Origin of the sequence: Helicobacter sp. (genome assembly GCF_017502485.1) — a bacterium.
In the GTDB taxonomy this organism is placed as follows: Bacteria; Campylobacterota; Campylobacteria; order Campylobacterales; family Helicobacteraceae; genus Helicobacter_B.
On sequence record NZ_JAFVUX010000043.1, the window covers coordinates 1 to 114,630 of the forward strand.

The window sequence follows — 114,630 nt, forward strand, 5'->3', positions numbered from 1 at the left end:
CAATCCTTTGACTTCTTTCATACTTATTTGCGCCAATGCACCCTTTATTATCCTAGCGACATTCTTTTATGCCAATACCTTTGCCCTTATGTTTACTTGTGTAGTGTTTATTATCGCCTATACTCTCTCCTACCGCCTGCTGATTCGGTAATTTGACTAGGGTGATGGTAGGGGTGCAATTTAGGAACTTTTTTTGCTTTAATCTTTGGTGTTTAAATTTCGCGCCCAAAGGATTGAAGATGATGCGCTCACTCTATACCGCTACCACAGGAATGCTAGGACAGCAGCTACAAATTGACACCACTTCAAATAATATCGCTAATGTCAATACTACCGGCTACAAAAAGCAAAGGGCTGAGTTTAATGATCTCTTTTATCAAACCCTGCAATACGCTGGCACAGCCACAAGCGAGACAACACTCTCCCCTACAGGCATAGAAGTGGGGCTAGGCGTGCGCCCAGGTGCTGTGCAAAAGATGTTTTCTCAAGGCAGTCCCAAAGAGACAGAAAATAACCTTGATGTAGCCATTGAAGGTAAGGGCTTTTTCCAAATTCAGCTTCCAGATGGCACAATCGCCTACACAAGAGATGGGGGCTTCAAACTTGATGATAATGGTAATATTGTAACAGCACAAGGCTATTTGCTCCAGCCTCAAATCACCATCCCTCAAGATGCTACGCAAATCAATATTGGTACAGATGGCACAGTAAGCGTCGTGCAGGCAAACAACGGCGTGAGTAATGTGATAGGGCAAATTGAAGTGGCAAATTTCATAAACCCAGCAGGGCTACACTCTTTGGGGGATAATTTGTTTTTAAACACTAATGCTTCAGGTGATGCGATTGTAGGGGTCGCTAGCACAGAAGGCTTTGGTGCACTTAGACAGGGATTTTTAGAGCTAAGTAATGTCAAGCTTGTAGAGGAGATGACAGATCTAATCACTGGGCAAAGAGCCTATGAAGCAAACTCTAAGACAATCCAAACTGCTGATGCAATGCTACAAACGGTTAATTCCCTTAAACGCTAGAATCTACTAAGATCTCCTAGCATACAGGCTTTGTGCAAGCTCTTTGCTGATGTAGTGTATAATGCGCAAATTTTACAAGCTCTAAGGTGGTGTATGCGGTTTTTTGTATTGTTGCGGTTATGTGTGGTTATCGCTGGTGCTTTGCTCTTTAGTGCGTGCGATAAGAAAGATAAAAATGAGTTCAATAAGCCTGCTATGTATTGGTATCAAAATATCGTTAAAGAAATCAAATTTGGCAATTTAGAGGGTGCGGATAATTTTTATGCATCACTACAAAGTGAACATATCAATTCTCCCTTGTTACCAGATGCAATGCTTATCCTAGGGCAAGCTCACGCAAGAAAAGAGGAGTATCTGCTCGCAGAATTTTACTTTGATGAGTATTTGAAACGCTTTGGCACTGCGCAAAATGCTGATTTTATCACTTACCTAAAGCTTCAAAGCCGATATTATGGGATTAAGAACTCAAGCAAAGATCAGGAGTTTTTCTCCGACACTCTCTCTGCCTTTGATAATTTTTTAGATAAATATCCTACAAGTCGATATGTGCCTTTTGTGCAGACAATGCAAGTACGCTTTGTGTTAGGGCAAAATGAGCTAAATAAAGGCATTGTCAATGTTTATAAAAAACAAAACAAGCCAGAAGCCACGCAAAAATATCTTGATAGAATCGATGATGATTTAGAATCTAGCACACAGCCAAAAGCATCACATATCCCTTGGTATGTGCGGATGTTTAATTGGTAATTATCCATATTTAAGGAGTAAGTATGCAAAACTCACAACAATTCCCAGCTACCCTACCTGTAATCATAGAAGAAGACTTTACCTACCCTTTTGCGATCGCGCCTATTTTCACCCAAGGGCAGAAGAATATCGCAGCAGCAAATGCCGCCCTAGAGCGTAATGACCTTGTGCTTGTGTGTTGTGAGAAAGCTCCAGAATTTAGCAGTGATGAAAAGATAGATTCTAGTGAGCCGTCATTTTATGATGTGGGTGTGGTATGCAAGATTTTGCGCAAGGTGTCTTTGCCTGATGGGCGCGTGAAGATTCTAGTGCAAGGAATGGCTACGGCTAGAGTCATTGCGCTAGATACACAAGTGGATGAGATGGAATCTAGTGACTTAATCCAAGCTGTGGTTGATATTATCGAGTATCAAGACTACAACCAAGCGCGTGTGGAAGCGATGATGAAGTTTCTGCTAGAAAATGTCCAAAACTACGCCAATATCAGCCACTTCCCCCCAGAAATGCTAAAAACACTTGAAGAGACAAATGACCCAAATCGCATCATTGATCTTGTTGCTTCTACGCTGCGTTTGAAGCCAGAAGAAACTTACAAGCTTTTTGCAAGCAACAATATTGAAGAGCGAATGATGATGCTTATTGATTTTGTAACGCAAGAAATCCAAGCCCAAAAGTTGCAAAAAGAAATCAAATCACGCGTGCATGATAAGCTTGAGCAAACAAATCGAGAGTATTTTCTCAAAGAGCAAATGCGCCAGATCCAAAAGGAGTTAGGGATTGACAAGCAGCGCGATGAAGAACTTGATGAGTTTGCCAAAAAGCTAGAATCTATCAAGCAATTTCTCAACGAAGATGCCCACAAGGAGATCCAAAAGCAAATCAACCGCCTATCCAAGATGCACCAAGATAGTGCCGATGCAAATTTATTGCACAACTATGTTGAGTGGGTTTTAGAAATCCCTTTTGGCAAATACGCTAAAGGCGAACTCTCTATCAAAAATGTCGCCAAGCAGCTGGACTTAGACCACTATTCTTTAACCAAGCCAAAAGAGCGTATTATCGAGTATTTTGCTGTGCGCGAGCTACTTGCTAAAAATGCCAAAGCCCTAGCAAAATCTAAGGATTCTAACTCTAAATCAAAAAAAATCAAAGAAGAGAGCCAAAAATCAAAAGGTACTATTTTATGCTTTTATGGACCACCGGGCGTGGGGAAAACAAGCCTTGCAAATTCCATTGCCAAAGCAATTTCGCGCCCGCTTGTGCGCATAGCTTTAGGTGGGCTAGAAGATGTCAATGAGCTACGCGGACATAGGCGCACTTACATTGGTGCTATGCCCGGGCGCATTGTGCAAGGACTCATTGAAGCAAAAGAGATGAACCCAGTGGTCGTGCTTGATGAGATCGATAAAATTGCGCGTGGCGTCAGAGGCGATCCTACAAGTGTGCTCCTAGAGATTTTAGATCCAGAGCAAAATGTAGAATTCCGTGATTATTACACAAATTTCAGCATTGACTTATCGCAAGTGATTTTTATAGCCACTGCAAATGACATTGCGCAAATCCCAGCACCATTGCGTGATCGTATGGAGTTTATCCCCATCTCTAGCTACACTCCGCAGGAAAAAGAGCAAATCGCGAATAAATACCTAATCCCTCAAGAGCTTACAAAGCATGGGCTTAGTGAGAAGCAAATCCAATTTACTAAAGAAGGCGTGCGCGTGCTAATAGAGCGATACACACGCGAAGCAGGCGTGCGATCGCTACGACGGCAAATTTCTACAATTTTGCGAAAAGTCGCTACGAAAGTGCTACAAGATGGCGATGAATTTAAGCCCATCAAGCTTACGCCAAAGCAGATTCCAAACTTCCTAGACAAAGTGGTCTTTGAGATTGAGCAATCAAGTAAGAGAGCGCGCGTGGGCATTATTAATGGACTTGCTTGGACAAGTGTAGGTGGTGATGTGCTAAAAATTGAAGCCATAAAACTTAGAGGTAAAGGCGAGCTAAAGCTTACAGGAAGCTTGGGTGATGTGATGAAAGAGTCCGCGCAAATCGCACATTCTGTGGTAAAGGTGTTGCTTGATAATGGCAAGCTAGATTTTAGCTCACTAGCAAAGTCTAAGTCCAAAGAGCCTATTTATAATCAATACAACATCCATCTCCACCTCCCAGAGGGAGCTACGCCAAAAGATGGTCCAAGTGCGGGGATTGCTATGGCTTGTGTGATTGCATCAATCCTTTGTGAAAAGCCAATAAGTGGCGAAATCGCTATGACAGGCGAGCTAACGCTAGCAGGCGATGTCTTGCAAATTGGCGGATTGAAAGAAAAGCTCATCGCCGCGCACAAAGCTGGGATCAAGCGCGCTCTAATCCCAGCTAAAAACTATGAACGAGATCTAAAAGAAATCCCACAAGAAGTGCTAGAGAGTATGAAGGTTGTCCCTGTGCAGACGATAAAAGATGTGTTTGTTGAAGTATTTGGGCGTAGCTAGCTGACATAGCCGTTTATATAAATATTATATAATTCCAACACATTTCATCAATTAAGGAGATAAAATGGGACTTTATGATAGAAATTATACAAATGATACAAGCAGTATCGATGCTACTACTGAATATGCAGCAGCACAGGATAGCGCGCTTGTGAAATTTGTCAAATTGACTTATATTTTCTTTGGAGCAAGTTTATTTTTTGCCTTCGTTGGGGCGGTGATTGGCTTTTACAATCTTCAACTTGTCTATGAAAATCGTATGATTCTCTTTGTAGCTGAGATTGCAGCACTCTTTGGGCTTATGTTTTCTCGCTCAAAGCCCGGACTTAATATCGCAATGCTCTTTATCTTTACCACACTTACAGGTTTGGTGGCTACTCCGCTTGTAGCAATGGTAGCAGCAAAGGCAGGAGCCGGAGCTGTGGTAATGGCATTTGCAATGACGACAATAATCTTTGGTGTGATGAGCATTTTTGGTATTAGAACACGCAAAGACTTGGCAAGTATGGGCAAAATGCTTTTTATTGCTTTGATTGTTGTGATCGCTTGCTCGGTTATCAATCTTTTTTTCCTTGAAAGCTCTATGTTTCAAGTGCTGATTTCAAGTGCGACAGCTATTCTTTTTAGTATATATGTTGCTTATGATACGCAAAACATTATCCGCGGGCTTTATACAAGTCCAGTAGATGCGGCTATTAGCCTATATCTTGACTTCTATAATATCTTTATGAGTCTTCTATCTCTTATTGGTCTTTCTAGCAAAGACTAGTAAGAATATGGAGGGGCTATTATTTAGAATCCATTTTGCTTGTCGTTACGAGATTTTGCTTAGATTCTACTAGCTTTTGCTCTGCGTGTTTTTATATGCTGTTATTGCGCCATGCTGTAGCAAATTCTTCGGCTATGCGTGCGTTTCTTCCACCTATTTTGGTAGCGAAGTTTAGCGCGCTTTGTCGCGATGTGCTAGACTCTTCTAAAAAGCTTTTATCATCTAAGATGTGCGCGATATGCTCTAAGTATTCTTGCATACCAATATCATAGAATCCAATTTGTAATCCAAATCGCTCGCTTAATGCCAGCTCTTCTTGAATTATTTCATTGCTTGGGGTGAGATTCCCAGCGTGTAAAGAGCTAGATTCTAGTAGTCTGCGGAGATTAGAAGTAGCATAGAGCAGGATATTGCTAGCACTTGCTTCAAGTGAGCCTTGCAGAGTGCTCTTTAGGCTTTTGTAGGTTGGGTCTTCTTGGGAGAATGATAGATCATCGCAGAAAATGATAAAACGATAAGGCAGGTCGCGCAAGCTATCAAACACTAGAGGTAATAGGCAAATATCCTTACTATCAAGCTCAAGTACGCGCAAAGGTGAGTTAGAATCTAGTAGATGAGGGAGCAAGGTAGCCTTGATCAGTGAGCTTTTCCCACAGCCTCTAGCACCAAATAACAGTGCGTGTAATGCCTGCTTTCCAGCCAAAAATGCATTTGTGTTTTCTTGTAGTACTCTAGCTTGGCTCTCAATGCCAAAAAGCCTAGGCATCTCTCCAAAATCCGTAATTGTTCGGAGGCAAAACTCTCCTGCAAAGACTCGGATTATGTAGGCTCTATGTGCGTGCCACTCTGTGTTTCCCAGTAGCTTAAAGGGTGAGTTTGTGAGAGATGTTAGACTCATTGCCCACTCTTATCGACAAACTCAAGCAATATCATACCGCCGAAGTATTCTTTATAGCCTTGAGTTTTGAGTTTTTGTGCGCTTGGGCGTGGCTGCTTGGTACTAGTGCTTGGCGCACTAGAATCTAGCGGTGCAAGCAAGCTTGCAAGGATATAGCCATTAACATCGCGTTTCGTGCTATTGGCACCATAGACATAGTGAATTTGCGCCCATTGATTGTGCGCAGAATCTAGCCCTGCCTTAGTGGTACGCACCTCCATTATCCGCCCACGCGGGGCTTTTGCTACGATTGTAGCACTAGTGCTTGGCTCAGCGCGGATATGGGCTAGATTGACTCTTACTTGAGCAAGTTTGGAGCTATCGTTTGGCTTGGTAAGGCTTGCAAGGATATAGCCTACAATCTCGCGCTCCTGTGTGCCATTTGTATAAATGTAGCGCACCTTAAGCCATTTCCCATGTGGAGATTCTATGTTTTCTAGGACTTCTAGTTCTTTCCCCCAGCGCACCATACCAGCGATACTAGAATCTACCCCTGCGCCTGTGCGGATATTGGCTAGACTTACGCTCACACGCACACTTGAAGAAGCCAAGTCCCCAGCACTTGTGGAGCTAGAATCTACCTTTGGCGTGTTGCTAGATTCTAGTGTATTGGGGCTCTCTTCTGTGCCTAACTTCTCTTGGATATAGACTTCTGTGCGATAGAGCTTACCGGCTACATCAAGGCTTGCGCTTGGGTTTAGTGAAGCTTTTGTAATATGGCTAGAATCCCCCCCCCCTATAAGCCCAACGACCTGCAAGCGTGCTTGGCGGTTGTCATCAAGCACTATGGTGTTAGGCAGACTTATCTCGCGCGCTATTTGCACACGCTCTCCTAGCGCGATCTTGCGCGTTTGCTTATCAATCGTGGCTTCTAGTGGGGCAAGTGATCCTTGGTAGAAGTCAATGCGCTTTGGGAGAATCTTTGTCATCACATTGTTACCGTATTTTAGGGTTAGAGAGCCATCTCTTGGTAGAAGCCCTAGAATCTTGTTGCTTGAAGTGATGGTGATTTCACTAGCTCTTTTGCCTTTGGGGATAGGGAAGTTTGCAAGTGGGGTGCGCAAGCCAAAGAGTGGCATTTCAGGGAGATTCTCAAGCCTAAAGGTTTGGGAGTGATCCTTGATGGCTTTTTGCACATTTTGTGGTGAAAGTGTGAAATCTCGCTCAAACTCTATACCCATTTGTGTGAGAAGCGCATCGATGGCGAGTAGGTGGTAATACACGCGCTGGGCGACATTAAGCTCCTTGCTTGCTTCATTGGCATAGCCGGGCTTGCCCTGATTGATCGCATAAAATGTCAGGGCTTTTTGCATTTCTTTGTCTTTTTCAGCAGTTTGGGTATTGTGCAAATGATAGCGATGGATTGGGGCTAAGAGATGGGCATTGATATGTGCGATCATCGCGTTTGCGATAGATTCTAGTGCGCCATATTTCGCGCCTTCTAGTGTAGCTTGATCAATGACCGTGCAGTTCCCCCAGCGATTTGGATTAGCAAGCACACTTTCAAAGTTTGGGCGATAGTATCCACTCCCATCGTGTAAATGCAGTACCGCTTCTACTTGATTTTCTTTAATGACACTTTTGATATGCTCTATAAGCGGTTTTTCTGGGTCATTTGGGTCAATGGTTGCAAATTTGCGATTCATATCATCATAGATTCCACGATGGTTAAGTAGCATAGAGTGTGGGTTTAGCACAGGGACTATCCAAACACTACCGTTTTTAATTGTGTAGTGATTGAGAAAAATATTTGTTGCGTTAAATCCACCGGGCTCATCACCTTGTATCCCACCGATGATAAGTAGTGTAGGGGACTTTGAGACTTCTTTTTTGATCACTTCAAAGTCAATAGGGTGCAGTGACACTGCACCAAGCAAACCTGCCAAGCAAGCCCATAGCCAAATAAATCGCATCATTGTCCTTATGAAAAAATAGCCCTAATTATAACAAAATCTTACAAAGGTAGCCCCAGACAGCTACAACACTTTAGGGAACAAAAAGTGCTTAAGACTATCTAAACTACTTAGGAGTTACCAAATGCAGCAAAAGGACATATTAGAGACATTTAAGAAGTATGTAGGGGAGTTTGGACTAGCACAGAAAATGCAAATCCCACTATGCAAAACCCAGAGAATCCAAAATTTTGGCGAGAATATAAAGAGTGCCAATGAGCTAACAGGCGCACTACAAGTGCTTAAAAGTACCTACAAAAAAATCCTAGATTCTGCTAATGGGCTGGGCAATGATGAGGTGCAAGACCACTTAGTCATCTATCAAATCCAAGAGCAAATTGCCAAATGCAAGTTTATGGGTAATGAGCTGTTTGACTCTGTGCTTAGTGCTAAAGTTGGCGCACAGAGTGTTGAGTTTGAAAACCCATCACCTATGCCCTTGCTAGATCGCGGGGATTTTGGCGGGTTTATAGGCTATATCCAAGATAAATCTAGCGAGATTACACAAACATTAAGCACATTGTCGCAGGCGATTTGTGATGAAAGCTTGTTTGGAGAGAGAGTAAGCCACATAGATACAGGCGTGGATTTTGAGCGGTTTGACCCATCGATGTTTTTGCGCAAGAGCTAGAATCTAGCTCTTTGGTATTTGTAACTCTTCTAGGGTGTCGCGTAGGACTTGGCTATGAGATTCTAGGGTGCTTAGATATGGTGCAGTAAGCTTTGCAGTATGCTTAAAGCACTCCATATAGGCTTGACTTAAGTTCCATAGAGTCTTTTTGTATAAGGCATTGTGCAAAGAGAGCTTGTCTTGGAATGTGAGAAAATGCAAGGCATTATTTAGGCTATCGCGGATATTTTCTAGCGTGGGGGTAAAGAGCGCGAAGTCTTTGGGAGATTGCTTGTGCTTGTGCAGGGCATAGTTGATCTTACTATCAAGCTCGGTGAGTGCTAGAGATATGGCGTTTGGATAGTTTAGAGTAATGAGTGTTTTTAGCGAGTCAAGCTCACCTTGCAGGGCGCATAGAGTGGCTGTGTTTTGGGCTTGGATACGCGTTAGGGTGCTATGTTGCAACATTTGTAGGGTATGTTGTAGCGCAGGGGTAGAATCTACCCAAAGCTCGCAGCTAGTTTGCCTAAGTGCTTCTAACTCACTATCAAGGAAGTTACCAAGCTCTTTGCCAAATGCACCTATTTGCAAGCCTAGTGTGCGAAACTCTGGCAAGAAGCGGTTTTCTTGGCTATGTAGCTTGCTTATAAGCGTGTCTTTTGGGATTATGGTGGCTTGGTAGGTTTGCATTTGCTGAGTACGCATACCTAGGAGATTTTTGCTTGCGATAGGTAAGCTAAATTCGCTAGATTCTAGCTGGGAGAAGATATGTTGCGCGAGATTTTCTAGGGCATTATCGTAGCGCGTGAAAAATGTGTTAAATTGCTTTTCTAGCCCACTTTTTAGGGCGTTAAATCGCAGGGTGCTATCAAAGCACTCAATGGCTTGCAAATAGGCTTTGATGGTGCTTTGCATCTGCTCTATCTCCACCATGCTAAGAGCTAGAATCTCCCTTAAAATGCGTAGAATCTTGCTAGATTTTAGTTCTTTGGCATTGTTAGCAAGCTGTGTCGTGATAAATTCTAGCACTGCTTGGAAGTTTGAGTGCGTATAGAGCTGGCTAGATTCTAGCGGAGTTGTGGGCTGCTCTTGGTGGGCTTGGATCGCTTTTAGTGCTTGCTTAGCAGAGATGGCAATCACTTTGCTAAAGCTACCACTAAAGGCGGATCTAGCGTAATTTAGACTTGTTTGTACTTCTTTTTCATCTTGTAGGCGATCTTTTTGATTAAGTACGCATAGAGATTTGGAGACATACTGCTTAATGTGGGCATCTATAATGTCCTTTTCACTTTGCTTGCCGACATTGTCGATTAAAGAGAGCCAAATAATCCCATCTACACGCGATAAAATAGCGTTTGTCGTCTCTGTATCAATGGCATTTTGCGAGTTGAAGCCGGGGGTATCAAGCAAGCTGATAGAGCGTAGCAGTGTCACAGGCGAGCGTAGGATAAATTCACGGATTTGGAGATTTTCTAGCTCATCTAATGTATGGAAAAATTCTAGTGGCTTTGGCGTGCTTGTGCCATCGTTGTAGATAACCTCTAGGCTGTAAGTATCTCCATAGCAGATAGTGCAAACTTTTGAAGTGATTGGTGTAATGCCACTAGGCAGGATAGTGCGCCCCATTATAGCATTGAGAAAAGTGCTCTTACCGCTAGAGAATTGCCCCACAATCGCTATGGTAATGGGCTTATCGAGATCTCTTGCAAGAGTATCTAGTGTGCTAGCGCGTTGCTTGGTAAGTGAGTCTGTGCGACTTAGTGCATAGCGAGTGAGTTGGATTGCTTGATGTAGGGGATTGGTGCTGGTAATGAGTAGGCACTCGTGGATAAAGGATTCTAGTAGGGCGGGAGAATCTATGCTTAGAGTATTTGTAGAATCTATGGGCGTGGAATCTAGCGTGGTTACTTTCATCTTATAATGCCTTAAGGATCATTTGCACTTCATTGTGTAATGATTGGATAGTTTTTTGTGTGTTGTGGAGTGCTTCTATGTCGTCTTTGGTGGCTGTTTTTGTCAGAGCAGATTCTAGGGCTCGGGCGTTTTTGGTGATTTTATCCTGCAAGGCGTCTTTTTGTGCTTGTGCGTAGTCGGTAAAGCTTTGGTGTAAAAGAGCCTGCACACGCGTATTTTCTCGCGTAAGTAGGCTGATAAAATCCCCCATTTTCGCGCGCAAAAGCTCTTGCAAAGCAGCACTAAGTTTTTCTTGCGTGTTTTTGGTGTGTGCGGCGTTTAGCTCTAGCACGGCTTTTGCTAGTTGCTTGGCTAGGGCGCTAATGCTATTAGTGTGGCTTGGATAGGTGATTGGCGGGATGTCTAGGGATACATCTAAGGCTAGTGTACTACTGCTTTTTGCAAGTTCATCCAGTGTGCGTAGCTTCTTTGCTACTTTGTATTTGTATTCACGCATAAGATCGTGGTAGCTATCTTGCAAGCTTTGGGTGATGATGGATTCTACACGCTCTGCGTTTGGCTTAGAGTTTTTGGCGTATTCATAGATTGCATCATCATAAAGCTGGGTGAAAAGCCTTTGTGTGTGGGAATTTAAATGGGCGTTGATTAGTGCGATGAGCTCACTTAGATAGTGCATAAACTCCTGCTCTCTTGCTGCTAGTTGCTTGTTTAAAGTCTCCATAGAGTCTATAAGTGCTTGATTGCTCGCTTGCAAGTCGCTAGCTATGGCTTGCTTGTCGTGGTTATTTGCTTGCAAGATGCGTTGCTCTATGTGTAAATGTTCCTTTGCAGATTCTAGCTCTAGGAGCAAGACTCTATACGCGCTATATAGCAAGTCTCTTTGTTTAGGCGAGTCATCGCCAAGGAGCATAGATTCTAGGTAAGCTTGCACTTTAGGGAGTCCTGTTTGCTCTAGTGTAAAGTTTTGCGCTTGAGCTTTTATGATGATGTCTTTATCATTTGTCTTATACCCTAGTGCAAAAAGTGAAGCTACAGGGATAAAGTCAATGCTATCAAGCAGGGCTTGTATATCGCCATCATAATGCGCCTTTTGTAACTCCTTTTGCAGGCTTTGGCGGGTATAGGCTAGGCTAGATTCTAGCTCTTTGCTATTCAGTAAATCTGCGCGCGTTAGCACCACAAGCAATCTAGCCAAATGTCTGCTAATGAGCGACTCTAAGATAAAATCCATATCTTTTTGCGTAGCAGCGCAGCTTGCATTCATCACATAAATAAGCATATCGCAATGGTGCATATAGGATTTAGTTAGCTCCTCGCGGATTATGATTGGATCATCAAGCCCGGGTGTATCGACAATCTCGACATTATTTTGCAAAAATGCTAGCGGGAGATGGAGCTCTACTTTCTTTACTAGCGCACTAAATCCGTTTTTATAATTGGCTGAAGTGTAGCGCGCTAGCTCATCTATAGCAATGACTTTTTGCCCCATATGTAGCAATTCTCTTTGCTCATCTGTAAGCGTGCTAGAGTGCGCATCTTGCGCGCTTGCACTCTCCCACTCGCTTTGTGTGAAAAAATGCACCAAAGCAGATTCTACATCGCCATAGCGCAAGATAGAGAGATTAGCAGTCTCTGGGATTGTGGAAGTGCCTAGCACATCCTTACCCAAAAGCGCGTTTAAAAAGCTACTTTTCCCCGCACTTAGAACACCAGCCACACCGATAGAAAAACGATTTTCTTGTAAGCGCGCTATGGTTTTTTCAAGTGTGGGCTTGGTATGAGGGAGTGCTTGGGCAAGTGTGTTAGCAATATTGATAAGCTCATCTTCTAGAGCTTGCTTGGCTATAGTGGGCTTCTTAGCTGGTGCGCTTTCTTTTGCAAGCTTTGTGTGTGTGGTAAAAAATTTTTCTAATATGCTAAAAAGCCCCCTTGCGCGCTCCACATCACATAACCCCGCAGCAATAATATGTCCCATTAGGGCTTTGCTCTCTTGTAGTTTTTCTATGCTTGTGTATGCCAAAATAGCGCACTGCAAAGAGAGAATAGCTAAGGGATTGAGGCTAGAATCTAGAGATGCGGGATCTAACTGATTTTGCATCTCTATTGCGCGCAGAATCAGCTGGAAAGATTGTGTTTGCTCATAGCGTGCAAGGTTTATAGAATCTGCTGAGAGCACAATGGCTAGGGCTTGTGGGGGGATCTGCTCTAATGCTTGGCTAAAGTCGCAAGCGTTGGTAAAAAGCGCGCCAAGCTCGGTAGCGCGTAAGCTGCTTGGTACTAGTGTCTGCCAAAATGCCTGCAAAAGCTCGATGCGTGCGCTGGGCAGGTCATCATAACGCAGGGCTGGCTTGGGCTGTAGCGCAGGGCTATCGGCAATGGAGTGTGTAGCAGTGTGCATAGGCTGACTTTTTGGGAAATTTTGGTGGGATTTTACCAAAAAAAGATCTAGAAAATATTGCTATAATATCAGCCCTATTTTATCTAAAGGGCATTTATGCGATCAGTAGGGCAGAATCTAGAGAAGCTAGGATTGCGAGATGTGTTTCTCAACTTCTTAAAAAGTGAGGCATTTGGGGGGGTATTTTTGTTTTTCGCAGCAGTGCTTGCGATGATTATAGCCAACTCTTCACTTAGCGAGATGTATTTTAACTTTTGGCATATGGAGCTTGGGGTAGAAGTGCAAGGACTTGCACACGCTTTTCCATTCCTAGCACACCTTGGTGCACAAGGTGAAAATGGCAGTATATTTATAGGCTTTAGTATGCACCATTGGATTAGTGATGTGCTTATGGCGTTGTTTTTCCTAATGGTTGGGCTAGAAATTAAGCGTGAAGTGCTTTTTGGTGAGCTAGCAAGTGTGAAAAAGGCGATATTCCCAGCTCTTGCGGCAGTTGGCGGTATGCTTGTGCCCGGGCTCATTTACTTTGGGTTAAATGCTGGCACGCCTTCAGTGCGTGGTTTTGGTATCCCTATGGCAACAGATATAGCCTTTGCCCTTGGAGTGATAATGCTGCTTAAATCGCGCGTACCTATGGCATTGAAGGTATTTTTAGTAACGCTTGCGGTGGTTGATGATTTGGGGGCGATTGTGGTCATCGCACTTTTTTATACAAGCACTTTGCATTATGCGTATTTGGGCTTGGCTGGGGTACTTATCTGCGCGCTTATCATTCTTAACAAGCTTGGCATTAAGTCATTAAGTCCATATTTGTGCGTGGGGGTGGTGCTGTGGTTTGCTGTGCATAATAGTGGGATCCATGCGACTATTTCTGCTGTTGTTTTGGCGTTTTGTATTCCTGTGCGCCCAAAATTTGACTTACAAGATTTCAATCCGCATGTAACTGCGATGGTTGATAGATTTGTTCGTAGCAAGAGCGATGATCAAGTGTTTTTAAATGAATCGCAAGTGAAAAATCTTCGCAATATGAGCGAAACTATCACGATGGTGCAAAGCCCACTAGGACGGCTTGAGCGTGCTTTACACCCTTGGAGTGCGTATTGCATTATGCCATTGTTTGGTTTTGCTAATGCGGGTGTGCGCTTAGATAACGGGGTAGATTTTAGCACGCTTTTAGGCTTTGATCATATATTTTTAGGAGTGGTGTTGGGACTGCTGATTGGCAAGCCTGTGGGGATTTTTCTCATCACATTTTTATGCGAGAAGTTTGGGATCGCGGCGCGTCCGAGCGGGATTACTTGGGGTGAGATTCTAGGAGCTGGTATGCTAGCAGGTATTGGCTTTACGATGTCGATTTTTGTCTCTGATTTAGCTTTTAAGGGCGCAGAGCACGCTGAGCAAGCAGCAGAGATTTCCAAGATAGCCATCCTTAGTGGCTCACTTATCTCTGGGATTATTGGGGCTTTATTTTTGCTTGTAGTCGCAAAAATAAAGGATAAAGTAAATAAATAGTCGCTACAATGCCAGCTCTAATTTTATGTGCAAGGATTATAAATGGGTAATGATGCAAACAACCTTTTTGTCTCGCTTTTGCCACTTATTGTGCTTTTTGCGGTGTTTTACTTTTTTCTCATTCGTCCCCAGCGTGTGCAAGCAAAGCGACATAGAGAAATGCTAGAAGGATTGAAAAAGGGCGATAAGGTCGTAAGCTCTGGAGGGCTTATTTGTGAGATTATCAAGGTGGAGGAGCAGTTTTTTAGCGTGCGTTTGAGTGATGAGAGCACAGCTAGGCTTTCTAGGGATTTTATTGCCTATAAGGTCAATGATACACAGCCCACACAATCATAAATTTTAGATGAAAATTTTTCAACCAAAATTCCTTGTCTTTCTTGTTGCCTTATGCTTTGGCTTGGTGTGTAGCGTACCAATCTTCTTTGATACCAAAGGACCAAAGATCACATTAGGGCTTGATCTGCAAGGGGGCTTGCAGCTTCTGCTTGGTGTAGATACAGATGCAGCCACTGCTGCGCGCTATTCTTCTATTGCTTCTACTATAGAATATGAAGCAGCAAAGAGGCAGATTCTGCTCTCTCCTGTGCAAGCACAAGAGAGTAATGTGCAGTTTGACCTGATCGATTCTGCTGAAGTGAGCGAGCTAGAAATCTTGCTAAAATCTGTGCGTGGGATTGCTTATGAAGCTCAAGAATACCACTATACCATTCTTCTAACCCAGCAAGAACAAGAAGAAGTGCGCAAGCAAGCTATTCTTCAAGCAATTACCACCATACGCAATCGCTTAAATGAGTTTGGGCTAGCCGAGCCTAGCGTAACCCAGCAAGGGCGAGAGCAGATTCTAGTCGAACTCCCCGGAATCCAAAACACTAAGCAAGAGCAACGAGTGCGTGATCTTATCTCTAAAGCGGCATTTTTGCAGATGATGGCAGTCGATGAAGAGCGTGTAAGCCGTGTATATAGTATGAGTGATTTTGAAGCGCAAGGGTTTAATGATGTGATTTTGCCCTTTGCAGAATCTACTAAAGAAGCTCAAAGTGCTATTGCTAGAGGCGAGCCTGCGCCAAAACTTTTGTTAAAGGCGACTTCTATCCTAGATGGAAGTATGGTAAGCAATGCGCGCGTGGCGTATGATGAGAACCATCGCCCCGTGGTGGCATTTGAGTTGAATGCGCAAGGAGCAAAGCGGTTCGCTGATTTTTCAAGTGCTAGCATAGGTAAGCGTATGGCAATCGTACTAGATAGTAAAATTTACTCCGCTCCTGTCATTCGCGCTAGGATTGCTTCAAGTGGGCAAATTAGTGGAGATTTCACAGAAGAAGAAGCCACAGACTTAGCTATTACTCTGCGAAGTGGGGCACTGCCTGTCCCACTCTCTGTGCTAGAGAAGCGTAGTGTGGGACCTAGTCTTGGATCTGATAGCATCCGCGCTTCAATGCTTGCTCTTATTGGTGGTTTTGTGCTGGTGGTTGGTTTTATGATTATCTATTATGCGGTAGCGGGTGTTATAGCTTCTTGCGCGCTAGTGGTAAATCTTTTGCTTATTATTGCGGTTATGGCGATATTTGGCGCGACATTGACTTTGCCGGGTATGGCTGGTATTGTGCTAACTGTTGGTGTGGCAGTTGATGCAAACATTATCATAAATGAGCGCATTCGTGAAGCCCTTCGTGCTGGAGAGCCGATCACAAGGGCGATTCAAGTAGGCTATATTAATGCTTCGCGCGCGATTTTTGACTCAAATATCACTTCGCTTATTGCTTCATTTTTGCTCTATGCTTATGGCACAGGCGCGATCAAAGGCTTTGCCCTTACCACAGGGATAGGGATTCTGGCTTCTATCATCACAGCAATTATTGGTACACACGGAATCTATGAAGTCCTGCTCTCTAGACTTAGCAAGGCAAGATCGATGAAGTTGTGGTTTGGCGTCTCCTATCAACACACCCAAGTCAATGCCAAAGTAGCTAGACCTGCCATTAAAGGAGCAAAATAGTGGAAATATTCAAGCGAGTGCGGGTTTTTGACTTTGTTAAATACTCTAATTATGGACTTTGGATTAGCTTTGCCTTGCTAGCTGGGGCGGTGTTTTTGTTTATAAAGCCCGGTTTCACTCTGGGTATTGACTTTGCTGGGGGGAATAGCGCGCAGCTACGCTATGAGAGTAAAGCCCCTATTGAGCAAGTGCGCACACTGCTAGAAGCAGAGCCTGCGTTTAAGGGTGTGCAAGTGAGCGAGTTTGACTCAGCAGAAGAGCTGCTTGTCAAGATCCCTAACAGTGCCGAGCTTGAAGGGCGCAATCTTGCCCCTATGCTAGAATCTATCCTAGCATCTAGTGGAGAATTTGAGATACGCAAGATGGACTCTGTGGGGGCAAAGGTTGGTGAGGAGCTTAAAGAAAAGGGTATTGTTTCGCTGTTGCTTGCATTTATAGCGATGATGGTGTATGTGAGCTTCCGCTATGAGTGGCGGTTTGCCTTAGCTGGAATCTTGGCATTGATGCACGATGTGATTATCACTGCTGCTAGCATTGTGGTCTTTGCCATTGATTTAAATCTAGAAGTCATAGCGGCTCTGCTTACTTTGATAGGGTATTCAATCAATGACACGATCATCATCTTTGATAGAATTCGTGAAAAAATGCTAAATGATAAGACAAATGACATCGCCTTTGTTATCAATGAAGCAATCTCGCATACACTCTCTCGCACCTTGCTTACTTCGCTCACAGTGTTTTTTGTCGTGCTGACTTTATATGTATTTGGTGGCTCAATTATTGTCGGCTTTTCTCTTCCTATGCTTGTGGGTGTGATTGTAGGGACTTATAGCTCAATGTTTCTTGCCCCTAAGCTTGCAATATTGCTAGGCTTCAACATAGAGAAATACCACGCAAAAGAGCTAGAAAAGCAGCGCCGAGCGCAAGAGCGTGCGAAAATCCGCCAACAGTATGAAGGTGGCAGGATATAGATCCAAAGTAGATTTTAGAAAAGGAGTAGGGTATGGATTGGGGTAAGGTTATTTTCATTTTTTTTACACTAAGTAGTGCGACTTCCACGGCAGGGTTTTTGTATGCACCAGATATTACGATTTTGTTTATGGCTATTGCGCTTAATCTCATCGCTACAACTTTAAAAATCGGCGTGCGCAAAAGGCTTTCATCGGAGTTGTTTGCTAGTTCAATCGTCGCAGATTTACACTTGCTGCCAGCCTTTGGCGTGCTACAAGTCTTCCATAATGAAAAGCTAGCCTATGTATTTGTGCTTGGTGCACTTATGGCAAATGTTTTCTCGCTTATTTTGATTCTCATCGAGAGTGCGCAAAAGCAGGATGCAGATTTCTAGGATAGTGTATGCGTAGTTATAACCCAAGGATAATAGAGAAAAAATGGCAAGAGCATTGGGAGCAAGTGGGAGTATTTGAGCCAGAGTGGGACTCTACAAAACCTAAAAAATATATCCTAAGTATGTTTCCCTATCCAAGTGGGGCGATCCATATGGGGCATGTGCGTAACTATTGTATAGGCGACGCGCTAGCAAGGTACTATCGCAATCGTGGCTTTAATGTTCTGCACCCAATAGGTTTTGATGCTTTTGGTATGCCAGCAGAAAATGCTGCCATCAAGCACAAACTCCACCCAAAGTCTTGGACTTATGACAATATGGATGCTATGCGCAAGGAGTTTCGCACTCTTGGACTCTCATTTTCAGCGCAACAGGATTTAGCCACTTGCGATCCTATTTATACAAAGTGGGAGCAAGAGTTCTTTATCCAAATGTGGGATAGAGGTCTAATCTACCGCAAAAAATCCCTGCTAAATTGGTGTCCTAAGGATTTAACCGTGCTTGCAAATGAGCAAGTCATTGATGGCAAATGCTGGCGATGCGATACGCAAGTTGTGCAAAAAGAAATGGAGCAATACTACATTAAAATCACCGATTATGCAGAGGAGCTACTTGAAGACTTGCAGACCTTGGAGGGGAAATGGTCGCCACAAGTACTACTTATGCAGAAAAATTGGATTGGCAAATCCTATGGCTTGCAGTGTAGATTTTCCCTAGAATCTAGCGCCAAGGAGCATAGTGGGATAGAAAGCTTAGAGATATTTACCACACGCCCAGATACGATATTTGGTGTTACTTATTGTGCCATTGCTCCAGAACATCCTTTAGCAAAGGCGATGTTTGATTATTTAAGTGTGCAGCAGCAAGAGCATATTGTTGCTATGCGAAATACAAGCGCGCGAGATCGCGCAAGTGCGCAAAAGCAAGGTGTGGATTTAGGGATTAAAGCTATCCACCCTATCACAGGAGATTTGCTACCTATATGGGTGGCAAATTTTGTGCTTATGGATTATGGTTCTGGGGCGGTGATGGGTGTGCCAGCACACGATGAAAGGGATTTCGCCTTTGCTACGGCGTATGACTTGCCTATTAAGCAAGCGTTACAGACACAAAATCCATTGCCTTGTAGTGATGATGGAGCGATGCTAGATTCTGGTGCGTTTAAGGGGCTTATTGGTGATGAAGCTAGGCAGGCTGTAATTAAGTATTTTGAGAGAAATGGTCTTGGCTCTGGTGTGGTAAATTATCGCTTACGCGATTGGGGAGTGTCTAGGCAGCGGTATTGGGGTGCGCCTATCCCTATTGTGCATTGTGAGAGCTGTGGGGCAGTGCCAGAAAAGAGAGAGAATCTCCCTATAACTCTCCCAGATAATGTAGTAATCACCGGAGAGGGAAATCCACTTGCTAGCCACGCTGACTTTATGCAAGCCATCTGCCCTAAATGTGGCAAGCAAGCTAGGCGAGAGAGTGACACAATGGATACTTTTATAGAATCTAGCTGGTATTTCTTGCGCTATGCTACACAGCGCAGTAAGTGGGAGCATTGTGCGATTGATAAAGCTAGTGTATCGTATTGGTTACAAGTTGATGAATACATCGGTGGGATTGAGCACGCGATCTTACATTTACTTTATGCGCGATTTTTTACCAAAGTTTTGCGGGATTTGGGCTACTGTTGCTTCAATGAGCCTTTTGCACATTTGCTTACACAAGGAATGGTGCTAAAAGATGGCGCGAAAATGGCAAAATCTAAAGGCAATGTTGTTAATCCTAAAGATATTTTGCACGCGTATGGGGCAGATACTGCGCGTTTGTTTATCTTGTTTGCTGCTCCGCCTATCAAGGAGCTTGAGTGGAATGATAATGGTGTGGAGGGGGCAAACCGCTTTATCCGTCGCTTGTATGAACGCGCGCAAAAAGCTTATTCCACAAAATCACTTCCGCACATTGATGGAAGTGGGCTAGATTCTGCACAAAAAATAGCGCGCAAGAAAGTCTATGAAGCCTTGCGAAAGAGTCAAGAGGTCTTCACCAAAAGGCAGAATAACTACAACTTCAATACGCTCATTGCCGCTTGTATGGAAGCATTTAATGCATTAAATGCGCAAGAAAATCCAGACATTTGGACAGAGGGGTATTTCATCTTGCTCTCTATCTTAGAGCCTATTATCCCCCATATTTGCTGGGAGCTTAGTGAAGAGCTTTTTGGGCTAGCGAATTTTGGTGAGATAGAAGTGGATTCTAGTGTGTTTGCTAGCGATGAGTGTGTTTATGCTGTTACGATTAATGGCAAAAAGCGGGCAGAAATTAGTGTGCAAGCAAGCCAAGATAAGCAACAAGTCATTAACCAAGCAAAAAAATCCATAGAAAAATGGTTGCTTGATGCAAGAATTACTAAAGAAGTCTTTGTACCAAATAAGCTTGTAAATTTTGTGGTGGTGTGAGTGGGCAGACTTATCGCTCTAGTAGTTACAATGCTTGCTTTTGCAGGCTGTGGCTATGTTCCATCAGCTACTTTTGCGCAAAAAGCTTTAGGGGAGCGTTTCTATGTGGAGCTAAAGGTCAATCTCCCCAACCCAGAAAACTCTGTCGAGCTTAAAGATCTTATGAACAAAATCATTATCGCACGCTTTCAAACGCGTGTTTCTAGTAAGGAAGATGCTGATAGTATTATCATTGTTGAGATTGATAAAATTGCAGATACGACATTCGCTCTTAGCAGTAGTGCATTTACGACTTATTATCGTGTAAGTGCGTATGTAACCTACACCTACGATAATAAAAAAGGCACAAGAAGGATGTTCAATAGCAGTGGATACTACGACTACAATGTCTCGCTAGACAATCCACTTACCACTTACAACAACCGCTACTACGCAATCAATCAGGCTTTCACACAAACAGTAGATCAGTTTGTTGCTCAAATTTCCTTTGAGGGGCAAAAGTGAGAGAGAGTGGTAGTAGTGTAGATTCTAGGCTGGGATTTAGCACTTCCTTGCGTGCTTGCCTAGAATCTAAAGGTGCGGAGTATGCGGAGTTTGATAAAGAGCGCATGCCTAGAATCTTTGCTACCTTGCGCGCTAGTTTTAAGTTTTCTTCTCATATTATCCATATTCTAGGAACAAATGGTAAGGGTAGCACAGGGCGATTTATTGCGTTAGGGCTTTTGGGGCAAGGACATAGCGTGTTGCATTTCAGCTCTCCGCATTTGCACTGCTTTAATGAGCGGTTTTATAAAAATGGGCGCATAGTGAGCGATACAGAGCTAGAAGCGGCACACCAGATTCTACAAGGCTATACTTGCACAAAGCAGGCGAGCTATTTTGAGTATGCCACCTTGCTTGCTTTGGTGCTAGCACAAGAGTGTGAGTATTTTGTGTGTGAGGCTGGGCTTGGGGGGGAGTTTGACTCCACAAGTGTGCTAAGAGAGCTTGTGGAGCTAAGTGTTTTTACGCCCATTTCTTATGACCATATGGAACTGCTAGGAGAGAGTATAGAATCTATTGCTACGACAAAGCTAAAGGCTATGAGCAAGCACGCGATTTTAGCTCCACAAGCTTATAAAGAAGTAGAACCTATCGCTAAAGCTATCGCTAAAAAGCTAGATTCTACACTTATAACAATCACTAAGGGCGAGATAGAATCTAGCCTAAAATTCCCAGATATAGCTACTTATGTGCGAGATTTCGCGCTATTTTTACAGGAGAATTTTGTTGTGGCACTGCATGTGCTTAGGGCTTTGGGTATCGATGATGTAGCAAATATGCCTAGATTTGACTTGCCAGCTAGAGCGCAAAAAATCGCTCCAAATATTATGGTTGATGTGGGGCACAACGCCGAGTGCGCGCGCGCAATGGTGCAAATTCTTGGCAATAAACGCGTAAATCTTGTGTATAATACATTCTGTCAAAAGGATGTATGTGAGATATTGACTATTTTAAAACCCAATATTGATCAGTTGTTAATTTGTCCTATCATACATAGTAGGGCTATGCCTAGAGATGAATTAGTGGCTATTTGCACCGGGCTTGGGATTGGCTATAAAGAGTTTGTGCTTAGTCGCTCTTCAGTCAGGGATGATAAAGAATATGTAGTGTTTGGGTCATTTAGTGTAGTAGAAGCTTTTTTGGAGATGTGGAATGCAAGAAGATAGACTAGTTGTCTCAATTGTCGATGAGAAGGGATCTAGGCAGTTTTCTCTCCCTAGGAATGTTACCAAGCTTGCTATAATCGGTGTGTTTGTGGTGGCTGGGCTATTTTCACTAAGCTTTGTTGCGATGTATTTCCTTATGCATCAAGTCAATGATATTGCTAAGCAAAAGAGCAATGCTATCGCGCAATACCACTCTATCTATCAAAAAAACGCCCTACTTAGAAGTGCCATTAGAGAGCGCACAGATGAGCTAGAAGTGGTAAATTCTAAAATCGATAAGTTAGAAGATATTGTAAGTATTAAGCGTAATATTACACAGCAACCCCAAATCACAAAGGTCGATTTGCAAAGCATTAGCAATACACATAAGTTGTTATTGTTAAGTCTTATTCCCAATGGTGATCCGTTGAAGAACTTCACAAGCAAGCATCTTACTGCAGAGCGTTTGCACCCGTTGCGCAATGTGAACGGAGTTGATGGAGCTATGGACTACATCGTGCCAAAGAGTACACCTGTGTATGCCACTGCTGATGGTGTGGTTGTGCTTGTGCAAAATAATGGCAAAACAGGGCTTGGCAATGTGATTAAGCTTACGCATTCCTTTGGATTCTCATCAGTCTATGCTCACCTTGATACGCTGACGATTAATAAGGGCGATTTTGTGCAAAAGGGGCAGATTATAGGGTATAGCGGCGATAGTGGTCGCTCTAATGGAGAGAGGTTGTATTATGAAGTGGGCTTCTTGGGTAATTCGCTTAATCCTGCCACCTATGCCAGCTGGAATTTTGACAATTTTGATGCGATTTTTCAAAAAGAAGATGGCATTGATTGGAAGAATCTTGTATGGGCGATTGAAGACATTGCCAAGCTTCAAACATTACGCGTAAGCTCTAGCAAGAAACTAAAAAAAGAGTCTTTATGATATTTGACCAACGCCTTGTGTTGATGATCACCCATAAAAATGGAAGTAAGTTTGTCAATGTGAGTATGATTTTTCGTCAAATTACCTTATATATGCTACTCTTTTTCCTTAGTGTGGTGTTTTTTATCGCGGTGGCTATTGGGGTGTTTCGATCAGAAATCGCAGATATCAATGCAAAGACCTCCCTTATTGAAGAGCGGAATGAAACAATGTTACTTGGCAATGCGATTTTAAATGATGAGATCAATCAACGCCTGCAAGAAATCTCCATAGCAAGCGATAAGATTGATAACCTTGAAAATGTCATTGGTGTCAATAATATGCCCAATGAAAATTTAGTTGATCGCGTGGATATAGCAAGTATTACAGGTGTGCAAAAAGCGTTTTTTATGAAGTTTATCCCTAATGGTTATCCTTTAGAGTATTTTACAAGTATGACTGATCCTTATGGTACGAGATTTCATCCTGTGTTACGTGTTGTGCGCCAGCATACAGGTACAGATTTTGGAGCTAAAATTGGTACGCCCGTGTATGCCACTGCTGATGGTGTGGTGGATTGGGCGGATTCTGGCTGGAATGGTGGATATGGAAAATTGGTGAAAATTACCCATTCGTTTGGCTTTAAGACTTATTATGCTCACCTTAACGAAGTATTGGTCAAAGTGGGCTCGTTTGTGAAAAAGGGGCAGCTCATAGCAAGGACTGGGAACTCTGGCGTTAGCACAGGTCCGCACTTGCACTATGAGGTACGCTTTTTAGAAAAGCCTATTGATCCTATGAACTTTGCTAGGTGGGATATGAAAAACTTTGATTCAATTTTTACAAAAGAAAGGAGTATCGCATGGCAATCTTTACTAGCGACGATAAACAACCTAATGGATTAGGGCAGAAGTCCGGAGCTGCAACCATTATCGCACAAGGTACAAAGATTAAAGGTGAGATTGACACTGACTGCCACCTACATATTGATGGTGAGCTTGAGGGAAGTATCCGCTCAAAAAGCACGGTGATGATTGGCAAAAGTGGCTTTGTCAATGGTGAAGTATATGCAAATAAGCTTATTATAAGCGGTAAGCTTCAAGGCTCCACTGAGAGTGATAGTGTGGAGATTGCTTCGCTCGGAAGATTTGAGGGAGTGATTACTTCCACAGAGCTTGTGATTGAGAAAAAAGGTGTATTTATAGGGGAAAGCAAAATTAAAGGGCAAGCTCCACTAGCGTCAAAGAATGCTTCAGGCAAATCTCTATAGAGCCTTTTTAGAAGGACTATCTGCACGGATTATTGTATGCAGAGATTATGAAGAGGCGCTAAAAGCCTATCAAGTCGCGCTCTATGCTTATAGTGTGCAGGTTTCCTTAAAAAAACCACTTTTATGTAAAGAAACACGCCTGCACGCAGGCGATGATGTGCGTAGCTTTTTTGTCGAGCTTGTGGAGAATCTAGCCCAGATTCGCACTTTTTACACTGATGAAAACACCATTTTAATAGCACCACTTTGCTCGCTTCTCTATCCACTACCATCACATAAATACTGCCAGAGTCTTAGACTTGAAGTGGGGAAAGATTATCAACTTCAAATACTTAAAGACACATTGATACGCTATGGGTATGAGAGCGTGGAGATGATAGAAATGGAAGGTGAAGTAAGCTTCCGTGGTGATATTGTTGATATTTACCCACCTCTTGACAAGCCTTATCGCATTAGCTTTTTTGGCGATGAGTGCGAGGGGATTAGTATTTTTAGCATAGAGACACAGCTTAAAGAGTCGACAAGTCAAAGTGTGCTTGATATAGCACCAGCACTCTTTAGCCTAGAGCAAGATGAGTATGAGAGCTTGTGCGAAGCTGTGGAGATGAGTGATTGTGATGTAATGAGCAAGGATATGCTCTCTATCGGGATATGGTACTTACCACATAGATGGCTACTCCCAGCGCACTATCCAACAATGCTTACTAAAACCGCAGTGCTAGAGCTTGGTGAGATTGGCTCACTAGGCATTAGCGATAAATGTGATAAAAGTGATGCGGATTCTAGCGCAGTGGGGTTTTGGGCGCAAGTGCTTGTGCATATTGCAGAATCTAAGCAAAATTCACCGCAAATGCCTATGGTGCTAGAAGAGATAGAATCCTATGTGGATATAGACTTTTACTTAGATAAGCTTGATAAGTTGCTAGCTCACCACGCAGGTAAGCGCAGGACATTTGTGGTGCGCAGTAGAAGCGAGCTGGTGGCTCTAAATGCGAGTGTAGTGGATTCTAGTAGTATTGTAGAATCTAGTGCGGTTGTGCATATTAGCACACCTGATGAGTTAATCATTAGCCTAGAATCTAATATCCCTCAAGCGCAAAAGCGTCCCAAACGCCCAAAATTTGCGCTTAATGAGCTAAATATCGGCGAGTATGTCGTGCATAGTGAGTATGGCATAGGGATTTTCAAAGGTATCATGCAAAACACTATCTTGGGCGTTACGCGTGATTTTATCCATATTCAATATTTTGATGAAGATAAGCTCCTGCTCCCAGTGGAGAATCTCCATACAATTGATCGCTACATTGCAGCAAATGGCTCTATTCCCGTGATTGATCGACTTGGGAAAGGAAGCTTTGTAAGGCTTAAGCAAAAGGCTAGGGAAAAGCTCTTTGCCATAGCGGATTCTATTATCAAGCTTGCAGCTACGCGTAATCTTTTGCAAGGTGTGGTGATTGATACAAAAAGCCCAGATTTAGAAGTCTTCAAGCACACGGCAGGCTTTGCTTTAACGCCAGATCAAGCAGCTTCTATAGAATCCATTTTTAGCGATCTTGCAAGTGGACGCGTGATGGATAGGCTACTAAGTGGCGATGTAGGTTTTGGCAAGACAGAAGTGGCGATGAATGCAATCTATGCTGTGTGCAAAAGTGGTTATCAGTGCGCGCTCATCGTCCCTACAACGCTCCTTAGTGCGCAGCATTTTGCCACACTGTCTAAACGCTTTGCTCCCTTTGGCATACAGGTTGGCAAGTATGATCGTTTTAGCAGCGCTAAAGAAAAGCGCGCGACTTTAGAGTGTTTAAAAAGTGGTGCGCTTGATGTGGTGGTTGGCACACATAGTCTTTTTGGTGTGGAGTTTGCTAGGCTAGGGCTTATTGTGGTTGATGAGGAGCATAAGTTTGGCGTGAAGCAAAAGGAGAGCTTAAAGCAGCTAAGCACAAATGTCCATATCCTAAGTATGTCTGCTACGCCAATCCCACGCACCCTTAATATGGTGCTCTCACACATCAAGGGTATGAGTCGCCTAGAAACTCCACCCACTTCACGCAAAGATCCGCGCACTTTCATCAAGCATAAAAACGATGCCTTATTGCAAGAGATTATTCAGCGTGAGCTACGCCGTGGTGGGCAGGTGTTTTATCTATACAACAATATCGCTTCTATGCCTGCGATTTATGCGCATTTACACAAGCTTTTTCCCACGCTATCTATCGTTATGTTACACTCGCGTATAAGTGCTAGTGAGATTGAGCAGATTATGTATGAGTTTGCGTGTGGAAAGCACCAGATTCTACTTTGCACTGCTATTATTGAATCAGGTATCCATCTCCCCAATGCCAATACTATCATTGTTGATGGGGCGGATCGCTTTGGATTAGCGGATTTGCATCAGTTAAGAGGGCGCGTGGGGCGAGGGGATAAAGAGGGACTTTGCTACTTTTTGATTGAGTCAATGGAGAGCATCACAGAAGATGCAAGCAAAAGGTTGCTTGCGTTGGAGCGAAACTCTTACCTAGGATCAGGGGCTAGCATTGCCTACCACGATTTAGAGATTAGAGGAGGTGGGAATCTTATTGGCGAATCGCAAAGTGGGCATATTAAAAATATCGGCTTTAGCTTGTATCTTAAGCTCTTAGAAGATGCACTTGCTACTTTGAGCAATCAGCCAGTCTTGATGGAGCATAGCGTTGAATTGCGGTTAAATATTAGTGCGTATTTGAGCCCTGATTTAATCACTAGCGATTCTTTGCGCTTGGAGCTTTATCGTCGATTGTCGCTTGCTAAAGAAGTGCGAGAAGTCATTGATATAGAAGCAGAGATCCGCGATCGCTTCGGTGCGCTAGATACATTGAGTCAGGCTTTTATCCAGCTTATTATCATTAAGATTCTAGCTAACCACAAGCACATTAAATCAATCTCGCATTTTGGGCAAAATATCCAAATCACCCTAGAGTCCTTAGAGAAGCACACAATCAAAGCAACAAGTGCTGATGATGAGTGCGTGCTTGAAGCACTGCTCTCATATTTACACAGCTAACTTCACAATGGCTTTATCTCTGTAACTTATAATCGCGCAACATAGTCAAGGAGGCGAAATAGTTATGAAAAATACTACTTTTAGCAAAAAGACTTGGATGAAAGTCCATACATATTTAAGCTTGTTTTTTCTCCCACTTGCGTTGATTTATGCGATTACAGGTGTTGGGTATATCTTTGATTTGCGGCAAGATGCAGGGGCTAGGATCTTTGAGCTGCCTTTAGATTCTACTCCTGAGCAAGGCAAAGAGCAAGCAGTGCTACTTGAACTGCTAAAGACACATAATCTAAGAGTCCCACCAAATACAGAAGTGAAGTTTATCAAGGGTAATCCAAGCATTGGCAATGTTGTATATAGCGCGACAATTAGTAAAGGTAAAGATGGGAAGCCTACATTTAGGGTAGTGGAGAGAAGCTGGTATGGGGTTTTGCTACTTATGCATAAATCTAGTGGGAGTAAGTTTGAATTAGGGGGAGTCAAGCTTTCTGTTTTTGATTTTCTAGCCATAGGCTTTGGCACATCGCTTTTGCTTTTTTATCTCTCGGGTTTGATTGTTACCTCCTTTTGTAAGCGTGATAGAGCTATAAGCTTTAGTGTGCTTGGGCTAGGTGTAGTAGCGACACTTTGTGCGATCTATCTAAGCGTGTAGGCTAGAATCTACTTTTCAGGGTTAGATTCTAACTCTCGCCTGTGTAACTCCGAGATATTTAAACAGATAAATTTATAGCATAGAAATATCACAATGGGCCAAAGTAGAATCAAAAATAGCGTGTATAGCATAAAATCTCCTTAATAAGAATGCTCATCTAAATCATTTGGGCTAAACTTCTTGCTATCCATACATCGCCACACATACACGATATAGCCTAGCACAAATGGCACAAGCAAGCTCACATAGCCCATCACGCTTAGTGTATAGTAGCTTGAGCTTGCGTTAGTTATGGTAAGGGAGCTTTGCAAATCTGCGCTTGATGGGTAGAAAGCACTATCTCCAAGCCCTACATTTAGCAACACTGCCATAACAGTGCACACTGCTCCAATCCCCAAAGCAAATATGCCTTTTTTGCCAACAAGGCTAAGATAGATTCCAGCTAACACAAGTGCCACGCCTATAAGTAGCAAAACAAGCAGGTAGGGCGTTTGCAAAAATGTGGAGAGATACAAATATGCTTGCATACTTACTACACCATTCTCATCGACATAGAACCCATCTTTTACACCAATCCACATCAAGAAGCCTAAGAAAAATGGCAAAAACAGCGTGGTATTTAACAGAAGATCCTTTTTCGCCCTTTGCACAATGGCGCTAGAATCCAGCATATTGATGAAGTAGCTATCTGCTAGCATTCTGCTTAGAAATACCAGCGCAAAACCTAGAAGATAGTTAAAAGGATTTCCCAGCTGCTCTAATCCTCGTAAATTATGCTCCCAGTGCACAAACCTCATCTCATCAAGCGTGAATGCACTCCCAGCAAAAAATGTGCTAACTGCTATGCCTGTTAGAAGCACTCCTAAAAGCCCATTAATCTTCAAAAACAACTCATAAGTTTTAGCCCCTAGTAGATTCCCATCTTTTTTGCGATATTCATAGCTTACAGCTTGGATAATAAAGCAGAGTAAAATAGCTATCCATACCCAATATGCCCCACCAAAGCTTGTGCTATAAAAAAGTGGAAATGCCGCGAAGCACGCTCCGCCAAATAACACCAAGGTTGTAAATCCAAGCTCCCATTTACGCCCAAGCACATTTATGAGTAAAGACTTTTCCTCCTCCGTTTTAGCAAGCTTATCTATAAGTCCCTGCCCACCTTGCACAAAAAACATAAACACCAAAAGCCCGCCAAGCAGACTTACAACCACCCACCAATACACCTGCAATTGCGCTAAATCAAGTCCAAAAAACATCGCCTACTCCTTCTGGCTTGTTGTGTGCGTGTGGAAGCCTTTTCTAATCTGCTTTGCCATAATCCCAAGCTCCGCACATAAAAGTAGAGTGAAAAGGGTTAAGAAGATAAAGAAAGAGATTTGCACATTTGTATATGCGAGATTTGTCGCAGCAATATGCACAGGCATTAGATCTTGAATCGCCCAAGGCTGTCTCCCCACTTCTGCTACAATCCAGCCAGCTTCTGCGGCAATGTAGCCAAATGGCACAGCAATCACACATAGCCATAAAATTTTTCTAAAGTTTGTAATGTTATTTGCCATACATAAGTAGAGCACGATAATAAAAAGCAAGAAAAACAAGCTACCAAGAGCTACCATAATATGGAAGCTATAAAAGGTTATAGCCACAGGCGGTACAGCTTGTTCTTTAGATTCTAGATAGCCATAGCCAAAATTGTGCATATTCTCTTGCAAGATTTGCTGCGCACTATCCATAGCGGCATTAAAGTCGCTTAGAGCTTGCACAGCCTTTTTCCCACTTTCCATCCTAGAATCCATACTTATAACGCCTTTTTTCTCATTGCCAAAGAGCAGGTCATTGATCCCTGGGATAAAGCCCTGCTTGTCTCTCTGTCCCAGGATTGAGAGTGCGTAGGGGATAGTGAAGTCAAACAAAAATGTCGGCTCGCTATCACCAGGCTTTTTCTTTGGGTTTAAGATTCCAAATGCCACAAGTCCAGCCCTATGCTCACCATCATAAATCCCCTCCATTGCCGCAAGCTTCATAGGCTGCTTTTGTGTAACTTGATAAGCACTTTCATCACCACTAAAGAACAAAAATACCGAAGTGAGTAGCCCAAAGCTTGCCCCCACGACAAGGCTACGCTTTGCCATAATGATATGTCTGCCTTTTAGTAAATACCAAGCACTAATCCCCATCACAAAAAGCGCGGAAATCACATAGCCGCTAGCAATGGTATGTAAAAATTTTGGCACTGCCACAGGAGAGAGAGCGATTTCTAGGAAGCTTGTCATCTCATTTCTGGCAGTGGCTGGGTTAAACATCGTGCCTATTGGATACTGCATCCAGCCATTTGCCACTAGAATCCAAAACGCACTTAAGTTGCTCCCAATAGCTACAAGCCAAGTAGAGAGTAAGTGGAAGCGCGGAGAGACTTTGTCCCAGCCAAAAAACATCACCGCAAAGAATGTCGCTTCTAGGAAAAATGCCACAATGCCCTCAACTGCCAAAGGTGCGCCAAAAATATCACCAACAAACCAGCTATAATTTGCCCAATTTGTGCCAAACTCAAACTCCATAATAATGCCCGTAGCTACCCCAATGGCAAAATTTATCCCAAAAAGTGTTAGCCAAAACTTTGTGATAGTCTTCCATCGCTCATCTTTGGTTTTTAGATAAATGCTCTCCATAATCGCTACGATAAAGCTAAGTCCCAAGGTCAAAGGCACAAACAAAAAATGATAAATTGCAGTCAAACCAAACTGCGCTCTACTCCAATCAACATGCTCCACTTGTCGCTCCTTGTTACTTTAGGGTGTGAGATTCTAGCGTAGGCACTGCCTGTGTTTCTAGTGCGTTTGAATCTTTGGTAAGGTTGCCTAAGACATACTCGCTACGCTCTTTTGCTCCACCAATATCGCGGATAGAATCGCCATAGATGAAGTATTTAAGCACGATAAAAATCACCAAAAGCTTGATAAAAATAATCTTCCACAATGTCTTGCCAAGCGTCATATTTGCAAAGCCTTGCACATAAAAACGCACAATATTTTTAAGCATTGATATCCTTAGGATAAGGGGTCAGGCTTGAAACTGTGGATTGTATGGGAATGTAGCTTATGCAAAGTTGAAAATGCACCTAAAGTCTAGAATCCCCACAAAAGCACCAAAAATAAAATATCTTATGACTTTAGCACTACGATAAAGCTTGCTTAGTGATAGATTCTATTATAGTAATAGCTTGTTTTTGCGCGCTAAGGGTAAAACCTTCGCCTTGTAAGATCCCCGTATAACTTGCGGTATGGAGATCTTCAAAGCCTTGTGAAAAATCTATGTGCAAAGCAGGACGAGCACTAGGACGAGCACGCGGGTCTTCTTCTAAAATCCTTAGGGCTTGATTGTAGCTAGAGTGCGCTAGATCGTTTGCGCATATAGAGAGTAGCCACTCCACTTGCGCGTGTGCAAAGTACGCCACTCCACTTGCGCGGTTTGCTTCATAGTGAGTAAGCTCATTGCCTATAAAATCGCCAAATACAAATGCTAGCATATCAAACAAATGCACTCCGATATTGCAGATGATCCCGCCGCTTTTTTGCATATTGCCCTTCCACGATTTGTGATACCACTTCCCCCTAGCACTAATGTAGCGTAAAGTAAGCTTGTAAATATGCTTAGGATTATGTATAAGCTCATCTTCGACCTGTGCTTTTAGGGTTTGTATTTGCTGGTGCAAGCGCAATTGCAAGATCCCATAAACGCGTGGTTTGTGTAAAGAGAAGCTAGAATCCAACTTTTGCGCGCTAGATTCTAGCTTCTCTAATACACTAAGCTCTTTAGATTCTAAAACTAATGGCTTTTCGCAAATCGCACTTGCACCATTTTGTAAGGCTAGAGTGATGTGAGCGCAATGCAAAAAATTAGGCGTGCAAATACTAAGAAAGTCCAGCGGATTTGCGCGCATATACTCGACAAACTCCGCTTCATTAGTGAAAAACTCTGCATTGGGGAAGTAGCGATCAAGCACACCCACGCAGTCGTGCTTATCAAGCGCACCTACAAGCTCGCCACCATTCTCATAGATTGCGCGTAAATGCCTTGGCGCGATATAGCCACCCACGCCAATAATGCCAAAACGCTTTTTTATCGCTTGCATTAGGTTCTAGCTATCGAGCTTTTGTAAATCGCAGATGATGTGGTTGTAGGATTTGTTTTGTGTTTTGACAAACTCTTGCAAGGTTTTTAGACTTTGCTCATAGCTCCCTTTAGATTCTAGTGCGCGCAAGTCTTTATAGAGAGTTTCAAGTGTAGGTACCACAGCGAGATTTGGCGCGCGACGCACGGAGTAGTAGCCAATGATATTGCCTAGGTTATCAAATGAGGGTGTAACATTGGTAAAGACCCAATAATGCTCTTTGTGTTTGGTCAAGTTTTTTACAAATGCAAAAATCTCGCGCCCACTTTGTATATAGTCCCAAAGTAGCTTAAATACGCAAGCAGGCATATCCTTATGACGGATAATATTATGTGGCTTGCCGATAAGCTCTTCTTCACTATATCCACTATATGCTAGAAAGTCGCGATTGCAGTAGGTGATCACACCTTTTAAATCTGTTTTTGAAGTGATAAGCGTATTTGGCTCTATAATAAGACCAAAGTGCGGATCTCGTTTTAGGCTGGCGTGCTGCTTGGGCATAGCGACTCCTTACACTAGATTCTAGCTCAAGGCTTTAGGCATTTTACCTAAGATTTTTATATTAGTCGCCTTAAAAATAGCGCAATGCCTTTTTGGTAAGGTTGGATATAGGTGGAAGATTGTGGATAGGACACCACTGCATATTAGGCAAGAGTGTGGTAGGTAAGCACGCACTAGGGACTTCATATACATAGGTAGTAATGGCGTATTTGGTATAAGCGTGTGTAAAAGATCCTAGTAGGCGATGCGTGGGTAATGGACTTTGTGATTGAGTATCTTTGGCGATTATAGGGAGATTATAGAGCCCTTTATAGAGATGCTCTTGTGATTGGCATAGTGCGATAGAATCTAGATTTTTGCAAATGGCTAGGTGGAGAGTTAGGGGGAGTTTGCTAGCCTTTGACTTGGGGGGTATAGGTTTAAACGCACTGGTGCAATGGTTGGTAATAGGGCAGCTAGCGCACTTAGGAGTAGTGGTGCAAACTAGCGCGCCTAGATCAATTAGGGCTTGGTGGTAGTCAAAGACCTGATGACTTTGTGGGAGTAAAGACTTAGCTAGAGCTAGAATCCATTTTTGACTAAGAGATTTGGTGGCAACAAGTCGTTGCAAAACGCGCGTGATATTGCTATCGGCAAAGTGCGCCACTCTCCCAAAACCAAAGCACATAATCGCCCCTGCAGTATAAGCTCCAATCCCCGGCAGCGCCTGCAAAGCGCGTAGATCATCAGGTAGCTTGGCATTATGCTGTTTCACACAAATCTTAGCGCACGCGTGCAGATTCCTAGCACGCGAGTAGTACCCAAGCCCCTGCCATAAGTGTAGTACTTCTTGCTCGCTAGATTTTGCTAGGGTTGATAGGGTGGGGAAGCGTGCGAGAAATGGGAAGTAGTAGGATTCTAGCACGCGTGAGAGTTGCGTTTGCTGGAGCATTATCTCACTGATGTAAATAGGATATGCATAGCTACCATCGCGCGCGAAATTCCGCCAAGGAAGATTTTTGCGCCCATAAGAGTGATACCAGCATAGTAATGCACTATGGAAAGATTCTAGCGCGATATTGTGGCTTATTTGCATCCACAAAGCCCCTTACATCCACTACTTTCTACTCCACTATATGTGCGAATCTTCCAATATGCCATAATATAGAGCAGTGATGAAACAAATAAGGAGACAAGCATACTAAGAACTATGGTGCAATACACTAGCACAAGTGGGTTTTGCTGCAAAAAGCGCGCGCTATTTAGCATAGCAATTGGTGATTGTAGCTCGACCCCAGCTCCTATGCTAAATGCCAAAGCTAGACAAACCCCAACTAGCATAAGCATAAAAAACAGCCTAACCCTAAAGCCTAGCACAAAATATCTCACCCCCGTTTTGGCAAAGAGTTCTAAAGCTGCCCTACGCTCTATAAGTATAAATACCACGCTAAAAATCGCGCAACTAAGGCAGATAACAATTAAACCAAATATATCATCATTAAAGCTCTCCGCTAATGTCTCAAGCACAGCGATAAACACAAGTAGGAGAAAAAATCGCGCGCAATTAAGCAGGAATAGTGAAGAGCTTGTAGCCTTGGAGAATAGATAAGCCCCACTCATATAACAAAGCAACGCACATACATAGCCTGCAAGAGAGACAAATAGCAACATTTCAAAATCAGCTACTGCAATAAATGCAAGTAACACACAAATGGGCATACCAATCGCCCCCCAGCGCATTAAGATCCTTGCATTATGGAAAGTGGATTCTAGCTCCATAGTAGTCCTTAAGATCTTTAGGATAAAAGCTCCAAAAATTCTGCGCGCGTTTTAGGATCACTGCGGAAAAGCCCGCGCAAAGCACTTGTTTTGATCAGGGGGCTGGCATTGCTACTACGCATACTCATACATAAATGCTGCGCTTCACACACAACCATAACGCCCTTTGGTTCAAGGAGATAAGAGAGCTCATCAGCGATTTGGTTGGTTAGATTCTCTTGGATTTGCAATCGTCTAGCAAAGACTTCTATCAAGCGTACAATTCCACTAAGCCCCGCAAGTGTATCCTTAGGCACATAGCCGATATGAATATGTCCAAAGAATGGTAGGAGATGATGCTCACACATTGAGTAAAACACTATATCTTTGACTAACACCATTTGATCCATATTGTCATTATCAAATAGCGTGCCAAGCGCATCTTTTGGGCTTGTGGTATAGCCGCTGTATAAAGTGGATTCTAGTTCTTGTAGGCGTTTGGGGGTGTTGCGTAAGCCTGCACGCGTAGGATTTTCGCCTATGCGCGTACAAAATGCGTGAAACTCTAGCTCCACTTGAGTTAAGGATTTATCACTCATCATCGTCCCCGTAGTGATTGTATGCGGTTTTGTATGCTTGGGTGTGTGCTAAAGGCTTCGCCTATGCTAAAGATATAGGCAGCTTGGCGGGTTGGATTGGTGTCAAGCTGGGAGAAGTCGTTGCGCTTGTAGCTAGCTTCAATTTTTTGTAGTGCGCTAATGAGTGGATTTGGATTATTCATAAGATAGGCGCTGCCTGCATCTGCCATATATTCTCTACTGCGACTAAGGAACATTTGTAGCCAAAGTGTAAGAATTGGTAGGACAAATTGCAACACAAGTAAGATTGTCTTAGCTTTTTGTGCGCCTTCATTGCGATTGTTCCCTAGGAACATCCACACCGCGCTATTGCACACAAGTAGCAAGATATTGCTCAAAATTCCCACACACATAGTAAGCCGCACATCGCCGTGCCGTATATGGCTTAGCTCATGGGCTAGCACAGCTTTTAGTTCTTGATCATCTAGGCTAAGGGCTAGAGCTTTGGTAATGGCTATAAGAGAGTTTGGCTCACTCCAGCCACTAGCAAAGGCATTCATATAGGGTGCGTGGATAAGATAAAGCCTAGGGGAAATGGGGCTAGAAGATCTGCGCAGTACATCATCAAGTGCATTGCGCACACGCGCCTGCAAAGGCTCTAATGGCACTCCCTGTGAGAGCTCTTCATACTCATCACCAGAGAGCATAATAGCATCAAAGCGCGAAATGCTATACCAAATAATGACCACAGCTACAAGACTTGTGAGACAGGTAATAAGTGGGAATTCTTGCAGGCTTAGAAGCAGGTAGAATCCACGCTCAAGACTTTGGGCATTAATGCGCACAATATCGACCAAAAGCCCTATAAATAAGAAGATAGCCACATAACAAAGTAGCACAGCATAAGTCTTTAGCGAGTTTTTTTGCACAATCGCTTGAAAGTTCATCGTGTTCTCCTTAGTTGTAGGGTTGATTGGGCGGTATTGTATCGTGTTATTGGGCAGTTTATCATTTGCTTTGGGTGGGGGATTGAGATTTTAGGTGTTGCTTTAGTATCTGCTCTAAAAAGCTTGTGGCATACGCGCCACTTGGCAGGCTAAAGTGTAGTTCTGCTTGGGCTACCTGGGGCTTGTAGATATACTCCACATCACTTGCCCACACCCACGCATATCGCCTAGAGCTAGGTGCGAGAATGGGGCTTATGAAGTTTCTCTCTAGCTGTCTTGCAAGATTATGCGCATATTTTAGATTCTGCCCACTTAGCGCACCTGTGGGGGAAAAGCCTTGGTGAAAAAATCTTTCGCATTCCGCTCTTGTAGGAATATCTAGTGTAAAAAGCTTGCCGTGGGGATAGTGGCAGCATAGATCGCCATCTAGGAGCGTGAAAGCTTGAGACTGCTTGTGTAAGGATTCTAGCGCGGCTTTAGGGAGAGATTGTAAAAATCGCGCACAAAGCGTGGTAGCGCAAGCATCTTGCGCACGCTCAAGGCAAAATGAGGATTCTAGCTTGCTAGGTTTTGTGGCATAGTGGCGTGCGAATTCTTGCAGATCTTTTACGCTAGAATCCCTTACCCACGCACTTAAGCATATCCTAGCCCTAAGCCAGCCATTAAACAAAAAACTCTGGTAGCTTGAGATGAAAAACTCTCGCATTGCGCGCTTTTGCTTTGTGCTTGTGCTAGGAGAGTAGAAAAGCTCTGGGACAAGCTCTGTGAGTAGCGCAAGATAGGGAGCTTCATAGATTGTTATAGTGGATTTTGCTGAGTGTTGCATATTGAGCGCACGCCCGAGCAAATAATTGTCCCCATTTATGCCAAATCGCTGGAATCCAAAAAAATTGGGGAAGCCATTTTGAGCAATGTGTATGAAAGTAGATTCTAGCTTTTTGGCATTGGCTGGGGTAAGCTTTTTTAGTCGCATAAAAAAGCGATTCCCTTTCAAATGTCCTAGGCGAAGCTTGTTGCTATGTAGTGTGCTATCAAGTAGCTTTATATCATACTCTTTAGCTATGGAGTTAAAGCGGGCGTGGAAGTCTTGCGCATTCTTTGCTGGGATTGATAGGTATTGTGTGGTGGTGGCGTGCTTATCCTTTAAACCGGCGTAGCCTATGGATTTTGCAGGGAGGTTAAAATACTTAGCGATAATACCAATAAGCTCAAAGGTTGTTAGATTTTTTTTCCTCACCTTTAAGATTCTATGCTCGCCACTCCCGCTAAAGTCATATAGCGGGAGCTCTTGCACGACAAAGTCTCTAGCACTATGCGCGAAATAGCACTCAATAGGTGCGTGTGCATAGGCGAAATACATCACACTACCACGCGCTTTAAGGTAGGGGATAGGTGTGTTAGGATCATATAGGGAATCGCGCCAAACTCTTTAGCCCACTCACTTACATCGCTAAATACACAAATTTCTTCTTTCTCGCTTTGGCAGGAGAAACAGTCCATAGACATTACAGGTAGGATTTTTTCTCCACTTGCGCAAGTGAGATTCTGCCTAGAATCTACTCGCAACAGCCCATCACCATAGCCTACATCATAGGTGCTAAAAACTCCATTTTCTTGCACGACACTTACACCTCCATAGCCGATCTTGTCACCCTTTTTAAGATATAGGCTAGAGATTTTTTGTGCATAGAGACTTGCTACTGGAACAAGCGAGATAGGTAGAGTAAGCTCGCTTGTGTGATACCCGTACGCACCAATGCCTATGCGCACCAAATCGCCTAGATCATTGACATTGGCATTATGTAAGCATAGGCGTAGGGCACCGCTAGTGCTAAGGGAGTGGAATCTAGGTATAGGATCATTGCGCACTTCGCACCATTTGCACACCTTATCTTTAACCTCCCTAAAAGCTTGCACTGATGTAAAGAAGTTTTCATTATCATTATCTCCATAACCATTGTGTCCAAATACCCCAGCAAGCCTAATATGCTCCGCATTTTCAAGCTGTGCTAGAGCAGAATCTAGCTCATTGATAGTAATGCCATTGCGATGCATTCCAATGTCGATTTTTAGCTCAATATTGCGCGTTTGGTGAGCGTTTTTATGCTCGGTGATACAAGATTGAAGAGCTTGTAAAGAGGGGATGGATGCCCAGATATTGCTCGGTGCATTTGGCGGGATCTCACCATAGAGCGCGGTGATTATACGAAAGTGCTGGGCTATGCTTATAGCTTCTTCATAGTTTTTGACAAATACAGATTCTATGTTAGCTTCTTTGGCTAGATGAGCCATTTGTTTAAGTCCGTGTCCATAGGCATTATCTTTTAGCACTAGTGCGAGATTGGGGGTGGTGGGGTAGGTGGCTTTGGAGAGTTCATTGGTGATTGCCGTAAGATTGTGGAAAAATGCTTGAGAGTCAAGGCGGATATATGCCATATAGAGCCTTTAGGTAGAAAGTGGGGCATTATACACAAAGGTAGCTTTTATGGCTATTTGGCTTTGGGCAGGCTTGAGATATACTCTGCTAGCTCTTTTATGTCTGTATCGCTTAGATTCTGAGCTTGGATATACATAATGCTTTTAGCCCCACCATTATCGGCAAATTGCGCCCGATAGCCTTTAAGATCGGCGATGAGCTTTTGCTTGCTTAGTCCTGCTATGCTCGTGCCACCTCTTGCCCCGGGGGCGATTTTCTGCCCATCTTCGCCGTGGCAAGCGATACATTTTGTAAAGATTTTAGGCGCAGAATTTGCTAAGGCTAGGGAGCAAGCAAGTCCTAAACATACTAGGGGGTGTAGCATTGTCCATACCTAGGAGCTAGTGTTGCGATAGAGATAAATTGTCATTTCTTTACCCTCTAGGACTAGGTAGTCTCTAGATTTTTGGACTACTTTAAAGCTCCCTTCTAGTTCACGGATAAAGCGAAACTCAAAGCGCACAATCTCACTAGGTGAGCAAAGCTTGCGTGTAGAGCCACCATTTGATAGCTCGATATGCTCCTTATCGCTCCATATATAGCTTGAGAAATATGACCCGCAGCCACTTTGCCCAGAGATTCTACCTTGTGTCGTATCGAAATTAAGTGTAGCGACCTCATCAATTTGCGCAATCTCGTTTAAGCGGGATTTGTCATAGATTAAAGCCATAGCATCAAGCTGTGCTTGGGAGAGATTATTTAACGCTTCCGTGGTTTCTTTTGCTTTTAGAGCCTTTTGCGGTAAGTCATCTTGCTCTTGCTTTGCTAGATTCTGCTTGGCATTAGCCGCTAGGACTTGGGGGGCGTAGAAAGTCTCTTTGTTGTCAATCACGATTTTTTGCACATACCAATCATCGCCGTTAATGTTGCCTTGTGTGGCTTTGCGCTGGATATATTCAAACAGCGAGCAGCCACTCCCTAGCACTAGCACATTAGCTAGGATAAAAAGCGTAAAAAATACCCGAGCTACTTGTAGTATGTGAGAATCGCTTTGAAAATGTATTTTGTCCATTATGCTACCTTAGTCCTAATTTACTCTAAGAGACAAGCAAAAACTAGTCCATATTATACAAAATCTCTAAACAATGCTCCTAGATCAAGTCCGCATATTTGTGTATCTTTGCGTTTATCTAAAATCCCTCGCGCACCTTGGATTAGGTCATGGCTAGAAATGCCGTGTGCGATGGAGATTCTCGCTTCTAAAAACGCACTTAGATGATCGCAGACCTTCAAAAACTCTCCACATACAGGATTGTATTCATCGCTATTGTAGCGCGCAAAAAGCTCGTTAGAATCTTTCGTATAATGTGTGAAATCCTCGATCCTATATCGATTGGCAAATTCATTTTGTGTGAAATACACAATATCAGCACAGATAGATTCTGGGAGATGGGCTAGAATCTTTTCTTCTACTGCGCGCACTTCAATTTGCTTGATTTGCTCATCTAGCCCTGCTATGGAGGTTTTGATAGGAGAGATAATATCGCGTGTCAAAATCTCTGGCAAATCGTGGAAAAGACCACCTAGGAAGTGGTTGATACGCATTTGTTTGCAAGAGGGCATATCAAGACTTAAAAGATAGCCACAAAGTGCTACCACAAGTGTATGTCCTAGCACAGAGGTTGCTGGAACGCGTGGGGTTTGACTCCACCGCTTTTGGAATCGAAGCTGCCCAAACATTGTGATAATTTCGCTAAATTGCTTAAAAAGCACGACTTGCTTCATACCTTGCAAGTTGTAATGCTTTTCTACTTCTTTGTCAATGATGGCTTTGATATTACCTACATCAAACATTGTTGGATTGAAATGGTGGATAATATCAAACTCCCATTTTGAAGCATAGTAGTGAGCAGCTTGGAGGATTTGCTTCTCAATATTGTGGGGCGGGTGCTTGAAGTAGTGATCTAGTGATGAGAAAAACTCATACTCACAAAGATCGCCCCTAAGCTCTCTTGTAACAAAGCTCGCAAGCTCTTTTCTATGTAGCTTTTGCAACTCGTGGAAAACGGGTGGTTTAATATCTGTAAGCACCACACGCTCAAAAAAATCAAAGCAAAAATACTCTATAAGTCGCTCCCAATCAATCTCGCGCCCATCAATCTCCTCATACTTAGCGAACAAATAGGCGATGACCATTTTGTGCGCCTGCTTATCAAGCTCGACAAACTCCACTGGACAAGCTTGGTCATTCCACCTGCGGATAGAGGCGGCGACAAAGATTCTGCGCAATAGCTTGGTATTGAGGCGTGGTTTTTTGGGGAGTGCTGGTGATTGAGCAGACAAGTGGGCTTGGGGGGTGCTGGATTCTAGGGGAGAGGCTACATTAGATTCTGGTGAGAAATCTATAAGTGATTTGTCGTTTTGCAAGAAGATCCTTTCGTGCTTGGGTTGCTAGTTATACATTATTTTTTGGGTTTGTAATTTATGATATCTAGTTCCATATAGCGGATAATCTCATCTAGTGCGTAGTCAAATGCGCGTTGCAGTGCCAGAATTTGTCCATGCGTATTCCACACCAGCCCTTCATGGACAACATCACTTATGATAGTAAATGTATCGCCCTGTTGGATTTCTTGCCCAAGGAAGAATATATAATTTATAGTGACGAATGCGACTTTCTCATCTTCGATGATCCCCATATCGCGCAGACTCACACGCAAAGTCATCGGTGTAGTGGCAAGTGGGCTTAGTAGCGCGCATTTTTTCGCTGCGCGTGCTTGAAGTGCTTGGGTCATCAGCTCTGTTGGCAAGCCTAGTAGCTTTGTATCTGGTAGCGGTGTAAGTTCACTAGAAGTGGTATGTAGCAAAATCTGCTGGGTATCTATGTATGTGGGAGCTTCAATCTCTAGACGCAGTGTGGTTGTGGTGGCAGTTACACACTGGTGTTTGCGTTCTGATTTTATGCGTGATTGTATAGTCGTGCTAGATTCTAGAGTATAGTAGCGTTGCTTTGGCGTGGAGATTTTGAGATTCACACAGCCACTAAATGCGATTATAGCAGCCACACTGACACCAAGGGTTACTAGAGTCTTGACAAAAGCGAAGAGACTTTGGCGTGGATTGCGAGTAAGATCTTGAATCATTAAGCTTCTCATTTGCTGGCTCCAAAAATAGTAGAATAGGGATCGCGGTCAAATTTATTAAGCAAATTGGTAGTTTTTTGCAGGAATATATCGATATGCTGGAGAGATTTTTGTGTCTGGTAGAGTGTCGAGCTTGCCAAACTTAGCACGCTACCTTGCTCCTCACCTAGTTGTTTGTTGATTTGATGAAGCATATGGTTTAGATTTTGGCTTAGGACTGGAAGCTGAGTAGAGAATCTATCAAGGGAAGCAAGTGTGTTGCTAATATGTGCTACATTTTTCTCGCTAAGGAGTTTGTCTGCGCTATCAAGTACACCTAGTATTTCTTCTAGTGCAGAGTCTGCTTTACTGCTAAGCTTGCCTAAAAAACCTTGATCAAGTGTTAAAATCGCATCGCTATCGCTAGTAATAATCTCGCCTTTTAGATTCTGGCGCAAAGCTAGGTAGCTAAGCCCAGCTAGTCCTTGAGAGTCAATAAGTACGCTAGAGCCTTTAGCTATAGGGATTGATTTTTGGATAAGTAGGGTGATTTTGACCATACCTAGCTGGGTGGTGTCAAAGCCTATGTGTTTAATATGCCCAATGGTAATACCCTTATATTTAATGGGTGTCTTTACGGTAATGCCAGATATATCATAGCTTGTGGTGATGGTATAAGTGCGAAAGTTATCTTCGTTAAGGCCGATTCTACCAAACCACAAGATAAACGCAATAAACCCAATGAGTATGACAAAAAACATTCCTCCTATGAGCACATAATTTACATTTCTCTCCATAGCCTCTCTCCTCGTTTGCTGAAAAATAAATTACTAGAATCTAGCGTATGCGCATTTTGCGCAAGCTCGCTAAGATTGCCCAAAAATTCTATCTGCCCATCTTTTAGCATTAAAAACCTATCGGTTGTATCCTTGATAGAATCTAAATCGTGCGTGATCATTACAATTGTCATTGTAAATTCTAATCGAAGTGTGCAAATAAGCTCATCGAGTTGCTGTGCACTAGCTGGGTCAAGCCCGCTACTAGGCTCATCTAAAAATAAGATTCTAGGGTTTAGGGCTAGGGCTCGTGCCAATCCTACACGCTTCTTCATGCCACCACTTAGCTCGTGTGGATAGAGATGGTAGGCTTTGGGGCTAAGCCCCACGCGATCAAGCAGGTATTTTGCCACTTCAGTAATGCTTGATTGCGGATATGCGCTATACTCTTCAAGGAGTATACCGACATTTTCTAGCACATTTAATGAACTAAAAAGCGCGCCAAACTGAAAGAGCACGCCACAGCGCGTAAGCAGTGTGCTAGGGTCTTTAAGCTGCCAAATATCTTCATCAAAGATTAGGATTCTGCCACTTTTAGGGCGATTGAGTAAGATCATTGAGCGAAGTAGGGTGGATTTCCCGCTACCACTACCTCCTAGAATCCCAAAAATCTCACCTTCATAAATATCAAAACTAATATGATCGTGGATGAGCCTATTTTCATAAGCGGTGCAGAGATCTTGGACTTGGATAAGCGATTTCATATCCCAAGCCTTGAGGTGATGAAAGAAAACGCCGCATTAATAGCGATGATCCAAAAGAGCGCATTAACAACGCTAATAGTAGTAACGCGCCCTAGCTCTTGAGTGTTCTCCTTAATGCAAAATCCACGGAAGCACCCTACAAGCGCAATTGCCGCGCCAAAAAATGGAGCTTTGACAAGTCCGATGAAAAAGTGCGACCAACTCACACTCTCATACACGCGATCAATATAAGTCCCCATATTAATCCCTAACTGCATATACACAGCAAGCATACCGCCTAGCAGGCTAAACGCATCGGCTAAAAACACTAGAAGTGGCATAACGATAATGAGTGCAAATAGCCTCGGAATCACAAGAAATGCAATCGGGTGGAAATTCATCGTTTTCATCGCATCAATTTCATCAGTTAGGTGCATTGCTCCAATTTGTGCAGTAAAGCTTGAGGCGCTACGCCCAGCGATGACAAGTGCTAGGATAAATGGACCCATCTCACGCAAAGAAAGCTTGGCTGACATCTCAATACTCAGCATCGGCGCACCCATAAGCTCTAGCTGCACTGCTCCTTGCAGTGCTATGGCAAAGCCTACAATAAGGGCGGTAAGTAAGCTCACGGGCAGGGCTTTAAAGCCAGATTCATTGATATGATAGAGCAAGGGAGTTAAGCGGACATCGCGTCTCCATAAAGAAAGTGCTAGATAGTAAAAGCTCATTCCCACAAAGTTTAAAAAGTCTAAAAAGCTTTGATAAAAGCTATAAGCCCACTTGCCAAGCGAAGCAAGTAGTGCGCGAAACAAGTATCGCTTGGGTGCAGGAGGCATCGTACTCACTAGGCATTGATCAAGCACGACGCATATATGCTCACTTGCTTGGATTTCTAGGGATTTATGCAAATGTGTCTTTAAAAAAACCCCAAAGGCTAAGTCGATTTGCGCATCTTGTTCAAAGACAATGCGCGCTATGGAAAAATGCTTAGATTTTAGCGCGCGTCTTAGGGCAATGAGTGCATGCTTAGGGGCGCGGAAGTCCCACACTCCACCGATGATCATCGTAGCTTTGGTAGTGGTAGAATCTATGCGAAAGTATGGTGCCTGCACTTCTTGCGCGCCTTTGTATGCAATCGCCATTAGCAACTATCCCTAGTATCAGTTAGCTCAAGCAGAGCCTATGTTAGCTCCCCAAAGAGTGAGCCACCTTCATTGCGTGTGATTCTTACACGCACAAACTTCCCAAGATCTAGTGCGACATTTTCTATATGGATGAGCTTGTTGTTATCACTGCGTCCTTCGCTAAAGACTACATCTTTATTTCGTAAAGTGTTTTCTACAAGCACGACATATTCTCTACCTATTTCCGCACTAGCCTTTTGGCGCAAAATCTCTCTATGTCGTTCTTGTAGGGTACTTAAGCGCGCTTGTGCAATATCTTTGGGGATATGGTTAGACGGGTCAAGCGTGTAAGCAAGTGTGTGTGGGCGTGGCGAGTAAATAAAGCTATAAAGCGTATCAAAGCGCACTTGCTCTAGCACATCAAGTGTGTGAGTGAAGTCTTCCTCGCTCTCACCAACAAAACCTACGATAATATCTGTGCTAATTGTTACTTCCGGCACAAGTCCTTTGAGTCTTTGCACTCGGTCTAAAAACCACTCTTTGCTATACCCCCTGCGCATAGCTTTTAGAATCTTGCTTGAGCCACTTTGTAGAGGCATATGGATAGATTTGCATACTTTAGGATTACGTGCAAATTCGTGGAGAAATTCATCATCCATATGTAGCGGATGGGGGGAGGTGAAGCGGATTCTCTCTATGCCATCAATTTGCGCTAGCTCCGCTAAGAGTCCGGAGAAGTTGATTTGTTTATGCGCACTAGAGAAGCGCGCGCCATAGTTATTGACATTTTGCCCAAGCAGTAAAAGCTCTTTGATGCCATTTTGCGCAAGCTTGCGCGCTTCAGTGAGTAGCAAATCAAGGGGGATGGAGATTTCCTTGCCCCTTGTGTGGGGTACTATACAATAAGCACAGGATTTATCACAGCCTATAGAGATATTGAGCAAAGCCTTTACTCCACTAGAGCGTACCCCCTCAAAGGCATAGAGACTATCATCATAGCTAAGATCCACTTCTACCGCCTTGGGTTTGTGGATTATTTGCGTGATTTTAGAGATATTGCGCGCACCTAGGACAAAATCTACTGCCGAAGATTTGCGCAAAATCTCTGCGCCCATATGGCTTGCTGTGCAACCACATACGCCGATTTTTGCGCCTTTTTTCTTCTGCTGGGCATATTGCCCGATTTCTGAAAAAAGCCTGCGCTCGGGCTTTTCGCGCACGGAGCAAGTATTGATGAGGATAAGATCTGCTTGTGTGGCATCATCGGTGAGTGTGTAGCCCTCTTTGCGCTCTAGCTCTGCTATCATATGCTCGCTATCGCGTTCGTTCATTGCGCAGCCAAGTGTTTGGACAAAAAGCTTCATGGCAACTTATAGAATCCTAAATTCATAGATAAAGTCTTTAGCATCAAGTCCGTAGTGCACCTCGCCCATATAGACAACTTTGCCTTTAGATTCTAGCAGGGTCTTTGCTTTTTGTAAGTCTTTTTGACTATTTTGCTTATCAAGGTAGATCATTTGCAAGGGAGAAGTAGATTCTAGCAGACTTTCTACTACGATTGTTTGCGCGCTTGCTTGAGAGATGTTTGCTGTGTCCATAGGGGCAAGTTTTAGTTCCATATCTATATACTCCAAAATAAAGATTTGTGTCATTGTAGCTAGAATTGGCTTAAAAATTTGCTACAATAAAATCCACTTTCAAGACCCACTAAGATAAGACTAATCCCTAAAGACTAAATCTATCATTGAAAGAGCTTAAAGACAAAGGAGTGCTATGGAGAAGATTGTAGATATTATTGACCTTATTGCTTGTGAGAAAGGGCTAGAGCCTAAGCTTGTTGCACAAGTGGTAAAGGATACCATTATAAAGGTCGCTAAAAAGCAGTTTGGTGAAGAGCTAAACTATATCATAGAAGAAGATGAAAAGCACCGCACTTTTAGGCTTATCCACTCTGTGCTTGTATGCGCTGATGATGATGAGAGGATTAGCGCTGATCCGCATAATTTCATTGCACTCTCAAAGGCGAAAGAAGCATCAGAAGATGATGTGAGCATTAATGATGAAATTCATCACGAAATAAGCCTAGAAAATATGAGTAGAAATGCGGTTAATATGCTCTTTTCTGATTTGGAATACCACATCCAACGCACCATAGAAAATCAGCTTTTTGTAAGCTTTAAAGAAATGCTAGGCAAGCTTGTAAGCGGACAAGTCATAGCTATTGATGATCAAGAAAACACCTTTGTAGAGATCCAAGACATTCGCGCAGTTTTGCCACTGAAGAATCGCATTAAAGGTGAGAAGTTTAAGGTTAATGACACTATTAGCTGTATTGTAAAATTTGTGCGCTTTCAAAAAGATGGCTTATATGTCGAGCTATCTCGCACCACGCCTAAAATGCTTGAAGCCCTACTGGAGCAAGAAGTCCCAGAGATTAAAGATGGGGAAGTGATTGTCCAAAAGTGTGCTAGAATCCCGGGCGATCGCGCTAAAGTCGCACTTTTTTCCACAAGTCCAAGGATTGATCCCATTGGATCAAGTGTAGGGACAAAGGGCGTTAGGATCAATGCTGTAAGTCATAAGCTTAATGGCGAGAATATTGACTGTATTGAGTATTCGGAGATCCCAGAGATTTTCATCTCCAAATCCTTAGCCCCAGCACAAATCATCTCAGTAAAAATCCTAAGCAACACTGACGAGGAGAAAAAAGCTCAAGTGCATATAATGAGCGATCAAAAAAGCAAAGCGATTGGTAAAAATGGTGTCAATATCCGCCTAGCTTGTATGCTTACAGGATTTGAAATCGAGCTTATAGAAATCATCAAAGAAAAATCACAAGAAGATGTAGAATCTAATAAAGAAGAACAAAAGGTGGGGATCGATGCGCTTGAGTCGCTTTTCAAGGCGTAGCATAGAGCTTATATGCTTGCGTGATTAAGGATTTTTACAAAGTTGCATTATAATTTTTATTAATTTTCTTAAGGTTTTACGATGATAAAAACGATTTTTGGCTCTCTTTTTAGCAGTAGAAATGACAAGCTTGTTCGCTCCTATCAAAAGCGTGTAAATGCTATCAATGCCCTAGAATCTACTTTTGAAGCACTAAGTGATGCGGAGCTACAAAGGCGATTTGCGGAGCTTGGAGTACGCGTGCGTGAAAATGGGGAAAGCTTAGATTCTGTGCTTAATGAGAGCTTTGCTATTACCAGGGAAGCAAGCAAGCGTACGCTTAATATGCGACATTTTGATGTGCAGCTTATTGGTGCTATGGCTTTGCATAATGGACGGATTGCTGAGATGAAAACAGGCGAGGGAAAAACTCTTGTAGCCACACTTGCAAGCACGCTTAATGCCCTAACAGGTGAGAGCGTGCATATCGTAACGGTTAATGACTATTTAGCCAATCGTGATGCACAAGAAATGCGCCCGCTGTACGAATTTTTGGGATATAGTGTGGGGATACTGACTGCTAGTGTTACAGAAGAAGAGCGGATTGCTATGTATGCGTGCAATATTGTCTATGGCACAAATAATGAATTTGGTTTTGATTATTTGCGTGATAATATGAAATACGACCTTAATCAAAAGGTGCAACAGTCCCACGCTTACGCGATTGTAGATGAGGTAGATTCTATCTTAATTGATGAGGCGCGCACACCACTTATTATTTCTGGTCCAGTTAATCGCAAAATGGAGCATTATACTAAGGCAGATTCTGTCGCTAAACAGATGAAAGTTGAAGAAGATTTCACAATTGATGAGAAAAATCGCGTGATTCTAATCACAGAAGATGGTATCAAAAAGGCAGAAAAGCTTTTTGCCATAGAAAATCTATACAGCATAGAAAATGCCAGCTTATCACACCATTTAGATCAAGCTTTGAAAGCTAACTTTCTCTTTTTTAAAGACCAAGATTATGTGATCCAAGAAGGTGAAGTAGTGATTGTTGATGAATTTACCGGTAGACTATCTCAAGGCAGACGCTTTAGCGAAGGCTTGCATCAAGCCTTAGAGGCAAAGGAGAAAGTTGCCATTAAAGAAGAGAGTCAGACACTAGCAGATATTACTTTCCAAAATTACTTCCGTTTATATACCAAACTCTCTGGTATGACAGGCACGGCACAGACAGAAGCGAGCGAGTTTTTGCAAATCTATAATTTGGAAGTTGTCTCAATCCCCACAAATCTCCCCGTACAGCGCAAAGATCTTAATGACTTAATTTACAAAAGTGAGCGCGAGAAGTTTAATGCTGTGCTTGCCAAGATCACAGAGCTTTATGCCAAAGGGCAGCCTGTGCTTGTGGGCACAGCAAGTATTGAAAAAAGCGAGCTTTTACACAATCTCTTAAAACAAGCCAAAATCCCCCACACCGTGCTTAATGCCAAGCAGCATACAAAAGAATCTGAAATTATTAAAGATGCTGGACTTAAGGGCTCAGTTACTATTGCGACAAATATGGCAGGGCGCGGGGTAGATATTAAAATCGATGAAGAAGTGCGCGCGCTAGGGGGGCTTTATATCATCGGCACAGAGCGACACGAAAGCAGGAGGATAGATAACCAGCTACGCGGACGGTCCGGGCGACAGGGAGATCCGGGAGTGAGCCAGTTTTATCTAAGCTTAGAGGATGCGTTGCTAAGGATCTTTGGGAGCGACAAACTAAAGGGTATTATGGAGCGATTGGGACTAAAAGAGGGCGAGCATATAGAATCTGGACTTGTTACGCGATCAGTACAGAATGCGCAAAAAAAGGTTGAGAATCTACACTTTGAGTCTCGCAAGCACTTGCTCGAGTATGATGATGTAGCAAATGAGCAGCGAAAAAGTGTATATAAATTCCGCGATGAGCTTTTAGATTCTAGCTTTGATATGAGTGAGCGTGTGGAGCAAAATCGCCTAACAGCCTTGCAAGAGTGCTTCGATCAAGCTCGAAGCCATAGTCAAGGCGATATGCAAGCGCTTTTGCAAACATTGGAAAAAATCTTGCAAGAAGAGTTTGGCTACCAGAATCTAAGTAGCCATATTGCTAATATTGATGACATAGATGAGAGTGTTTTGTTTGAAGAGACAAGCAGAGTACTACAAGCAAGTTACGAGAGCAAAATGGCTGGGGTAGGAGAGAGTCGCAATGAGATTGAGCGCATTATCTATCTACAAACGCTTGATACACTTTGGCGTGAGCATCTCTACGCAATGGATACACTAAAGACAGGGATTTCTCTGCGTGGGTACAATCAAAAAGATCCACTTGTAGAGTATAAAAAGGAGAGCTATGGTCTATTTTTAGAGTTTATTGAGCAGGTGAAAACTCAGGCGATAAAAACTCTGCATATCATCCAAATCAAAGAGCCAGAATCCACCAAAGCCCAAACTCAAGAGGTATTAAGTGATTTGGCTCAAACAAGTGGTGAGCTGCGTTACAACAGCCAAGCTATTGAGCAAAATCTCACACAAGAGGACTTTGGGCAAAAAAAGATAGCGCGCAATGACCCTTGCCCCTGTGGTAGTGGGAAAAAATACAAGCTCTGCCACGGCAGAAGCGGACCAAAAAAAGGAATGCTAGCGCAATAATGAGTAAGCAAATTGCCATAAACCAACCAGCTACAAGCTCTACCAAGGGTGTACCTACGCACGCTCTTGTTAGATTTTTACACAGGAAGTTTTTGCGCTTTGATAAAAGCCAGCCATTTATTTCTATCACGGCGGTTTTGGCGTTTTTGGGCATTGGGGTTGGTGTGATGGTGCTAATTGTGGCAATGGCGATTATGAATGGTATGAGCAAGGAGTTTGAAAAGCGATTATTTGTGATGGGCTACCCGCTCACAATTATCTCACTTCAGCAAAAGGGCATTACACAAGATTTAGTTCAAGATTTGGAAGAGAATTTTCCAGCCTTAAGCTTTAGCCCCTATCTCTATATGCAAGCAGTTGCTAGAGTCAATGGTGCGATGGAAGCTGCGGTGCTCTTTGGCGTAGATCCTGACAAGGAAGCTGCGATCAACCCGGTGTTTGCTAAGGCTTTGCCACTAGAATCTAGGCAGAGTTTCATTGATGAGAAATTCTCACTTATGATTGGCAAGTCTTTAAGTGATGCGCATTTTTTAATGTATGGAGAAAAGATCGCATTGTTTTTCACGAGTCTTGAGCCAGCGGGGCTTACCCTTAGTCCAACAATGAAGCGATTTAGCGTAGCAGGCGTGTTTAGCTCTGGGATTAGCGCGTATGATTCTGCTTATATGTATGCTAATCTCTCTGCACTAGCGGCGATTAAGAAGCTTCCGCAAGGTTTATATGATGGTGTGCATATCCACTCTAAAACACCTATGCAAGATAAGCAGAATCTCCGCGAATATTTGGAGAAAAGAGGGATTTATCATATTGGTGTAGAGGGGTGGTGGGAGCGCAATAGCAATTTGTTTGCCGCAATGGATTTAGAAAAGAATGTTCTATTCATTGTGCTTATGCTTATAATTCTTATGGCAAGTTTAAATATTATTAGCTCACTTTTGATGGTAGTGATGAATAGGAGAAAAGAAATAGCCTTGCTGTTGAGTTTAGGTGCCAGTACTGCTGAGGTGCGGAAGATTTTTTTCTTGCTGGGGATAAGCATTGGACTTGGTGGGATTGTTTTTGGCGTAGTGCTAAGTGGGGTAGTGCTTTTTGTGTTAGATACTTTTCCTATTATCACGCTTCCAGCGGATGTATATGGGGTTAGCAAACTGCCTTTAGATGTAAGTGTGTTGGATTTTTGTGCGACTTTGGTGGGGGCGGTGTGTATCGTGTGTTTTTCATCGTATTACCCAGCTAAAAAAGCCGCCCAAATCAACGCTCTTAGTGTCTTGCGTAATGAATAATGCGCGTTGCTCCACATTGCTTTTACTAAACTTTAAGCACAAAAAGCATACCATATGCACACTTCTAATTTACATTTGAGTGGTTTTTGCTGGATTCTTGTTGAGAGTTTGTAAGCCATCATTGCAGTTAGAGAAACTACTTTTTGGAGATAAAATGAAAAGTATCTATGTCGGTAATCTCCCTTACTCTACGACAAATGAGCAGATGATCGAACTTTTTGGGCAATTTGGTGCTGTAAGCTCTGTGAAGCTTATCAACGACAGAGAAACCGGCAGAGCAAAGGGCTTTGGCTTTGTTGAAATGGAAGATGAAGAAGCACTCAAGGCTATTAGTGCGCTTGATAACACGGAGTTTATGGGCAGGAAGCTTCGTGTCAATGAAGCCAACCCACGCCGAGCATAGCTTAATATTTCAACTATTTCTACGAGCGGACATAGTGTGGGAGTGAGAATCTACATTATCCACGGCTTTGATTCTAGTCCAGAGAAAAACTGGTTTCAGTGGTTAGCTAGAGAGCTTAGCAAATGTGGTATTTCTACAAAGGTGCTGTGCTTACCTAATCCAAAGAGTCCAAGCCCCAATCAATGGACGCAGGCTATTTGTGAGCAAGTGCGTGCTGATGGCGAGATCGGTGATCGTGTGTATTTTGTCGCTCATAGTCTTGGGTGCATTGCCACCTTGCGTTTTATTGAAACACTAGATTCTTGTGTAAGAGTTGGTGGCGTGGTGCTTGTGGCTGGATTTTGCGAGATGATATCGACTTTGCCAGAGCTTTCACCTTTTGTAGATTCCCCACTTCAAAGTGAGAAAATTAAGCAAATTGTGCTTCGTAGAGCTGTGATTAGCGCGCGTGATGATATGATCGTGCCTTTTAGCTTGAGCCAGAATCTAGCAGAAATGATTGGTGCGGATTTTATCGCTAGGGATGAGGGAGGGCATTTTATGGATAGCGATGGGTTTAGGGAGTTCCCTTTGGTGTATGATGTATTACTTACACAGATTCCACCTACTTGTCTCTAAGTGTTTCTAAGGCTTGCTGTTTATCGATCGGGTGTAGGTCGTAGTCGAGTACTTGTGCCTCGCTAAGTCGCTCCCACAAGAGGCTTTTGCTAAGGATGTGGTGGCTATCTATGGCGAAGTCCAAGTGTAAATCACCATTTGCTAGAATTCTGCCTTTTGTATAGTAGGTCGCACAATTTTGGAAGTTGTATGAAGTCCCACCATGAAGTTTTGTATCATTTATAGTGAGATTTTGTAGAAATATGACTTTTTTATCTAGGCGTGATTGCAGGCTTTTGTCTGGATTGCAGATATCATAATTTGCTGTTGTGCTACCATCGAGATTTTTTACACCATAGGCAAATAGCTTGCCATTATGGACAAACACATATACATACCCACCTTTAAAGTTAAGAAAATTAGGCACTTTATAGAATCCATCTAGGCAAACGGATAAAGCTTCTTGTTTGAGACATTGATCAAATGTCAGTGGTCCAGCCCATACGCTCATACATAAAGCTAGGTGGTAAAGTAAGGTGCGTGGCATACGGCTAGAATCTAGGTGTCAGTAAATCCACGGGGACCTTTACTACACTTTTATAGACAGGCTTTATTCCTAGGGATTCTGCCCCAAGCCCACCAGAATGCACATCATAAGGAAAAAACACCGCAAGCATTCCAGCACTAAGGTGAAGAGTTGAGCTACGCTTTGGTGTGTGGTAGGTGGCTATGTCCTTTTGTACATCATAAGTATCTTTTATGACACAATCACTAGCAACAGCGATAGAAAATATTTCTTCTCCTTGGACAACTAATTGCAAATCGACATATTTCCTATGTGTTTCATAAAAAGCTTTGGATAAATCTTTAAGGTGGTAAGACTGCTCAATGGCAAATGCCCCAGAATCTAGCTGGATCTTTTGCTCACCAGAAGTGGAGAGAATGCGCTCAAACTCACAGCTCCCCTTTGTGCAGGCATTACTAAGATATGTATAAATACCGAGCAAAGCCTGTGTATGCAGTATCTTCCTCATATCGCAAAGCTTGCCGACAAATGCCATATTTTGCCTTTAGGGGATCAGCCATTGCATATAAAAGGCAATAGCGTAAGTAAAAATCCCAATACCAATGACAAATAAAATAGAGTATTTTACCGTGAAGCGGAAAAGCTCGGATTCTTTTCCAGCTAGCCCCACTGCTGCACAAGCGATAGCGATACTTTGAGGGCTGATCATTTTTCCTACAACACCACCCACGGAGTTTGCTGCAAGGAATAATACTTCGTCGACCTTAAGCTGCTGGGCGGTTAGCTGCTGCAATGTGCCAAAAAGAAGATTGGAGCTTGTATCGCTTCCTGTTAGGAAAACGCCTATCCAGCCGACAATTGGAGAGAAGAATGCAAAAGCACTGCCTGTTTGCGAGAGAGCTAGGGCAAGTGTAGCAGAGATGCCACTGTAATTAGATACAAAGGCAAAACCCACAACCAAAGCAATAGTAAGAATCGCCCATTTCATTTCATTAAGCGTTTCACCAAAGGTTGCTATCGCTGTGCCAAGCTTAATGCGCAAAAGAGGGATAGTGATCAATGCCACGATGAAAATTGAAGTTCCTGTGGCATTGATGATGGGAAGTTCAAAAAGTGATTTCACCGCTTTTGCCTTTTTGACAGCTGGCTCAACTTGGATCACTTCTTTTAAGCTTGCGAAGTCAAATTTAAATACCATAGATGCAAGAGCTCCAGAGCCGACAAACAGGCTCTTAAACCACCCTGCTGTCCAAATCAAAATCACGCCAATGAGTAGCACAAATGGTAGCCAAGCAAGGATAATGTCCTTTGTGCTGTGCTTCTTAATTTCTAGTTTGGAGCTACTACCCACAGATTCATCAAATTTGAAGATATTTTTAGGTTGCCAGAATCGCAAAAATACCGCCACGCATATAATAGACACAACTGCTGATGCAATATCTGGCAACTCAGGTCCGCTATATACGGCTGTTAAATATTGCACGACTGCAAAGCTTCCTCCAGCTACTAGAGCCACGGGCCAGGTCTCTTTCACACCTTTTAGTCCATTCATCAAAAACACTAAGAAAAATGGCACAAAAAGCGAGAGTGGTGGGAGCATATGTCCAGCCATCGCAGAAATCTCAGTAGCAGGCACATTGACCGCCCCAGCCATCGCAGTGATCGGCACACCTACTGCACCAAATGCCACAGGCGCAGTATTGGCTATAAGGCAAAGCCCAGCTGCATAGAGTGGGCGAAGCCCAAGTCCAACAAGCAGAGCTGCTGTGATAGCCACAGGTCCACCAAAGCCAATCGCACCCTCTAAAAACGCGCCAAAGCAGAATCCTATCAAAATCACTTGGATTCTTTGATCTGGCGTGATAGCGATAATAGATTCTCGCAAAATATCAAAATACCCAGATTTGACCGTGAGCTTGTAGAGAAAAATTGCCGCAATGATAATCCAAGCAATAGGCCATAGCCCATAAAGCGCACCATAAGCAAAGCTCCATAGAGCTTTATCCATAGGCATTTCATAGACAAAAATAGCAATGACAATCGCGCTTATCACGGTTAAAGCCCCGGCCCAGTGCCCCTTGAGCTTTAGCACAAGCAGAGAGATAAAAAACACGACAATAGGTATAAGTGCGACAAGCGCGCTTAGCCAAGCATTCCCTAATGGGTCATAGGTTTGATTCCACATAATAGATCTCCTTCAGGTGTGCAAAAGAGCTTAAACTTTAGCATATTTCTTAAGGCGTTACAAAGCCTAAAGCGTAGAGTTGCACAAAATTGGTATAAAGTGGTAAAAAATTAACACTTAGCCACTGCGCCTACCAGCTAAAGCCACCCCCGACTTTTACAAGCAAATAACTTGGCACTGCAATCCCAGAGCCCGCAATTTCGTGACTTAGATGCAAATTGCTTTGCACAGCTATATCAAAAAATCCAAGCAGATTAATGCCCCCTGTTAGGATCATCCCCTCATCGCCATTGTTGCGGAAGTCATACATTGCGCCCAGTCGTAAATCTATTATTTTAAGATCAATGAGTATCCCACCACCAGCCACCTGTGATTTAGGGCGCATAAGCGAGATGGTGTCATTAGGCATTAGATCAATGTCTCCTGCTAGCACGATTTTGTCATTAAGCCAGCCATAGCTCACCCCTGCGCGTATCTGGGTGTTAAGCTTTATCATCGTGCCGGTTTTGGCATCAGTTTTGATTTTTGGCATATTGAGATTTTTGGCTACAAAGCCTAAGGTAAGATTTTTGGCAAATCGTGGGGCATAGGCTAGCCCAGCATCAATCCCAAAGGTATGCGTTTGAGCGATACCATCAAATGTTGGGTTTATGTCTTTTGTTATAGTGTTGAAGCTCCCTTCTTTATCGTATCCATATCCTGTCCCAAAGATATATTTAGCATTTAAACCTAGTGCAATATCACCTAGAGATGTTTCAAAAAGATGTCCATACCCTAGCGGTATTTCGGCAATCGCTATACTGCTAAGATGGAGCTGGTGCTTTGCTTGATCGCTTAAGATGGAGTGGTTATCAAATTGACCGCTGGATTGTGTGAGTGTAATTCTATCTTTTGTGAAAGTAACTTTGAGCTCTTGACTATTATTTTTTATAATCACTTGATTATGAGTGGGGTCAATTTTTGCTGTTGCGCTTATAAAAGCACTGGGCATGATGCCAAGACTTATTGTCCCGCGCTTTTTCTTTGAGCCGATGTTAAATATAACCCCATTTTGTGTGCTTAGAGAGAAGTCGTTTTTATTAATCATTTCATTAAGTGTAATCATATCTGTAACAAATCGATTGAGACTAGGATCGCTTCCTGTCTGGAGAGATATGCCACTACCAAGCGTGGTAAGCAAACTTGGTAGATCACTGGGAGAGCCACTTCCTCCCCCACCACCACCACTAGTACCATTACCAAATTTGTCCACCAAGCTTCCTATATTGTCAGGATCGACACTTGTGATCAGTCCCGCAAGCAGTGCGGCACTCAAAGGATCGTTGCCAAGAGAAGATAGCAGAGCATCTTTAATTTCTGCGGGGGGCTTTTTTTTGAGCTCATCTACCCCACCAGCACTTTGTACTATACTTTGAAAAGCACTACTACTACTACCACTACTAAAAAGCTTTGCTAGTTGATTGGGCATATCTGTGAGATTGTCTATATCGATGGAAGCAGCGCGAGAGAGATTAGTTTCTTTATATCCTATACCAAAGCTATAAGCAAAGCCGGATCTTTTGCTCATCGCAAGGAGAGCTGGGTTGTAGTAGAGAGCCCATTGAGAGTTTCTGAGCGCGACCCCAGCCCCACCAATCCCAGCGGAGACATTGCCCATTTGCCCAAATTCTAGCGCACTAAGAGCACTAGAACCTAGCAGAATTGATGTGATAGTAATGCATCGCAGAGTCATTGTATCTCCAAGATTCTAGGATATAGATTTTCTAAATCGTCCATTTGAACAACGCTTTAAGCAATAAATGAGCCACTATCGATATTGCGCTCTTTTAGGATCTCAGCGACCAAAAATGCAAGCTCGATTGACTGCGTGGCATTAAGCCTTGGGTCACACTGTGTGGAGTAGCAGCTAGCGAGATTTGCCTCTGTGATGGCTTGTGAGCCACCTACACACTCTGTAACATCAGCACCTGTCATTTCTAGATGGATTCCACCTGCGATACTACCGCAGGCTTTATGGATTGTAAAAAAACTTTTAACCTCGCTTAAGATCTTATCAAATGCGCGTGTTTTGTAGCCATTGCTGGCTTTGATTGTGTTTCCATGCATTGGGTCGCAGCTCCACAAAATCGCACGCCCTTCTTTATGCACACTCTCTAAAAGTTTGGGGAAGTTTTTTTCTATCAAATCTGCCCCCATACGCACGATGAGATTAAGCCTGCCCGGCTCATTGTGTGGGTTTAGAATATCGCAGATCCCTAGAATCTCATCTTTTGTCGCACTAGGTCCGATCTTCACGCCTACTGGGTTCTCCACACCGCGCAAAAACTCCAAATGCGCCCCATCAAGATCGCGCGTGCGCTCGCCTATCCATAGCATATGTGCGCTACAGTCATACCATTTGCCACTTAGGCTATCTTGGCGCACAAGCTGCTCTTCATAGTTTAGTAGCAGGGCTTCGTGGCTTGTGTAGAACTCTGTGGTTTTTAGCGTGGGGGTGTTGCTAGAATCTATCCCGCAAGCACTCATAAAGCCTAATGCTTGGGTTATGGACTCTGCTAGCTTCTCATATTTTTGCCCTAGGGGATTGGACTTGACAAAATCTAGATTCCAGCGATGCACTTCATTTAAGTCTGCTAGCCCTCCGCTAGCAAATGCGCGCAGGAGATTGAGTGTAGCAGAGCTTTGGTGGTAGGCTTGAAGCATTCTTTTTGGACTAGGCTCTCTAGCATCATCATTGAAGGCTAGGGCATTGATAATATCGCCTCGATAGCTTGGCAGAGTCACGCCACCAACTTCTTCAGTCTCTGCGCTTCTAGGCTTAGCAAACTGCCCTGCCATACGACCGACCTTGATGATAGGACAGCTTCCAGCAAAGGTTAGAATCGCACCCATCTGGATAATAAGCTTAAATAAATCTCGTATCCCAGAGCCACTAAACTGCGAGAAGCTCTCCGCGCAATCACCTCCTTGTAGCAAAAATGCTTTGCCTTGCTGGGCTTGCGCAAAGCGAGCTTTAAGCATTCTTGCTTCTCCGGCGAATACTAGTGGAGGGTAGGAGGCAAGCTCGGCTTCAGTGGATTCTAGCATAGCGGTGTCGCGGTAGGTGGGAGTCTGCTTAATGGGGAGAGTGCGCCAAGAGCGCTTGTCCCAAGGTTTAGAAGTTGTATGCGCCACCATAGTAGTCCTTAAGTGAATATATACTTTATGTTATGTGTGCGCGTATTGTAGCATACTAGAATTTATATTGCACAAAGAGTGAGATAAACATTATCATAAAGACTGCGACCACCATAATGCGCACGATTTTTGCTCCTTTTTGCAATGCGAGCTTTGATCCTAGATAGCCTCCAAGCATATTGCATACTATTAGTGGAAGTGCTAGCAGATACAGCACGCTTCCACTTAGGATGAAAGCAAGCAAACTGCCCAGCCCAGAGCCTAGGTTAATAAGCTTCGCGCAGCCACTTGCATAGAGCAGATCCATATGTAAAGCCATATAAAACCCCATTATAAGAAAGCTCCCCGTCCCCGGACCAAAGTAGCCATCATAAAAGCCTATGCTAAGCGATAAAAGCGGTGTGATGAGAAATATGTCTTTTGGACTAAAGTGGATTCTACCTTGGCGAAATCTCTTTGGCGCGAGTGCTAGGAGCGCGGCTATGGGGAGTAGGAGTAGGATGATGTCTTTTAGCGCGCTTTGGCTTGTAAGGATCACTGCCTTTGATCCGATATATGCGCCAATGGTGGAAAAGACAATGCCAACTAGCACGATACGCCATAAGACTTTCTTGTGGGTGATGAAGTTGAAGCTCGCAATCGCTGTGCCAAAGACTACGATGAATTTATTTGTCCCAAGTGCTAGATGTGGTGGAATCCCTGCTAGAAGCAAGCTAGGCGTGGAGATGAAGCCCCCTCCTCCAGCGATAGAATCCACAAACCCAGAGAGAAAAAATGCCACACACAGCACAAGTAGTACCCACTCCCACTGTGCTCCAAGATAGCTGCTAGCATATAGGCTAAGGTTTGGCATTGATACTCCTTAAAGATTTGAAGCAAGGGTATTGATAAGGCTTTGCGTGAGTGTTTTCTACAACCCTAGAATCCACTTGCACTTAGATTCTAGCGTATCGCAGAGATTTGCCTAGACTCTGCTATAATTGCGCCTTTGGATTCTAGCCTATCTTAGCTAAAGTTTATGTAAGGAGTGTGTGATGGTGATTGATGAGCTGCTTTTAGAGAAGTTGCAGCGACTTGCGATGATTGAATTAAGTAGTGAGGAAGCCAAAGAAGTGGCGAGTAATCTTAATGAAATTTTAAGCTTTATTGATAATCTCTCTAGTGTTAATACCAACGACATAGTCTTAAGCAATACTGCTAAGACTCCTTTGCGTGATGATGTGCCTAAAGATTCTACTATCGCTCAGAGTGTGCTAGAAAACGCCCCTAAAGCACAAGATGGATTTTTCATCGTGCCAAAGATTATCGAATAGCCTGAAATCTACTTTTAGAGAAGCACTATGCAAGAATACATAGAAATCATCGGCGCAAGGGAGCATAATCTCAAGAATATCCACCTAAAAATCCCCAAAAACAAGCTTGTAGTATTTACGGGACTTAGCGGCAGTGGGAAAAGCACCCTTGCTTTTGACACACTCTATGCTGAAGGGCAAAGGCGATATATAGAGTCGCTCTCAAGCTATGCTAGGCAGTTCTTAGACAAAGTAGGCAAACCCAATGTCGATAAAATCAACGGACTTACTCCAGCCATAGCCATTGATCAAAAAACTACAAGCAAAAACCCTCGCTCCACTGTTGGCACAATCACAGAGATTTATGACTATCTTCGCTTGCTATATGCGCGCGTAGGCACGCAACATTGTCATTTGTGTGATAAGCCTATTTCTTCTATGACTTCTAGTGATATTATTAATCAAGTGTTAGCTTTGCCAAATGAAGCGAAAATACTCATTCTCGCCCCCATTGTGCGAGAGAAAAAAGGTAGCTTTGCTGATAAAATCCAAGAGTTGCGGCAGAAGGGCTTTGTGCGCGCATATATTGATGGTGTGATGGTGCGGCTTGATGAAGAGATCGAGCTTGTAAAGACTAAGAAGCATAGTATAAAGATCATCATTGATAGAGTGCAAAATACTCAAGAAAACTCCACGCGCATAGCCCAAGCAGTGGAGAGAGCCCTGCAAGAATCTTTTGGTGAGGTAGAGATAGAATACACCCTTGATGAGAAACACCACTTAATCCACTATTCCGAGCATTTTGCTTGCTTTGATTGCAAGGTGAGCTTTGAGCCCCTTGAGCCACTAAGCTTTTCCTTTAACTCCCCTAAGGGTGCTTGTGAGAGTTGCTCTGGGCTAGGGAGCAAATACAGCATTGATTTAAAAAAGATTTTAAACACTTCTTTACCACTCAATGATGGTGGTATAAAAGTCATCTTTGGCTTTAATCGCAATTATTATGCCGAGCTATTTAAGGCTTTTTGTGCGCACTATGGTATTGATAGTGCAAAGAGCTTTGATGAGTTAGATAAAACTAAGCAAAACACCTTGCTTTATGGCGGAAGCGAAGAAGTGGAGATCATTTGGCGCAATAGTGCGATGAAGCGTCCGTGGAAAGGGATTTTACAAATCGCGTATGATATGTTTAAAGATGAGCGCGATTTACACGACTATATGAGCGAAAAGTCCTGCGATACTTGCGGGGCAAACCGCTTAAAGCTCGAGTCTCTAAGCGTAAAAGTCGCAGGTAAAGGTATAGGCGATGTGATCACAATGCCCATTGAAGAAGCATATGAGTTTTTTTCTAATGCAAGCAACTTCGCCTACTTTAGTAAGCAACAAAGCTTTATTGCTGCGCCGATTTTGCGTGAGATCGTGGAGCGATTATTTTTCCTTGTGGATGTGGGGTTAGGCTATCTTACTTTGCGCAGAGATGCGCGCACCATTAGTGGAGGGGAGAGCCAGCGCATACGCATAGCCAGTCAAATAGGAAGCGGGCTTACAGGCGTGCTCTATGTGCTAGATGAGCCAAGTATAGGACTGCACGAGCGCGACACACTAAAGCTCATTAAAACCCTGCGCAACCTACAAGAAAAGGGTAATTCTGTCATTGTCGTAGAGCATGATAGAGAGACAATTTTACACGCGGATTTTATTGTCGATATCGGTCCGGGTGCTGGGGCTTTAGGCGGGGAAGTGATTTATAGTGGAAATCTTGCAGGTATGCTTAAAGCTAACACGCTTACAGCAGATTTTATCAATCGCAAGCGCGACATCTCCTACCAAACTAATCGTAAAAAAGAGCAGTGGCTCTCTATCAACAATGTCTCTATCAACAACATCAAAAACCTTAGCACCAAAATCCCCTTGCAAAACTTCGTTTGTGTAACAGGCGTGAGTGGCAGTGGGAAAAGCTCTTTAATCCTACAAACCCTGCTTCCCGTAGCTCAAGAGATTTTGAATAATGCGCGCAAGATTAAAAAATGCGATGGTGTGGAGATTATAGGGCTAGAGCATTTAGATAAAGTCATCTACCTTGATCAAAGCCCTATAGGTCGCACTCCAAGGAGTAATCCAGCTACCTACACAGGCACGATGGATGAGATCCGCGCGGTATTTGCGCAGACAAAAGAGGCAAAGATTCTAGGATTTGGGGTGTCGCGCTTTAGCTTTAATGTGCGAGGAGGACGGTGTGAAAAATGCCAAGGAGAAGGCGAGATCACCATAGAAATGCACTTTTTGCCAGATGTGATGGTCAAATGCGATCTGTGCCAAGGTAGCAAATACAATGCTCAAACCCTGCAAGTCAAATACAAAGGCAAGTCCATAGCCGATGTACTAGCAATGAGCGTTGATAGCGCGTGTGAGTTTTTCGCTAAGCTTCCTAGAATCCATCAAAAGTTACAAACCTTGCAAGATGTGGGGTTGGGCTATATCACTCTAGGGCAGAATGCCACGACACTAAGTGGGGGGGAAGCACAGAGAATCAAACTTGCTAAAGAGCTAAGTCGCAAAGATACAGGGCGCACGCTTTATGTGCTAGATGAGCCTACCACAGGACTACACTTTGGCGATGTGGATAGACTAACAAAAGTGCTACACCATCTTGTAGAGCTGGGCAATAGTGTGATTGTTGTTGAGCATAATTTGGATCTTATAAAAAACGCGGATTATATCATTGATATGGGACCAGAAGGTGGCGATAAGGGGGGCGAGGTCATCTTAGCAGGCGATGTAGCAAGCTTTGTAAAAGCCGCGCCAAAATCTCGTAGCTACACAGCAAAGTTCTTGGCTAAAGAGCTAGAAGAGCAGAAAAATAAGCCAAAGTAGATTCTAGTGTGGATGTGGGGCTACGGATTCTATTGCGACTATGGATATTTGTGGCAAGGCTTCTTTATACTAGAATCTAGCTTTACAAAGTCTGGATTCTAGGGGGCTCTATTCTTTATAGGCTTACACTAGAATCTAGCTTGATGGATTCTAGGCTTTGCAAGAAAGTTGGCGTAGTACTTCATAAGCGACGACCCCAACACTTGTAGAGAGATTAAGGCTACGCGCGTGGCTTGCCATAGGGATTGTTAGGCACTGCTTGTTGTTTGCATTTAAGATACTTTCGCTAATACCCGCATCTTCGCGCCCAAAGTAGAGAAAGCACTCTTGGTCGAAATGCGCTTGGTAGTAAGGCTTATTTGCTTTAGTCGTTAGGAAAAAGTGCCTAGAGTCTAGCGGATATTGCGCCCAAAAATGCTCCAAGCTATCCCACTCACATTTTTGCAAATACTGCCAATAATCTAGTCCAGCACGCTTGAGAGACTTCTCGCTAAGGCAGAATCCAAAAGGGTGGATGAGATGAAGTGTAGCATTTGTGGCGACACAGAGCCTACCGATATTCCCTGTGTTTTGAGGGATTCTAGGCTCTATTAAGATGATATGAAGCATAGCGCATTTAAAGTGAGCTATCCTCTTGTAGGACCATCAATAATATCATCGACAGCTTGAGAGAGCGCAGCAGCGGCAGCTTTGTCAAGAGATTTGGAGTTTAGCAGATTGCTTTTTAGCAAATCGGTGTTGAGCTTTTGGATTTTAACAAGCACCCATAGTGTGCCATCTTTGCTTACCCACTTATTAGTGATCTTTGAGCCTGCTAGCACTTGATCGACACTATTGCGGATAGCTTGCACAGCTTCTTGATTGACACTATTTTCATCGCTTGTGGCAAGCTCTTTGTATTTGCTCTCAATTCTTGTAGAAATCTGTGTAGCAAGCTCCACGCGTGCTGCCGCTCCTGCTTGTGTAGTGGCGAAGTTTAGGTTGTTATTTTTGACCTTCGCGCTTCCTGTAGCACTAAGCAAGTCATTGTTAGATTCTATCACCCAAGCAGGCGCGCCCTCTAGTGAAGCGTTGATTTCTTTGTTATCGCCTAAACCCTTTTTACAGCCATTGATCCCAAGTATTGATATAAGCACAAGGCTAGCAAGCGCACCAAGTTTCAAAGAAGCAGAAAATTTCATAAAGATCCTTTTATGCAAGATTCTAGGATTATAAAATATATTTGTTAATGGCAGCTTTAAAGGAGTTTGATTATAATTCGCACCTTTAACACTATATAAAACATAGAGATATAAAGGATTCTTATGGCAAATAAGCGGCGCGTTTTTTCTGGTATCCAGCCCACAGGTTCAATCCATTTGGGTAATTATCTAGGTGCGATTAAGCAATGGGTGGATTCCCAAGAGCAGTATGAAAATATTTTTTGCGTGGTGAATTCCCACGCTATTACCACAAAGCAAGACCCCAAGGAGTTAAGGGCAAAAACCTATGAGCTTGTGGCAATGCTTCTAGCGTGCGGGATTGATAGTGAGAGATCTAGCCTTTTTATCCAAAGTGAGATCGATGAGCACGCAGCACTTGCGTGGATTTTAGACTGCAATATCCCTATGGGCGATATGAGTCGTATGACGCAGTTTAAAGATAAGTCCAGCAAGAATCCAAAAAATATCAATGTGGGACTTTTCAACTACCCAGCTCTTATGGCAGCAGATATTTTGCTCTATCAAGTCGATGGTGTGCCAGTAGGGGAGGATCAAAAGCAGCATTTAGAACTTACGCGTGATGTCGCCACGCGCTTTAATCGCGACTTTGGCGAGTGCTTTACAATCCCTAGCCCAATTATTCCGCAAATTGGCGCGCGCGTGATGGGGCTTGATGACCCAGAATCTAAAATGAGCAAATCCACTAAAGGCGAAAATCATGCGATATTTTTGCTCGATAGTAAAGAAGCCATTGTGCGCAAATGTAAAAAGGCAGTAACAGACTCTAGTGGGATCATTGCCTTTGATACACAGCGCGCAGGGATTTATAATCTTCTAAGTATTTATCAAGCTCTAAGTCAGCAGAGCAAAGAGCAGATAGAGGAGCATTTTTCTGGCAAAGGCTATGGTGCGCTAAAGCTTGAGTTAGCAGATATGCTAGTAGCCACACTAGAGCCAATCCAAAAGCGTTATGAGCAGCTTATTAGCGATAAGGCATATTTGCAAAATATCTTAGATACAAGCTTAGAGCGTGTGTGCCCCATTGCTAAAGCCACTTACCAAAGAGCCAAAGAGCTTGTAGGGCTTGTGTGAGATTCTTGGGTTTTGTGCTATGGGTGCTAAGCTTGGTGGGCTTGGCTTATGGTGCGCCTTTTATCTCTCTTGATGGGCAGGCTAAATACAGTGATACGAACAGCTTTAAGGCATTTGACTATGCTAATGCAAATGCCTTAAAGGGTGGCATACTTAAAGCACACGCACTAGGGAGCTTTGATTCACTTAATCCTTTTGTCCTGCAAGGACAGAGTGTCGCGGGATTAGAGCTCATCTATGATACGCTAATGGCACAGAGTATGGATGAGCCTTATGCGCAATACGCGCTTGTAGCAAGCGATGTGGTAGTTTCACCAAGCTATGATAGTGTAACTTTCACCATAGATTCTAGAGCGCGCTTTAGCGATGGTGTGGCTATTAGTGCGCAAGATGTGGGCTTTAGCTTTGATATGATGCTACAAAACCCACTCTATAAGCAGTATTACGCAGATATTACAGGCTATGACATACTAGATTCTAGGAAGATCCGCTTTAATTTTGCGACTAGGAACAATAGAGAGCTACCACTAATCCTAGGGCAGCTTAGCATTTTGCCTAGGCATTATTATATGCAAGATGGGCAAAACTCCTATGGTAAAAGTCCCTTACAGATTCCGCTAGGTTCTGGGGCTTATATACTGGCGCGCTATGAAGTGGGCAAGCTTGTAGAATATAGGCGTGATGAAAACTATTGGGCGCGAGATCTCCCTAGTCGCAAGGGGCAGTTTAACTTTGACATCGTGCGCTATGAGTATTACCGCGATGATACTGCGGCGATGCAGGCGTTTTTGCGACATAAATACGACTATCGTCTTGAGAGTACAGCAAAAGTGTGGGCAAAGGCATATAAGCAGAGCATAGACTCAGCTTTTAGTAAGCTTGAAATCCCTCATAGCTTGCCTAGTGGTATGCAAGGTTTTTTTATGAATCTAAGAAAAGAGCCTTTTACAAACCCGCTTGTGCGCAGAGCACTGCTACTCGCCTTTAATTTTGAGTGGAGTAATGAAAATCTATTCTTCTCTCAATATCAGCGTACGACAAGCTTTTTTAACCATTCCGTTTTTGCCTCCACGCCGACTCTAAGCAAAGCGCAGGAAGGACTTTTGCGTGCGTGTAAGGTGGATTCTAGCTCTATGGATCGCCTGCGTAAGCCTTACATTGTTCCAAGTGCGCCAAGCTTGCAAGCAGAGCGGGAGAATCTGAAACTTGCGCGTGATTTGCTGCTCCAAGCTGGCTATGTGGTGCAAAATAATCAAGCCTACAAAAATGGCGTGCCACTGCGCTTTAGCCTACTGCTTGATAACCCAGCCTTCGAGCGACTAGCCATCCGCTATGCAAGAAATCTTAAGCTACTTGGCATCACTATGGAGATACAAAAGCTAGATTCTAGTCAATACGCTAACCGCGTGAAAGACTTTGACTACGATATGATTGTAGGCATCATCCCTCAAAGTCTCTCCCCGGGCAATGAGCAGCGATATTTCTTCGGTAGCTCTAGTGCGCACACACAGGGGAGCAGAAATTATAGTGGCGTGAAATCTGCGCTTGTAGATTGTTTGATAGATAGACTTATCAATGCACGCAGTAGAGATGAGCTAGTCCTTGCTACACGCACGCTCGATCGCGTGCTACTTGATATGGATATAGTCGTCCCACACTACTTCTTACCAAGCTTTCGCCTAGCTATTTGGAGTAATATTGCTATGCCTAAGGTGCAGCCACTCTATGATATTAGCCCCACACTTTGGTGGGATACGCGCTCGCAAGTGGATTCTAGGAGCAGATAGGGTGGTGATATACTAGGGATTTATGCGATGTTGATGCTTGTCCAAATTGTGCATAACAAGCCGCTCTACACTCTCTATGCTCACGAAGTCAAATCCTGCAAAACCCAGCAAATCCTAGACAAAGCGACAAAAAAGCAAAGCCTCAATACAAGCGGCATAATAAATTTATCCACGCACAACAAAAACCACAAACACAACAAGCCCTATTGGACATCGCCCTACACACCGCTAGCAATACAATAATCACACAAGACTTTACTTTCTTGCTCTATGGAAGCTTATTGTGATAAAGAAGATTATTCATTTTAGGTAGAAGCAGATCTCTAGAGCAGCCCTTTGCATATCTGTGTGGATTGCTTCGCCTGCCTGTCAGCTTGTGATGACAGAGTAAGCTAGAATCTAGCCCACTATCATTGCAAGGCTCGCCCCCAAGCGCAACCTATATTTTATACTAGAATCTAATCTAGGGCTTTTGAAGTGGCTTAGAATATGTAGGTATAGCCTACGCTTATGATGAGATTGCGATTTTTATGCTCCCTTAATTGGAGATTATCCTTAAAGCTTGCAGCAATGGTTGGGATACGGAAGTTTAGCTCAGCTCTGTGGTGCTCCCCTATGCCTACTTCAAGCCCGATATTTATTGGTAGGATAAGTCCAGATCCTGCATTAGTCTCTGTGGTAGTAGTTGACCCAGTGTCTATATTCTCTTGACTCTCTGCAAGCGAGCCATAGCCTATACCTAGCCCAGCATAGACCCCAAGGCTTGTCTGACTAAGTTGTAAAAAGTCCCACACTGCTTCGACATTAGCACTGACTTGATGGCTATTGTATGTGGTGTTGTTCCTAGTGCTTGTAGCATCTGTCCCCCCCCCCTGCTGAGAGCTTATTTCATTGGTCCAATATCCATTGACGCCATAGTGGTAGATCGCATAGCCTCTTAGACCAAGCTTTTGGGAGAAGTAGTGTCCATACCCAGCTTTAATCCCTAGGACTGCATAGGGATATCGAGTAGTAGTAGTGGTAGTAGGGTCTTGTTGCTGTTCAGCATTTAGGGTGATAGGATCTATACGCTCGAAGTTTATCCCATAGCCTCCTTCTACGCCGATAAACACCCCGCTCTTGCCCTCCTGTGCATACAAAGTAGCAAGGCAGGCTGCTAGCAATGCGCTTATGCTTAAAACTTTTAGATCCTTTGTGTTCATAAAAACTCCTAGATAAATGATCAAAATGAACCAGGATTGTAATAATCTAAAGTAAATACTATTAATCAAGCACGCACAAATACCAGCATTTCGTGTTATAATCGTGCTTTCATACAATTGCAAGGATTGATATGCAGGGTATCACACAAGCAAATCTACAAGAGTTATCACAAGAAGACATCAAAGATCGTTTTACAAGATCGCGCCTACTTTTTGGCGATAGTTTTGCGCGCTTGCAGCATAAGCGTGTGCTGATTTTTGGAGCTGGTGGGGTCGGGGGATTTGTACTTGATGGGCTTTATCGCTGTGGGGTTACTAGTATTACCATCGTGGATAAAGACTGCTTTGATATAACTAACCAAAACCGCCAAATCGGCGCAGAATCTACTGGCGAAGTTAAAGTTAAGGTGCTAGAGAGAATATATCCGGGTATTGTGGGCATAGAAGCTAAGGTCGATGAGCAGTGGCTAGAAGAGTTTATCGCCACAAGCAATCCTAGCGCGCAGGATCAGTTTTGTAGCTATGATTATGTGGTTGATGCCATTGATGATATTGAAGCAAAGATTCTGCTAGCTAAGGTTTGCGCTTTTATGCCCTATGGGAGATTTGTTTGCTCCACAGGCTCTGCTAAAAAGCTTAATCCAACACATATCAAGGTCGATAGTATTTGGAAAAGCTATGGTGATAGATTCGCAAGGAAACTACGCGATGGACTGAAAAAAGCTGGGGTAAGAAGCGATTTTAAAGCCATCTTCAGCCCAGAGCCACCTAAGTGTAAAGGCTTAGGAAGCTTTAGCGCGGTAACAGCAAGCTTTGGTCTGCAAATCGCAAGCGAAGTGGTAAGAGATATTATAAAGGAGTAAGTATGCTAGATTCTACTAGAGAGCTTGTGCGCGCAAGCTATGATGACTTAGAAGATGAGAGTACAGATACTATCAATGAAGATGAGTGGGAAGAAGAGGAGCAAGAGTGGGAAGATACCTACTCGCAGTATGATAGCGATGACTATGAAGACCCAGATTATGAATATGATGAGTAAGGCAGGGCTATGGCACAAGATATGAGAGATACAAAAGATAGCATAAAAGTCGCTGCCTTACAGCATAGATTCTATGGTAGCAGAGAAGAGACGATTGCCTACATACGCCAAGAAGTGCTAAGGCTTGCTGGGAGCGTAGAGCTAATCGCCTTGCAAGAGCTACACCAAAGTGCGTACTTCTGCCAATATGAGAGTGTGGATCTCTTTGATTTGGCTGAGAGCTTTGAGGCAGATATTGCGCTTTTTAGTGATCTAGCAAAGCAAGCAGGTGTCGTGCTTGTAACTTCGCTTTTTGAAAAGCGTGCCAAAGGCTTATACCATAACACTGCCGTGGTCTTTGAGCGTGATGGTAGCATCGCTGGGAAATACCGCAAAATGCACATCCCTGATGATCCAAGTTTTTATGAGAAGTTTTACTTTACTCCGGGGGATTTGGGCTTTACTCCAATACAAACAAGCGTGGGTAAGCTTGGTGTGCTTGTGTGCTGGGATCAGTGGTATCCTGAAGCAGCTAGGATTATGGCACTAAAGGGCGCGGATTTGCTTATATATCCCACTGCCATAGGATTTACTCCAAGCGATAGCGATGAAGAAAAATCACGCCAGCTACAAGCGTGGCAGATAATCCAGCGTGCTCATAGCGTGGCAAACGCACTCCCGCTTATAGCTATTAATCGCGTGGGTTTTGAGCTAGATTCTAGTGGAGTAGGGGAGGGGATAGAGTTTTTTGGGCATAGTTTTATTAGTGGGGCGCAAGGAGAGATCCTAGCACAAGCACAGAGCGAGCAAGCTAGCTTGGTGTGTGAGATTGACCTAAATCGCACGCAAGATGTGCGGCGTATATGGCCCTTTTTGCGTGATCGTAGGATCGAATCCTACGCGGAGATTTTACAGAGATTTTGTGATTAGCCTAGAATCTAAGTGTGCTTTATGAGAGAGTTGAAGGAATTTAGTTGAGTGATTTTGCTACCTTAGCGACTAATCCCGCTTTGCTTAGTGTGATTGCTATGTGCGTGCTGTGTCTGCTTCGGTGTAATGTGCTCATAGCACTTTTTGCCTCTGCCTTGCTTGCTGGTGTGCTAAGTGGCAGTGCAGTGCAGCAGACGATACAAATCTTTGTCAATGGTATGGGTTCTAAGCTAGAGATCGCGCTTAGCTATATTCTGCTAGGCTTTCTTGCAGTTGCCATTACTCAAAGCAACATTATCACGCTAAGCATTTACAAGCTTACGCAGATATTTCAAAAAGGCACAATAAAAAGCAGTGTGCTTATTTGCCTTGCTATCGCAGCTATCTCTTGCCTTTCGCAAAACCTTATCCCTGTGCATATTGCCTTTATCCCCATTCTAATCCCTCCACTCCTTGGTGTGTTTAATCTCCTAAAAATCGATCGCCGCGCCCTTGCATGCGCGCTCACCTTTGGCTTGAAGTCCCCTTATATCGCGCTTCCTTTGGGCTATGGGCTATTCTTCCACCAAACAATTATTGAGGAGATGAACAAATACGGCTTTGCCATTAGTCTTAGCGATACTGCTTCGGTGCTGTGGATTGGTGGGCTTGCTATGTTGTTTGGGCTGCTTGTTGCAGTATTTGGATTCTATCGCCGTCCTAGAATCTACCGCGAGCAAGTGATTGTAGTGCAGCAAGAGCGCGTGGAAAATATGCGCTTAGGGCTTGCGGATATAAGTGTGATTGTGGGGGCTGTTGTCGCATTTATCGTGCAGCTTAGCACCAATTCTATGCCTCTTGGTGCATTTAGCGGGATTGTGATGATGATCTTAGGTGGTGGGATTAAGTGGAGGGCTATGGACTCGCTTGTGGATAGTGGGCTTAAGCTTATGGGCTTTATCGCCTTTGTTATGTTGCTAGCCGCTGGCTTTGCTAGCGTGCTAGAATCTAGCCAAGCCATCACTCAACTTGTAGAAGCAGGCTCTATGTTTGTAGGTGGCAAGCTTGGAGGGGCAGTGCTAATGATTTTGCTAGGGCTTTTTATCACTATGGGCATAGGCTCTTCCTTTGGCACGATACCAATTATCGCTATTTTCTACTGCCCCTTATGCGCACAGCTAGGCTTTAGTGTAGAGGCGACAATTTTGCTCATAGGCATTGCAGCTGCCATAGGCGATGCTGGCTCGCCTGCATCTGATAGCACCATAGGTCCCACTTCCGGGCTTAATGCCGATGGCAGGCACGATCATATTTGGGATACTTGTGTGCCGACATTTTTAGCCTTTAATATTCCTTTGCTGCTTGCTGGTGTGGTGGGCGCACTGCTTCTAGGCTAGGAGGTTTCTTGCGCCCACATATTGCTATGCTAGCAGACTTTGATACAACCAAGCGACCCCGCCCACATAGAATGATCATTGCGCTGAGAGATATTGCTAGGCTCTTTGTCATTGCTAGAGAAGCAAGCCCCGAAGCAGGCGCACGATGTTTTAGCTTCCCCGCTCCAGAATCTAACGCCCAAACGCGCACCAAAAAGCAAAATGAGCGCATTAAAGCCCTGTGTGATAGCGGTGAGTTTGCTCCGCTTATTTACACTAAAGAGCGCGCGCAAATCCCTGCGCTTTTAGACTCACTCCCTAAGCTTGATTTAATCATTGTTGAAGATATTGCGCTGCTACCTTTTGCGTGTGATTACAAAGAGAAGCACGCTTGTAAGATTCTAGTGGATTTGCGCGAGTTTTACCCACTAGAGTATGAAGATAAGCAGTGGCTAGAAGGGCTTGGAAAGCTTTTTGCCCACTTATGTGCGCAGTATTTGCCAAAGGCTGATGGCTGTCTGTGTGTAAGCGCGCCCATCGCCGCTCGATATTTGCAAGACTTTGGCATTGCAAGCATTCTTTACTACTCGCTCCCGCCCTATCACAATCTCACACCAAGTAAGACTAGCGCGCCAATTCGGCTTATTTATCACGGGCTAATTAGTGAAGAGAGAGGCTCTACTAATCTCCTAGAGCTTGCTAAAGAGCTAGGAGATGGTTATGAGATTTACTGCCAAGTGCTAAGCAATCGCAGTGATTTCTTAGCGCGCTTTATCACTCAAGCAGATCCTATTCCAAACTGCCACATACTCCCACCAGTGAGTCTAGAAGAGATTATCCCTAGCTGTAATGGCTTTGATATAGGCATAATTAGCCTACAAGATACAAGCTTTAACAACAAAAATGCTATGCCAAATAAGCTTTTTGAATATATCCAAAGCAGGCTTTGTGTGGTAGCAACACCGCTAGATTCTATCAAGGAGTTTTTCGCGCATTATGAAGTGGGCATAACTTCCAGCGATTTTAGTGCTAGCTCTATAGCGCACGCCGTGCGCTCTTTATCGATTGCACAAATTATGGCGTATAAAAGCCGCGCCCATAGCTATGCAAAAGAGCTGAGTCTAGATAGCAATGCCAAAAAAGCGCGCCAAATCGTGCGAGACTTACTTGCCAAATAGTGCCACAAGACTCCATCAAGTGGATTCCACGCTAGAATCTTGGCTAGATTCTAGCTCTTTGTCATCGTAAGACTTGCTAAAGCTTAGGCTTAAAGTGCTAGTGCATAGGATAGGTGTAAGCTTTTGGTATAATGCCAGCACCCCAAAGTTAAAAGTGTTTAGTTCGCTCAAAGATAGCTTTATTAAGGATTGTATGTGAAAAAAGTCGTGCTTGTGCTTGATGGTGTCGTTGGTAAGGTGTTTCTTAACTCGGTGCTAGAAAAATACTTTAGCAACAATCTCTACATTGTCATTGTCAAAGACTCTGCAATGATACCAGAGAAGTTTCCAAGCTCCTTTAGCTTCCATAACTTTGATCCCACTTCCCAATACCACCTTGCGCAAGTGTTTGATGAGCATAGAAGTCTAGATCTTAGTGATGTGGTTGTGATTATGGAAGATAGCAAGCAAGCTGGGGCGGTGTTTAAGATCGTGCGCAAAATCTGCAAGGAGGCGCGTATTGTTACACTCTCTAGCATAGGAGATGAGAGCTTGCAGCACGATGATCACGCTATATTTCTTGATGATGCAGAGATTATCGCAGGGCAGTTTATCTCAAGGCTTCCCAATGTCCCCATTATCCCTCGTGGCTTTGGGTTAGGGCAGGGCGAGATTATGGAAGTTGGCGTGCCATTTGGGAGCATGTTTGCTTATCGGCATATCGGTTCTATCCAGCAGAAAAACTATAAAATCGTTGGAATCTATCGCAATAATGAATTTCTTTTAAGCACATTTTCACTAGTGATACAGCCCCAAGATGTTGTGCTCGTCGCAGGTGATCCAAAAACACTGCGCAATATTTATAAGCAAATCAAATCCGACATAGGGCAGTTTCCCTCACCCTTTGGGCGTGATATTTATGTCTATGTGGATATGCTAGCCCAAGATTCTAGCGCGATTATGCGCGACATTACTCAAGCGATCTATCTCCACAGCCTTATCCGCTCGACTAAGCTCTTTATCATCGTGCTAAATCCCGCTGACTTCGCTACAATCTATGAGATCAAAGAGCTTTGCAAGCAAGATTCTAGCATTATGCTCAAGTTTGATTATGCTAACACCAGCTTCATTGAGCGGCTTGATGTGGATTGCACTAAAAAAATCGGGCTAATCATCGTAGGCATAGAGCTTTTTGCCAAAAAGTCTCACCGCAAGGCACTCTACCGCACCTCCACTCCTGTGCTAAAAACCGCTGCATTTCCACTAGATCAATGCAAGCAAAACTTAGTAATCATCAATGAAGAAATGAATGCAGGAGAAAATATCTCAAGCGTGATTTTTGATATAGCGATCCAAATGAATATCGATATACACGCCTATGACTTTGAGCCAGATGGCAGGCATCAAAATGCTATCATCAAAGACTATGAAGCACTTGGTAGAAGCTTTGGGAAAAAGGTCGTAGTTACAAAAACCATGAGCAAGAATCCTATATTCTATCTCCAAGAGCTAAAAGAGCCAGTGTTGCATTTCTTGCCATTTGAGCAGTGTATCGCTAGATCAAGAGCATTTGCCTTTTTCTCCACCAAGGCAGAGCGACTTTCCTTGCTACTAAATACACACCCACAAATGCTTATCCCCATAGGCTCACACTAGAATCTAAAGCATTTCAAGCTAGATTTACCCTAGAGCTAGGAACTGCTCTCTTCTCCTATCACTACAATCCCTGCAAATTCGTCGCACAGCTGCACTACAAGGGTTACTTGTCAAAAGCTCGGCTCGCAAACGCGCAAAAGATGGGCTGAAGAATATTTCAAACATATCCTGCTTGTTGCAATCACCCACGATAAAGTCTCTATGCTCTGCAACATCACTGCGTGTGTGGCAGCAGGGCATCACCAAGCCATTATAATCGACATAGAAATTCATAGCCCCCTGAAAGCAACCAGAATCCACCTTTCTTGTTCGCTTCATTAGCTCTATTGCCCCGCCCCTTGACTGCCCACTTGTTTGTGGATTCCACACGCGATAGTAGATCTCCATATCTTTATAATCAAAGAGCACGCAGTATTGTTGGCTACTATCTTCTACTACTTTGTATGCTAGCCCTAGCTTTTGGCGCATTTTCTCCATCGCTGGGAGTATCACACACTCTTTGTCATAGGACTTTTCTCTCCCATAGTAGTAGGATATAAGCATACTATTAACCCCAGCATTTCTAAGCTCTTCTAGTTTCTGCTTGTTTATATAATCACCATTAGAGAAGATTGTAAATCGTGCCTTTGGTAGCTTCGCCCTAGCTTGACTCACGCGCTTGAGTAGTAGCTCCATATCGGCTAAAGGCTCATTGAATCTATGGAAATTTAGGTCTTTGTCATAGTCAATTTGGGCGAGATTATCAATAAGCTTTACAAACACTTCTTCAGGTAGTTCTACACTCGCACTTTTTCTATCGATACTAGAGTTGGGGCAAAACCAGCAAGTGCGGTTACAAAAGCTAGCGATCTCTATTTCTACAAGCAAGAGATTGTCTTTTAGCACGCGTTTTTGCAGTTCTTTATCAGTGATTGGTGTGCTTAAATGTGTGATTTTATCAATTAGATTTTGGGACTTGTTCGTGTAGAATCCATCGCTGTTTAGGAGATTGTGTAGTCTTGTTTTAAGGCGATTTGGCGTGTGTGCGTAAAGAGATTTGATCATTTGCTTCATCGCTTATCCTTGCATTGTAGCTAGAATCTAAAAATGCGCAGATTACAAAAAAAAAAAAAAATGAGTCAAGGATCTAGGGTAGCTCTTGTGCTTCAAGCTAGATTCTAGGGGGTTTTGGCGGAGAGATTTTAGCTGGAGGTTGGTAGGTGGTGGGGGAATGATAGGGATTCTAGTCTCATTTGTAATAGTTATTATTATTTTTAATAAAAGTCTAAGTTGTAGCAATTTATAATACCTATCATGAATCAATCAAGGAGTGTGAATGGATTTTACAAGTATTATCACACATATGAATGCTCATCATACAAAGGAGCTTATTGGCTTAGTGAAAAAGTTTGGAGGCATAAGTGAGCCTAAAAATGTCGCGCTAGAGTCTGTAGATTTCGAAGGGCTAGATATAGCCTATGTGGGTGGGAGTGTGCGCGTGGAGTTCCCCCAAAAAGCCACACCAGATACGATAAAAAACGCCATCATCTCCCTATGTATGAGCGTGGAGCAAACACACGATTTAACAAGCATTAAGCAAGAGATCGCTGAGTTTGCTAAGGGGTTTGGCTCAGGCGTGCTAGCGAGCCTTAGCCCTAGCGGGGAAGCCTTAGCGACTTACGCGCCTGTTATCCATAGTGAAGGAAGATTTTACATCTATATCAGCGAAGTAGCAGAGCATTATGCAAGTATTCGCGCTAATTCAAGCAATATCGAGCTAATGTTTTTAGAAGATGAAAGTAAGGCACAATCGGTCATATTGCGCAAAAGACTGCGCTACCGCGTGAGTGCGCGCTTTGTGGATAGGGTGAGTGAGGAGTTTGAGAGTGTGTTTGCACGCTTTATAGAGCAAAGTGGTGGAGGCGGGGGGATTAAGAGCATTAAAGCTATGCAGGATTTCCACTTGATTGAGCTTATTACAGGCTCTGGGCGCTATGTTAAGGGATTTGGGCAGGCATATAGCATTGCGAGTAATGGTGAGATTTCCTACCTGGGTGGCTCTGGGAATCCACACAAAATGGGCGCACACGGGCATCCCCCGCACACAGTGCGCTAGTTATTCACAAGCTAAGGGCGTAATAGGGTGGAGTGCGGTGGGTCTCCTTTAGTTGTTGTGATTAGTTTATTGCATATTCTTCCTTGATAATCCCCCTTTTCTCTCTCCTTTTAGGGGGATCTCTCTCAAAGCGTGCAGTGATTTTGGTACAATCCTTATCCCAAAGGTTTAAGGAGATGTATTTATGCAAAAACGCTCATATTGTGTCATTGGCTTAGAGTTGTATATGGAGCAGTTTTGTCCCATTGCTGTGTATGATAGCTTGGGACTTCGCCCAAGTATTTATAAGCACAAAAACGCAGAGTCCATTACACTCTCTTACAGAGAGTGGCGCAGCGAGCTAGCGCGCTACCAAGCAGCACTAGAATCTAGTAAGCTAGATTCTAGTAGGTATAGCGATGAGTCCAAAGATGAGCCAAAAGCGTTTTATAAAATCCACTCAAAAACCATAGCTCCAGCGATGTTCCGCAAAGAGTGTGATCGCTTTGTCGAGCGCATAAGCCATAAACAAAAGGCTTTAGAGAATCTAAAAGAACAACACAATGCCTTTATCGTACTAAAGATCCACTCCTATCTTAATAAAAAAGACACTCTAGCTCTAAACCTATCCCCCAAAGTTTCGCAAGTGTGTGCAAGGCTTGGGATACGGATTGTTATGCAAGTAGAAATTCTAGGCTAAATGCTTTGCAAGTAGTGCTGCTACATTGCGCGCGCTACCATACTTAAGGTAGGCGCGTAGCTTGTAGGCATTCTCAGTGAAGTCTTGCGCGTGGCTTTGGTGGTAGGCGCGTAGGAGATTTTCCACACTCATAGCTCCTTGGATTAGTTCTTGGTGGATTGTGGAGGTACCACAGCCGGGCTTCTCCCCACATAGCGCGTTGTAAAAGATATTTGCTAGTCCGATGTAGCGTAAATGCACAAAGCAGCGCGCGATATAGTAGTCAAGCCACGCGCTTTTATACGCTAGCACAAAAGGTACGCCAAGCAGCGCAGCCTCTAAAGTCGCTGTACCAGAGCAGATGAAAGCAAAGTCTGCTTGCATAAGTGCGGCTTTGGTATTAAAGCATAGGATAAAGTCCTGCAACGCCCCCTTTGTGCAAGGGCTTGTCTCATAAATAGCTTGCAAGTGTGCCATATCGCTAGAATCCTGTGCGAAAGTGCTTGGGATCACAAGGAGCTTGTTTGCACTAGGAAGTTGTTTAGAAACCGCATAAAAGGTGGGGAAAATCCGCCTAATCTCCCCTCGCCTTGAGCCGGGCATAAAGACTATGCAAGTTTTGCGTGGTTGCAAGCTTGTTGTAGGGGCGGCTTTGACATTTGCTCTAGAATCTAGCAGGCTAGATTCTAGCTCATCTAGCAAGGGGTGTCCTACATAGACAAGCTGCCCACTCTCTCTTGCTTGCTTACTATAATACTCCGATTCAAAGGGTAAGATCCCAAGTAGCCTATCGCAGTATCGCTCTAGAATTTTTGCTCGGTAGCTTTTCCACGCCCAAAGCTGAGGGAGAATATAGTAGTAAATTGTTGCGCGTTTGTTTGGAGACTGCATAGCTCTTATGCGCTTGCTTAAGCGAATGTGGAAAGAAGAAGAATCCATAAGCGTAATCACATCAGCTTCTAGTGCAATTGCAGCTAGCTCCCTTTGAGCTCGCCATAAAAATGGTAGCTTCACTGCCACATCGCTAAAGCCCATAATCGAAAAATCCCTTGGGTGATAGCTAGGAGTTAGCTTGATTGCGCCTTGATGAAGCCCAGCAAGCAAGCTGGGGTCAAACACCCCTAAAATCTCTAGCTCGGCTTTAGGTCCTTGCCTAGATTCTAGTAGAGCAAGTAGCTCGCGCACAACTTCTCTGGCGTGGATATTTGCGCTAGATTCTAGCGCACTAAGAAAAAGTCTCATTGATTATAATCCTTGTTTGACATAAGGAAGTATAACAGCTTTTCATAGAAGCGATTCTAGGGCTAGCAAAGATTTTCCACTACAATGTCCGCTTCGCTATTCAAACACAAAGGACATAAATGAGCTTGCAAACATTACTAAAAGACTCTGCGTAATTCTCTCCAGTAAGCCTAAAGCAAGAACCTGCTCTAAGTATCAGTACATACTACTTAAAAACTATGCTAATAAGTGAGATGGGGCTAGGCAGTGGGATTGTCATTATAGATTCTAGTGTGTAATAGATTCTATGGATTGCCACGCCGACAAGTTAGCTTGCAATGATAAGAGGTTAGATACTAACTAGAATCTAGCTTTTTGTGAGCTGTTACAGCAAGTGTGGCAGTCCATAAGAAAGGCGCAAAGTAGATTCTACTAGCGTGGCTGGATAGAGGTATTATCTGCGCGATTATTTTCCAAAAACTCCCATAAATCGTGTGCGGCTTTTCTATAAGCTTTAGCGATACTAGAATCTGGCGCGAAGTACACAATAGGCTTGCCACTATCTCCACCCTCGCGTACTGCTGGATCCAAGGGGATTTTTGCAAGGATTGTAGTGTGGTATTTCTGTGCTAGGGGAAGTGTAGTATCTTTGCCAAAAATATCTTGCTCACTGCCGCAGTTTGCACAAATATGACTGCTCATATTTTCCACAATGCCAGCAATTGGGATTGAGAGCTTTTTAAACATATCTAGTGCGCGCGCACCATCATCAAGGCTTACAAGCTGCGGAGTTGTAACAGCCACCCCAGCACCTACTGGCACACTTTGGGCTATTGATAGCTGCGCATCACCTGTGCCTGGTGGCATATCAAGCACAAGCACATCAAGATCCTGCCACACCACATCGCTAAACATCTGCGTAATAGCACGCATAAGCATAGGACCTCTCCATATAAGACTCTCCCCCTCATCAAAAAGCATTCCCATGCTCATAAGATCTACCCCAAATGCCTGCAAAGGGATAAGTCTCTTCCCACTTGGGTCAAGCTTAGGTTTAACTCCGTGTAAGCCAAACATACGCGGGATATTTGGTCCATAGATATCTGCATCAAGCAACCCTACTTTTTTGCCATCCATTGCTAGAGCTATGGCGAGATTTGTCGCTACGCTTGATTTGCCTACGCCACCCTTGCCTGAGCTTACCATTACAAAATGCTTCGCTTGGGGCAGAAGATTTCTCGCCTGTGGAGTGGCTTTAGATTCTGGTGGGAGATCCGGGGTTTTGATAGTAATAGTGGCTTGGATATTAGCCTTTTGTAAGACATTATCGATCCTATCATAAAGGGCCTTAGCGACATTAGGGTCGCTTGATGGGATCGCTACTACTACTTCTATGCCATTATCAAGCTTGATTTCTTTGACAAACCCATAGCTTACAATGTCCTTTTCAAAATTTGGGTAGAGTACTTGTGATAAAAGCTTTGTGATTGTTGTTTGCATTGGTATCCTTTGGTGATATATGCAAGTAGAATCTAGACACTTAGATTCTAGCTCTAGCCTACTTGTGCGTTATCCGCGCCGTTATGTAAAATATTTTTTATTAAATGTTGCTTAATAGAATCTATAAAACCATTTTAATGGCTTTGTGTGTGCTTAGGCTTTGGTATAGTGCATTTCTCTCTTCTTCGCTCTCTACCTCAACGCTCAAATGCATAGAGACAAATCTCCCCTTGCTTGAGTGGTTTTTCTCATCTAAAGTATAGGGTTTTGTCATAAGCTCGCTTACAATACGCTCTAAACCTTGCTTATCTTCCCCTATGATCCTAAACTCCCATAAGCAGGGGTAATGTATCACTGGACTTCCTTCTATATGTCGCATAGCTTGCTCCTAACACACGCTACGCGCTCATCAAACCGCCGCTAATGTAATTGACCATATGGAGCTTTTGGATAAGCTGGGAGATGAGTGAGCGCATTTCTCGGCTTAGGTTGTCGTTTTTAATCATTGCATTAAAGTCTTGGAAGCTAATGTGTGGAGCCTTCGCGCTTAGAAAATCTACTGCCATCAACATCGCGATTGAGCACGCCATCTGTTTGTAGCTGTTTTGCCATAGATTTAAAGCTATCGACATCAGCAAATCCGTTTTTCACATAGGTTTTGGCGTTCATAGCAGCACTTAGCTCTTTAGATGGCGTGAAAGTGTCTTGGATTCTATGGAGAGAGGCATAAGGATCTTTATAGTTGCTATTCCCACTAGAATCTGTTTCATCAAACCCTTTTATACCTTGCGTTTTATTAAGAGATTTTGCGGGGGCTAGTGCGCTAAGCAAGCCTAGCATAGAATCTTTCTCTATAGTGTTGCGGCTAGATTCTAGCTCTTTGGGACTCTGGCTTGGCTCTGTTTTACTCGCTAGCGTTCGGCTTTCTAAGTCTTGGCTTGCGCGGAGACTGGTGCGCTCTAAGAAAAGCTCCTGTAATGCCTTAGGGTCATTCACGCCACTTGTGCTAGTAATGCTGCTCATTGTCCATCCTTTGCCATTAGTATAGGTATTGTGTAAGCAAAATCTATTCCATATAGTGCTTAAATCTACTAGCACACGAACACTTTGCAAATACGCTAGCATTTGGCTACAATCGCCACTTTCACAAGCATACATAATACAAGGATTATCCGATGAATATTGCATTCTTTGACTTTGATGGCACAATGGCAAAGGGTGATAGCCTACTAGCATTTGTCGCATTTGTGCGTGGCAAAAAAAGACTATATTGGGGACTTATTTCACGATGCTTTATACTCATTGGATATGCGATAGGGCTTATTAGCAATACCAAAGCCAAGCAAGCAGTAATGCGCTATTTCTTTGCCGATATGAGCTATAAGGAGTTTTTGCAAGCGTGCGAGCGATTTTGCTCAGAGCTAGAGAGTCGCCTAAAGCCTGCTGCCCTAGCGCGCCTGCAGTGGCATAAAGATCGAGGCGATATAGTAGTGATGGTAAGTGCTAGCTTTGAAGAATATCTTGCTCCCTTATGCGCTAGGCTTGGTATGGAGTGCATAGGCACAAGGCTCGCGCTAGATTCTAGGGTTTGTGATGAGCAAGCGTGCGAAAGTGTGCTAAGTGGAGAGTTTGCCACACCAAACTGCTATGGAGAGCAAAAGGCAGTGCGCATTAAAGCGCGTTATGATTTAAGTAGCTATGAGGAGATTTACGCCTATGGCGATAGCAAGGGAGATGTGGCAATGCTAGCTCTTGCTACACACGCATTCTATAAGCCATTCTAGCTACCTGCTTTCTCTAGTGACACTTGTATTTAAAAATATTTATAATCAGAGTAAGTAGCGCTAGAATCTACTAGATTCTAGCGGAGAAGAGCTATTGGCTATGAGCTTCAAGCTGAATGCGTAGTAGAATCTCATCGCTTACAAGCGCGTCTTTTGTATCCATACCGATTCCAAAGTCCTTGCGGTTTAGCTTGCCCTCAAGCTTAATAGCGATCGTAAGCTTGTTTTCCTTGCTCATTGGGTTTATTACTGGTCCTTTGATGCTTGCATCAAACACAATTTGCTTGGTAATGTCTCGAATCGTAACATCTGCAACAAGCTTCTTGCCCTTAAGGGATTTCATCTCAAGTGTAGCTTTTGGAAATTTCGCAGAGTCGAAGAAGTCAGGAGCGTTTAGGTGCTTATCTCTAGAGTCGTTTTTGGTATCAATTGATGAGATGAGTACTTCACCTTTAAGGGCTTTTAGGTTCTTGGTCTTTTCATCAAAGTCGATTTCTCCGCTAAAGCGATTAAATGCCCCATCGACATCACTAATCATCATATGGGTAACTTGAAAATTCACCGCAGAATGCGAAGCGTCAATCATATATGGAGCAGCAAAGCTAGTCGAAAAAGCTAGGGCTACAATAGAGCTAGCAAGTAGGATTTTTTTCATAGAAGTGTCCTTGAAATTGTGGATTACACCAGAGGTGCATTTAGATTCTAGCGCGCAAATGTTAATGCTGATTGATTTTTGTATAATGCGGTGTTTTGGAGATATTTCAAGGAGCATTAATGCTACTAAGCATAGAAAGCAGCTGTGATGATAGCTCAATCGCCCTTACAGAGATAGCAAGTGCTAGATTAGTGTTTCACCATAAAATTTCACAAGATAGTGCGCATAGCGTTTATGGAGGTGTTGTGCCAGAGATTGCCTCAAGGCTACATACCAAAGGTTTGCCCCAGATTCTAGCTATGGCGCAAGAATTTTTGGGTGATTTTACACGCCTTAAGGCAGTGGCAATTACCACAGAGCCAGGTCTTTCTGTAAGTCTCATTGAAGGACTAATGATGGCAAAGCTACTTGCTCTACACTTGCATATTCCGCTCATTTCTATTAATCATCTAATCGGGCATTTTTACTCACTTTTTATCAATCAGTGCGAAGTAACTTTCCCTATGAGTGTTTTGCTTGTATCTGGCGGACATACGCAAATTATTGAAGCGCAAAATGCACAAAGATTTTGTGTTATTGCTCAGAGTTTAGATGATAGTTTTGGTGAGAGCTTTGATAAAGTAGCCAAAATGCTTTCCCTTGGCTATCCGGGCGGACCTATCATAGAATCCTACGCGTCCAAGCTCTCGCCCACTACTAAGATTCACTCTCTGCCACTTCCGCTAAAGGATAGGCACGGCTTTAGTTTCTCTGGACTCAAAAATGCCACTAGATTACTCATAGAATCCCTACGCGCACAAAAAGATCACAGCCTAGATTCTCATTTAAGTGAGAGTGATAAGGCGTTAGTATGTGCGTCATTCCAGCAAGCAGCCATAGCCCATATCACCAATCAAGTAGAAAAATACCTAAAGCATAAAAAACACCCAAAAATCCGCCATTTTGCCATCGTAGGCGGAGCAAGTAGTAACGCAGTCTTGCGCGCAGAAATAGCACGCCTTTGCATGCATTTTGAGCTTAGCTTACACTTAGCACCGCTAGAATTTTGCACCGATAATGCTGCGATGATAGGACGCGCAGCAATCCCAGAGTGGGAGATGGGGCGCTTTGCTGATGTTATAGCCCAAGAAGTAAGCCCGCGCAGTAGCACAGAGTATCTACAAGCTACCGATATATAGCTGTTGCTTTACACTCGATCTAGCAAGTATATTGTCACAAACCACACTTTTAGCTACTTTTGCTTATAAATAGATTATAATTACTCACTACCCTAAGAATCTAGGGAGAACACACTAAGGAGATTCAATGCAAGAAGACAAGATCATTGAAAGTTACACAGGTGTAACAAAGGAGAGAAAAAAGAGCAAAATGCCTGCTAGATTAGACTTCTGGCAGAGTGCGACAGGGCTTTTCCTAGCGTTATTTATGCTTGCGCATTTGCTGTTTGTATCAAGCATTTTGATCAGCAAAGAGGCGATGTTTATGGTAACGACATTTTTTGAAGGAAGCTTTATTTTCGGTGATGAGGGCGAGCCAATGCTTGTATCCATTGTCGCTGCTGTGGTTATCGTCGCTTTTGTGGCGCACGCATTTTTAGCACTGCGCAAGTTTCCGGTCAATTATCGTCAATTCATCGCACTAAAAACGCATAAAAAGCTAATGAAACACGGCGATACAAGTTTATGGGCGATACAAGCTGCCACGGGCTTTGCGATGTTTTTCCTAGCTATGCCCCATCTTTTTACTAATCTTGCACAGCCAGAGCACATTGGACCACTTGCTTCATCATTTCGCTTTGTGCATCAGCATTATTGGTTGCTTTACATATTCTTGCTATTTGCTGTGGAGTTACACGGATCTATCGGTCTCTACCGACTATGTATCAAATGGGGTTGGTTTGAAAAGCTTGGCATACAAAATCTTCGTCGCGTTAAGTGGTTATTATCAGTGTTTTGTATCGTGCTTGGACTTTGCTCCTATGCTGCATATATCGAAATCGGTCGAGGACTTGATGCAAGCAAAGGGATAGGGCATTATCGTGCAGTTGATGTAGCCACAAAAGGAAAAGGAGAGTAGATGAAAGTAGTATATTCAGATGCATTGATTATCGGCGGTGGTTTGGCAGGGCTTCGCGCCTCTATTGCAGCACGACAAAAGGGTTTAAACACAATTGTGCTTTCACTTGTGCCTGTTAAGCGTAGCCACTCTGCAGCAGCACAAGGTGGTATGCAGGCAAGTCTTGGAAACTCTAAAATGAGTGATGGTGATAACGAAGACTTACACTTCGCTGACACAGTCAAAGGAAGCGATTGGGGCTGTGATCAAAAGGTAGCGAGAATGTTTGTTACCACTGCGCCTAAGGCGATTAGGGAGCTTGCTGCTTGGGGTGTAGCTTGGACTAGAATCCAAAAGGGTGATCGCACCGCTGTCATCAACGCGCAAAAAACTACCATCACAGAAGAAGACTTTCGCCACGGCTATATCCATTCTCGCGACTTTGGTGGGACGAAAAAGTGGCGCACTTGTTACACCGCTGATGCGACAGGGCACTCTATGCTCTATGCAGTAGCAAATGAAGCATATAAACACGGCGTAGATATACAAGATCGCAAAGAAGCATTACGGCTAATCCACAAAGATGGCATTTGCTATGGAGCTGTTGTACGCGATCTTATTACAGGTGAGCTTGCTGCCTATGTTGCTAAAGGTACGCTTATTGCCACAGGCGGTTATGGTAGAATTTATAAAAATACCACAAATGCTGTAATTTGCGAGGGTATTGGACTTGCCATTGCAATGGAAACAGGTGTGGCAAAGCTTGGCAATATGGAAGCAGTGCAGTTCCACCCAACTCCACTCTTCCCTAGTGGAATCCTACTTACTGAAGGTTGCCGCGGAGATGGTGGGATTTTGCGCGATGTAGATGGCTATCGCTTTATGCCTGATTATGAGCCAGAGAAAAAGGAGCTTGCTAGTCGCGATGTTGTCTCTCGCCGTATGATTCAAAGGATTAGAGAAGGTAAAGGTGTGAAGTCTGCTTATGGTGAGCATTTATGGCTTGATATTTCAATTCTTGGGCGCGAGCATATTGAGCGAAATCTGCGTGATGTGCAAGAGATCTGTCAAGTATTTGCAGGGATTGATCCAGCAGAAAAATGGGCGCCGGTAAAACCTATGCAGCACTACTCTATGGGTGGCATCCGCACAAACTATCAAGGGCACACCGCGCTTGCAGGGCTTTTTGCCGCAGGTGAAGCAGCGTGCTGGGATATGCATGGCTTCAACCGCTTAGGTGGAAACTCTGTGAGCGAGGCGGTTGTCAGTGGTATGATTATTGGAGATTATTTTGCACAGCATTGTGAGCAAGCGAAAATGGATATACAAACTTCAGTGATTGAGCAGTTTGTTGCCAAAGAGCAAGCCTACTTAGAATCACTCATCAATAACAGCGGACACGAAAATGTCTATGAGCTTAAAAACGCAATGAAAGATATTATGGAAGAAGATGTAGGGATTTTCCGTGATGGCAAGGGGCTACAAGATGCTGTTGCTCGCTTGGAAGAAATCTACAAACGCAGCAAAAATATTGGCATCAAAAATAAAAAGCTCCATAACAACCCAGAGCTAGAAGATGCATACCGCGTGCCTAAGATGATTAAGCTAGCACTTTGCGTCGCTCTTGGAGCCCTTAACCGTACAGAATCTAGGGGCGCACATACACGCGAAGACTATCCAAAACGCGATGATGAGAAATGGCTCAAGCGTACGCTTACTTCGTGGGAGAGCGATATGCAAACATTACCCACACTCTCCTATGAAGACCTAGATATTATGTCTATGGAAATCGCACCCGGATTCCGCGGATATGGGGCTAAAGGTATGATCATCGAGAATCCACTCTCTGCTAAACGCCAAGCTGAGATTGACAAAATCACACAGGAAGTGCAAGCGCGTGGTGGCGATCGCTACGAGTTGCAGCAAGCTCTTATGGACTTTGACCTACAGCCTAAGTATAAAGAGAAAAACCAACGACTAGGAGACAAATAATGGAAGCACAAGGAAGAACACTCACCATCCGCGCCTTGAAGTTTGACCCACATAGTGCGGTGTCTAAGCCACATTTCGCGGAATACAAAATCCAAGAAACAGATTCTATGACGATTTTTATCGCGCTAAATCTTATCCGAGAGAATCAGGACCCAGACCTAAGCTTTGACTTCGTCTGCCGTGCTGGGATTTGCGGTAGCTGCTCAATGATGATCAATGGTCGTCCAAGGCTTGCTTGTCGCACACTTACCAAGGACTTCCCGGAGACAATCACGCTTATGCCATTGCCCGCTTTTAAGCTCATCAAAGATTTGAGTGTGAATACAGGTGAGTGGTTTGCCGGTATGACTAAGCGCGTGGAGAGTTGGGTGCATAGTAATGAAGAAACAGATATTTCCAAGCTTGAAAAGCCCATCGACCCACAAGAAGCGCAAGATGTTTTCGAGCTGGATCGTTGCATTGAGTGTGGGTGTTGTATAGCAAGCTGTGCGACTAAACTTATGCGTGAGGATTTTATCGGTGCAGCCGGTATGAATAGAATTGTACGCTTTATGATCGATTCTCATGACAAGCGCACAAATGAAGACTTCTATGAGCTAGTGGGCAATGATGATGGCGTGTTTGGCTGTATGAGCCTTATTGCTTGCCACGATACCTGTCCTAAAAATCTTCCACTTCAAAGTAAAATTGCCTATCTACGCCGTAAAATGGTAGCTGTAGGCGCGAAGTAATTCTCTGCCTTTGCTTCGTGCAAAGGTGCTCCACTACAACCTTACTTAGATTTCTGTCCTACTGTATTATATATGGAGTCAGCTTTAGCAAATACAATATTTAGTATTTTTATGTGATTAGAATCTACTTTTTGCGTATTTGTGTAGATTGCCTTGTCTATGCCTTGTATGGCAGGGGAAGCTAGAATCTAGTTTGTCAAAAGTGGATTCTAGCTTTTTGCTAGGGCGAGATCTTGTTTGCTCCACTTTTCAAGGGCTTTTTGCGTTGTGTGGATCACACAGTCAATCCCACCAGCAAGAGAGAAAAGCCAATATTTATGGTAATAGAGCCATTGTAGTTGCTTAGCTTTCATCTCTTCTTCATTGGCAGTATAAAGTACGAGTACTTTAGCGATATCTAGCTCTTGATGGAAGATATAGGATTGTATAGCGTCCATAAAATAGCTAGTAAATTTTCGATCATTAAAGAGCTGTTTAATGCTATCGATTCTATCGCTTAGGTTATCGAGTTTGGTGAAGTTGATTTTCTCAAGTTTATTTTGAGTATTTAGCTTTTCTACATACTCTAGCTCTTTGGCAAGCTGCAAGAATACGCGCTCAATTTTGCGTTTTTGTGCGCTGCCATATTTGATGATGTCTTGCGCTTTTTTGTAAGCTTTTTTGATGTGTTTTTCACTTTGTTTAGGGGGGACTTGCGGGAGAGAGATTGGGGATTTTTTCTGCGCTTTTTGCACGATAGATTCTACTATTTGTTTAAAAGGCAGCTCCTTTGTGCCTACAATGCGTGCGCCACCCTCTGTAGCATTGATAACTTCCATATTAGGCGATGTTCTAGCAATGTCTTTTTCAAAAAAGTGTAAAAATAGCTTCCAAATCTTGCTTGTCTCTATCTCGCCTTCTCCACCATAGCGCGGGACAAATATGCCCTCTTTTTTGTATTGGACTTCTTGTGTGCCATAAATGGCATCTTTAGAATGCGAGCTACCATCATCGCCAAAAGCCAAATCTTGCCCGATAAATATGCATTGTTTAAATTGTGCCAGCATCGCTAGCTCATATGCCATATTTGCTGCACTCATTCCTACACCTAAATACCCATAATCATCAAAACCAAAGAGACTTGTATAGCCAAAAGGGCGGAAGCTAAACTGCACACTCGACCCCTTTAGTGCTAGCTTAGTTTGCTTATGTACGATTGAAGTAAGTGCGAAAATCACGCCTTTTTGCGCTTGCTTAGGTGTATCGGTGTAGAATTTGGCACTCTCTTGCACACGCTCCAAACTTAGGACAATATCTGGCTTAATACCGTGCTTTGTTAGGATTGGGAAGCTGGCATCTACACAGAGTAGCACCGCATAGGGGGCGACTTGCTTTAGTAAGGGCAGCTGCTTATGTAAGCTAGGACCTGTGGAGATGATAATCGCGCTATTTCTATCCTTTAGGGCTAGCACGAGATCTTTTAGGCTTGGAGTGCGCAAGGCATCTGGGAGATTGACGATATGGTTATAAATCCCTATGACAGAATCTTTAGCATCATTGCCTACACTAACGACTGCTTGCTCAATCGCTTTAATAAAATAGCCATTTATGCGCAAAATATCATCGTGATAGCTTTCATAATATGGGCAAGTCACGAGCAAGTCATAAGTCTTTACAAACACACGCGAATATTTATTGCTATCAAAGAGAGAATCCACCCCCATATAGCCGATTTGCTTTGTGTAGATAATCACTAGCTCCTTATTGGCGAGCTCCTTAGAAAAATCAAGTAAATTTAGTACGATAAAAATAATCTCAAGCTCTGGCTCAAAGACCACTATGCGCTGTCTTTGTGGATTAAATAGCAAGCGTATAAGCACGCCACTACCCAAGCCATAGAGATATAAAAATGGATAGTAAGAATAGTTATTGAGCTGAGAGTTTCTCTCCATAATCTCATCAATAGGCCTTGTAAGATAGAGAGCTTTGGTATTTTTGGTATCGATGATATTGTAATTAACTGGATCACTATCCATAAAGACCTCGTAGTTTTGATTAGGGGCAAAAGATTTTAGTGCTAGATAAAGCAGGGGGTCTACTTTAGATAGGGCGACTAGATTGGTATCAAAATGCGACATAGGACTCCTTTATCAATGTTTGCTTAAAATCATTGTAGCATTTGTCACCCTTTAAGCAATTTTAAATCCACTCCCTAGCCTGTGTGTTTTGCTTGGTGTAGAGTTGCAAATATTCTTGCAGGTTAAAGGCACTTTGGCTTGGGATTGCTAGCACATCGTAGTAGTAGATTTGGCTAGAGTCTTTTGTATAATCCATAAGCAAGGCTAGATTCTGCTTGTCGTCACTTGGTAAAGTACAAAGCAGTGTGCCAAAGTTATCAAAAATTGCAAGTTTCAAATAGCCTAGTTCTCTAAGAAGCGTAAAAATCGATAAAGGAGATTCTGCTTGCTCGAGCAAATGTGTGTAGCTCCACTCAAAGTAAATGATTGGCGCATAAGTTTTGATTGTAGCTATCGCACCACGAAGCACCTTAAAATCAAAGCCATCGGTATCGATTTTGATGAAATTTGGAGAGAAGCTGGACTTTTGGATTATGGTATCTAGTGTATAAATGGGTGATTGGCTAGAGCTGGCAATGAGCTTACCACTACCATCTTGCAAGCTCATTGCATAATTCTCACAGGAGTCTTTATCCCCTAAAAAAGTCGTGCAAATATGGAAGAGTTTATAGTCCCCCCCCCCCCAATCACTAGTTGTCCAAGTTATCATACACTCTAGATTTTGTGCGCTTGTGTGCTGGCAAAGTGGGCGAGAGAGATTTGCGCGGAGATTGGTAGGGATAAGATCGGCGTAAGTTTGCTCACCTTCTATAAGCAGATAGGAAGCACCATCCACTTGAGAAAATATCGCCGTATCACCAATATTTGCGCCTACATCAACCATAGCAAGCCTGCCATCTTTAGCGCAAATATATTGCGCGAGAGTTTGTAGGCGCATATCGTAAAATGGATAGAGCTTTTGATTAAGAAAAATTGTGTGGGAAGAGGGCATAGTAAGTGTATAGCCCCTAAAAGTGGTGGTAATAAGCGGATCACAAAGCCGCAGCAAAACCCTGCGTAAGCGCAGCAAGATTCTGTAATAAAGCTTGCTTGATGTGGCTAAAGCCTGCTGGTAGAGAAACTGACTTAAAAACTTCATAAAGACTCCTTGTATTAAGTTCAAGCACGAATGGCGTGCTAGCGATTGTAACACAAGCATAGAGTAAAAGTGCTATAATAATATACATTATCATTAATAAGGATAGAAATGAAGCTTGATACCTGTGAGTATAATCGTAGCTACAAAGTTACAGCAATCAATTTAGAAGACATCGTGGCAAGAGAGCGTCTAGCATCGCTTGGGATTGTTATTGGAGCGGGCATTACAAGCCTACAAACTTCAGCTAAGAAAGCAACAATCTCTGTGCAAGTGCATCAAACAATCATCGCCTTGCGTAGTGAAGAAGCAAGGTGGATAGAAGTCGAGCCTATTGTAGATTCTACCAGAATCTAGTCGCACTTTAAGTCCATTTATACCATTATCTAAATCGTTTGGAAGGATTTTAATGCCGCCTAGTAAGTCTCGCATAAAGCAAGCCCCAGCCAAGCAAGCCGCGCGCTCCAAATTCCCCAAAAGAAGCAAGGCACAAATCGCCACGATTAAAGCGCGCTTTTTGACCCATTATCCACAGGCAAAGACAGAGCTAATCTATCGCGATATTTATGAGTTACTTGTGTGCGTAATGCTCTCTGCCCAATGCACTGATAAGCGCGTAAATCTTGTAACGCCAGCTTTATTTTTGCGCTATCCTAGCGTGCAAGCATTAGCACAAGCCAATGTTGAAGAAGTCAAGGAGTTAATTAAAAGCATTTCTTTTTTCAATAACAAAGCCAAGCATTTATGCCAAATGGCAAAACAGGTACTTGAGCAATTTGGAGGAGAAATTCCAACCACACAAGCAGAGCTAAAGTCATTAGCAGGCGTTGGGCAAAAGACTGCTAATGTTGTGTTACTAGAATACTGCCAAGCCAATGTTATGGCAGTGGATACCCATGTATTCCGAGTTTCTCATCGCTTAGCCCTAAGCAATGCTAAAACCCCAGAGAAAACCGAGCAGGACCTAGAAAAAGCGTTTGTAACAGATTTATCTGCACTGCATCAAGCATTTGTGCTTTTTGGACGCTATGTATGCAAGGCATTAAAGCCACAGTGTACGCACTGCTTCGTGCAGGAGTTTTGCCTAAAGGGCGATAAAGCATAGGTGCAAAGCCGTAAAATTACGCTACAATACAAAGAAATCAACAAAGGTGAGTTTTGGTTATGGAAGTGATTAAGGAAAGTTTTTTTGAAGTGATTAAAGGCTCTATTAGTGTGAGGCCAGAGGAGTCGATCATTCCTTTGAAAAAGGGCTATTTAACTTCGATTGAGATGATTGGTAGAGAGACAAATGTGCTACTTGTGTTTAATAAACCATTTTTGAAAACGATGTGCTTTAATTTTCTTGGTGATAAGAATCCAAGCAATGACGCGCTAGAAGATATGGCGCGAGAGCTAGCAAATCTCACCGTGGGGCACGCTAAGGTCATCGCTCAAGAGCGTAAGATCAATTTCAATATCTCTACACCAGAGTTTTTAGGAGTCCGCGTGATAAAAGACTATGACCAAGGAGCCCACTTTCGTCTAAAAGGCTCTGGGCATTGCAGTATTTTTCTACGAAGTAGTAGATAGGGGATTTTATGGCGGATAAACCAAGCTCCATACTCGATAAGCAAAAAGCACATACACAAGAAGAGATCGAGCTTGCATCTTATCTTGAAGATATGATGGAGAATTATGGTGGCTTGCTTGATATGGGTGTGGTCTTTACAGCGGAACTAGGTTCTTCTAAAATCCCTTTAGCAGAGATTTTGAAGTTTGAGAAAGGCTCGATTATCGACTTGCAAAAGCCAGCTGGAGAGAGCATTGATGTCTTTGTCAATGGCAGGATTATCGGCAAAGGCGAAGTGATGGTCTATGAGCGATCGCTTGCTATTCGCTTAAATGAGATTTTAGATTCTAATGCGATTGTGTATTACATCGCGCGTACCAACCCCTATGACTAGCCTATATCAATGAAAAAGCCAAGTGTCCAATACGCATTTGCTATGCTTGTAGTAGTTGTGCATATTTGTAGTGCCGCTACACTGAAGCAGATCCAAGCCTACCCCGAGCAAGATAAGCTTGATGTGTTGTTGTTGCTAGATTCTGCTTTTAGTGGCGAGGTGGGGACAGCAAGCGTGCCGGGGGATAAAATAGCGCAAAAGATGACAATGATTTCACAGGTTACAAGTGCTAGAAAGTGGAGCGAGAGTTTTCAAATTTCACCGATTAAAAAGCTAGAAATTATCCCAAATGGTGGGAATCTCTACCTAAGTGTAGAATCACGCAAACGCTACTATGTCAAGCCAAGTATTTCAAAGGATAAAAATACCTTGCGCCTAAGCTTTTTCCCAGCGGATTCTGGGATTGTGGATTCTCTACTACAAACTCCCACTATGCTAAAGCCAGCGTCTATGGCTGAAGTGTTTCAAAAGGACCAAAGCATACCTGAAGAATCTAGCTTAAAGGAGTCTCCAATCGTCGCATTTAGCGATAATCTAAAGTCGCATGACATAGATATGGGCAAGTATTGGTATATCATTGCAGGGCTTGTTGGTACCCTTATGATTTTGCTCTATGTGCGTAAGCAGGTGCGCAAATCATCTGGGCTTAATGACTCGCTTAAGATTGTCTCCCAAAGTCAAATCGACCCTAAAAATAAAGTCATCATTATTGAGACAAAAGAGTATTTTTATATGGTGCTTTTAGGAGAGAATGACAACTTGCTACTTGACAAAATCCCGCGACAAGATATGGACAATCTCCAAGATCAGTCAAGATTTCAGCTCCAAAAAATCGGCGATGACAAAGCATTTGATGAGAAGTTTTGGAATACACTCAAAAATGCGAAATGATGAATCTTCCCCCTGCTTATAAATCGCTCATCTCGCTTGATAAGCAGGCTAATACGCGTTTTTATATAAGCTTGCTTATCGCATTAAGCGTGCATTTGTTTGTGTTTTTTATCGGCTGGTGGCTCTATATACACTTTTTCAAAACTCCAAAGCTTCACAAAATCAACACAGAAAATCTACTTATCCTAAAGCGTGGCAGCAGTCTTGATAAAAGCGCGAACACACCGGGCGCACCTTCTCCTACCACAGCGAGCAAAAATACCAACCTCAGCATACCAAGAGAGTTAAACCCGCTGCAAACTCCGCAAAGTAGCTCTCCGCAAAGCCCCAAAGATATTTCTAAAGCAAAGCCTCTAGATTCTAGCGTGCCTTTGCCCAAAGCAGTGTATGATCCTAGAAACTTGCAGCTTTTCTCCCCAGCTACACAGGATGAGCAAGGTGGGCAAGCTTTAGGGCAAGATAAGGGGCTTGATCGTCAAACAAGACGCGATATTGATAAGCTTTATGGTGATGAGTGGGGGGATTTGGGTAGTGCGGAGAGAGATTTTATCACTAGTAATTTGCGCGAAATTGCTAGAATCACGCAACGCTATCTCACTTACCCAAATACTGCGGCGTATTTGAATCAATCAGGCGAGAATGCGATAGAGTTTTATCTTCTGCCAAATGGTGATATTCAAGGACTAAAGCTACTTCTTAGCTCTGGCTTTGTGCTCTTAGATAAAAATTCACAAAAGACCATAGAAATCGCTTATAAGGACTACCCGCATCCCAAGCAGCGCACACTAATCCGCTTTCATATCACTTACACCATTTATCGTTAAGGAGCTAGCTATGCAAATCACACTAAAAAACCCCCTTGACATGCACTTGCATTTACGCGATGGAGTGATGCTTGATGTTGTTGCACCCTTTAGTGCGAAAAGCTTTGTAGCAGCAGTGATAATGCCAAATCTAACGCCCCCCATAGACTCCCTAGAATCCGCTAAAGCCTATAAGCGAGCGATTGTAGATTCTATCCGTAGCTATGCCAAAGCACATAAACAGCCATTAGAATCCCTAGTCTTTGAGCCATTATGCGCGCTCTATATTACAGACTCCCTAACGCCAAAAGTCCTAGAATCCTGCGCAAATAGTGGCTTTAAACTCCTAAAACTCTATCCCAAAGGCACTACTACAAATAGCGATAGTGGCATAGCGCAAATTATGGATAGCAAAATGCGCGCACTTTTTAGCGTAGCGCAAGATCGAGGTATGATCCTTTGTATCCACGGGGAGAGTGGAGGCTTTGTGCTGGAGCGAGAGATGGAGTTTGGAGTGGTGCTTAGAGAGCTAGCCACAAGTTTCCCTAGGCTAAAAATCATCATCGAACATTTAAGCGATCATCGCACAATTCCACTTTTGGAGGAGTATAGTAATCTCTATGCGACTTTGACTTTGCATCACATCACTCTAGATCTTAGTGATGTTGCAGGAGGAATGCTCTGCCATCATCACTTCTGTAAGCCTGTGCTAAAAACACCCAAAGACAAGCAGGCGTTGTTAGAGCTTGCCTTAAATGCACATAAAAAGGTCAGCTTTGGCTCAGACTCTGCACCCCATAGCCTAGAATCTAAACAAAAAGGCGCAGCAGGGATTTTTAGCGCACCAGCTCTTTTGCCTCAGCTAGCAGAGTTATTTGATAAGCATAATGCCCTGCATAATCTCCAAGCCTTTGTTAGTGATAATGCGATGAGAATCTATGAGCTTACTTACTGGGTGGAGGCGGCAAAATCGTGGGAGAAGAGTCCAAAGCTCATCACTCTAGAGAAGTCTCCTTCTCAAATCCCAGAATCTATCTCCTGTTTAGATTCTAGCCTAACGCCTTTGCGCGCGGGAGAGATGATTGCTTGGAGAGAAGTGTGAGTGGCTCTAAAAAGTCTATTCGCATAGGGATTGTGCGGCTTTCATCATTTGGCGATGTTGTGGTGTCTGCTAGCTTGCTTATGGATTTTTATCACGCATTGCAGCAGCATTATGATGAGGTTTGCATCGAGTGGTTTGTAGATACGCGCTTCGCAGGACTGCTAGAGCATCACTATGCCATTACTACCTTGCACGCCCTACCTATCAAGCGCCTTAAATCACTCCGCGCTATTAAGGAGCTTTGGTGTTTCTTGCGCGCTTTAGGGGGCTTTGATATAGTGCTTGATTTGCAAGGGTTAATCAAGTCTGCCCTTGTGGGGTGCGCGTTAGATTCTAGAAGGTTTGTGGGCTTTAGCTTTGACTCGGCACGCGAGAGGGTGGCAAGTGTGTTTTATAGTGAGCGCGTGAAAATCGCGTATGATAGTAATATATTAGCCCGTAATGTCGCAATTTACCAACAAGCTCTTAGGGGTTCAGCTTTTGGGCTAGAGTCTGGGACTTCTTCACCGCGCTGTGTCAATAGACTTCAAGTTTTATTGTCCTTGTGTGGTTTGAAAAACTCCAATTCTAGCTTAAAAATCTTAGAATCCCAAAATAGCTTTGATAGGCAGCCACAATTCCTAGAATCCACTTTTGAAACTTGCGAACAAAAATCACAACGAGCGGATTTTGGTAAAAATGCAGCCCGCAGTCTACAGCAAGATACAAGTTTGCAGCTAGTTTGCAAAAAGCCAATGTCAAAAGCACAAAGTGGCTTTGGTTGGGATACCAAGCAAGCTCTATTCCTACTAGATTCTAGTACGCAACAAGTAGTACTAGATTCTAGTGCCTATCGCGTGCTATTTGTCCTAGAAGCCTCTATCCCTCAAAAGACCTACCCTATAGGACAGTATGCAAAACTTGCTCTTTTAATGCAGCAAGCAAGCAAGCAAGCAATCACATTTTGTCTCATTTATCACGAGCATAAAGATCAAGCCCTATGTCTACGCGCTATGCTAGAGGCAAGCGGACTTGGCGTATGTGTTTTCCCACCACTTGACTTTAATGCCCTAAAGTATATCTTAAGCCAAATGCACTGCGTAATTGGTGGTGATACAGGGCTTACACACTTGGCGTGGGCTCTTAAAAGCGCGCAAGTTATCACTCTGCTTGGTAATCTACAAACAAGTAGGGGTAAAAATATGCGCGACACAAAGCTTTCTCGCGTGCTTTTGGGCAATCCTTATGTGCTAAGTCAAAGTGGAAGCTTTGAGATCGCTTCTATCCCGCCAGAATCTATCTGCCGCACTTGGCTAGATTCTAGGGCTATGTAGGCGTAGGTTAATGAGCATTTAATCTGTAGCTCTATAATCGTACCTAAATTTGATCTACAACTTTTAAGGAGTTTTTATGCGATTGTTTTTCTATGTGCTGGCGCCTTTGCTAGTTTCTATGTGTTATGCTTATGAAATCAAGCAAGTTCCAGCGATTTCTAAGCGGATCAATCCTGTTGGTGAGCCAAACTCTGTGTATTCCTATCACGATACAATCGCTACTGCCACACAAGCAGTAGTCAATATCTCCACGCAGAAAAAAATCGCCACAAATCTTAATCCAATGTTTAGCGATCCGTTTTTCCAGCAGTTTTTTGGCGATATGTATAGCCAAATCCCTAAAGATCGAGTCGAACGATCGCTTGGAAGTGGGGTTATCATCTCTTCTGATGGCTATATCATCACCAATGATCATGTCATTGATGGCGCGGATAAAATCATTGTAACAATTCCCAATGATCCTAATGAATACATTGCCACACTTGTAGGCAGCGATAAAGAAGGCGATATTGCTGTAATCCGCATTAGTAAAAATAATTTGCCTTTTATCAAGTTTGGTGATAGCCAAGATGTCAAAATCGGGGATATTGTCTTTGCCATTGGAAATCCATTTGGCGTGGGGGAGAGCGTTACACAAGGGATTGTTTCTGCGACTAATAAAAATATCCAAGTCAATACTTATGAAAACTTTATCCAAACAGATGCTTCTATTAACCCGGGGAATTCTGGAGGCGCACTCGTAGATTCTAGGGGTGCGCTTATTGGGATGAATACGGCTATTCTCTCGCGCTCTGGTGGAAACCATGGTATAGGCTTTGCGATCCCAGCAAATATGGTGCGCGAAGTGGCAGACTCACTTGTTAAAAGTGGGAAAATCGCGCGTGGGTATTTAGGGGTAGGCACGCAAGATATAAGCCAAGATTTGCGCAATAATTATGGCGAGCAAAAGGGTGCAGTGGTTATTAGTATCGATCCAAAATCACCGGCTAAAAATGCAGGGCTACTTGTGTGGGATTTGATTACTGCTGTTGATGGTAAGCCTGTTAAAAATGCTGCTGATTTGCGTAACCGCATAGGCTCTATCAAGCCCAATCAAAAAATCACCCTAACAATCTTGCGCGATGGCAAAATGCAAAATATCAGCATAACGCTAGCAGAGCGCAAAGATGCCAGGGCTATGCAAGATGAGAAACTGCCAGAGAGTGCCACAGAATCTAGTGCGCTCAAAGGTATGCGCATAGAGCCACTCACTCCACAAATCCGCCAGCGATATAACATACCAAATGATATACAAGGTGTGGTTGTTACTAATATTATAGAAAATTCCAAAGCTCAAGAAGCAGGCTTCGCACAAGGCGATATTATTGCTCAAGTAGAAGAAATCGCCATTAAAGATACAAGTGACTTCGCCCGCGCGCTTAATAAATACAAAGACAAAAACAAGCGATTTTTGGTGTATTCCAGCCGAGGCATTAAAACAATCGTAGCCAAATAGCTTAAATCTAGCACTTTATGCCAAGTGCTTTGTGGTGCTCGTGTTTATAGATTCTAGCGACTAGATTTATTGTGCTAGTTGCGCAGTGGCTATGCTTTCGCGCACAAATTTTTTGCATATCGATGTGGTTTTGCTGCAAATTATGTATCAATGGGCAATTTGTTTTTTTTGATTTCTATCGTGCTACTTAGTGAAAAATACTTAATAATCTCAGTATTATCGCTGGTGTCTTGCACGCAGTGGCTTTGCCATCGGTATATAAATATAATTGGGGTATTAGAAGGAAATGGATGTTTGTGGTTGAAGTCAATTGCAGTTGTAGCCACCATCATAAATTGGGGTTTGCAAGGTGATGTCATAGCGAGATTAAAAGCTCTTTATTGATACTTTTCACTGGTTTTTCATAGAAGTGCCCATATTAAGGATTTTGTGCAAGGCTAGAATCTATTCTTGTGTATGTTTGGTTGTGATAGCGCATTTGCCAGACTCGAGATAGGAGGGACTCTAGCGCATTTTGTGGGACTGTGGACTTAGTCTGTGCTATTATGAGATATGGCACTTGGTAGCGATATGAAGCAATGTTGTATGGTGTTGTTTTAGCATAGCTTGTGTGATTTGTGTAAGGGTGGTGCTTGCTTGCATACAGGACTTTGACTCTGAGATACGCAGGCGTTAGATACTCATATATTGAGATACTTATGAGCTTTTGGATATGGAGATCGGAGGAGCAGATGCTATTAAGGCGTATGCTACGAGTATTGGCAGAATCCACTATATAGGTGTGCAAGCGTGTGCTAAACGATGAGATTTTGTGTAAGTTTATGGGTATCGTGGCATTGATAATGTCGCCAATGTCCTTTTGTGGCAAGAGACTTGCTAGATTCTGGGTGATGAGTTTAGGGCTTGTTAGCTTGCCTTGTTCAATCACAGCATTAAAGAGCTTTTGACAATCAAGTTATACCACTAGCCCATGCTATCTTGATTTGTCTCTAGCCGTGTTGTGTAAGGTGCGAAGCGGTTGCCATTAGCAAAAAATGTCATACATAAGATATGAGAATCTTGATATTTGGGATAAAGTTTAGTGTGGTAGGGTTTAGTCCCCTTTTGAGGGGTTTGCATATCTTTTGGTGCGATTTCATAAGCAATGTAGGTTATCTAGTAAGAGGGTTAGCTCTGCGAGTTTGTTTGTTACTCGTGTGCTGGATTTCTTCTAGGGCTTTTTGTCCTTTTGTGGGTTGTGGTATTTTTTGTGCGTAATATCGTAGCCTAATAGCACTCGTTCAAACAGCGCGCTGGCATTGCCTGTGCGCTGCGATAGAAAGTCTGCGCTTCATAGAATCTAAACGATTCCTTGATCAATCATCGCATCCGCTACCTTGCGGAAACCAGCGATGTTTGCACCCATAACAAGGTTGGTTGGGTCGCCAAACTCTTTTGCTGTCTGTGCGGCATTTTGGTAGATATTGCGCATAATTTCGTGCAAGCGTGTATCGACTACTTCAAAGCTCCACGGATTCATACTTGCATTTTGCGCCATTTCTAGTCCGCTCACTGCCACGCCACCAGCGTTTGCAGCCTTGCCAGGTCCATAGCAGATTTTAGCTTGTAAAAATAGCTCGATAGCCTCATTAGTTGAAGGCATATTTGCACCTTCACTTACACATTTGCAACCATTTTTTAGCAAGATTTGTGCATCTTTAGCACTTAGCTCATTTTGTGTAGCACTTGGGAATGCTGCAAAGCAGGGGATAGCCCACACACCATTGCAACCATTTTCATACGCGCTTATAGGCGTGTATTGCGCGCTTTTTTTGACCTTGACATAGGATTCTAGCGATTCTCTGCGCACTTCTTTGATCTCTTTAAGTAATGCTAGATCAATGCCGTCTTTATCATAGATCATACCCTTAGAATCACTCGCCGTTACAGGAAGCGCGCCGACTTGGTAGAGCTTTTCAATTGTGTAGATAGCGACATTACCTGCTCCAGAAATCGTACAAACTTTGCCTTCTAGGCTCTCGCCACGCTCTTTTAGCATCTCTTGAGCGAAATACACGCAACCATAGCCAGTAGCCTCAGGGCGCGCAAGCGAGCCGCCCCAATTAAGCCCCTTGCCAGTTAACACGCCATCAAAGCGATTCGTGAGCTTTTTATACTGCCCAAAGAGATAGCCAATTTCGCGCCCACCCACGCCAATATCACCAGCAGGCACATCTGTATGCGCACCGATGTGGCGATAGAGCTCATTCATAAAGCTTTGGCAAAAGCGCATTACTTCATTATCGCTTTTGCCTTTTGGGTCAAAGTCGCTTCCGCCTTTACCACCGCCCATAGCAAGTGTGGTAAGGGAGTTTTTCAAAATTTGCTCAAAGCCTAGAAATTTAATTACGCCAAGATTGACACTAGGGTGGAATCTAAGCCCGCCTTTATATGGACCAATAGCCGTGTTAAACTGCACACGATAGCCGTAATTCACGCAGATTTTCCCGCTATCATCGACCCAAGGAACACGAAAGATAATTTGTCTCTCTGGGACAACAATGCGCTCTAGAATCGCGTATTGCTCATATTTTTTCTCTTTATCAAACAAAGGAGCAAGTGAAACTAGCACTTCTTCCACAGCTTGCTGAAACTCGTTTTGTGATGGATTTTTCTCTTTTAGAGCCACGATAATTCGTGTAGAGTAAGACATTGAAAGCTCCTTGAAGTTAAAATTTAGAAGGCAACGCGTATTATGCTACTTCCTAGCTTTTATAACGCTAAAATCTATCAGGATATTCTTAAGAGTTAGGCAGTAGAGTGGTAAGTATATTAGCAAAGCTTTGTGGGATTTGTGCTGGTTGTTGCGTGGCGACATTGACATAGCCCATACGCACAAGCGCATCAAATATGCAGTGCTTTTCTTGTAACATATCTCGCGCGGGTTGCTGTGGAAGTGGGTTTATGGGCTGCTGGGTGGGAAGGATATAAATCCTTTGGCGTAGGAGAATCTGCACGCGCCCAAGCTTTTGAGCCTGTGTATGCACCCATAGCACATCTCCAAGCCTAGCAAAGCCCAAGAACTTCGCATCTATCGCGCTAACAACAAAGCCACAAGTATCCAATGACGGCAGAGTATTATGTGAGAAAAATAGCTCGCTACGTGCCCGCTCGCAGTATTTAATGTAATTTGTATGATAGACAATCCCCCCACAATCAGTGTCTTCATAATAGATGCGCACTTGCATAGAGTTAAAATCTACTTGAAGATACCATCTGCGCTAATGCAACGCGTATTACATCTGCTTTTATCGCACACACTTTTACACTCAGTAGCACTAAAGCTCCCTTGTGAGCGAGGCTTTTGCGCACAAGCACTAAGCCCAAGCCCCACACTTGCTAGAATAGTTAGTATAACAAGACTTTTCATCACCCTCTCGCCTTATTGCTGTGCAAGTGTCGCCTCTTGCTTGAATACTTTTTTGGCTTCACTGATAGCAACTTGCGCGGCTTGCTCAACAAGCATCGACTTGTCTTTATCATCGATTTGCACGCTCTCGCCAATATCAAGCACCTTTTTGCCGCTAGCTTCTATCTGTGCTGTGCCTTTAAAATTGTGGTTCTTATTTGAGCTAACAAGACTTATATTTATGCTTACGATTGCTGTTTTTGTTTCTTTAGCGACAAATTTTGTCGTGCTACGGGTTTGATCAAGCTTTGTTTCATAGCTTACATTAAGCGTGTATTGCTTATCAATCTTGTTGCAAATCTCATCAAGCTTTGGAAAAAGCGCGAGAGTGATTTGGCTCGCTGGTATGTTTAGTTCATTGACTTTGGGACTTTCAATCACCGATCCACTTAGTCTATCACATTGCAAAGTAGCTTCTTTAGTGGGTTTAGGGTTTGTATCTTTATCGGCAAAACATCCGCTAAGCAACATACCTAGCACACAAACACTACCAAGAGCGACCAAAGACTCCTTTGTCAAATACCTAAAACACATATAAACTCCTTTAAAGAAACTCATAACATTAAAATATTATACATTATAAAGCAAACACAAAGTCATATCTTAGGGCTTGCTACTTTGCATTTCATCACCATAAGCACGCTTGCACGCTTCATCATCGCCCATTAGGCATGCCTTTTGCAGCGCTTTAAAGGACTCCTTTCTCTCTGCGCGCTCTTGCTTAATCTCATTGAAGTGATGCGTATAGACAAAATAGAAGCACACGCACATAATCACCATAAACACCACATCACTAGGGCGGAATCTAAAACGCCTACAAAACCCACAAAGTGCCATTGTGCTCCTTTTAAGGTAGATTTTAGCTCTATGTTTTTAATGTTTGCTCAAACTCATACGCACTGCGCACAATCATCTCTAAATCATCGTATTTAGGCTGCCAGTTTGTCTGTTGCTTTAATTGTGCATTGCTGGCAATGAGTTTTGCAGGATCGCCTGCGCGCCTAGGGGCAATCTCTGTGGTAAAATCCACACCACTTATGTGTTTGACACACTCTATGACTTCTTTGACACTATATCCGCGATTATAGCCGACATTAAATGTACTGCTACTTCCACCTGTTTCCAAGAATCTCAGTGCGCTTAGATGCGCACTGGCTAAATCATCAACATGGATATAGTCGCGGATACAAGTGCCATCTGGCGTGGGGTAATCATCACCAAAGATACTCATACCAGATCTTTTCCCAGTGGCACACTCTAGGGCAACTTTGATTAAGTGTGTAGCGTTTTTACTGCGCTGTCCTAGGGCTTGGTTTTCTGCTAGTAGGCTTTGGGTATTGCTCATACTTGCACCAGCGACATTGAAGTAGCGTAAAACTACATAGCGCATAGGAGAGATTTTAGCAAGATCTTTTAGTATAAGCTCGACCATCATTTTTGAAGTGCCATAAGGATTGATAGGCGCAAGCCGTGTGTCTTCTTGCACGGGGATAAGGCTAGAATCTGGCTCGCCATACACTGCTGCTGTTGAAGAGAAGATGAAATACTGTACATTGTGTCGCACACACGCTTTAAAAAGTACAATAGCATTAGTGACATTGTTGTGGTAATATGCAAGTGGCTTTTCCACAGACTCCCCCACAATTAGGCTTGCTCCAAAGTGCAACACACCATCGATGCTACTACGGCTAAAGAGCTCTTCAAGTAAAGTGTAATTACCAAAGTCTGTTTGCACAAACTCCACCCTATCGGGATAGCGTGTTTGCAAAATAGAGACATTTTGCATAAAACCCGTACGCAAATCATCTAGGATAATGAGCCTAGAATCTGTCTGTTCTAACAATGTCATAGCTGTGTGCGAGCCGATATAGCCCGCTGCCCCTGTGCATAAAAGTGTCATTGGTCTACCTTGGAGTTAAAAAATCAAAGCTTGATTATAGCAAACTATGCTACAATCAAGCCTAACTCCAACTCACAAAGGCTATCTCAAATGGACAATCAACCACTATCAGATCCAAGCGATAATCGCTCTCTTACAATGAATATTTTAGTAACACCTTCAATGGCAAATTTTAGTGGGGTTATGCACGGCGGTGAGCTGCTTAAGATTCTTGATCAAGTCGCTTATGCGTGTGCGACTAGGTATTGCGGAATTGGTGTGATAACTTTAAGCGTAGATTCTGTGATGTTTCGCCAGCCAATTCCTATCGGTACTTTGCTTACATTTCTAGCTAGTGTGAATTACACTGGTAAGACAAGCTGTGAAGTGGGGATTAAGGTCATTAGTGAGAATATTAAAGATCGCTTTGCAACGCACTGCGTGAGTTGTTACTTCACAATGGTAGCTTTTAAAGATGGCAAATCTGTGCCAATCCCACAGCTGGAGCCAAGAAACCAAACAGAAAAAAGACGCTACGAAGCTGCGATTAAGCGCAGAGAGTTGCGCAGCGCGGGTAAATAGTCCTAGATCTTGACAAACTTTTGTTTTCTCCTAATTTCTAAGCTAGAATCTATGTGCGAGTATTATTGCAAGGCTCTATGGGCGATGGATTCTAGGGCTTTTATGCGTTTATTTATAGGCGGGTGCGTGGCAAGTGTCCCCTTAAACCCTTGTAAGAAAAACATATGTGCATAGGGCTTTGCTAGCTTGTTGTGCAAAAAGCCTTGCAACTCTTTTGGTGATCCTTCTTGTGCGATTGTTTGTAACGCGCGGAGAATTGCATTTGGGTTGTGCGTGTATTGCACGCTTGTGGCATCAGCTAGGGATTCTTTTTGTCTAGAGATAGCAGCTTGGATCAAGTTTGCACATAGCGCGCCAAGAGCACCTAGTGCGTAAAAGCTGAGTGCAAATATGGCAAATATTGCACTACTTTTTGTGTTATTTTTCCAACTAGATCTTGTGCGATTATCAATGGATTCTAGAATAATCTCGCCGATAAAACTGATGCTCATAAAGCCAAAAATCAGGCTAAATATCCGCAAATTTAGCGCGACATCTTGGTGGAATGCGTGGGAAAACTCGTGCCCTACTACGCCAGAGAGTTCTTCGCGCGAAAGCTTATCAAGCGCACCTTGTGTGAAAAATAGTGCGAATCGCTCATTGCTCTTGCCAAATCGCTCGCCACTGCACATTGCATCGATCCCTTGCTCTTTTCTCTCATAACAAACACGCGTGGCATAGGCATAGCACTAGCGATCGCGATTTCTTCTATGACATTAAGGAGTTGTGTGTATTTGTGGTGATTTTTGTATTTTTCAGGAGTGATTTCTATGGCTTTTAGGGTTTTGGCAAGCCTATCAATACTATGGCGACTAAGGAGTAAGGATTTCGCTACAAAGCTCCCAAAAATGACAAGCAATACCCCTGCGCTTAAGCCTAAACTATATAAAAACCAGCTTGCTTGCTCATCTATAACAAGGGAATATCTTTCATACTTATCAAAAATAGCTGGCACAGCGAGCCACAATATCAGCTCAAACACACAAAAAAACAGCACAAACACTACGATAAATAGCATATTAAGCCATAGGACTTTTCCTAATGCTAAATCTTTATGTGCGTTAGCTCCTAGTTCTTTGGGCTTTCTTTTAGATACAAGCGCGTGGCGAAAAACAGCAAGCAAGCGCAGAGCAAAACCACGCAAAGCAACCCGCCATACACCGATGGACCACCCCGTATAAGTAGCCGTAACCAAAAGCTACGGAACATACCCTCTTGTATTAATGACTCAATACCCATTATTGAAGTTATCAAAAATACTCCTTCAAGCTCTTTATACTCAGCTATTATTGGAACAATCTGCGCTATAACGGACTATAAGGCTTGTTGTCGCAAGGATGGTTAAAGCAAAGAGAAACAATTGCCTAGGTAGGCTTGGGTTAGGATATTTCTTGAGATTTGCAACAAGCATTGTGTATAAGCTAAGTGACAGAAACAACGCTGGGATAAATACCCAAGGGATATAATCCGTCAAAAGCGTATGTATGACTTGTATAGATTCTACCTTTTATCCGCTTTATCACAAGGTTTTTGTCCTAGCACTAGATGAGAAATTCCCACAGAGTAGGAGCTGATCTCTAAAGGCTGTATGCCCACTTTTTCTAAGGCGAGAGCTAGCTCATTGGGAGTGATAAACTCCTCCATAGAATCTGGGAGATATTTATAGGCGGCATAATTGCGTGAGATGAGATAGCCAATACAAGGTAGAATATGCTTGGTGTAGATTCCAATAATGCGATCAAGCAAGCTTGGGCTAGACTTTTTGAAAAAATCTAGCACCACCACTATGCCCTCGGGCTTTAGTACGCGCGCAAATTCGTGCAATGCCTGCTCATATTCTAAGACATTGCGCAAGCCATAAGAGATAGAGAGTATATCAACACTTTGGGATTCTAGCGTGCTTAGGTCTTTTGCTTCTCCTAAGTGCAGGCTTATCTTAGAATCTGTTTTTGCAGAACTTTCATCAATAGCTTGCAGCTTATTTTGTGCAATTTTTAGCATTTCTTGCGATGGGTCTATACCGATAATCTCACGCACCACGATATTAGATTCTAGTGCATAGCTATGCCAATGCTTTATCATATCTCCACTACCACACGCCACATCGACAATCCGCCCTATATCCCTAGTATTGCGTGCTTTGTAAGCTTTTTTGACTGCATCTTTACGCCAAGAAACATCAATGCCCAGACTTAGGATTCTATTAGTCTTATCATAGTCTTTAGCGATTTTATCAAACATCGCAATAATAGTTTCTTGGGCTTTTTGCTTGGTGTGTTTATCCTTTGTTTGTGTATCTTGGCTTTTATTCATTCTCAACCTTTGCTTCAATCTTTAGCTTTGGAAGCGCTTTGCGCATTTTTTTTACCCATGCATTTAGGTTGGTGATTTGTGCATTTGTGGGCTTAGAAGCAGTGCCACCAAGGCTTGTACGCGCCTGCATAGAAGCAAATAATGTAAGTTTTTTGTCAATCGTGTTTCTTGCAAAAGTAGATTCTAGCCTAGGAGCAAGCTTTGTAAGCTCTTTTGTAAGCTCACTCCCGCTAAGCTCACTTAAATCACAGCCCTTAGATTCTGCATAGGCAACTATGCGCCCAGTGATATGGTGCGCTTCTCTAAAGGGCACGCCACATTCACGCGCTAAAAAGTCCGCTAAGTCTGTCGCGCTTAGGTGTCCGTCCTTGCATGCTTCAAGCATAGCCTTTTTATCAAAGCTTGCGCTCTCGCACACCGCTTGTAAAATTTCTAGGCTAATAAGTGTGTTCTCCACGCTATCAAATATCGCTTCTTTATCTTCTTGTGTGTCTTTGTTGTAGGCTAGGGGGAGGGATTTCATCACCACAAGTAGGCGTATTAGATTCCCATACAATCGCCCGCTTTTTCCGCGCAAGAGCTCTGGTACATCGGGGTTTTTCTTTTGTGGCATTATGGAGCTACCAGTGCTATATGCATCGCTTAAGTGCATAAAGCCAAACTCTGCGCTACTCCATAACACAAGCTCTTCTGCTATGCGCGAAATGTGCATACCAAGCATAGCAAGCGCATAGAGCAAATCCAGCGCGAAATCCCTATCGCTCACAGAGTCCATCGCATTGCGTGTGGGTGCAGCAAACCCCAGCTGCTTGCTCACCCACTCTCTATCGTTATTGTAGGGCGTGCCAGCAAGCGCGCCAGAGCCTAGAGGCATAAGATTATTGCGCTTATGTAAGGATTCTAGTCGCTCTACATCGCGCCTAAGGCTCTCGCACCATGCCACTAGGTGGAATCCTAAGTTGATAGGCTGGGCATGCTGCAAATGTGTCATACCCGGCATTAGTGTGCGCGTGTGCTTGCGCGCTATGGCAAGAAGTGCTTGGATAAGTGTTAGAAGCTTGTGAGCAATTAAGACTGCGTGATCTAGTACATACATTCTACAATCAAGTGCTACTTGATCATTGCGTGATCTGGCGGTGTGAAGCTTTTTCCCCACATCGCCTATATGCTCTATCAAGGCAGATTCTATCGCCATATGTATATCTTCTTGCTCTATGGAGAATCTAAAGCTCCCTTGCTCAATCTCGCTAGCGATTTTCTCTAGTCCAGATTCTATGCACGCCACTTCGCTAGAATCCAAAACTCCTATGCGTCCAAGCATTCTAGCGTGGGTTTTAGAGCCTAGAATATCATACCGCCACAACTTTTGATCAAATGTAATAGAGGCATTAAATAGGTCTAATAGTGCGCTAGATTCTAGCTCAAACCGCCCTCCCCATAGCTTTGCCATAATTACTCCTTGAGAAGTCTAAAATTTTAGTACCGCGCACAGCACGATACCTATCATTAGTAGTGTTGGGATTTCATTAAACACACGGAAAAATCGCGGGCTAAGCGTGCAGGACTCTCTTTGCATTTTGCTTGCAAATATACCACAAGCGATATGAAAGATAAACATTAGCATCACAAGTGTGAGCTTGATATGTATCCACATCCCACTTTTAAACACTGCCAAATTTGCTATTATAAGCATAATGCCTGTAATCACACTAGCGAGCATTGCAGGGCGCATAATGTAGGCAAAAAGGCGGTATTCTTGTAGCTTGACTACTTGCACAAACTCTTTAGATGTTCTGTTTTCACTATGATAAACAAAAAGTCTAGGGAGATACAATAGTCCAGCCATCCATGCGATGATGCTTATAATATGCACTGCCTTTAGCCACTGGTAATATTCCATAAATATGCTAGAGAGATATGCCATTTTTTATCCTTTATCAAAATGTGGGTGTAATTGTTGTTTAAGTCGTCTTAAAATGTATTAAACTTGCGTATTATAATGCTCATATACGCGCCTTATGCCTTCTTCTAGTGTAACAAGTGGCTTCCACCCAAGTCTGTTAATCTTGCTAGAATCCATAAGTTTTCTTGGCGTGCCATCAGGCTTTGTGGTATCAAACACAAGCCTACCTTCAAAGCCAATAATCTCGCGCATAGATTCTGCTAGCTCTTGTATGCTCACATCGCTTCCATAGCCGATATTGATGTGAGTATTGCGCACTTGAGTTTCTTTTGGGTGAGTATTTTGCGTGGGCAAAGTAGATTCTAAGCTAGAATCTACCAGATGTGTGAAATCAATATTTTGTAGCACAAACACACACGCCTTAGCCATATCTAACGCATATAGAAACTCTCTCCTAACCTGCCCGCTTCCCCACACTTGCACGCTTTCTTTGCTAATGCCATAATGCGCTAGTAGCTCCGCTGGACTAAGGGCTTGCAATGCGTGATTTTTGGGCTTGCGCCTTGCAATATCTGCTACCACAGCGTCCATATCTCCAGTGCGTAGGAGTTTAGCTAGGTGCATTTTGCGCAAAAGGGCTGGGAATACATGGGAAGTCTCTAGGTCAAAATTATCTTGCTCTCCATAGAGATTGGTGGGCATTACGCTTACAAAATTGCAGCCATACTGCAGGCTAAAGCTTTCGCATAGTTTAATTCCAGCGATTTTAGCGATTGCATAGGGTTCGTTAGTGTATTCAAGCTCACTGGTTAAAAGTGCGGACTCTGTGATTGGCTGTGGGGCAAACTTTGGGTAGATACACGAGCTACCTAGGAATAGGAGCTTTTTGACCCCATATTTGTAGGCATTGTAAATCACGGCGTTTTGGATTGCTAGGTTCTCATACAAAAAGTCTGCTCGGTAAGTGTTGTTCGCATAGATTCCACCGACTTTGGCTGCAGCTAGCACTACATACTCGGGGCGCATTGTGGCAAAAAACTCCTCCACTGCCATCATATCGCGCAAGTCTAACTCATCTCTAGTGCGCATTAAAATCTGCGTGTATCCTTGTGCTTGTAGCTCACACATAATTGCGCTTCCCACAAGCCCCCTATGCCCCGCGACAAAAATCCTAGAATCCAGCTGCATACGCGCTCCTAAAAAATTCTCATTATAACGAAATTTCCAAAAACACGCGGAAATGTCGGCAAAGTAATGTATAATACGCGCTTTATCTTGCGCATATTGCTGTGTGGTGTAGGGAGTATTTATGGGGCAGACATTAGTAGAAAAAATCTTTTCAGAGCATTGTGGCAGAGAAGTAAATGCGGGGCAAATTGTAGAATCTCCCATTGATATGGTCATTGGCAATGATATCACCACGCCACTTTCTATCAAGGCATTTGAGAGAAGTGGGGCAAGCAAGCTTGCAAAAGTGGATAATTTTTGCATTGTTATGGATCATTTTATCCCGGCTAAGGATATTGCTTCGGCTAATCAGGCACGCATTAGCCGAGACTTTGCCAAAAAGCACAAGCTTAAGTATTTTTTTGATGAGCGAGATATGGGGATTGAGCACGCGCTTTTACCAGAAAAGGGTTTAGTGTTAAGTGGTGATGTGATTATCGGGGCAGATTCTCATACCTGCACACACGGTGCATTAGGGGCATTTAGCACGGGTATGGGTAGTACAGATTTAGCCTATGCGATGATTACGGGTAAAAATTGGTTTAAGGTCCCAGAATCTATACAGGTTGTTTTTGAAGGTGCGTTACCTAAAGGTGTGTATGGGAAAGATTTGATTTTAGAAGTGATACGGCAAATCGGCGTTGATGGTGCACTGTATAAAAGTCTAGAATTTTGCGGTAGCGCGATAGAATCTATCGGTATGGATGATCGCTTTTCGCTCTGTAATATGGCGATAGAAGCGGGCGCGAAAAATGGCATTATCGCTCCAGATTCTATCACCAAAGCCTATCTTGCAGAAGTAGAGATGGCAAATGGTACTTTGCGAGCAGAGGCGCGCTACTATCAAAGTGACTCAAATGCGCAGTACGCAAAACGCCTACATATTGATGTATCAGCCCTAGAGCCGCTTGTCGCCTACCCATTTCTCCCGAGTAATGGCAAGCCTATTTCCCATGCAAGCAGCGAGCATTTGCACATTGATCAGGCGTTTATTGGTAGCTGCACTAATGGTCGCCTAGGTGATCTTAAAATCGCCTCCCAGATTCTAAAGGGCAAGAAGATCCACCCAGATGTGCGGCTTATCATCACGCCCGGCACACAGAAAATCTACCGCCAAGCCCAAGAGCTAGGCTATATTGATACGCTACTAGATTCTGGTGCGCTTATCTCTAATCCCACTTGTGGCGCGTGTCTTGGCGGATATATGGGGATTTTGGGGGATAATGAGCGATGCATCTCCACAACTAATCGTAACTTCATTGGGCGTATGGGCTCTAGAACTTCGCAAGTGTATTTAGCAAATGCCGCTGTGGTGGCGTATTCTGCCATCGTGGGTGAAATCGCTGATCCTAGAGAGGTGATTTGATGGGCGGACTTTTGCGGATTCTAGTTGTCATAACCCTTGGGCTTTTTGGGTATTTTCTCTATACGCTTGATTGGTTTAAAAGCACGCCTATTGCTGTGCAGACATTTTTGCATTTAAGTCCCACGGAGCAAATTCCTATCGATGATACATCTGCGTGGAATCCAGAGCGCAGGATCTCTCTTGAAGTAGAGAGTGAGAGCAAGATCAAATCCTATAAAATTAGGGCGACCACAGGTGATGGGCTTGTGGTGCTAGAGCACGAAGAGGTTGTTACAAACCACCCACAAAAACTTAGGATTTGGCTACCAAAGCCAGAAATAGAGCTACCAGATAGCACAAAGCTACGCTATGAAGTCGCTATCACAGATTGGAGTAATGCAAATTTTTTTAGCGGTGAGACATTGGTTAAGCACTTAGACTTTACGATCAATACAAAGCAACCTGTGATTACGATTCTAGCACACTCACCAAGGATTAGTTATGGTGGGAGCGCGCTTGTGGTGTTTCATGTTGAAAGCGTGGATATTAAGGACATTACAATCACTAATGGCAAGGATACTTTCACGCCTTTTCCATTTGTTACACAGGGCTATTATGCTGTTATTCTCGCTTGGCCACTAACCAATCAAAATTTTAGCGGTAGAATCCAAGTTTCTGACACAGCTTTAAATGCTAAGAGCATCACAATCCCATTCATCAAGGACACTTCTCCGCGCTACCAATCATCTACGCTTAAATTGCAGGAGCAATTTTTACGCGAGAAGATGGATAGTCTAATTAGCGAGATAAAAGCGATCCGCTATGAGCCTAGGCTCGATGAGTTAAATGATGATTTTGAAAAGTTTGTTTATATCAATGAGCAAGTGCGTTTGAAAGATGAGAAAATCATCTCTCAAAGTGCGATCAAAGCCTGTTTGCACGATGCAAAATCTACAAGTTTTCCTGTTGAGTGGAGTCCATTTGTCCCCATTAAAGGATATAGCGTTGTGGGTCGCTTTGGTGATAAGCGCACTTATATCAATGCGCAGGATAAAACAAGTCAATCACTCCATCTAGGACTTGATGTGGCAAGCGTGAAAAACGACAAAATTATAATTGCCAATGAGGGGCGTGTAATTTTGGAGCAAAAGCTTGGTGTCTATGGCAATACGATTATGATCAACCACGGATTTGGCGTAGCGAGCTTGTATGCGCATTTGCAGGACTTTTTTGTGAGTAATGAGCAAGAAGTGTTTGCTGGGGATATAGCTGGGCTTACAGGTGAGAGTGGTTGGGCGTTTGGCGATCACTTGCACTTTGGTATGCTAGTGCAAGGACTTAATGTGCGTAATGTGGAGTGGCTAGATTCTAGGTGGATCAAGTATAATATTACAGATATTTTAGCGCAAGCCAAATCGCTTATTAATGTAAAATCTAATTAGATGAAAACACGACAACATCGCGCACAAATCTTAAGTTTTGAGAGTGGAGATAGCAAAGAGTGGCGTAGCTTTGTTGAGAAAAACGCTATTTTACTACGGAGCTTTCTCTTGCACTTTCCTACACCTATTGATGCAGACCTGCAAGAGTTATGCCACTCTTTTGGACTTTTATATGCTACTGGCACTTTGCCTAGCAGGCCCAATATAGAATCTATGCAAGCTCTAGATTCTATATTGGGCAAGCAGGAGAGACGAACTTCTCAGACAAGTAGCAAGCAAGCTTGCACACTTATCCATAAGGTGCGTAGCGGGGAGGAAATCACACTAGAAGATCACGCTGTGATTTTAGGTGATATAGCGCACGGAGCGCGTATTTATGCTAGACATAGTCTTGTTGTCTTTGGGGATTGTGCTGGGGTGCTATGTGTAGATGGGGAGTTTTTCATCTTGCGTAATCTCACTTCTGGGCATATCGTCTTTTGCAATGTTATCTTACCAGAGCCTATTGTCGCTAAAATCAATGCCAACAATCATTTAAAAATCATTATCAAAAATAGCGATACAATAGCGGTAAAGGAGATTCTATGAAACAAAGAACAATTAAACAAAGAGTTGAACTAACGGGCATAGGTTTGCACAAGGGTGTGCCCGTTACACTTGTTTTAGAGCCTTTAGAGGCTAATAGTGGGATTGTATTTTACCGCAGTGATTTGGGGGTGAGTATTCCGCTTGTCCCAGAATCTATCATTGACACCACAATGGCAACAGTCATTGGGAAAGATGGGGCGAAGGTCTCTACTATTGAGCATTTGATGTCTGCAGTCTATGCCTATGGGATTGATAATCTAAAAATTAGTATAAACAACGAAGAAATCCCCATAATGGATGGTAGCTCCATAGCGCACTGCTTGCTACTTGATGAGGCAGGCATTGTGGAGTTTGATACGCCACGTAAGCTTATTGAGATAAAAAAGCCTATAGAAGTGCGTGATGGTGATAAGTTTGTGCGCTTAGAGCCAAGCCAAAAGACGATCTTTGACTTCTCCATAGATTTTGCACACCCTGCCATCAAAGAGCAGCATTATACATTTACCTTTTCTAAGACTGCCTATATCGATGAAATTGCCAAATCTAGGACATTTGGATTTTTGCAAGAAGTGAATTACTTGCGCTCCATTGGGCTAGCTAAAGGTGGGAATCTTAATAATTGTATCGTGCTTGATGAATCAGGCATTATGAATAAAGAGGGCTTGCGCTATCCAGAGGAGTTTGTGCGACATAAGATTCTAGATGCGATTGGCGATATGGCGATTTTAGGCATACCTTTGTTGGGGAGCTATATCTCCTTTGCCGGGAGCCATAAGCTTAACTCCTTACTCACACAAAAGCTTTTGCACGAAGAGGGGGTATATGAGATTGTTACAGCTCGCGAGAGTCAAAAGGTGCTAGAGTTTGAAAAAGCTGTGGCAATTAGTTAATGCGCACCTGCAATCTCCTAGTCGTATGTATCAACTCTCCTCTGTATTACGCGCTTTATGATGATGATAAACTGCTAGAGTCTTTTAGCATTGATGATAAGCCTTCTCGTGCATTAGCACTAATGTATCAATACCTACTAGAATCTAGTGTGCGTGTGCAAGCAATCTACTATGTGAGCGGTCCGGGAAATTTGAGCGCACTTAAGCTTGTGCATATTTTTTTACAAAGTTGGGCGATTGTGGGCGCGATCCCACTTTATGCTACAGATAGCTTTTCGCTTTGTTTAGATTCCCATATCCCAGCTTTTGGGAAGAAGTATTTCACATTGCGAAACTGCGACCAAATTCCCTATGAGAAAGCTCCAAATACCCTTGCTAGCAATCTAGCAAGTGCGAAAGCACATATCACACACACTTTATGTGAGAATCCACCGCCACGTTCGGCATTCCACGCTCCTAATATATTGCCAAAAGAGCGATTCTGCCTGCCTTGTGAGCCGCTTTATATTTTGCCTCCTGTGTAATTTGTATAGGTTAGCGAAGCGAAGTGCTTTAGTTTGGATTGATTTTTGCTTAGGGGTTATGCATTATAGGCTGTTGGGAGTTAAAGCGTGCGTATTGATTATGGACTTTCTGCTACTTCTTTGTCATCTCTTTTGCACGCCACAAGAGATTTAGACAACACTTCCAGTGAAAAAGACAGTACGCGAGATATACAAACCAAAGCCTCTGTAAAAGCTACACAAAACCTTAAAGACTCAAGTAAAGCACTAGAATCTACCCAGCAACATACGCCCCGCGCTAGAGAGACATTTGGACTAGAGATTTTGGAAAAAATGAGTGATAAAGAGTATCAAGTATTTTTGCGTGCAAGTGATGGTATGAGTGAGGTGGAGAAGATGGCAGCTGCTCAGGCATTGTATGTTTTCACAGAATCTTATGCGCAAGATTCCAGCACACAAAATCCAAAGCCACACTCGAGCCCACGGAAAAATCCCTATTTCAACGCTAGAGATCAGTTTATCACGCGCTATATTGCCCTCTATAATGGTGCGCAAGAAGTTGATGTTTTAAGCTAAGATTTATTACAATTTCTCACTCAACAACAAGGATCTCCAATGCAGCTTCAAGCAAATGATATAGCTCCAGATTTTTGTCTCCCTAATGCCCAAGGTGTGGAGATTTCTCTTAAAGATTTTCCGCAAAAGACTATTATCCTTTACTTCTATCCTAAAGACAACACGCCCGGTTGCACGATAGAGGCGCAAGATTTTAGCCAACTGTTGCCACAATTTTTTGCTAAAAATGCGCTTGTGATAGGCATTAGTCCAGATTCCCCTAAGTGCCATCAAGGTTTCATCACTAAGCAGAATCTAAAGCATATCCTCCTAAGTGACAAGGATAAGGTAATAGCGAGTGCTTATGGCGCTTATGGAAAAAAAATGATGTATGGCAGGGAAGTGATGGGGATTATCCGCTCAACCTTTATTATTCAAAATGGCAAGATTTTGCACGCACTCTATAATGTCAAGGCTAAAGGGCACGCGCAAGCTGTGCTAGATATGCTTTAAAAGATTCTCTACGGAGCTTAAAAGCCTACACCCTAGCTGGAATTAAACTAGCGATTATTTATCTAATTTGCTTGTCATGCAAATTAGCATAGATACTCTATAAGCGACAATTCTACACATTTATTTTTATAATTGTTACTATTTTACCATTTTTATAATTATTTTTCCTGCATAGCAGTTTATTAAAAAATATTTGTTGTAGTATAGAATTATATGTTACTTTTTAGTATTATTATGGATAGTAACAGGAAAATTTTACACAAAGGAGAGTGTGATGAAGCTTACAGAAAATCAGCAAAAAGCCTTATCGAATTTTAGGCAGTTTGTCAGCTTTAGGAACAAAATTTCACTAGTTCTTTCACTTGTGGTTTTGGTGTGTTACTACATTTTTGTACTTAGTGTGGGGCTGTTCCCAGAAGTGCTGGGCTATCGTTTGGGACCTAGCTCGGTTACGCTTGGGATTCTCATAGGGATTTTTTTGATTGTGCTTTCCATTGTGACTACAGGACTTTATACTTTTTTGGCAAATTCTTATTTTGACAAAGACCAAGATGAGATTCTGCGCGAATTAGAAGAAAACGATGTGATAAAGCCACTTCAAAACGGCGAGATTGACTATAAAAATTTTGCAGAATCTAGTAAAGCAAAAGGAGATGTGGAATGAAAAATATGAAATTTCTAGCCATAGGATTAAGTTTGACTCTATGTAGTAGCCTAGCATTTGGTGCAGCCTTTGATACTGGTGGCGCAAAGGCAGATGTAAATCCTGTCGCTATCGGTATGTTTCTAGCCTTTGTATTAGCAACATTATTTATTACTTATTTGTCTAATAAAA

General features: G+C 43.2%; 119 protein-coding genes (1 of these 119 only partly in view). 60 read left to right on the forward strand and 59 right to left on the reverse strand.

Annotation, left to right across the window (positions count from 1 at the left end; genetic code table 11):
* The first annotated feature begins 239 nt into the window (after positions 1–239).
* The 4 genes from flgG to IKB69_RS08390 all read left to right on the forward strand — a co-directional run bounded on the left by flgG (position 240) and on the right by IKB69_RS08390 (position 5,036).
* A complete protein-coding gene (gene flgG / locus IKB69_RS08375) occupies positions 240–1,028 on the forward strand; it encodes a flagellar basal-body rod protein FlgG (RefSeq protein WP_023929369.1) in 789 nt (262 codons plus the stop codon).
* A gap of 93 nt (positions 1,029–1,121) precedes the next feature.
* A complete protein-coding gene (gene bamD / locus IKB69_RS08380) occupies positions 1,122–1,775 on the forward strand; it encodes an outer membrane protein assembly factor BamD (RefSeq protein WP_290948297.1) in 654 nt (217 codons plus the stop codon).
* Positions 1,776–1,798: 23 nt separating this feature from the next.
* Entirely contained in the window at positions 1,799–4,267 is a 2,469-nt protein-coding gene (lon, locus tag IKB69_RS08385) for an endopeptidase La (protein ID WP_290948299.1), read from the forward strand.
* 64 nt (positions 4,268–4,331) lie between these two features.
* Positions 4,332–5,036 carry a Bax inhibitor-1/YccA family protein gene (locus IKB69_RS08390; protein WP_290948301.1) on the forward strand — a complete coding sequence of 235 codons (705 nt, stop codon included), beginning with the start codon at positions 4,332–4,334 and terminating at the stop codon, positions 5,034–5,036.
* Between the two features lie 91 nt (positions 5,037–5,127).
* Here IKB69_RS08390 and IKB69_RS08395 read toward each other — a convergent pair whose 3' ends face one another.
* Entirely contained in the window at positions 5,128–5,934 is an 807-nt protein-coding gene (locus IKB69_RS08395) for a DUF815 domain-containing protein (RefSeq protein ID WP_290948303.1), read from the reverse strand.
* Positions 5,931–7,889: a M99 family carboxypeptidase catalytic domain-containing protein gene (locus tag IKB69_RS08400; protein WP_290948305.1), complete on the reverse strand. Its 1,959-nt coding sequence runs from the start codon at positions 7,887–7,889 to the stop codon at positions 5,931–5,933. The genes IKB69_RS08395 and IKB69_RS08400 overlap by 4 nt, the downstream gene beginning before the upstream one ends.
* 121 nt (positions 7,890–8,010) lie before the next feature.
* Here IKB69_RS08400 and IKB69_RS08405 point away from each other — a divergent pair, with 121 nt between their 5' ends.
* Entirely contained in the window at positions 8,011–8,556 is a 546-nt protein-coding gene (locus IKB69_RS08405) for a flagellar FLiS export co-chaperone (RefSeq protein WP_290948307.1), read from the forward strand.
* Positions 8,557–8,559: 3 nt separating this feature from the next.
* Here the strand turns inward: IKB69_RS08405 and IKB69_RS08410 are convergent, their stop codons facing one another.
* Positions 8,560–10,449: a dynamin family protein gene (locus IKB69_RS08410; protein ID WP_290948309.1), complete on the reverse strand. Its 1,890-nt coding sequence runs from the start codon at positions 10,447–10,449 to the stop codon at positions 8,560–8,562.
* A gap of 1 nt (position 10,450) precedes the next feature.
* Positions 10,451–12,847, reverse strand: coding sequence for a dynamin family protein (locus IKB69_RS08415; protein WP_290948311.1), 2,397 nt, complete (start codon positions 12,845–12,847; stop codon positions 10,451–10,453).
* A gap of 96 nt (positions 12,848–12,943) precedes the next feature.
* Between IKB69_RS08415 and nhaA the strand changes: the two genes are divergently transcribed.
* From nhaA to IKB69_RS08480, 13 genes are all read left to right on the forward strand, one after another.
* Positions 12,944–14,359 (forward strand): Na+/H+ antiporter NhaA, encoded by a 1,416-nt coding sequence (gene nhaA / locus IKB69_RS08420; RefSeq protein WP_290948313.1) that lies wholly within the window; start codon positions 12,944–12,946, stop codon positions 14,357–14,359.
* Between the two features lie 42 nt (positions 14,360–14,401).
* Entirely contained in the window at positions 14,402–14,695 is a 294-nt protein-coding gene (gene yajC, locus IKB69_RS08425; protein ID WP_290948314.1) for a preprotein translocase subunit YajC, read from the forward strand.
* A gap of 7 nt (positions 14,696–14,702) precedes the next feature.
* Positions 14,703–16,355 carry a protein translocase subunit SecD gene (gene secD, locus IKB69_RS08430; RefSeq protein WP_290948316.1) on the forward strand — a complete coding sequence of 551 codons (1,653 nt, stop codon included), beginning with the start codon at positions 14,703–14,705 and terminating at the stop codon, positions 16,353–16,355.
* Positions 16,355–17,326: a protein translocase subunit SecF gene (secF, locus tag IKB69_RS08435; RefSeq protein WP_290948318.1), complete on the forward strand. Its 972-nt coding sequence runs from the start codon at positions 16,355–16,357 to the stop codon at positions 17,324–17,326. The genes secD and secF overlap by 1 nt, the downstream gene beginning before the upstream one ends.
* 32 nt (positions 17,327–17,358) lie before the next feature.
* Complete coding sequence (locus IKB69_RS08440; protein WP_290948320.1) at positions 17,359–17,700, forward strand: DUF6394 family protein; 342 nt, start codon at positions 17,359–17,361, stop codon at positions 17,698–17,700.
* 8 nt (positions 17,701–17,708) lie between these two features.
* The gene (leuS, locus tag IKB69_RS08445) at positions 17,709–20,144 is read left to right on the forward strand and encodes a leucine--tRNA ligase (protein ID WP_290948322.1); all 2,436 of its coding nucleotides are present in this window, start codon (positions 17,709–17,711) and stop codon (positions 20,142–20,144) included.
* A gap of 30 nt (positions 20,145–20,174) precedes the next feature.
* On the forward strand, positions 20,175–20,648 hold the full coding sequence (lptE, locus tag IKB69_RS08450) for an LPS assembly lipoprotein LptE (RefSeq protein WP_290948324.1): 474 nt from the start codon (positions 20,175–20,177) through the stop codon (positions 20,646–20,648).
* A complete protein-coding gene (locus IKB69_RS08455; RefSeq protein WP_290948326.1) occupies positions 20,645–21,853 on the forward strand; it encodes a Mur ligase family protein in 1,209 nt (402 codons plus the stop codon). The genes lptE and IKB69_RS08455 overlap by 4 nt, the downstream gene beginning before the upstream one ends.
* Entirely contained in the window at positions 21,840–22,775 is a 936-nt protein-coding gene (locus IKB69_RS08460; RefSeq protein ID WP_290948328.1) for a M23 family metallopeptidase, read from the forward strand. The genes IKB69_RS08455 and IKB69_RS08460 overlap by 14 nt, the downstream gene beginning before the upstream one ends.
* A complete protein-coding gene (locus IKB69_RS08465; protein ID WP_290948330.1) occupies positions 22,772–23,659 on the forward strand; it encodes a M23 family metallopeptidase in 888 nt (295 codons plus the stop codon). Before IKB69_RS08460 ends, IKB69_RS08465 begins: the two co-directional genes overlap by 4 nt.
* On the forward strand, positions 23,617–24,024 hold the full coding sequence (locus tag IKB69_RS08470) for a polymer-forming cytoskeletal protein (RefSeq protein ID WP_290948332.1): 408 nt from the start codon (positions 23,617–23,619) through the stop codon (positions 24,022–24,024). Before IKB69_RS08465 ends, IKB69_RS08470 begins: the two co-directional genes overlap by 43 nt.
* The gene (gene mfd / locus IKB69_RS08475) at positions 24,002–27,064 is read left to right on the forward strand and encodes a transcription-repair coupling factor (RefSeq protein WP_290948334.1); all 3,063 of its coding nucleotides are present in this window, start codon (positions 24,002–24,004) and stop codon (positions 27,062–27,064) included. The genes IKB69_RS08470 and mfd overlap by 23 nt, the downstream gene beginning before the upstream one ends.
* Before the next feature lie 64 nt (positions 27,065–27,128).
* Positions 27,129–27,713, forward strand: coding sequence for a hypothetical protein (locus IKB69_RS08480; RefSeq protein WP_290948336.1), 585 nt, complete (start codon positions 27,129–27,131; stop codon positions 27,711–27,713).
* Positions 27,714–27,721: 8 nt separating this feature from the next.
* Here IKB69_RS08480 and IKB69_RS08485 read toward each other — a convergent pair whose 3' ends face one another.
* The 21 genes from IKB69_RS08485 to IKB69_RS08585 form a co-directional block, all read right to left on the reverse strand.
* Positions 27,722–27,844: a hypothetical protein gene (locus IKB69_RS08485; protein WP_290948338.1), complete on the reverse strand. Its 123-nt coding sequence runs from the start codon at positions 27,842–27,844 to the stop codon at positions 27,722–27,724.
* Between the two features lie 9 nt (positions 27,845–27,853).
* A complete protein-coding gene (gene cydB, locus IKB69_RS08490; protein WP_290948340.1) occupies positions 27,854–28,969 on the reverse strand; it encodes a cytochrome d ubiquinol oxidase subunit II in 1,116 nt (371 codons plus the stop codon).
* A 3-nt stretch (positions 28,970–28,972) separates the two neighbouring features.
* Positions 28,973–30,484, reverse strand: a complete 1,512-nt coding sequence (locus tag IKB69_RS08495; protein ID WP_290948342.1) for a cytochrome ubiquinol oxidase subunit I — start codon at positions 30,482–30,484, stop codon at positions 28,973–28,975.
* 13 nt (positions 30,485–30,497) lie between these two features.
* Positions 30,498–30,752 carry a DUF4492 domain-containing protein gene (locus tag IKB69_RS08500; RefSeq protein WP_290948344.1) on the reverse strand — a complete coding sequence of 85 codons (255 nt, stop codon included), beginning with the start codon at positions 30,750–30,752 and terminating at the stop codon, positions 30,498–30,500.
* Between the two features lie 136 nt (positions 30,753–30,888).
* Positions 30,889–31,845, reverse strand: a complete 957-nt coding sequence (locus tag IKB69_RS08505; RefSeq protein ID WP_290948346.1) for a Gfo/Idh/MocA family oxidoreductase — start codon at positions 31,843–31,845, stop codon at positions 30,889–30,891.
* Positions 31,846–31,851: 6 nt separating this feature from the next.
* A complete protein-coding gene (locus IKB69_RS08510) occupies positions 31,852–32,385 on the reverse strand; it encodes a PAS domain-containing protein (protein ID WP_290948348.1) in 534 nt (177 codons plus the stop codon).
* A 70-nt stretch (positions 32,386–32,455) separates the two neighbouring features.
* Positions 32,456–33,460, reverse strand: coding sequence for an A/G-specific adenine glycosylase (locus tag IKB69_RS08515; RefSeq protein WP_290948350.1), 1,005 nt, complete (start codon positions 33,458–33,460; stop codon positions 32,456–32,458).
* Positions 33,451–34,143, reverse strand: coding sequence for a hypothetical protein (locus IKB69_RS08520; RefSeq protein WP_290948352.1), 693 nt, complete (start codon positions 34,141–34,143; stop codon positions 33,451–33,453). The genes IKB69_RS08515 and IKB69_RS08520 overlap by 10 nt, the downstream gene beginning before the upstream one ends.
* A gap of 17 nt (positions 34,144–34,160) precedes the next feature.
* Positions 34,161–34,721, reverse strand: coding sequence for a GTP cyclohydrolase I FolE (gene folE, locus IKB69_RS08525; protein WP_290948511.1), 561 nt, complete (start codon positions 34,719–34,721; stop codon positions 34,161–34,163).
* Positions 34,721–35,647: a zinc metalloprotease HtpX gene (gene htpX, locus IKB69_RS08530; RefSeq protein WP_290948354.1), complete on the reverse strand. Its 927-nt coding sequence runs from the start codon at positions 35,645–35,647 to the stop codon at positions 34,721–34,723. The genes folE and htpX overlap by 1 nt, the downstream gene beginning before the upstream one ends.
* A 61-nt stretch (positions 35,648–35,708) precedes the next feature.
* Positions 35,709–37,007, reverse strand: coding sequence for a tRNA pseudouridine(13) synthase TruD (locus IKB69_RS08535; protein WP_290948513.1), 1,299 nt, complete (start codon positions 37,005–37,007; stop codon positions 35,709–35,711).
* Positions 37,007–38,083: an alanine racemase gene (locus tag IKB69_RS08540; RefSeq protein WP_290948356.1), complete on the reverse strand. Its 1,077-nt coding sequence runs from the start codon at positions 38,081–38,083 to the stop codon at positions 37,007–37,009. The genes IKB69_RS08535 and IKB69_RS08540 overlap by 1 nt, the downstream gene beginning before the upstream one ends.
* A gap of 53 nt (positions 38,084–38,136) precedes the next feature.
* Entirely contained in the window at positions 38,137–38,448 is a 312-nt protein-coding gene (locus IKB69_RS08545) for a c-type cytochrome (RefSeq protein WP_290948358.1), read from the reverse strand.
* Between the two features lie 9 nt (positions 38,449–38,457).
* A complete protein-coding gene (locus IKB69_RS08550) occupies positions 38,458–39,135 on the reverse strand; it encodes an META domain-containing protein (protein WP_290948360.1) in 678 nt (225 codons plus the stop codon).
* Between the two features lie 53 nt (positions 39,136–39,188).
* On the reverse strand, positions 39,189–40,406 hold the full coding sequence (locus IKB69_RS08555) for an HD domain-containing protein (protein WP_290948515.1): 1,218 nt from the start codon (positions 40,404–40,406) through the stop codon (positions 39,189–39,191).
* A 119-nt stretch (positions 40,407–40,525) separates the two neighbouring features.
* Complete coding sequence (locus IKB69_RS08560) at positions 40,526–41,218, reverse strand: hypothetical protein (RefSeq protein WP_290948362.1); 693 nt, start codon at positions 41,216–41,218, stop codon at positions 40,526–40,528.
* Positions 41,215–41,982: an MlaD family protein gene (locus IKB69_RS08565; RefSeq protein WP_290948364.1), complete on the reverse strand. Its 768-nt coding sequence runs from the start codon at positions 41,980–41,982 to the stop codon at positions 41,215–41,217. The genes IKB69_RS08560 and IKB69_RS08565 overlap by 4 nt, the downstream gene beginning before the upstream one ends.
* A complete protein-coding gene (locus tag IKB69_RS08570; RefSeq protein WP_290948366.1) occupies positions 41,967–42,725 on the reverse strand; it encodes an ATP-binding cassette domain-containing protein in 759 nt (252 codons plus the stop codon). Before IKB69_RS08570 ends, IKB69_RS08565 begins: the two co-directional genes overlap by 16 nt.
* Positions 42,722–43,849: an MlaE family lipid ABC transporter permease subunit gene (locus tag IKB69_RS08575; RefSeq protein ID WP_290948368.1), complete on the reverse strand. Its 1,128-nt coding sequence runs from the start codon at positions 43,847–43,849 to the stop codon at positions 42,722–42,724. Before IKB69_RS08575 ends, IKB69_RS08570 begins: the two co-directional genes overlap by 4 nt.
* Before the next feature lie 38 nt (positions 43,850–43,887).
* A complete protein-coding gene (gene miaB, locus IKB69_RS08580; RefSeq protein ID WP_290948370.1) occupies positions 43,888–45,195 on the reverse strand; it encodes a tRNA (N6-isopentenyl adenosine(37)-C2)-methylthiotransferase MiaB in 1,308 nt (435 codons plus the stop codon).
* A gap of 6 nt (positions 45,196–45,201) precedes the next feature.
* Positions 45,202–45,450, reverse strand: coding sequence for an HP0268 family nuclease (locus IKB69_RS08585; protein WP_290948372.1), 249 nt, complete (start codon positions 45,448–45,450; stop codon positions 45,202–45,204).
* Positions 45,451–45,604: 154 nt separating this feature from the next.
* Between IKB69_RS08585 and nusA the strand changes: the two genes are divergently transcribed.
* The 5 genes from nusA (at position 45,605) to IKB69_RS08610 (ending at position 51,706) form a co-directional block, all read left to right on the forward strand.
* Entirely contained in the window at positions 45,605–46,741 is a 1,137-nt protein-coding gene (gene nusA / locus IKB69_RS08590) for a transcription termination factor NusA (protein WP_290948374.1), read from the forward strand.
* An 81-nt stretch (positions 46,742–46,822) separates the two neighbouring features.
* Positions 46,823–49,402 (forward strand): preprotein translocase subunit SecA, encoded by a 2,580-nt coding sequence (secA, locus tag IKB69_RS08595; protein ID WP_290948376.1) that lies wholly within the window; start codon positions 46,823–46,825, stop codon positions 49,400–49,402.
* Positions 49,402–50,685: an ABC transporter permease gene (locus IKB69_RS08600; RefSeq protein WP_290948378.1), complete on the forward strand. Its 1,284-nt coding sequence runs from the start codon at positions 49,402–49,404 to the stop codon at positions 50,683–50,685. The genes secA and IKB69_RS08600 overlap by 1 nt, the downstream gene beginning before the upstream one ends.
* A gap of 154 nt (positions 50,686–50,839) precedes the next feature.
* A complete protein-coding gene (locus IKB69_RS08605; protein ID WP_290948380.1) occupies positions 50,840–51,088 on the forward strand; it encodes an RNA-binding protein in 249 nt (82 codons plus the stop codon).
* A 36-nt stretch (positions 51,089–51,124) separates the two neighbouring features.
* Positions 51,125–51,706: an alpha/beta hydrolase gene (locus IKB69_RS08610; RefSeq protein WP_290948382.1), complete on the forward strand. Its 582-nt coding sequence runs from the start codon at positions 51,125–51,127 to the stop codon at positions 51,704–51,706.
* Here the strand turns inward: IKB69_RS08610 and IKB69_RS08615 are convergent.
* The 6 genes from IKB69_RS08615 to IKB69_RS08640 form a co-directional block, all read right to left on the reverse strand.
* The gene (locus IKB69_RS08615; RefSeq protein WP_290948384.1) at positions 51,693–52,232 is read right to left on the reverse strand and encodes a DUF2147 domain-containing protein; all 540 of its coding nucleotides are present in this window, start codon (positions 52,230–52,232) and stop codon (positions 51,693–51,695) included. The two genes, IKB69_RS08610 and IKB69_RS08615, sit on opposite strands and share 14 nt — an antisense overlap.
* Positions 52,233–52,236: 4 nt before the next feature.
* Positions 52,237–52,746, reverse strand: coding sequence for a YhcH/YjgK/YiaL family protein (locus IKB69_RS08620; RefSeq protein ID WP_290948386.1), 510 nt, complete (start codon positions 52,744–52,746; stop codon positions 52,237–52,239).
* A 9-nt stretch (positions 52,747–52,755) separates the two neighbouring features.
* Positions 52,756–54,399, reverse strand: coding sequence for a lactate permease LctP family transporter (locus tag IKB69_RS08625; RefSeq protein ID WP_290948517.1), 1,644 nt, complete (start codon positions 54,397–54,399; stop codon positions 52,756–52,758).
* 127 nt (positions 54,400–54,526) lie between these two features.
* Entirely contained in the window at positions 54,527–56,128 is a 1,602-nt protein-coding gene (gene traF / locus IKB69_RS08630) for a conjugal transfer protein TraF (protein ID WP_290948388.1), read from the reverse strand.
* 56 nt (positions 56,129–56,184) lie between these two features.
* On the reverse strand, positions 56,185–57,573 hold the full coding sequence (locus IKB69_RS08635) for a class II 3-deoxy-7-phosphoheptulonate synthase (protein ID WP_290948390.1): 1,389 nt from the start codon (positions 57,571–57,573) through the stop codon (positions 56,185–56,187).
* 55 nt (positions 57,574–57,628) lie between these two features.
* Positions 57,629–58,426 (reverse strand): TSUP family transporter, encoded by a 798-nt coding sequence (locus IKB69_RS08640; RefSeq protein WP_290948392.1) that lies wholly within the window; start codon positions 58,424–58,426, stop codon positions 57,629–57,631.
* 181 nt (positions 58,427–58,607) lie between these two features.
* Between IKB69_RS08640 and gatC the strand changes: the two genes are divergently transcribed.
* Positions 58,608–58,886 carry an Asp-tRNA(Asn)/Glu-tRNA(Gln) amidotransferase subunit GatC gene (gene gatC / locus IKB69_RS08645; protein WP_290948394.1) on the forward strand — a complete coding sequence of 93 codons (279 nt, stop codon included), beginning with the start codon at positions 58,608–58,610 and terminating at the stop codon, positions 58,884–58,886.
* A gap of 27 nt (positions 58,887–58,913) precedes the next feature.
* Positions 58,914–61,736 (forward strand): excinuclease ABC subunit UvrA, encoded by a 2,823-nt coding sequence (gene uvrA, locus IKB69_RS08650; RefSeq protein ID WP_290948395.1) that lies wholly within the window; start codon positions 58,914–58,916, stop codon positions 61,734–61,736.
* A gap of 150 nt (positions 61,737–61,886) precedes the next feature.
* On the opposite strand, the gene IKB69_RS08655 is transcribed toward uvrA, so the two are convergent.
* A complete protein-coding gene (locus tag IKB69_RS08655) occupies positions 61,887–62,345 on the reverse strand; it encodes a tRNA (cytidine(34)-2'-O)-methyltransferase (RefSeq protein WP_290948396.1) in 459 nt (152 codons plus the stop codon).
* A gap of 17 nt (positions 62,346–62,362) precedes the next feature.
* Positions 62,363–62,917 (reverse strand): LPP20 family lipoprotein, encoded by a 555-nt coding sequence (locus IKB69_RS08660; RefSeq protein WP_290948397.1) that lies wholly within the window; start codon positions 62,915–62,917, stop codon positions 62,363–62,365.
* Between the two features lie 123 nt (positions 62,918–63,040).
* Here IKB69_RS08660 and trpS point away from each other — a divergent pair, with 123 nt between their 5' ends.
* Genes trpS through IKB69_RS08675 form a run of 3 tightly spaced genes read left to right on the forward strand, consistent with a single transcriptional unit; the run spans position 63,041 to position 66,060 of the window.
* Entirely contained in the window at positions 63,041–64,030 is a 990-nt protein-coding gene (gene trpS, locus IKB69_RS08665; protein WP_290948398.1) for a tryptophan--tRNA ligase, read from the forward strand.
* 5 nt (positions 64,031–64,035) lie between these two features.
* Positions 64,036–65,817 (forward strand): extracellular solute-binding protein, encoded by a 1,782-nt coding sequence (locus IKB69_RS08670; protein WP_290948519.1) that lies wholly within the window; start codon positions 64,036–64,038, stop codon positions 65,815–65,817.
* A 27-nt stretch (positions 65,818–65,844) separates the two neighbouring features.
* A complete protein-coding gene (locus IKB69_RS08675) occupies positions 65,845–66,060 on the forward strand; it encodes a hypothetical protein (protein ID WP_290948399.1) in 216 nt (71 codons plus the stop codon).
* A gap of 239 nt (positions 66,061–66,299) precedes the next feature.
* Here IKB69_RS08675 and IKB69_RS08680 read toward each other — a convergent pair whose 3' ends face one another.
* Entirely contained in the window at positions 66,300–67,019 is a 720-nt protein-coding gene (locus IKB69_RS08680; protein ID WP_290948400.1) for an outer membrane beta-barrel protein, read from the reverse strand.
* A gap of 131 nt (positions 67,020–67,150) precedes the next feature.
* Between IKB69_RS08680 and IKB69_RS08685 the strand changes: the two genes are divergently transcribed.
* Genes IKB69_RS08685 through IKB69_RS08705 form a run of 5 tightly spaced genes read left to right on the forward strand, consistent with a single transcriptional unit; the run spans position 67,151 to position 71,500 of the window.
* Positions 67,151–67,882 carry a ThiF family adenylyltransferase gene (locus IKB69_RS08685; RefSeq protein ID WP_290948401.1) on the forward strand — a complete coding sequence of 244 codons (732 nt, stop codon included), beginning with the start codon at positions 67,151–67,153 and terminating at the stop codon, positions 67,880–67,882.
* Between the two features lie 2 nt (positions 67,883–67,884).
* A complete protein-coding gene (locus IKB69_RS08690) occupies positions 67,885–68,058 on the forward strand; it encodes a hypothetical protein (RefSeq protein ID WP_290948402.1) in 174 nt (57 codons plus the stop codon).
* Between the two features lie 42 nt (positions 68,059–68,100).
* Positions 68,101–68,967, forward strand: a complete 867-nt coding sequence (locus IKB69_RS08695) for a carbon-nitrogen hydrolase (protein ID WP_034577937.1) — start codon at positions 68,101–68,103, stop codon at positions 68,965–68,967.
* Between the two features lie 44 nt (positions 68,968–69,011).
* A complete protein-coding gene (locus IKB69_RS08700; RefSeq protein ID WP_290948403.1) occupies positions 69,012–70,343 on the forward strand; it encodes a Na+/H+ antiporter NhaC family protein in 1,332 nt (443 codons plus the stop codon).
* Positions 70,344–70,351: 8 nt separating this feature from the next.
* Complete coding sequence (locus IKB69_RS08705) at positions 70,352–71,500, forward strand: capsular biosynthesis protein (protein WP_290948404.1); 1,149 nt, start codon at positions 70,352–70,354, stop codon at positions 71,498–71,500.
* A 15-nt stretch (positions 71,501–71,515) separates the two neighbouring features.
* On the opposite strand, the gene IKB69_RS08710 is transcribed toward IKB69_RS08705, so the two are convergent.
* Positions 71,516–71,671: a hypothetical protein gene (locus tag IKB69_RS08710; protein WP_290948406.1), complete on the reverse strand. Its 156-nt coding sequence runs from the start codon at positions 71,669–71,671 to the stop codon at positions 71,516–71,518.
* A 24-nt stretch (positions 71,672–71,695) separates the two neighbouring features.
* Here IKB69_RS08710 and IKB69_RS08715 point away from each other — a divergent pair, with 24 nt between their 5' ends.
* Positions 71,696–73,135, forward strand: coding sequence for a TrkA C-terminal domain-containing protein (locus tag IKB69_RS08715; protein ID WP_290948408.1), 1,440 nt, complete (start codon positions 71,696–71,698; stop codon positions 73,133–73,135).
* Between the two features lie 24 nt (positions 73,136–73,159).
* Here the strand turns inward: IKB69_RS08715 and IKB69_RS08720 are convergent, their stop codons facing one another.
* Positions 73,160–74,188, reverse strand: a complete 1,029-nt coding sequence (locus IKB69_RS08720; protein WP_290948410.1) for a radical SAM/SPASM domain-containing protein — start codon at positions 74,186–74,188, stop codon at positions 73,160–73,162.
* A gap of 262 nt (positions 74,189–74,450) precedes the next feature.
* Between IKB69_RS08720 and IKB69_RS08725 the strand changes: the two genes are divergently transcribed.
* Both IKB69_RS08725 and IKB69_RS08730 read left to right on the forward strand, forming a co-directional pair.
* On the forward strand, positions 74,451–75,230 hold the full coding sequence (locus IKB69_RS08725; protein ID WP_290948412.1) for a HugZ family heme oxygenase: 780 nt from the start codon (positions 74,451–74,453) through the stop codon (positions 75,228–75,230).
* Positions 75,231–75,414: 184 nt separating this feature from the next.
* Positions 75,415–75,909, forward strand: a complete 495-nt coding sequence (locus tag IKB69_RS08730) for a DUF4279 domain-containing protein (protein WP_290948414.1) — start codon at positions 75,415–75,417, stop codon at positions 75,907–75,909.
* Here the strand turns inward: IKB69_RS08730 and lpxB are convergent.
* The 5 genes from lpxB to IKB69_RS08755 all read right to left on the reverse strand — a co-directional run bounded on the left by lpxB (position 75,901) and on the right by IKB69_RS08755 (position 79,632).
* A complete protein-coding gene (gene lpxB / locus IKB69_RS08735; RefSeq protein WP_290948416.1) occupies positions 75,901–77,130 on the reverse strand; it encodes a lipid-A-disaccharide synthase in 1,230 nt (409 codons plus the stop codon). The two genes, IKB69_RS08730 and lpxB, sit on opposite strands and share 9 nt — an antisense overlap.
* 411 nt (positions 77,131–77,541) lie before the next feature.
* Positions 77,542–78,609, reverse strand: a complete 1,068-nt coding sequence (locus tag IKB69_RS08740) for an Mrp/NBP35 family ATP-binding protein (RefSeq protein WP_290948418.1) — start codon at positions 78,607–78,609, stop codon at positions 77,542–77,544.
* A 121-nt stretch (positions 78,610–78,730) separates the two neighbouring features.
* Complete coding sequence (locus IKB69_RS08745; RefSeq protein WP_290948420.1) at positions 78,731–78,988, reverse strand: DUF493 domain-containing protein; 258 nt, start codon at positions 78,986–78,988, stop codon at positions 78,731–78,733.
* A gap of 19 nt (positions 78,989–79,007) precedes the next feature.
* On the reverse strand, positions 79,008–79,175 hold the full coding sequence (locus tag IKB69_RS08750; RefSeq protein ID WP_290948422.1) for a hypothetical protein: 168 nt from the start codon (positions 79,173–79,175) through the stop codon (positions 79,008–79,010).
* A complete protein-coding gene (locus tag IKB69_RS08755) occupies positions 79,135–79,632 on the reverse strand; it encodes a hypothetical protein (RefSeq protein WP_290948424.1) in 498 nt (165 codons plus the stop codon). The genes IKB69_RS08750 and IKB69_RS08755 overlap by 41 nt, the downstream gene beginning before the upstream one ends.
* A 152-nt stretch (positions 79,633–79,784) precedes the next feature.
* Between IKB69_RS08755 and IKB69_RS08760 the strand changes: the two genes are divergently transcribed.
* Positions 79,785–80,393 (forward strand): HAD-IB family hydrolase, encoded by a 609-nt coding sequence (locus IKB69_RS08760; RefSeq protein ID WP_290948426.1) that lies wholly within the window; start codon positions 79,785–79,787, stop codon positions 80,391–80,393.
* A gap of 91 nt (positions 80,394–80,484) precedes the next feature.
* Here the strand turns inward: IKB69_RS08760 and IKB69_RS08765 are convergent, their stop codons facing one another.
* Complete coding sequence (locus IKB69_RS08765) at positions 80,485–81,165, reverse strand: YceI family protein (protein ID WP_290948427.1); 681 nt, start codon at positions 81,163–81,165, stop codon at positions 80,485–80,487.
* Positions 81,166–81,167: 2 nt separating this feature from the next.
* Between IKB69_RS08765 and tsaD the strand changes: the two genes are divergently transcribed.
* From tsaD to IKB69_RS08785, 4 genes are all read left to right on the forward strand, one after another.
* Positions 81,168–82,226, forward strand: coding sequence for a tRNA (adenosine(37)-N6)-threonylcarbamoyltransferase complex transferase subunit TsaD (gene tsaD, locus IKB69_RS08770; RefSeq protein WP_290948429.1), 1,059 nt, complete (start codon positions 81,168–81,170; stop codon positions 82,224–82,226).
* Positions 82,227–82,353: 127 nt separating this feature from the next.
* Entirely contained in the window at positions 82,354–83,124 is a 771-nt protein-coding gene (locus IKB69_RS08775) for a fumarate reductase cytochrome b subunit (RefSeq protein WP_290948431.1), read from the forward strand.
* A complete protein-coding gene (locus tag IKB69_RS08780; protein ID WP_290948433.1) occupies positions 83,125–85,095 on the forward strand; it encodes a fumarate reductase flavoprotein subunit in 1,971 nt (656 codons plus the stop codon). It abuts the gene before it with no gap.
* On the forward strand, positions 85,095–85,826 hold the full coding sequence (locus IKB69_RS08785; RefSeq protein ID WP_290948435.1) for a fumarate reductase iron-sulfur subunit: 732 nt from the start codon (positions 85,095–85,097) through the stop codon (positions 85,824–85,826). Before IKB69_RS08780 ends, IKB69_RS08785 begins: the two co-directional genes overlap by 1 nt.
* A 209-nt stretch (positions 85,827–86,035) precedes the next feature.
* On the opposite strand, the gene IKB69_RS08790 is transcribed toward IKB69_RS08785, so the two are convergent.
* Together IKB69_RS08790 and IKB69_RS08795 are read right to left on the reverse strand one after the other, a co-directional pair.
* Positions 86,036–87,943 carry a motility associated factor glycosyltransferase family protein gene (locus IKB69_RS08790; protein WP_290948437.1) on the reverse strand — a complete coding sequence of 636 codons (1,908 nt, stop codon included), beginning with the start codon at positions 87,941–87,943 and terminating at the stop codon, positions 86,036–86,038.
* Positions 87,944–88,004: 61 nt separating this feature from the next.
* On the reverse strand, positions 88,005–89,021 hold the full coding sequence (locus IKB69_RS08795) for an FkbM family methyltransferase (protein ID WP_290948439.1): 1,017 nt from the start codon (positions 89,019–89,021) through the stop codon (positions 88,005–88,007).
* A 108-nt stretch (positions 89,022–89,129) separates the two neighbouring features.
* Here IKB69_RS08795 and IKB69_RS08800 point away from each other — a divergent pair, with 108 nt between their 5' ends.
* The 9 genes from IKB69_RS08800 (at position 89,130) to IKB69_RS08840 (ending at position 96,568) form a co-directional block, all read left to right on the forward strand.
* Positions 89,130–89,375, forward strand: coding sequence for a FeoA family protein (locus tag IKB69_RS08800; RefSeq protein WP_290948441.1), 246 nt, complete (start codon positions 89,130–89,132; stop codon positions 89,373–89,375).
* 52 nt (positions 89,376–89,427) lie between these two features.
* Positions 89,428–90,123 (forward strand): endonuclease III, encoded by a 696-nt coding sequence (gene nth / locus IKB69_RS08805; protein ID WP_290948443.1) that lies wholly within the window; start codon positions 89,428–89,430, stop codon positions 90,121–90,123.
* 59 nt (positions 90,124–90,182) lie between these two features.
* Positions 90,183–90,590, forward strand: coding sequence for a chemotaxis protein CheX (locus tag IKB69_RS08810; protein ID WP_290948445.1), 408 nt, complete (start codon positions 90,183–90,185; stop codon positions 90,588–90,590).
* A gap of 8 nt (positions 90,591–90,598) precedes the next feature.
* Positions 90,599–90,964, forward strand: a complete 366-nt coding sequence (gene fliN / locus IKB69_RS08815) for a flagellar motor switch protein FliN (RefSeq protein ID WP_023929281.1) — start codon at positions 90,599–90,601, stop codon at positions 90,962–90,964.
* A 9-nt stretch (positions 90,965–90,973) separates the two neighbouring features.
* Positions 90,974–91,855: a hypothetical protein gene (locus IKB69_RS08820; RefSeq protein ID WP_290948448.1), complete on the forward strand. Its 882-nt coding sequence runs from the start codon at positions 90,974–90,976 to the stop codon at positions 91,853–91,855.
* Positions 91,852–92,679 (forward strand): TonB family protein, encoded by an 828-nt coding sequence (locus IKB69_RS08825; protein ID WP_290948450.1) that lies wholly within the window; start codon positions 91,852–91,854, stop codon positions 92,677–92,679. The genes IKB69_RS08820 and IKB69_RS08825 overlap by 4 nt, the downstream gene beginning before the upstream one ends.
* Before the next feature lie 10 nt (positions 92,680–92,689).
* Positions 92,690–93,760, forward strand: coding sequence for a dihydroorotase (pyrC, locus tag IKB69_RS08830; protein WP_290948452.1), 1,071 nt, complete (start codon positions 92,690–92,692; stop codon positions 93,758–93,760).
* Positions 93,757–95,073: a glycosyltransferase family 9 protein gene (locus IKB69_RS08835; RefSeq protein ID WP_290948454.1), complete on the forward strand. Its 1,317-nt coding sequence runs from the start codon at positions 93,757–93,759 to the stop codon at positions 95,071–95,073. The genes pyrC and IKB69_RS08835 overlap by 4 nt, the downstream gene beginning before the upstream one ends.
* A 76-nt stretch (positions 95,074–95,149) precedes the next feature.
* Entirely contained in the window at positions 95,150–96,568 is a 1,419-nt protein-coding gene (locus IKB69_RS08840; RefSeq protein ID WP_290948456.1) for a Do family serine endopeptidase, read from the forward strand.
* A 418-nt stretch (positions 96,569–96,986) separates the two neighbouring features.
* Here the strand turns inward: IKB69_RS08840 and IKB69_RS08845 are convergent, their stop codons facing one another.
* From IKB69_RS08845 to galE, 8 genes are all read right to left on the reverse strand, one after another.
* Positions 96,987–97,496: a hypothetical protein gene (locus IKB69_RS08845; RefSeq protein WP_290948458.1), complete on the reverse strand. Its 510-nt coding sequence runs from the start codon at positions 97,494–97,496 to the stop codon at positions 96,987–96,989.
* Positions 97,497–97,531: 35 nt separating this feature from the next.
* A complete protein-coding gene (locus IKB69_RS08850) occupies positions 97,532–97,687 on the reverse strand; it encodes a hypothetical protein (RefSeq protein ID WP_290948460.1) in 156 nt (51 codons plus the stop codon).
* A gap of 220 nt (positions 97,688–97,907) precedes the next feature.
* Complete coding sequence (gene gdhA, locus IKB69_RS08855) at positions 97,908–99,260, reverse strand: NADP-specific glutamate dehydrogenase (RefSeq protein WP_290948462.1); 1,353 nt, start codon at positions 99,258–99,260, stop codon at positions 97,908–97,910.
* Positions 99,261–99,348: 88 nt separating this feature from the next.
* A complete protein-coding gene (locus IKB69_RS08860) occupies positions 99,349–99,795 on the reverse strand; it encodes a YbgC/FadM family acyl-CoA thioesterase (RefSeq protein WP_290948464.1) in 447 nt (148 codons plus the stop codon).
* Positions 99,796–99,806: 11 nt separating this feature from the next.
* Complete coding sequence (locus IKB69_RS08865) at positions 99,807–99,977, reverse strand: hypothetical protein (protein ID WP_290948466.1); 171 nt, start codon at positions 99,975–99,977, stop codon at positions 99,807–99,809.
* 12 nt (positions 99,978–99,989) lie between these two features.
* On the reverse strand, positions 99,990–100,550 hold the full coding sequence (locus IKB69_RS08870) for a hypothetical protein (RefSeq protein WP_290948468.1): 561 nt from the start codon (positions 100,548–100,550) through the stop codon (positions 99,990–99,992).
* 69 nt (positions 100,551–100,619) lie between these two features.
* On the reverse strand, positions 100,620–100,853 hold the full coding sequence (locus tag IKB69_RS08875) for a hypothetical protein (RefSeq protein WP_290948470.1): 234 nt from the start codon (positions 100,851–100,853) through the stop codon (positions 100,620–100,622).
* 28 nt (positions 100,854–100,881) lie between these two features.
* Entirely contained in the window at positions 100,882–101,916 is a 1,035-nt protein-coding gene (galE, locus tag IKB69_RS08880) for a UDP-glucose 4-epimerase GalE (protein ID WP_290948472.1), read from the reverse strand.
* 90 nt (positions 101,917–102,006) lie between these two features.
* Between galE and IKB69_RS08885 the strand changes: the two genes are divergently transcribed.
* Positions 102,007–102,477 carry an acyl-CoA thioesterase gene (locus IKB69_RS08885; protein ID WP_290948474.1) on the forward strand — a complete coding sequence of 157 codons (471 nt, stop codon included), beginning with the start codon at positions 102,007–102,009 and terminating at the stop codon, positions 102,475–102,477.
* Between the two features lie 62 nt (positions 102,478–102,539).
* On the opposite strand, the gene IKB69_RS08890 is transcribed toward IKB69_RS08885, so the two are convergent.
* The 7 genes from IKB69_RS08890 to IKB69_RS08920 form a co-directional block, all read right to left on the reverse strand.
* Complete coding sequence (locus IKB69_RS08890; RefSeq protein ID WP_290948476.1) at positions 102,540–103,148, reverse strand: M48 family metalloprotease; 609 nt, start codon at positions 103,146–103,148, stop codon at positions 102,540–102,542.
* Entirely contained in the window at positions 103,046–103,534 is a 489-nt protein-coding gene (locus IKB69_RS08895) for a hypothetical protein (RefSeq protein WP_290948478.1), read from the reverse strand. The genes IKB69_RS08890 and IKB69_RS08895 overlap by 103 nt, the downstream gene beginning before the upstream one ends.
* A gap of 50 nt (positions 103,535–103,584) precedes the next feature.
* A complete protein-coding gene (locus IKB69_RS08900; RefSeq protein ID WP_290948480.1) occupies positions 103,585–103,770 on the reverse strand; it encodes a hypothetical protein in 186 nt (61 codons plus the stop codon).
* A gap of 246 nt (positions 103,771–104,016) precedes the next feature.
* Positions 104,017–104,829 (reverse strand): bifunctional demethylmenaquinone methyltransferase/2-methoxy-6-polyprenyl-1,4-benzoquinol methylase UbiE, encoded by an 813-nt coding sequence (gene ubiE / locus IKB69_RS08905; protein WP_290948483.1) that lies wholly within the window; start codon positions 104,827–104,829, stop codon positions 104,017–104,019.
* Positions 104,822–106,279, reverse strand: a complete 1,458-nt coding sequence (gene argH, locus IKB69_RS08910) for an argininosuccinate lyase (RefSeq protein WP_290948485.1) — start codon at positions 106,277–106,279, stop codon at positions 104,822–104,824. The genes ubiE and argH overlap by 8 nt, the downstream gene beginning before the upstream one ends.
* An 18-nt stretch (positions 106,280–106,297) precedes the next feature.
* Positions 106,298–106,753, reverse strand: coding sequence for a protoporphyrinogen oxidase HemJ (gene hemJ / locus IKB69_RS08915; protein WP_290948487.1), 456 nt, complete (start codon positions 106,751–106,753; stop codon positions 106,298–106,300).
* A 57-nt stretch (positions 106,754–106,810) separates the two neighbouring features.
* Positions 106,811–107,920, reverse strand: a complete 1,110-nt coding sequence (locus tag IKB69_RS08920) for a GDP-L-fucose synthase (RefSeq protein WP_290948489.1) — start codon at positions 107,918–107,920, stop codon at positions 106,811–106,813.
* A 121-nt stretch (positions 107,921–108,041) separates the two neighbouring features.
* Here IKB69_RS08920 and IKB69_RS08925 point away from each other — a divergent pair, with 121 nt between their 5' ends.
* From IKB69_RS08925 to IKB69_RS08965, 9 genes are all read left to right on the forward strand, one after another.
* Positions 108,042–109,325, forward strand: a complete 1,284-nt coding sequence (locus tag IKB69_RS08925; protein ID WP_290948491.1) for a 3-isopropylmalate dehydratase large subunit — start codon at positions 108,042–108,044, stop codon at positions 109,323–109,325.
* Complete coding sequence (locus IKB69_RS08930; protein ID WP_290948493.1) at positions 109,325–110,746, forward strand: M23 family metallopeptidase; 1,422 nt, start codon at positions 109,325–109,327, stop codon at positions 110,744–110,746. The genes IKB69_RS08925 and IKB69_RS08930 overlap by 1 nt, the downstream gene beginning before the upstream one ends.
* Positions 110,747–111,334 carry a septum site-determining protein MinC gene (locus IKB69_RS08935; protein ID WP_290948495.1) on the forward strand — a complete coding sequence of 196 codons (588 nt, stop codon included), beginning with the start codon at positions 110,747–110,749 and terminating at the stop codon, positions 111,332–111,334.
* A complete protein-coding gene (gene lpxC / locus IKB69_RS08940) occupies positions 111,331–112,224 on the forward strand; it encodes a UDP-3-O-acyl-N-acetylglucosamine deacetylase (protein ID WP_290948497.1) in 894 nt (297 codons plus the stop codon). The genes IKB69_RS08935 and lpxC overlap by 4 nt, the downstream gene beginning before the upstream one ends.
* Entirely contained in the window at positions 112,224–112,748 is a 525-nt protein-coding gene (locus tag IKB69_RS08945; protein WP_290948499.1) for a hypothetical protein, read from the forward strand. Before lpxC ends, IKB69_RS08945 begins: the two co-directional genes overlap by 1 nt.
* Before the next feature lie 87 nt (positions 112,749–112,835).
* The gene (locus tag IKB69_RS08950) at positions 112,836–113,303 is read left to right on the forward strand and encodes a hypothetical protein (protein WP_290948501.1); all 468 of its coding nucleotides are present in this window, start codon (positions 112,836–112,838) and stop codon (positions 113,301–113,303) included.
* 39 nt (positions 113,304–113,342) lie between these two features.
* On the forward strand, positions 113,343–113,795 hold the full coding sequence (locus IKB69_RS08955) for a peroxiredoxin (RefSeq protein WP_290948503.1): 453 nt from the start codon (positions 113,343–113,345) through the stop codon (positions 113,793–113,795).
* A gap of 274 nt (positions 113,796–114,069) precedes the next feature.
* The gene (locus IKB69_RS08960; protein WP_290948505.1) at positions 114,070–114,459 is read left to right on the forward strand and encodes a DUF485 domain-containing protein; all 390 of its coding nucleotides are present in this window, start codon (positions 114,070–114,072) and stop codon (positions 114,457–114,459) included.
* Positions 114,456–114,630, forward strand: partial view of a cation acetate symporter gene (locus IKB69_RS08965; RefSeq protein WP_290948507.1) — the 5' portion only. 1,487 nt of this gene lie beyond the right edge of the window; 175 of the gene's 1,662 nt are visible here — the first part of the coding sequence; it begins with the start codon at positions 114,456–114,458; the stop codon falls past the right edge of the window. The genes IKB69_RS08960 and IKB69_RS08965 overlap by 4 nt, the downstream gene beginning before the upstream one ends.

What these genes read in the sequence shown, in the direction of transcription:
- flgG (WP_023929369.1), top strand. Translation starts at nt 240, where the DNA reads ATGATGCGCTCACTCTATACCGCTACCACAGGAATGCTAGGACAGCAG.
- bamD (WP_290948297.1), top strand. Translation starts at nt 1,122, where the DNA reads ATGCGGTTTTTTGTATTGTTGCGGTTATGTGTGGTTATCGCTGGTGCT.
- lon (WP_290948299.1), top strand. Translation starts at nt 1,799, where the DNA reads ATGCAAAACTCACAACAATTCCCAGCTACCCTACCTGTAATCATAGAA.
- IKB69_RS08390 (WP_290948301.1), top strand. Translation starts at nt 4,332, where the DNA reads ATGGGACTTTATGATAGAAATTATACAAATGATACAAGCAGTATCGAT.
- IKB69_RS08395 (WP_290948303.1), bottom strand. Translation starts at nt 5,934, where the DNA reads ATGAGTCTAACATCTCTCACAAACTCACCCTTTAAGCTACTGGGAAAC.
- IKB69_RS08400 (WP_290948305.1), bottom strand. Translation starts at nt 7,889, where the DNA reads ATGATGCGATTTATTTGGCTATGGGCTTGCTTGGCAGGTTTGCTTGGT.
- IKB69_RS08405 (WP_290948307.1), top strand. Translation starts at nt 8,011, where the DNA reads ATGCAGCAAAAGGACATATTAGAGACATTTAAGAAGTATGTAGGGGAG.
- IKB69_RS08410 (WP_290948309.1), bottom strand. Translation starts at nt 10,449, where the DNA reads ATGAAAGTAACCACGCTAGATTCCACGCCCATAGATTCTACAAATACT.
- IKB69_RS08415 (WP_290948311.1), bottom strand. Translation starts at nt 12,847, where the DNA reads ATGCACACTGCTACACACTCCATTGCCGATAGCCCTGCGCTACAGCCC.
- nhaA (WP_290948313.1), top strand. Translation starts at nt 12,944, where the DNA reads ATGCGATCAGTAGGGCAGAATCTAGAGAAGCTAGGATTGCGAGATGTG.
- yajC (WP_290948314.1), top strand. Translation starts at nt 14,402, where the DNA reads ATGGGTAATGATGCAAACAACCTTTTTGTCTCGCTTTTGCCACTTATT.
- secD (WP_290948316.1), top strand. Translation starts at nt 14,703, where the DNA reads ATGAAAATTTTTCAACCAAAATTCCTTGTCTTTCTTGTTGCCTTATGC.
- IKB69_RS08440 (WP_290948320.1), top strand. Translation starts at nt 17,359, where the DNA reads ATGGATTGGGGTAAGGTTATTTTCATTTTTTTTACACTAAGTAGTGCG.
- leuS (WP_290948322.1), top strand. Translation starts at nt 17,709, where the DNA reads ATGCGTAGTTATAACCCAAGGATAATAGAGAAAAAATGGCAAGAGCAT.
- lptE (WP_290948324.1), top strand. Translation starts at nt 20,175, where the DNA reads ATGCTTGCTTTTGCAGGCTGTGGCTATGTTCCATCAGCTACTTTTGCG.
- IKB69_RS08460 (WP_290948328.1), top strand. Translation starts at nt 21,840, where the DNA reads ATGCAAGAAGATAGACTAGTTGTCTCAATTGTCGATGAGAAGGGATCT.
- IKB69_RS08465 (WP_290948330.1), top strand. Translation starts at nt 22,772, where the DNA reads ATGATATTTGACCAACGCCTTGTGTTGATGATCACCCATAAAAATGGA.
- IKB69_RS08470 (WP_290948332.1), top strand. Translation starts at nt 23,617, where the DNA reads ATGGCAATCTTTACTAGCGACGATAAACAACCTAATGGATTAGGGCAG.
- mfd (WP_290948334.1), top strand. Translation starts at nt 24,002, where the DNA reads ATGCTTCAGGCAAATCTCTATAGAGCCTTTTTAGAAGGACTATCTGCA.
- IKB69_RS08480 (WP_290948336.1), top strand. Translation starts at nt 27,129, where the DNA reads ATGAAAAATACTACTTTTAGCAAAAAGACTTGGATGAAAGTCCATACA.
- IKB69_RS08485 (WP_290948338.1), bottom strand. Translation starts at nt 27,844, where the DNA reads ATGCTATACACGCTATTTTTGATTCTACTTTGGCCCATTGTGATATTT.
- cydB (WP_290948340.1), bottom strand. Translation starts at nt 28,969, where the DNA reads ATGTTTTTTGGACTTGATTTAGCGCAATTGCAGGTGTATTGGTGGGTG.
- IKB69_RS08500 (WP_290948344.1), bottom strand. Translation starts at nt 30,752, where the DNA reads ATGCTTAAAAATATTGTGCGTTTTTATGTGCAAGGCTTTGCAAATATG.
- IKB69_RS08505 (WP_290948346.1), bottom strand. Translation starts at nt 31,845, where the DNA reads ATGCAAGCGATAAAAAAGCGTTTTGGCATTATTGGCGTGGGTGGCTAT.
- IKB69_RS08510 (WP_290948348.1), bottom strand. Translation starts at nt 32,385, where the DNA reads ATGCCCAAGCAGCACGCCAGCCTAAAACGAGATCCGCACTTTGGTCTT.
- IKB69_RS08515 (WP_290948350.1), bottom strand. Translation starts at nt 33,460, where the DNA reads ATGCAAATAAGCCACAATATCGCGCTAGAATCTTTCCATAGTGCATTA.
- IKB69_RS08520 (WP_290948352.1), bottom strand. Translation starts at nt 34,143, where the DNA reads ATGGAGCTAGAATCCACTTTCCATAATGCAAGGATCTTAATGCGCTGG.
- folE (WP_290948511.1), bottom strand. Translation starts at nt 34,721, where the DNA reads ATGAGTGATAAATCCTTAACTCAAGTGGAGCTAGAGTTTCACGCATTT.
- htpX (WP_290948354.1), bottom strand. Translation starts at nt 35,647, where the DNA reads ATGAACTTTCAAGCGATTGTGCAAAAAAACTCGCTAAAGACTTATGCT.
- IKB69_RS08535 (WP_290948513.1), bottom strand. Translation starts at nt 37,007, where the DNA reads ATGTATTTCGCCTATGCACACGCACCTATTGAGTGCTATTTCGCGCAT.
- IKB69_RS08540 (WP_290948356.1), bottom strand. Translation starts at nt 38,083, where the DNA reads ATGGCATATATCCGCCTTGACTCTCAAGCATTTTTCCACAATCTTACG.
- IKB69_RS08545 (WP_290948358.1), bottom strand. Translation starts at nt 38,448, where the DNA reads ATGCTACACCCCCTAGTATGTTTAGGACTTGCTTGCTCCCTAGCCTTA.
- IKB69_RS08550 (WP_290948360.1), bottom strand. Translation starts at nt 39,135, where the DNA reads ATGGACAAAATACATTTTCAAAGCGATTCTCACATACTACAAGTAGCT.
- IKB69_RS08560 (WP_290948362.1), bottom strand. Translation starts at nt 41,218, where the DNA reads ATGAGAAGCTTAATGATTCAAGATCTTACTCGCAATCCACGCCAAAGT.
- IKB69_RS08565 (WP_290948364.1), bottom strand. Translation starts at nt 41,982, where the DNA reads ATGGAGAGAAATGTAAATTATGTGCTCATAGGAGGAATGTTTTTTGTC.
- IKB69_RS08570 (WP_290948366.1), bottom strand. Translation starts at nt 42,725, where the DNA reads ATGAAATCGCTTATCCAAGTCCAAGATCTCTGCACCGCTTATGAAAAT.
- IKB69_RS08575 (WP_290948368.1), bottom strand. Translation starts at nt 43,849, where the DNA reads ATGGCGATTGCATACAAAGGCGCGCAAGAAGTGCAGGCACCATACTTT.
- miaB (WP_290948370.1), bottom strand. Translation starts at nt 45,195, where the DNA reads ATGAAGCTTTTTGTCCAAACACTTGGCTGCGCAATGAACGAACGCGAT.
- IKB69_RS08585 (WP_290948372.1), bottom strand. Translation starts at nt 45,450, where the DNA reads ATGGAACTAAAACTTGCCCCTATGGACACAGCAAACATCTCTCAAGCA.
- nusA (WP_290948374.1), top strand. Translation starts at nt 45,605, where the DNA reads ATGGAGAAGATTGTAGATATTATTGACCTTATTGCTTGTGAGAAAGGG.
- secA (WP_290948376.1), top strand. Translation starts at nt 46,823, where the DNA reads ATGATAAAAACGATTTTTGGCTCTCTTTTTAGCAGTAGAAATGACAAG.
- IKB69_RS08600 (WP_290948378.1), top strand. Translation starts at nt 49,402, where the DNA reads ATGAGTAAGCAAATTGCCATAAACCAACCAGCTACAAGCTCTACCAAG.
- IKB69_RS08605 (WP_290948380.1), top strand. Translation starts at nt 50,840, where the DNA reads ATGAAAAGTATCTATGTCGGTAATCTCCCTTACTCTACGACAAATGAG.
- IKB69_RS08615 (WP_290948384.1), bottom strand. Translation starts at nt 52,232, where the DNA reads ATGCCACGCACCTTACTTTACCACCTAGCTTTATGTATGAGCGTATGG.
- IKB69_RS08620 (WP_290948386.1), bottom strand. Translation starts at nt 52,746, where the DNA reads ATGGCATTTGTCGGCAAGCTTTGCGATATGAGGAAGATACTGCATACA.
- traF (WP_290948388.1), bottom strand. Translation starts at nt 56,128, where the DNA reads ATGACTCTGCGATGCATTACTATCACATCAATTCTGCTAGGTTCTAGT.
- IKB69_RS08635 (WP_290948390.1), bottom strand. Translation starts at nt 57,573, where the DNA reads ATGGTGGCGCATACAACTTCTAAACCTTGGGACAAGCGCTCTTGGCGC.
- IKB69_RS08640 (WP_290948392.1), bottom strand. Translation starts at nt 58,426, where the DNA reads ATGCCAAACCTTAGCCTATATGCTAGCAGCTATCTTGGAGCACAGTGG.
- gatC (WP_290948394.1), top strand. Translation starts at nt 58,608, where the DNA reads ATGGTGATTGATGAGCTGCTTTTAGAGAAGTTGCAGCGACTTGCGATG.
- uvrA (WP_290948395.1), top strand. Translation starts at nt 58,914, where the DNA reads ATGCAAGAATACATAGAAATCATCGGCGCAAGGGAGCATAATCTCAAG.
- IKB69_RS08655 (WP_290948396.1), bottom strand. Translation starts at nt 62,345, where the DNA reads ATGCTTCATATCATCTTAATAGAGCCTAGAATCCCTCAAAACACAGGG.
- IKB69_RS08660 (WP_290948397.1), bottom strand. Translation starts at nt 62,917, where the DNA reads ATGAAATTTTCTGCTTCTTTGAAACTTGGTGCGCTTGCTAGCCTTGTG.
- trpS (WP_290948398.1), top strand. Translation starts at nt 63,041, where the DNA reads ATGGCAAATAAGCGGCGCGTTTTTTCTGGTATCCAGCCCACAGGTTCA.
- IKB69_RS08675 (WP_290948399.1), top strand. Translation starts at nt 65,845, where the DNA reads ATGTTGATGCTTGTCCAAATTGTGCATAACAAGCCGCTCTACACTCTC.
- IKB69_RS08680 (WP_290948400.1), bottom strand. Translation starts at nt 67,019, where the DNA reads ATGAACACAAAGGATCTAAAAGTTTTAAGCATAAGCGCATTGCTAGCA.
- IKB69_RS08685 (WP_290948401.1), top strand. Translation starts at nt 67,151, where the DNA reads ATGCAGGGTATCACACAAGCAAATCTACAAGAGTTATCACAAGAAGAC.
- IKB69_RS08690 (WP_290948402.1), top strand. Translation starts at nt 67,885, where the DNA reads ATGCTAGATTCTACTAGAGAGCTTGTGCGCGCAAGCTATGATGACTTA.
- IKB69_RS08720 (WP_290948410.1), bottom strand. Translation starts at nt 74,188, where the DNA reads ATGAAGCAAATGATCAAATCTCTTTACGCACACACGCCAAATCGCCTT.
- IKB69_RS08725 (WP_290948412.1), top strand. Translation starts at nt 74,451, where the DNA reads ATGGATTTTACAAGTATTATCACACATATGAATGCTCATCATACAAAG.
- IKB69_RS08730 (WP_290948414.1), top strand. Translation starts at nt 75,415, where the DNA reads ATGCAAAAACGCTCATATTGTGTCATTGGCTTAGAGTTGTATATGGAG.
- lpxB (WP_290948416.1), bottom strand. Translation starts at nt 77,130, where the DNA reads ATGAGACTTTTTCTTAGTGCGCTAGAATCTAGCGCAAATATCCACGCC.
- IKB69_RS08740 (WP_290948418.1), bottom strand. Translation starts at nt 78,609, where the DNA reads ATGCAAACAACAATCACAAAGCTTTTATCACAAGTACTCTACCCAAAT.
- IKB69_RS08745 (WP_290948420.1), bottom strand. Translation starts at nt 78,988, where the DNA reads ATGCGACATATAGAAGGAAGTCCAGTGATACATTACCCCTGCTTATGG.
- IKB69_RS08750 (WP_290948422.1), bottom strand. Translation starts at nt 79,175, where the DNA reads ATGGCAGTAGATTTTCTAAGCGCGAAGGCTCCACACATTAGCTTCCAA.
- IKB69_RS08755 (WP_290948424.1), bottom strand. Translation starts at nt 79,632, where the DNA reads ATGAGCAGCATTACTAGCACAAGTGGCGTGAATGACCCTAAGGCATTA.
- IKB69_RS08760 (WP_290948426.1), top strand. Translation starts at nt 79,785, where the DNA reads ATGAATATTGCATTCTTTGACTTTGATGGCACAATGGCAAAGGGTGAT.
- IKB69_RS08765 (WP_290948427.1), bottom strand. Translation starts at nt 81,165, where the DNA reads ATGCTCCTTGAAATATCTCCAAAACACCGCATTATACAAAAATCAATC.
- tsaD (WP_290948429.1), top strand. Translation starts at nt 81,168, where the DNA reads ATGCTACTAAGCATAGAAAGCAGCTGTGATGATAGCTCAATCGCCCTT.
- IKB69_RS08775 (WP_290948431.1), top strand. Translation starts at nt 82,354, where the DNA reads ATGCAAGAAGACAAGATCATTGAAAGTTACACAGGTGTAACAAAGGAG.
- IKB69_RS08780 (WP_290948433.1), top strand. Translation starts at nt 83,125, where the DNA reads ATGAAAGTAGTATATTCAGATGCATTGATTATCGGCGGTGGTTTGGCA.
- IKB69_RS08785 (WP_290948435.1), top strand. Translation starts at nt 85,095, where the DNA reads ATGGAAGCACAAGGAAGAACACTCACCATCCGCGCCTTGAAGTTTGAC.
- IKB69_RS08790 (WP_290948437.1), bottom strand. Translation starts at nt 87,943, where the DNA reads ATGTCGCATTTTGATACCAATCTAGTCGCCCTATCTAAAGTAGACCCC.
- IKB69_RS08795 (WP_290948439.1), bottom strand. Translation starts at nt 89,021, where the DNA reads ATGAAGTTTTTAAGTCAGTTTCTCTACCAGCAGGCTTTAGCCACATCA.
- IKB69_RS08800 (WP_290948441.1), top strand. Translation starts at nt 89,130, where the DNA reads ATGAAGCTTGATACCTGTGAGTATAATCGTAGCTACAAAGTTACAGCA.
- nth (WP_290948443.1), top strand. Translation starts at nt 89,428, where the DNA reads ATGCCGCCTAGTAAGTCTCGCATAAAGCAAGCCCCAGCCAAGCAAGCC.
- IKB69_RS08810 (WP_290948445.1), top strand. Translation starts at nt 90,183, where the DNA reads ATGGAAGTGATTAAGGAAAGTTTTTTTGAAGTGATTAAAGGCTCTATT.
- fliN (WP_023929281.1), top strand. Translation starts at nt 90,599, where the DNA reads ATGGCGGATAAACCAAGCTCCATACTCGATAAGCAAAAAGCACATACA.
- IKB69_RS08820 (WP_290948448.1), top strand. Translation starts at nt 90,974, where the DNA reads ATGAAAAAGCCAAGTGTCCAATACGCATTTGCTATGCTTGTAGTAGTT.
- IKB69_RS08825 (WP_290948450.1), top strand. Translation starts at nt 91,852, where the DNA reads ATGATGAATCTTCCCCCTGCTTATAAATCGCTCATCTCGCTTGATAAG.
- pyrC (WP_290948452.1), top strand. Translation starts at nt 92,690, where the DNA reads ATGCAAATCACACTAAAAAACCCCCTTGACATGCACTTGCATTTACGC.
- IKB69_RS08840 (WP_290948456.1), top strand. Translation starts at nt 95,150, where the DNA reads ATGCGATTGTTTTTCTATGTGCTGGCGCCTTTGCTAGTTTCTATGTGT.
- IKB69_RS08850 (WP_290948460.1), bottom strand. Translation starts at nt 97,687, where the DNA reads ATGCAAACCCCTCAAAAGGGGACTAAACCCTACCACACTAAACTTTAT.
- gdhA (WP_290948462.1), bottom strand. Translation starts at nt 99,260, where the DNA reads ATGTCTTACTCTACACGAATTATCGTGGCTCTAAAAGAGAAAAATCCA.
- IKB69_RS08860 (WP_290948464.1), bottom strand. Translation starts at nt 99,795, where the DNA reads ATGCAAGTGCGCATCTATTATGAAGACACTGATTGTGGGGGGATTGTC.
- IKB69_RS08865 (WP_290948466.1), bottom strand. Translation starts at nt 99,977, where the DNA reads ATGAAAAGTCTTGTTATACTAACTATTCTAGCAAGTGTGGGGCTTGGG.
- IKB69_RS08870 (WP_290948468.1), bottom strand. Translation starts at nt 100,550, where the DNA reads ATGTGTTTTAGGTATTTGACAAAGGAGTCTTTGGTCGCTCTTGGTAGT.
- IKB69_RS08875 (WP_290948470.1), bottom strand. Translation starts at nt 100,853, where the DNA reads ATGGCACTTTGTGGGTTTTGTAGGCGTTTTAGATTCCGCCCTAGTGAT.
- galE (WP_290948472.1), bottom strand. Translation starts at nt 101,916, where the DNA reads ATGACACTTTTATGCACAGGGGCAGCGGGCTATATCGGCTCGCACACA.
- IKB69_RS08885 (WP_290948474.1), top strand. Translation starts at nt 102,007, where the DNA reads ATGGACAATCAACCACTATCAGATCCAAGCGATAATCGCTCTCTTACA.
- IKB69_RS08890 (WP_290948476.1), bottom strand. Translation starts at nt 103,148, where the DNA reads ATGTGCAGTGGCGAGCGATTTGGCAAGAGCAATGAGCGATTCGCACTA.
- IKB69_RS08895 (WP_290948478.1), bottom strand. Translation starts at nt 103,534, where the DNA reads ATGCTATTTATCGTAGTGTTTGTGCTGTTTTTTTGTGTGTTTGAGCTG.
- ubiE (WP_290948483.1), bottom strand. Translation starts at nt 104,829, where the DNA reads ATGAATAAAAGCCAAGATACACAAACAAAGGATAAACACACCAAGCAA.
- argH (WP_290948485.1), bottom strand. Translation starts at nt 106,279, where the DNA reads ATGGCAAAGCTATGGGGAGGGCGGTTTGAGCTAGAATCTAGCGCACTA.
- hemJ (WP_290948487.1), bottom strand. Translation starts at nt 106,753, where the DNA reads ATGGCATATCTCTCTAGCATATTTATGGAATATTACCAGTGGCTAAAG.
- IKB69_RS08920 (WP_290948489.1), bottom strand. Translation starts at nt 107,920, where the DNA reads ATGCAGCTGGATTCTAGGATTTTTGTCGCGGGGCATAGGGGGCTTGTG.
- IKB69_RS08925 (WP_290948491.1), top strand. Translation starts at nt 108,042, where the DNA reads ATGGGGCAGACATTAGTAGAAAAAATCTTTTCAGAGCATTGTGGCAGA.
- IKB69_RS08930 (WP_290948493.1), top strand. Translation starts at nt 109,325, where the DNA reads ATGGGCGGACTTTTGCGGATTCTAGTTGTCATAACCCTTGGGCTTTTT.
- IKB69_RS08935 (WP_290948495.1), top strand. Translation starts at nt 110,747, where the DNA reads ATGAAAACACGACAACATCGCGCACAAATCTTAAGTTTTGAGAGTGGA.
- lpxC (WP_290948497.1), top strand. Translation starts at nt 111,331, where the DNA reads ATGAAACAAAGAACAATTAAACAAAGAGTTGAACTAACGGGCATAGGT.
- IKB69_RS08945 (WP_290948499.1), top strand. Translation starts at nt 112,224, where the DNA reads ATGCGCACCTGCAATCTCCTAGTCGTATGTATCAACTCTCCTCTGTAT.
- IKB69_RS08955 (WP_290948503.1), top strand. Translation starts at nt 113,343, where the DNA reads ATGCAGCTTCAAGCAAATGATATAGCTCCAGATTTTTGTCTCCCTAAT.
- IKB69_RS08960 (WP_290948505.1), top strand. Translation starts at nt 114,070, where the DNA reads ATGAAGCTTACAGAAAATCAGCAAAAAGCCTTATCGAATTTTAGGCAG.